The following is a 115,343-nucleotide window of genomic DNA, read 5'->3' on the forward strand; positions in this document are numbered from 1 at the left end:
AACCTTGCCTCGGTCTCGTGACGCCAACAGCGTTTGATTTCCTGAGCGACAAGCTCCGCCCAGTCTTTCGCGGTTCCGGGTTGCGTCGAGGAGGACGGTTGAGCATTCGCCCGAGTCCAGTCCAGCAAGTTTTTTTTCAGGGTTTTGTACTCGGCTTCCCGGCGAGTCAACCCGGCCGCGACAGCTTCCCCCAGCGATTGGATATAGGCTGCGATCTGTTGATCGTCGAAAGACGGAAACAGTTTTCGGGCCCGGGATTCAGGTCTGTTCAGTCGGTTGGCGAAGGCGGCGAACCGATCGGCCAGTGTTCGGGACAAAGGCCGTTCCTGTTCGCCGCGGCGCATTCCGCCTGGCCCTGCCACGTTGACGCCGACCCAGCCATCCTGAGGGTCCAGCACAACGGCTTCCGACCTTCCGGGGCGCGTGGCGACATAAGCGTTGCCTTCATCACGGGCTACCGGATCTTGCGCCCTGACGATGCGCATCACGGGGACTTGCGGCGACGACGCATCCAGATCACGCAGGGCCTGATACGTATGGTCGTGTATGACTACGTAGAGTTTGCCGTCGTGTCGATACAAACCATCGCCATCGGGTTCGATGCCGGTGAAGTCCAGATCCGTGCGGAAAGCTTCCAGGCGTGTGTCAGATAAAGTAAAGAGGATCGACTCAAGGTCATTGCGCGGATGCCAGAGTCTGCTGTCGGGATCGCGCGCCAGCACCGGGCCGGAAGGCATCAGCTCGCTTTTCAGTCTGGCCCGGTACAGGCCGGTCTGTGGATCCGCGCCGATTTGCACGATGCCGCCGTCTGGCACATCGACGTACCGGCGGCCGTTGAAAACTCGGAAACCCTGGGCGTCGGCGTCCGGTAGCCGGGCGGCAGCGGTGATCCAGTAATGCTCCAGCGGCCGTTGTTCAGGCGTAAGTGCGGCGTCAGAGGCGGAAGACGTCGCGCTGACCGTTACGGGGGGCGCAGGCGTGATTGCATCGATGTCGGTGTCCCCCGGTGTTCTGCCCGTCCCCGGCGGATCTCCCGGAGGTCTCATGGTTGACGGGCCAAAATCGATGCGTGGAACAGTGTCGGGCTGCGGTGTGCGCCCGTTCGAGGGCCGCGTGTGGGTATCGACTGTGACTGTGCCTCTGGGAGGGGGTTTTGGTGACATGAAATTTCATCCTTGGGTGGTTGCCGCATAGGCACCCCCAAACGGGATGCTGAAAGGGCATTTGGCTTCATTGCCGGTTTTTGGGTTTTTACGGTTTCGTAAAGCGTCTGACGTTCGCCATTTTTGTAGCAGGAAAAACGGGGCGAAGAGCGGTACATATATAAATTAAACAGTGACCGGCGGGCGCTCTCACAGGCCAACTGCAATTGCTTGCGTGGCTAACTCGAAGATCCTCTGCGCCGTGCGGCCATCAATCGTTTCGCGCCAGATGGGGACGTGTTCTCGGCCGGCCTGTTCATCCCGGCGCTGGGATGAAAGGCCTGATCCGCTCTGCTCGAGGGTTTTGAGATGGCCACCCTTGACCGTGAAGTTCAGCGCGGGTCTGTCCTTCTTTTCATAGTGGAAATGGGCGTGCCACAACGGCTCTGCAGTGTGTCTGTCGTTGAGTGAGTAAATGTCGAGAAAGTGTTTTTGCTTACCCTTGCCCCGTTCCAGTCGGCTATGGGTTTTCACGACGCTGATCTGTTGCTGGCTGATCAAATACGCCAGTCGGTCCGCACTCAGAAAGGCTTTGTCCTTGTAGAGCCGGATGCGGATCTCCTCGCCTTCGGTGCGCAAACGCTGACTGTCTTGCCTGAGGCGCTGGACGAGGCCGTCGATAGTGTCCCCGGTCGGATTCGGAGCGTGTTCGAGCTGTCGGGCCAGGTCGTCGAGCGCTTCGGCTTTGCCGCCAAGAAATTCGACGATATTGGTAGCGTTGCGTTTTGCCCGTTCATCCTGCCTGGCACTGCTCAGGTGCAAGTCGGACTGCTCCAGTCGCTGGGAGGCTTGCGCCATCAGTTCGGGCAACGCTCTGTTTTGCACGGGGCGCACCCGGCGCCATTCCCCTTCCCGGCGCTCGTAGGTTCGCAAGACCTGTGCCGAGTTGTTGGGATCGATCACATCGATCAGCTCTTCGCCGGTCACGGCGCGACGCGTTTGCCCGACACTGATCTTGTAGACGCCGTGGCGTTTGGCGCGAAAGACGCGTCTGGGCATCGGTGCCGGCCCTGTTCTGGCTTGCACGGGGATGAAGGTGAAATCAATAGGCTGATCCTGTGCCGGTAGCGCCGAGATGTTTTCCCGGTCTCGGTGATAACGCGCTATTTGATTTTCAAGGGTATTTTCGAAGGCCTGGATGGCCTCTGTAATTTCGCGCCGGGAGGCGGCCTGAGGTGTGTCTGGCGGCAGCTCCAGATTCTCGTACGAGGACCTGATTGCCCCGCTTTGGTCGAGCAGACCGGTCAGCACCGCGATGCGAGCGGCATTGGGGATACTCTCGATTCCCCGGAATGCGGACGTAGCTTCAATAAAAGAGTGCGCCAGTTGCACCGCTTCAGAGTCACTGTTATCCGGGTCGTCCGTCAGCAGCCGGCTGCGGGCATCGACCCAGCCGGCGGTGACTTCATGAATTTCCTTCGCGTCATAACCCAGTGCGGCGAGCTCAAGCTCCGAGGAGCGGGAGTTTGTCTGTATGTCATTTGCAACTTGCTGGCACTTTTCCAGAAGGTTGCGTTTATTCATCAGGTAGTCGGCGATCGCTTGATAGGCCGCCGTCGGGTCATTGATTGGCTGAATCTCCAGCGATTTGCGTATATCGTTGGTAGCAATGAGACGGTTGTAACCGGCAACGTTAAATTCCCGAAGTTCATGCAGTTCGTTTCTATAGACACCGTTAGCTTTAACAAGAAGTAGCCAATCGCTTTCGTTCACGTACTTGGCGACCATCTTTTCGAGCAAAACGAGTTCTCGGCGAATTTGTACTTCCAAAAGTACCAGGGCCGTTCTTTCACCTTCCGTGCCGACTGTTCTTTCCCAGCTGGACGTCAGTTGAAGTCTCTTCTGTCTGGTCGCCTCAAGCATGGCGGATTCTGTACGCAATAGGGCTATTCTGTCGGCGAACTGAGTTTGCAAGGTGCTGACCCCCACCGCCCGCATCCCGCCCGCACCGGCGACAGCGATTCCCACCCAGCCGTCCTGATCATCGAAAACAATCGGCTCCGACCTTCCCGGGCGCGTTGCGACATACAGGTTGTTGTCGTCCAGGGCGACGGGATCCTCTGCCCGGACGATACGCATCACGGGAGTCTGCGGCGAGGATGCCTCAATATCCTGCAGGACCTGATAGGCGTGGTGCTCAATGACCACGTAAAGTTTGCCATCGAGCCGATACAGCCCGTCGCGGGCCGGTTCGACGCCGGTGAAGTCCAGACTCGTGCGAAAGGCCTCCAGGCGAGTGGCGGTCAATGGGTAGGTCGTTGACTTGAAGTCATCCCACGGATACCAGAGCTTGCTCTCGGGGTCCCGCACGAGCACCGGGCCTGAAGGTTGCAGTTCGCTCGGCAGTTTGGCCCGGTACAGGCCGGTTTCCGGATCCGCAGCGATAGGCACGATGCCGCCACCCGGCACATCGGCATACTGGCGCCCTTTGAACGTCCTGAAACCCTGAGCGTCGGGAGCGGGAAGCTGAGCCATCGAGGCGACCCGGTAATGCTCCAGCGGACGCGGCGCAGCCGTGGGGGCAGGCACGGTGACGGAAGGTAGCTCGCTAGCCGTGACTGGCGGTGCTGGTGTGATGGCATCTAGGTCAACGTCCCCCGGAGTCCCGGTCGCCCTGGAAGGATTTCGCGGATGCGTCTCGATTGGCAGGCCAAAATCGACACGCGGCAGGGTGTGGGGTAGCGATGTGTGTCCGTCCACTGGCTGCTTGGGACGGGTGTGGATATCGACTGTGACAGTGCCTTTGGCAGGCAGTTTTGGTGACATGGGTTTTCATCCTTGAGCGGTTGCCGCATCAGAACCCACAAGCTGGATGATGATGGGGCGTTCGGCGTCATTGCCGGTATTGCGCCTCACGGGATCTGTAAAGCGCGTATCGTCGGGCCAGATGTGCGGGAGCGTTGGATCGAAGAGAAACCGACCACCGTTGTCGGAATTGGTCAAAATTTGTGCTATATTCCGCGCCCGCGATTTTTCATCTCAACACCGGTCGTCGACATGCAAGCAGCCAAGCCGTTATTTGACTATCCAAAATATTGGGCCGAATGTTTCGGGCCAGCGCCATTCCTGCCGATGAGCAGGGAGGAGATGGATCAGCTTGGCTGGGATTCATGCGACATCATCATTGTTACCGGCGATGCCTACGTCGATCACCCGTCGTTCGGCATGGCGATCATCGGCCGGCTGCTGGAGTCCCAGGGCTTCCGCGTCGGGATCATTGCCCAGCCAGACTGGCAGTCCAAAGACGACTTCATGAAGCTCGGCGAGCCGAACCTGTTTTTCGGTGTCGCGGCCGGCAACATGGACTCGATGATCAACCGCTACACCGCCGACAAGAAAATCCGTTCCGATGACGCCTACACCCCCGGTGGCCTGGCGGGCAAGCGTCCGGACCGCGCAAGCCTGGTGTACAGCCAGCGCTGCAAGGAAGCCTACAAGAACGTGCCGATCGTGCTCGGTGGCATCGAAGCGTCCCTGCGTCGCATCGCCCACTACGATTACTGGCAGGACCGGGTGCGCAACTCGATCCTGATCGACGCCTGCGCCGACATCCTGCTTTACGGCAATGCCGAGCGGGCGATCGTCGAAGTCGCCCAGCGTCTGTCCTACGGTCACAAGATCGAAGACATTACTGATGTGCGCGGCACTGCGTTCATCCGTCGCGATACACCGAAAGACTGGTACGAAGTCGATTCCACTCGCATCGACCGTCCGGGCAAGATCGACAAGATCATCAACCCGTACGTGAACACCCAGGACACTCAAGCCTGCGCCATCGAGCAGGACAAGGGGCCAGTCGAAGATCCGAGCGAAGCCAAGGTCGTGCAGATTTTGGCCAGCCCGCGGATGACGCGCGACAAGACCGTGATCCGTCTGCCGTCGGTTGAGAAAGTTCGTGGCGACGCGGTTCTTTATGCTCATGCCAACCGCGTGCTGCACCTGGAAACCAACCCGGGTAACGCCCGTGCGTTGGTGCAGAAGCATGGCGAAGTCGACGTCTGGTTCAACCCGCCGCCGATTCCGATGACCACCGAAGAAATGGACTACGTGTTCGGCATGCCCTATGCGCGCATTCCGCACCCGGCCTACGGCAAGGAAAAGATTCCGGCCTACGACATGATCCGCTTCTCGGTGAACATCATGCGTGGCTGCTTCGGCGGCTGTACCTTCTGCTCGATCACCGAGCACGAAGGCCGCATCATCCAGAACCGTTCCGAAGAGTCGATCATTCGCGAAATCGAAGAGATCCGCGACAAGGTCCCGGGCTTCACCGGCGTCATTTCCGACCTCGGTGGCCCGACCGCGAACATGTACCGCATCGCCTGCAAGACCCCGGAAATCGAATCGGCGTGCCGCAAGCCGTCGTGCGTGTTCCCGGGCATTTGCCCGAACCTGAACACCGATCATTCGTCGCTGATCCAGCTCTATCGCAGCGCCCGTGCCTTGCCGGGTGTGAAGAAGATCCTGATCGCCTCCGGCTTGCGCTACGACCTTGCGGTCGAGTCGCCGGAATATGTCAAGGAGCTGGTGACCCACCACGTCGGCGGTTACCTGAAGATCGCCCCGGAACACACCGAGGAAGGTCCGCTCAACCAGATGATGAAACCGGGCATCGGCAGCTATGACAAGTTCAAGCGCATGTTCGAGAAGTATTCCAAGGAAGCCGGGAAAGAGCAGTACCTGATTCCGTACTTCATCGCCGCCCACCCGGGCACTACCGACGAAGACATGATGAACCTGGCCCTGTGGCTCAAGGGCAACGGCTTCCGCGCCGATCAGGTGCAGGCGTTCTACCCGTCGCCGATGGCCACCGCCACTGCGATGTATCACTCGGGCAAGAATCCGCTGCGCAAGGTGACGTACAAGAGCGACGCGGTGACGATCGTCAAGAGCGAAGAGCAGCGTCGCCTGCACAAGGCCTTCTTGCGCTATCACGACCCGAAAGGCTGGCCGATGCTGCGTGAAGCGCTGACCCGCATGGGCCGCGCCGACCTGATCGGGCCAGGCAAGAACCAGTTGATCCCGCTGCATCAGCCAGCGACCGACAGCTACCAGAGCGCCCGTCGCAAAAACTCGACGCCGGCCGGCAGCCACAAGGTCGCCGGTGAGAAGACCACCAAAATCCTGACCCAGCACACCGGGCTGCCTCCGCGTGCCAGTGATGGCGGCAATCCATGGGACAAGCGTGAACAAGCCAAGGCTGCGGCGTTCGCCCGCAACCAGCAGGCGGCCAAGGAGCGCAAGGATGCGGCCAAGGGCAAGGGCCCCAAGCCTGCGCGCAAGCCGGTCGTACCGCGCTAAGCCTCGTTTGAGCTGAACAGAGCGCCAACCTTCGGGTTGGCGTTTTGCGTTTCCTGGTGAGGCAAATGCGGGCTTCGGGTCCCAAGGCTGCGTCGCGACCACAGACGCCATCGCGGGCAAGCCCGCTCCCACAGTGTTCGAAGTTGTCTGCGCTAGTGTGTTCACAGCGCATCCCTGTGGGAGTGGGCTTGCCCGCGAAGGGGCCGGTACAGCCAATGCAGAATCTGGCTGACTGCCGCGATCGCCACATTTACGTGCAATTCTCCCCAACCAATTTCCCGCATCGCCCGATTTTGGTGCTGTACTGCCTCAAGCAAACGGAGAAAGCGCCAGCGCTACGCGATGGCATAAGTTTTGCGCGCTTTCCAATACGCTCAAGGCTCGCAGGAGGCACGCCGTGTCGATTCATGTCGCATTGCACCATGTCACGCATTACCGCTACGACCGCGCCGTCGAGCTCGGACCGCAGATCGTTCGCCTGCGCCCGGCCGCCCACAGTCGCACGCGAATACTGTCCTACGCGCTGAAGGTCTCGCCTGGGCAACACTTCATCAACTGGCAGCAGGACCCCCAGGGCAACTACCTGGCGCGGTTGGTATTTCCGGAGAAAACCGATGAGCTGCGGATCGAAGTCGATCTGCTGGCGGAGATGGCAGTCTTCAATCCGTTCGACTTTTTCCTTGAGCCCTACGCTGAAAAGATCCCTTTCGCCTACGCGGCGGACGAGCGCAAGGAATTGGCGCCGTACCTGGAAACCTTGCCCCTGACCCCGAAATTCCAGGCCTATCTGGAAGGCATCGATCGCACGCCGCTGCCCAGCGTGGATTTCCTGGTGGCACTCAATCAGCGCTTGAGTGAAGACATTGGTTACTTGATTCGCATGGAGCCGGGCGTGCAGACCCCGGAACACACCCTCGAACAGGCCTCCGGTTCCTGCCGCGATTCGGCATGGCTGCTGGTGCAACTGCTGCGCAACCTTGGCCTGGCGGCGCGTTTCGTCTCCGGCTACCTGATCCAGCTCACCGCTGACGTTAAAAGCCTCGACGGCCCGTCGGGCACTGACGTGGACTTCACCGACCTGCATGCCTGGTGCGAGGTCTATCTGCCCGGTGCGGGCTGGATCGGCCTGGACGCGACCTCCGGGCTGTTCGCCGGCGAAGGACACATTCCGTTGGCCTGTAGCCCCGATCCGGGCTCCGCGGCACCGATCAGTGGCCTGGTGGAGCCGTGCGAGTGCGAATTCACCCACGAAATGTCCGTGGAGCGGATCTGGGAAGCGCCGCGGGTGACAAAGCCTTACACCGAAGATCAATGGCTGGCGATCCAGGCGCTGGGGCGGCAGATCGATGCCGACCTGCTGGAAGGCGACGTACGCCTGACCATGGGCGGTGAGCCGACCTTTGTTTCCATCGATGACCCCGACGGCGCCGAGTGGAACACCGCCGCGCTCGGGCCGGACAAGCGTCGGTTGTCCGCCGAACTGTTCCAGCGCATGCGCAAGCACTACGCACCCCAAGGCCTGGTGCACTTCGGTCAGGGTAAATGGTATCCCGGCGAACAATTGCCACGCTGGTCGCTGAACTGCTACTGGCGCCGCGATGGCGTGCCGATCTGGCACAACAGCGCCTTGATCGCTGATGAGCAGGAAGACTACGGTGCCCATGGTGAGTTGGCCGGGCGTTTTCTGGCGAGTGTCGCCGAGCGCCTGAAAATTGCGACACGCTTTGTGTTTCCGGCCTACGAAGACAATTTCTATTACCTCTGGCGCGAGGGGGCTTTGCCGCAGAACGTCAGTGCCGAAGACTCACGCCTGGAGGAACCCCTGGAACGTGCGCGGCTGCGCAAAGTCTTCAGCCAAGGGCTGGACAAGATCATTGGCCAGGTCCTGCCTCTGGCGCGCACGGCCAAGGGCGATCAATGGCAGAGCGGGCGCTGGTATCTGCGCGACGAACACTGCCGACTGGTGCCGGGGGATTCGCCGTTGGGCTATCGCTTGCCACTCGGCTCGCAGCCTTGGGTGAAAGCGGCAGAATATCCGTTCATCCATCCCAAGGATCCGAACCAGGATTTCCCGCCATTGCCTGAAACCGCGCAGCTTCAAAGCCATGGCGGCCCTGCCGTTGCCGACGAGCGCGTGCCCGGGATCGATGAGTCTGCCGACTGGCTGACCCGTACGGCGTTTTGCGCCGAGGCGAGGGAAGGCCGGCTGTACTTGTTCATGCCACCGCTGGAGCGGGTCGAGGATTACCTGGAACTGGTCAGCGCCATCGAAGCCACGGCTGAAGAATTGCAATGCCCGGTGTTGCTGGAGGGCTATGAGCCACCGAGCGATCCGCGCCTGAGCAACTTCCGGATTACACCGGACCCAGGCGTGATCGAGGTCAACGTGCAGCCGTCCGCCACCTGGGATGAGCTGGTGGAACGCACCGAATTTCTTTACGAAGAGGCGCGCGAGACGCGACTGACCACCGAGAAATTCATGATCGATGGCCGGCACACCGGCACCGGTGGCGGTAACCATTTCGTATTGGGTGGCGCGACCCCGGCTGACTCTCCATTTCTGCGCCGTCCCGATCTGTTGCGCAGCCTGATCAGCTACTGGCATAACCATCCGTCTTTGTCGTACCTGTTTTCCGGACTGTTCATCGGGCCGACGTCCCAGGCACCACGTATTGATGAGGCGCGCAACGATGCGTTGTACGAGCTGGAAATCGCCTTTGCACAAATGCCCGAACCAGGCGAGGAGTGTGCGCCGTGGCTGGTGGATCGGCTGCTGCGCAACCTGCTGATCGATGTCACCGGCAATACGCACCGCGCCGAGTTCTGTATCGACAAGCTTTATTCGCCGGACGGCGCCACGGGTCGCCTTGGATTGCTCGAGTTGCGGGCGTTCGAAATGCCGCCCCATGCGCGCATGAGCCTGGCACAGCAGTTGCTGCTGCGGGCGCTGGTCGCACGGTTCTGGCGCGAGCCTTATGCGCCGCCGAAGCTGGTGCGCTGGGGCACCGAGCTGCATGACCGATTTCTGTTGCCGCATTTCATCGAGCAGGATTTCGCCGACGTCATCATCGACCTCAATGCCGCCGGTTATCCCGTACGAGCCGAGTGGTTTGCGGCTCATCTGGAGTTCCGTTTTCCCAAGGTCGGCGATTACGCGGTCAGCGGTATCGAACTGGAAGTACGCCAGGCGCTTGAACCCTGGCATGTGCTGGGGGAAGAGGGCGCGGTCGGCGGCACGGTGCGCTACGTGGATTCGTCCCTGGAGCGTTTGCAGGTCAAGCTCACGGGCTTGCCGCCCCAGCGTTATCTGCTGACCTGTAATGGTATTACAGTGCCATTGCAGCCTACCGGTCGGGTTGGCGAATTTGTGGCGGGCGTACGTTTCCGTGCCTGGCAACCGGCCAACTGCCTGCATCCCACTATCCCGGTGCATGCGCCGCTGGTGTTCGACCTGCTCGACACCTGGATGCAACGCTCGCTGGGCGGCTGTCAGTACCACGTCGCCCATCCGGGCGGACGCAACTACGACAGCCTGCCGGTGAATGCCAACGAGGCCGAGAGCCGGCGGATGGCGCGTTTCTTCCGCATCGGGCACAGCCCGGGAAAACTGCCTGTACCGACTATGGAAATTAACGACGAACTCCCGATGACGCTCGATTTGCGACGTTTCTAAACCGTACGCGACGCTCGGATTTCTCGTATATCCGGGCGTCATGAGCCTGCGTTAGTCTGACCGTTCCTTGCTGTCTGCCGAGCTTTCCATGCCTGATCTGCTTGACCGCTACCCGCTGACGGCGGGCACCTATCACGAACTGCTAGACGACAGTGGAGCCGTGCGCCCGCACTGGCAGCGGCTGTTCGACCAATTGCAACGCAGCACGCCAGCGCAGTTGGTGCAGCGTCAGGCGCTGCTGAGCCGGCAGATCCAGGAAAACGGCGTGACCTATAACGTCTACGCCGACCCGAAGGGGGCTGACCGGCCGTGGGAGCTGGACCTGCTGCCCCATGTCATTGCGGCTGATGAGTGGGAGCAGTTGTCGGCGGGCATCGCCCAACGGGCTCGATTGCTCAATGCGGTGCTGGCGGACCTGTACGGTCCGCAGCGATTGATCGCCGAGGGCCTGTTGCCCGCGGAACTGGTATTCGGCCATAACAACTTCCTCTGGCCCTGTCAGGGCATCTCGCCACCCGATGGGGCCTTTCTGCATCTGTACGCGGTGGATCTGGCGCGTACCCCCGATGGTCGCTGGTGGGTGACCGCGGATCGGACCCAGGCGCCGTCCGGGGCCGGTTATGCCCTGGAAAACCGCACCATCGTGTCCCGGGCCTTTCCCGAGTTGTACCGTGACTTGAAGGTGCAGCATCTGGCCGGTTTCTTCCGCACGCTTCAGGAAACCCTGGCCCGTCAGGCGCCGAGCGACGATGAAGCACCGTTGGTGGTGTTGCTGACGCCGGGACGATTCAACGAAAGCTACTTCGAGCACCTGTATCTGGCGCGCCAGCTGGGTTATCCACTGGTGGAGGGCGGGGACCTCACAGTGCGAGATGCCACGGTCTACCTGAAAACCTTGAGCGGCCTGCGCCGGGTCCACGCGATCATGCGGCGACTCGACGATGACTTCTGCGATCCGCTGGAGTTGCGTACCGACTCGGCGCTCGGCGTGCCAGGACTGCTCGAAGCGGTACGACAAGGGCGAGTGCTGGTGGCCAACGCCCTCGGCAGTGGCGTGCTGGAGTCACCGGGACTGCTGGGCTTCTTGCCAAAAATCAATCAATTCCTGTTTGGCGAGGCACTGATCCTGCCCTCCATCGCCACCTGGTGGTGCGGTGAAGCGCCAGTGCTGGCCCAGGCCCTGGAAAAATTGCCGGAATTGCTGATCAAACCGGCATTTCCTTCCCAGAGCTTTTCACCTGTATTTGGCCGTGACTTGAGTGAAAAACAGCGCCAGGACCTTGCCGAGCGCATGCAGGCACGGCCTTATGCCTATGTAGCGCAAGAACTGGCTCAGCTTTCTCAAGCCCCGGTCTGGCAGGCCGAGGACGGACAGCTGCAACCGCGGGCCATTGGCATGCGTGTCTATGCAGTGGCCAGCCGCAATGGTTATCGGGTGCTGCCCGGTGGCCTGACCCGGGTGGCCGCCGAAGCCGACGCCGAAGTGGTGTCGATGCAACGCGGCGGTGCGAGCAAGGACACTTGGGTGTTGGGGGATCGCCCACCCAGCGGCGAACAATGGAAAACCCGACGCAACATTGGCGTGCGCGATCTGGTGCGGCGCGATCCGTACTTGCCGTCGCGGGTGGTGGAAAACCTGTTTTGGTTCGGCCGTTACTGCGAGCGCTGCGATGACAGCGCCCGGTTGCTGCGGATCATGCTGGCGCGCTATGTCGACGGTGACGATCCGCAGGCCTTGCAGGCGGCCGTCGATCTCGGCGAGCGCCTGAATCTGTTGCCGGATGAAGGCGAGTTGCCGGAGCGCTTGTTGGCCGCGCTGCTCGGCGATGACTGGCCGTTCAGCCTGCGCTCCAACCTGCAGCGTTTGCAGTGGGCGGCCTCGCAAGTGCGCGGTAAGCTCTCGCGGGAAAACTGGCAGGCTTTGGTCGAACTGCAGCGCGAAGCCGTGGAGCTGGAAACCGATGAAGCGGATTTCGGCCAATTGCTGGATTTTCTCAATCGTCTGGTGATGTCCCTGGCGGCGTTGTCCGGTTTCGCCCTGGACGACATGACCCGGGACGAAGGCTGGCGCTTCCTGATGATCGGCCGGCGAATCGAGCGACTGCAATTTCTCAGCGCCAGCCTTGCGGCGTTCCTGCGCGGTGCCGGTGCCGGTGCCTTTGACCAGGCCGGGCTGGAGTGGTTGCTGGAACTGGGCAACAGCAGCATCACCTACCGTTCGCGATACCTGGCGATAGCACAATTGATCCCGGTGCTTGACCTGTTACTGTTGGATGAGCAGAACCCTCATGCGGTGCTGTTCCAGTTGAAACTGGTGACCCGCACGCTCAAACATTTGAACGATGACTTTGGCGTGCCACGCGAAGCATGCCTGCCGCTGTTGGTGGAGCGACTGGCGCGTTTCGATCTTGGCTGTCTGGAAAATCCGCTGTTCGGTGAAACCAGCGTTCGTGCTGCTATCGACGGCCTGGCCGATTTGCTGCAAGAGATCGCCGATGCCAGCGGACAGGTTTCTGATCGCCTGGCATTGCGCCATTTTGCCCATGTCGATGATGTCAGCCAGCGCACGGTGTCCGTCTGATGAGCGCCCATTACCAGATTCTCCATGACACCCATTACCGCTACGACAGTCCGGTGTCCCTTGCCCAGCAACTGGCACACCTGTGGCCGCGGCCCTGTGCCTGGCAGCACTGCACCGATCAGCAGTTGCAGATCAGTCCGGACCCGACTTCGCGCCGGGACGAACTGGATGTATTCGGCAATCCACTGACCCGGCTGGCTTTCGAGCGGCCCCACGATGAATTGCTGGTCAATGCCCGGCTCACCGTTGAAGTGCTGGTCCGGCCAACGCTGGACTTCAATCAATCCCCGTCGTGGGAAGATACCTGCAACGCGCTGACCTACAGCAGCCAGCCGTTATCACCTGAATTGCTGGAGGGGTGCCGTTATCGGTTTGAATCGCCCTATGTGCATCTGAAGCGCAACTTTGTCGAGTTTTCGCAAAGTTGTTTTCCCCAGGGCCGGCCATTGCTGCTGGGTGTTCAGGCACTGATGGAAAAAATCTTCAGCGAATTCACCTTCGACGCCGAAGCCACCCAAGTGGCGACGCCGCTGGTGGAAGTGCTGGAGCGCCGGCGCGGGGTTTGCCAGGACTTCGCCCACCTGATGCTTGCTTGCGTGCGCTCCCGTGGGTTGGCCGCGCGGTATGTCAGTGGCTACCTGCTGACCCAGCCACCACCGGGTCAGCCTCGACTGATTGGCGCCGATGCGTCACACGCCTGGGTCTCGGTGTTTTGCCCGGTGCTGGGCTGGGTCGATTTCGATCCGACCAATAACGTGCAGCCGGCGCTGGAGCACATCACCCTGGCCTGGGGCCGGGATTTCTCCGATGTCTCGCCGTTGCGCGGGGTGATTCTGGGGGGCGGCAACCATGACCCTGAGGTTCGCGTCACCGTGATGCCACTGGAATAACAAAGATCCCAATGTGGGAGCGGGCTTGCTCGCGAAAGCGGTCTGTCAGTCACATAGATGTTGGATGTGCCGCCGCCTTCGCGAGCAAGCCCGCTCCCACAATTGATGTGTAGTGCTTTCTGGATAGGGGATATTTCAGATTGGCCTGTGAGGGTCAGCAGCGGCGCTGCTGACCCTGGACACAGATCCGGTGGGCCTGATCGGATCATCGGGCCCTGAGGGTCTCAGGCGTCGGGCGCCTGATCTTTCGGTGCTTCAGTTTCGTCTGTAGCCACTTCGCCTTCGGCATCCTTGTTCAGTGCTGCTGCTTCTTCTTCAGCGGTAGCTTTCTTGCGCTGAAGCTTTTCCTCTTTCTTCTGCTCCTTGGCCAAGTCTCTCTGACGTTTGGCGAACGAATAATTGGGTTTAGCCATGGGCGATCCTCTGGGGTCGAAGGTGAGGTTGAGCGGCGCGTATTCTGCCTTGTATCGATGCCGAGCCGTTAGCTGGGTTTTTGCTCTGTCCACTTTGGCACTATTGTCGGCTGCCAGGCATCCAGGGCATCGAGCAGGGTTTGCGGCGACTCGCTCACTTGCAGCATGTCACGGTGCGCCTCGCGAACGAAGCCTTCGCCGACGATATGATCAAGAAAACCGGTCAATTTGCTGTAGAAACCGTTCACTTCCAGCAGCCCCAGCGGTTTGCCGTGGTAACCGAGCTGACCCCAGGTCCAGACTTCGAACAGTTCCTCCAGCGTGCCCAGGCCACCGGGCAGTGCGATAAAGGCGTCGCTGAGCTCGGCCATCCGCGCCTTGCGCGCATGCATGCCATCGACCACTTCCAGGCGGGTCAGGCCGCTGTGGCCGATTTCCTTGTCCTTGAGGCTTTGGGGGATGATCCCGATCACTTCACCACCGGCCGCCAGCGCAGCATCGGCGACGATTCCCATCAGCCCGACGGCGCCACCGCCATAGACCAGGGTCAGCTTGCGCTCGGCCAATGCCCGCCCGAGGGCGACAGCCGCTTCACGATAAGCCGGATTGGTGCCGGTACTGGCACCGCAAAATACACAAACGGACGCTAAAGACATGCCTTACTCCATGGTCAGATGACCACAGATTAAAGGCAGGCAAGCGGCAGTCCAAGGTCTAAACTTCGCGCGTGGGTGATTCGCAGGTGCCGCTGGCGCCACAGGCATAAGCGGCGAGCAAACTGCACAACAGGCTATTGAGAGACATGACGGACGCTCCAGAGTGAGGACGACCTGATGATAGGGCCGGACCAGACGTCTGGCTGGTAGATTGTCTCGATAGGTGTCATAGCCCGAAAGTTGTATACAATTTTTGCTTCAGGTCATAGGAACTTACGAAGTTTTCAGGCAGTCTTCTGTCCATTCGCACCTTTGTTAACCCTGCCTTGGAGATTCACCATGTTTGCCAAACTTGTTGCGGTATCCCTGCTGACACTGGCCAGCAGCCAATTGATGGCTGCCGAGTGCAAGGTCACTGTCGACTCCACCGATCAGATGTCCTTCAACACCAAGGCCATTGAAATCGACAAGAGCTGCAAGACATTTACCGTTGAACTGACCCACTCTGGCAGCTTGCCGAAAAACGTCATGGGCCATAACTGGGTGCTGAGCAAAGAGGCAGACATGCAGCCGATCGCCACCGATGGCCTGGCTGCCGGCATCGACAAGGACTACCTGAAAGAAGGTGATGCACGCATCATCGCCCACACCAAGATCATTGGTGCCAAGGAAACCGACTCCGTGACCTTCGATGTGGCGAAGCTTGCTGCTGGGGAGAAGTACGGGTTCTTCTGCTCGTTCCCTGGCCATATCTCGATGATGAAAGGTACTGTTACCCTGAAGTAATCGAATCGAGTCATAAAAAAGCGTCCCTTGAAGGACGCTTTTTTTTGTGCCTGACGATAGGCCGAGTCATCGTTCTTCGCGGGCAAGCCACGCTCCCACAGGTTTTGTGTCGTGCCCATTACTGGCGTCCGACACAAAACCTGTGGGAGCGTGGCTTGCCCGCGAAGGCGTCGGTACAGACGCCAACTTATTTACGGCTTACGGCTTACGGCTTACGGCGCGAACGGCATCACTCGCTTGTGATGGGTCTTGTTGTACGTGTCGCAGATGATCTTGAACGCTTCCTCACGCACCAGCTCACCATGCAGGAATGCATCGATCTCGGCATAAGTCACGCCATGGGACGCTTCATCCGGCTTGCCAGGCGACAAGTCTTCAAGGTCGGCCGTCGGGATTTTTTCCACCAGCGACTCCGGCGCGCCGAAGCTGCGGGCGATGTCCCGAACCTGGTTTTTCACCAGCCCGCTCAGCGGTGCCAGGTCACAGGCGCCATCACCGAACTTGGTGAAGAATCCCATCACCGCTTCCGCCGCGTGGTCGGTGCCGATCACCAACCCATGCGCTGCGCCGGCAATAGTGTATTGGGCAACCATGCGCATCCGTGCCTTGGTATTGCCGAGCACGAAATCCACCGAAACCGCCTGCTTGCCTTCGAAAGCCGCGACTTCACTCGCCAGGGATTTGACCGCCGGGCCGATGTTCACCGTGTGGCGTTCGTCCGGAGCGATGAAATCCACCGAGGCCTGGGCGTCGTGCTCATCGAACTGGGTCTCGTACGGCAGGCGCACGGCGATGAACCTGTAGCTGTCGTCACCGGTGCGTGTGCGCAGCTCGCGCATGGCGCGTTGGGCCAGCAGGCCTGCGGTCAGGGAATCGACGCCGCCGCTAATGCCCAGCACCAGAGTCTTGAGCCCGGAATTGACCAGGCAATCCTGGATGAAGGTGATCCGCCGGGTGACTTCTGCCTCGAGGGCAGCCTGGTTGGCGAACGGCGGTTGAACCTTGAGCTGCTCAGCAATCTCACGCTGTACGGCTTGCATGAATTCACTCCTTGCTTGAAATGCCTGATGGACTGGAAAGGGTGGCAGGTACTTGGAAAACGTGTCGCAAATAGGCGACGAAATTCGGGTCGTTGCAGTGCGTCTTGCCCGGCTCGTCGGAGATCTTTGCCACCGGCTGGCCGTTGCAGGCGGTCATTTTAAGCACGATGCTCATCGGTTCGACACCCGCAATATCGCAGGTCAGGTTGGTGCCGATACCGAAGCTGACATTGATCCGGCCACGCAGCGTCCGGAAAATCTCAAGGGACTTGGGCAGCGTCAGGCTGTCGGAGAACACCAGCGTCTTGCTCATCGGGTCGATGCCAAGCTGGTGATAGCGGGCGATGGCTTTTTCCGCCCAGAGCACCGGATCACCGGAGTCGTGGCGCAAACCGTCGAAGAGCTTGGCGAAATACAGATCGAAATCATTGAGGAAGGCATCGGTGGTGATGCAGTCGGTCAGGGCGATCCCGAGCAAGCCGCGATATTCGCGGACCCAGCAATCGAGGGCGGCGATCTGGCTGTCGATCAGTCGCGGGCCGAGTTGCTGGTGCGCCATGATCCACTCGTGGGCCATGGTGCCCAGCGGTTTCATGTCCAGCTCACGTGCCAGGTGCACGTTACTGGTGCCGACGAAGCGCCCGGGAAAATCGTGCTTGAGCACGTTCACCACTTCTTCCTGCACGCGGAACGAGAAGCGACGACGAGTACCGAAATCGGCGACCTGCAATTCGGACAATTCATCGCTGCCGGCATTGGCGGTCAGCCAGTCGAACTTGCGATAGAGCTGTTCGCGCGCCTGTTCCAGGACGATTTCCCGGTAGCGATAGCGGTTGCGCACTTCGCTGACAATCGCCAGCAGCGGCACTTCGAACAGAATCACATGCAGCCATGGCCCGCGCAGGCGAATGAATAACTCGCCGTTTTCGATCCCGGTTTGAACGTAGCGCAGGTTGAAGCGGAACAAGCCGAGAAAGCGCAGGAAGTCTGGCTTCATGAAGCTGATGCGCTCCATGAAACTCAACTGATCGGCACTCAGGCTCAACTCGGCCAGACGTTCGATCTGGAAGCGGATCTCCGCCAGGTACGGGCGCAGATCTTCACTGTTACGGCAACGAAACTCCCATTCGACTTCCACGTTCGGGTAGTTGTGCAGCACCGCCTGCATCATCGTCAGTTTGTAGAAGTCGGTGTCGAGCAGGTTCTGCACGATGCGATCGGCAAACACACTCTCGCTCATAACGGGGGTCTCCAGACTGGCCGCGGCCCGTGGCAGCGACGTTGCAGCTGTTTCAATGAATGGGGCTAGTGGCGCATATCAGTGGCAGGTAATGCCAGTGATTTTTTAGACCTCGGCAGATCCCTGTGGGAGCGGGCTTGCTCGCGAATGCGTTCTGACAGTAGATATTGATGTCGGTTGACCCACCGCTTTCGCGAGCAAGCCCGCTCCCACAGGGATTGTGTGAAGCTTTAGATTTGCGGTACATCCGGGCTATCAATCTGCTCCAGCATCCACCTCACAAAATCTCGCACTTTCGGCACTTCCGCCGCATGCTCCGGATACGCCAGGTAGTAGGCGTCGGTGCTGGGCATCGCGTGCTGCCAGGGTATGACCAGTTTGCCGTCGGCCAATTCCTCTTCCACCAGAAACTTCGGCAACAGCGCCACGCCGCAGCCGACCTGGGCCGCACGGATGCACATGTAGAAGGTTTCGAACCGCGGGCCGTGGTAACTGTGCTCGGTGTGGTAGCCCTGGCTGTCGAACCAGTCATGCCAGGCCTGTGGCCGGGAGGCGTTTTGCAGCAGGACCAGATCGGTGAGTTGCGTAGGATCGGTGAACGGCGTGTCCGGCAGGCTACCCGGTGCGCAAACCGGCACCAGCTCTTCGCCGAACAGCTTCAGGCATTCGGTGCCGGGGCGTGAACCCTGGCCAAAATAGAACGCCAGATCGCTGCGACCTTGGAGCAGGTCGTCGGCTTCCTGTTCGCTGCACAGGTCCAGGTGGATCGAGGGGTGGCGCAGGCGCCAGCCTTTCAAGCGTGGCACCAGCCAACGGGCGCCGAAGGTCGGAGGCGTGGAGACACGCAAGACTTCGGTTTCACCGCCGTAGGAGCGCAGGTAATGGGTCGACATTTCGACCTGTGTGAGAATTTTTCGCACCTCTACCAGGTACAAATCTCCGGCCGGGGTCATTTGCAGGCGTCGACGTACCCTGCGGAACAATAGGTGCTGCAACAGTTCTTCGAGTTGCGCGACCTGTTTGCTGACCGCGCTCTGGGTCAGGTTCAGCTCTTCAGCGGCCCGGGTGAAACTCAAATGCCGGGTCACGGCCTCGAAACACTGCAGTGCGGTGATCGACGGCAGATAGCGTTTGTTCAGCATGGGCGGTCCTTTCTTCTTGTCTCTTTATTGCCAGCAATGCACAGCATGAATAAACGGAATGATATCTCTCTTAAAGGTCGTTTGTTGAGTAACCTCGGGGGCGCTAAAACTACAGGTCTGATCAGTCGTGATAGTCCGGCTGCCACTTTCTGTTTTTTGCTTGAGGAGTGACCCATGGTTGCCGCATTGCTTGATCGTCTTGGTGTGAACCCGGCCCTGTATCAGAACGGCAAAGTGCCGGTGCATTCGCCAATCGATGGTAGCCGGATCGCCGCCGTGAACTGGGAAGGCGCCGCCGAAGTCGAGCAGCACATCAGTCGCGCAGATCATGCGTTCGAACTGTGGCGCAAAGTCCCGGCTCCGCGCCGCGGCGAACTGGTGCGTCAGCTGGGCGATATCCTGCGTGAATACAAGGCCGACCTCGGCGAGCTGGTGTCTTGGGAAGCCGGCAAGATCACCCAGGAAGGCCTGGGTGAAGTTCAGGAAATGATCGACATTTGCGACTTTGCCGTGGGTCTGTCCCGTCAACTGTATGGCTTGACCATCGCCTCCGAGCGTCCTGGCCACCATATGCGCGAAACCTGGCACCCACTGGGCGTTGTCGGCGTCATCAGCGCGTTCAACTTCCCGGTCGCGGTCTGGGCCTGGAACACCACACTGGCGCTGGTCTGCGGTAACCCGGTGATCTGGAAACCGTCGGAAAAAACCCCACTGACCGCCCTGGCCTGCCAGGCGTTGTTCGACCGTGTACTGAAAAACTTCAGCGATGCGCCACCCCACCTTTGCCAAGTCGTCATCGGCGGCCGCGATGCCGGTGAAGCCCTGGTCGCTGACCCGCGTGTTGCGCTGGTCAGCGCCACGGGCAGCACCCGCATGGGTCGCGAAGTGGCACCGAAGATCGCCGCACGCTTCGCCCGCAGTATTCTCGAACTGGGCGGCAACAACGCGATGATCCTCGGCCCAAGCGCCGACCTGGACATGGCCGTGCGTGCGATTCTGTTCAGCGCCGTTGGCACCGCGGGCCAGCGGTGCACCACGCTGCGTCGGCTGATTGCCCATGAATCGGTGAAGGAAGAAATCGTCACCCGCCTCAAAGCCGCTTACGCCAAAGTGCGCATCGGCAACCCGCTGGAAGGCAACCTGATTGGTCCGCTGATCGATAAACACAGCTTCGAAAACATGCAGGACGCGCTTGAGCAGGCCTTGAGTGAAGGAGGCCGGGTGTTCGGTGGCAAACGCCAACTGGAAGATAAATTCCCTAATGCTTATTACGTCTCGCCGGCGATCGTTGAAATGCCGGAGCAGAGTGATGTGGTCTGCAGCGAAACCTTCGCGCCGATCCTGTACGTCATCGGTTACAACGATTTCGAAGAAGCCCTGCGCCTGAACAATGCCGTGCCACAGGGCCTGTCATCGTGCATCTTCACCACTGACGTGCGTGAAGCCGAACAGTTCATGTCGGCAGTGGGCAGCGACTGCGGCATCGCCAACGTCAATATCGGCCCGAGCGGGGCGGAAATCGGCGGCGCGTTCGGTGGCGAAAAAGAAACCGGCGGTGGTCGTGAATCGGGTTCCGATGCATGGCGCGGGTACATGCGCCGTCAGACCAATACCGTGAACTATTCGCTGGAGTTGCCGTTGGCTCAGGGGATTACATTCGACTGACGGTCCCCTTCGCGGGCAAGCCTCGCTCCTACAGGGGTTGTGTCATGGCACATAACTTGTAGGAGCGAGGCTTGCCCGCGAAGCTTTTGCTTTGTGTTGGTTAGGTTTCTGTTGGAGTCTGGCAATGCCGTTACGCGAAGAGTGTCTGTGGGAAAAACTGACGCCGCAAAGGCCGGACAATTCGGCGCTCAAGGGCGAGGTGACGGTAGATGTCTGCGTCATCGGCGCCGGTTTCACCGGTCTGTCGGCGGCGGTGCATTTGCTGGAACAAGGTAAAAGTGTCTGCGTGCTGGAAGCCCATCGTGCCGGTCATGGTGGTTCAGGGCGCAATGTCGGGCTGGTCAACGCCGGGATGTGGATTCCACCGGACGAGATCGAAGCCGGGTTCGGCGAAGCGGTCGGCAGTCAGCTCAACCGCATGCTCGGAGCGGCACCGTCCCTGGTGTTCAGCCTGGTCGACAAATACAACATCGATTGCCAACTGCGCCGCGAAGGCACGTTGCACATGGCGCACAACGCCCGTGGCGAAGCGGACCTGCGCAGTCGTGAACAACAATGGAAGCGTCGCGGAGCGCCGGTGGAGCTGTTGACCGGTCAAGATTGCGAACAAGCGACGGGCACCAAAAAGATCGCCGCCGCACTGCTCGATCGGCGTGCCGGCACCCTCAACCCGATGGCTTACACCTGCGGCCTGGCCAGCGCGGCCATCGGCCTTGGCGGCCAGTTGTTCGATCATTCCCCGGTGACCCGCCTCGAACGTCAGGGCCAGCGCTGGTCGGTACAGACTGCCCAGGGTTCGGTGCTTGCCGAGCAAGTGGTGATTGCCTCCAATGCTTACACCGAAGGCGACTGGACCGAGTTGCGGCGCAATTTCTTCCCCGGTTACTACTATCAGGTGGCTTCGGCCCCGCTGACTGACGACGCCGCGCAACACATTCTTCCCGGTGGCCAAGGCTCCTGGGATACCCGTCAGGTCCTCAGCAGTATTCGTCGAGACAAAGACGGCCGCCTGTTGCTTGGCAGTCTGGGTAATGGCAATCAGAAGCCGACCTGGTTCCTCAAGGCCTGGGCCGACCGGGTTCAGCAACACTATTTTCCCTACCTCAAGCCGGTGGAATGGGAGTGCACCTGGACCGGTTGCATCGCCTTCACCCCCGATCATTTGATGCGCCTGTTCGAACCGGCGCCCGGTCTAGTGGCAGTCACCGGTTATAACGGCCGGGGGGTGACCACGGGCACGGTGGTCGGTAAAGCTTTTGCCGACTATTTGTGTAACGGAAATCCTGACACTTTGCCGATCCCGTTCGCGCCCATGCAGCCATTGGCAGGGGCAGGATTGCGCAGCTGTTTATACGAAGCTGGTTTTTCGCTGTATCACGCAGGCCAGTGCCTGCGGATCGTTATTTGATTGTTGAAATATGTTGCTGAAAGCGGCGCTTTTACGCGCAGCGACTAGCCTGTAGTGGTGCGGGTTGTAGCAGTCCCCGCACCAGCAGTGTGCACTTCGGTGACGCACGTTGTTACAGGCTGGTTGCACGTCGTTTGGCGCCGCGGTTGCAATGATGGCGCGTGCGGGTTGCGCCTTTAAAAATAAATGGTTTCACCTTCCGCGGTTTAGACGGTTGCACACCCAATGAAAATGGGCTCGAAACAGTCGATAGAACAATAAGGTAGCGACTTTTCCCAGAATAAAAAACCGATGGCACGGCCCTTGCTCTGAGCATTTAGAGAAGTCGCAGTGCCAACTAAAAAAAACCATGGAGCACCACCTCATGTCCCAGACGTTTTACAAGAAAGGCTTTCTGGCCCTCGCAGTGGCAGCTGCGTTGGGTGTTTCTGCGTTTGCACAGGCTGACGTAAAAATTGGTGTGGCGGGTCCAATGACTGGTGCCAACGCGGCATTTGGCGAGCAGTACATGAAGGGTGCACAAGCGGCGGCCGATGCGGTAAACGCGGCGGGCGGCGTCAATGGGGAAAAAATCGTCCTGGTCAAGGGCGATGACGCCTGCGAACCGAAACAGGCTGTGACAGTCGCCAAGGACCTGACCAACCAGAAAGTCGTTGGCGTGGTCGGTCACTTCTGCTCTTCGTCGACCATCCCGGCTTCCGAGATCTACGACGAAGCGGGCATCATTGCGATCACTCCCGGTTCCACCAACCCGGCGGTTACCGAGCGCGGCCTGAGTGCCATGTTCCGTATGTGCGGGCGTGACGACCAGCAAGGTATCGTGGCCGGCGACTACATCGTCGACGTGCTCAAGGGCAAGAAAGTCGTGGTCCTGCATGACAAGGATACCTACGGCCAAGGCCTGGCGGACGCGACCAAGGCCCAGCTGGAAAAACGCGGCGTGAAGCCGGTGTTGTATGAAGGCCTGACCCGCGGCGAGAAAGATTTCAGCACCATCGTCACCAAAATCCGCGGCGCTGGCGCCGACGTCGTCTACTTCGGTGGCCTGCACCCGGAAGCCGGTCCCCTGGTGCGTCAACTGCGTGAGCAAGGTCTCAAAGACGTCAAGTTCATGTCCGACGACGGCATCGTGACCGACGAACTGGTGACCACCGCTGGCGGGCCGCAATTCGTCGACGGCGTGCTGATGACCTTCGGCGCCGACCCGCGCATGCTGCCAGAAAGCAAGACCGTAGTGGATGAGTTCCGCAAGAAGGGCACCGAGCCTGAAGGCTACACCCTGTACGCCTATGCTTCGGTCCAGACCCTGGCCGCTGCCTTCAATGGCGCCAAGTCCAACAAGGGCGAAGAAGCTGCCGCGTGGCTGAAGAAAAACCCGGTCAAAACCGTGATGGGCGAGAAGACCTGGGACGCCAAGGGCGACCTGAAAGTCTCCGACTACGTGGTTTACCAGTGGGACAAGGATGGCAAATACCACCAGCTGGAAAAACAGAAGTAAGGGCTGACTCGATCGGCTGATCCCTCGATTCCCTGTGGGAGCGGGCTTGCCCGCGATGACGGCCTGACAGACGACAAATTTGTTGAATGTTCAACCGCTATCGCTGGCAAGCCAGCTCCCACAGGTACGGTGGTGTCTGGGCTGATCGCATCTGACATTGCTCCGACGTATATCTGTATTTTCCTTAGAAGAACCGCACAGTCACATGTGCAGGTTCTCATTGCGTGAGATTGCGTTATGGATGGTATTTTCCTGCAGCAACTGGTCAACGGCCTGACCCTCGGGTCGGTCTATGGCCTGATCGCCATCGGCTACACAATGGTCTATGGCATCATTGGCATGATCAACTTCGCCCACGGCGAGGTTTACATGATTTCCGCTTACCTCGCGGCAATCAGTCTGGCTCTGCTGGCATACTTCGGTATTGAATCCTTCCCCCTGCTGATGCTTGGCACACTGATCTTCACCATCATCGTCACGGCGGTGTATGGCTGGGTCATCGAGCGTGTCGCCTATAAACCGCTGCGCAACTCCACCCGACTGGCACCGCTGATCAGCGCCATCGGTATTTCCCTGATCCTGCAAAACTATGCACAGATCGCCCAGGGCGCCCGTCAACAGGGCGTGCCGACACTGCTGACCGGTGCATGGCGAGTTGAAGTCGGGACCGGCTTCGTCCAGCTCACCTACACCAAGATCTTCATTCTGGTCGCAGCGTTTGTCGGGATGGCCCTGCTGACCTACATCATCAAGTACACCAAGCTCGGGCGCATGTGCCGCGCCACCCAGCAAGACCGCAAGATGGCCTCGATCCTGGGGATCAACACCGATCGCGTGATTTCCTACGTGTTCATCATCGGTGCCGCGATGGCGGCCCTGGCCGGCGTGCTAATCACCATGAACTACGGCACGTTCGACTTCTATGCGGGCTTCATCATTGGCATCAAGGCATTCACCGCCGCGGTGCTCGGTGGGATCGGCTCGCTGCCTGGGGCAATGCTCGGCGGGATCATTCTCGGGATCTCCGAGTCGCTGTTCTCCGGATTGGTCAACTCGGACTACAAAGACGTCTTCAGCTTCTCGCTGCTCGTTCTCGTTCTGGTCTTTCGGCCCCAAGGCCTGCTCGGCCGTCCTCTTGTGTCGAAGGTGTAAGCGATGTCTTCAACCACTAAAAAAACCATTGATCTCAAAAGAAGCCTGGTTGACGCGATTCTTGCCGGCCTTGTGGCCCTGATTGTGTTCGGCCCGATTGTCGGCGTGGTCCTCGACGGCTACGGCTTCAACCTCGAAACGACCCGGGTAGCATGGATTGTCGCCATCGTCATGGCGGGCCGCTTTGCCCTGAGCCTGTTCCTGCAAACCCCCAAGGGCCTGAGAATTCTCGAAGGCTTTGAAAGCACCGGTTCCGGGGTGCATGTACTGCCGCCTGACTACAAAAGCCGGTTGCGCTGGATCATTCCGGTGTTGATCGTCGTCGCCGTGGTGTTCCCGTTTTTCTCCAACTCCTACCTGCTGGGCGTGGTCATCCTCGGGCTGATCTACGTGCTGCTGGGCCTGGGGCTGAACATCGTGGTCGGCCTGGCCGGCCTGCTCGACCTGGGTTATGTGGCGTTCTACGCCATCGGTGCCTATGGGCTGGCGCTCGGTTATCAATACCTGGGGCTGGGTTTCTGGACGGTGCTGCCGCTGGCGGCAATCACTGCCGGGTTGGCCGGTTGCATCCTGGGTTTCCCGGTGCTGCGCCTGCACGGTGACTACCTGGCGATCGTGACCCTGGGCTTTGGTGAAATCATCCGGTTGATCCTCAATAACTGGCTGTCCCTGACCGGTGGCCCGAACGGTATGGCAGCACCGTTGCCGACCTTCTTCGGCCTCGAGTTCGGTAAACGAGCCAAGGAGGGGGGCGTTCCGTTCCATGAATTTTTCGGCATCGCCTATAACCCGGACGTGAAGTACTACTTCATTTATGCGGTGTTGTTCCTGGTGGTACTGGCCGTGCTGTACGTCAAGCATCGCTTGACCCGTATGCCGGTCGGCCGCGCCTGGGAAGCCTTGCGCGAAGACGAAATCGCTTGCCGCTCCATGGGCCTGAACCACGTACTGGTCAAGCTTTCGGCGTTCACCATCGGCGCATCGACGGCCGGCCTGGCCGGAGTGTTCTTCGCCACCTATCAAGGCTTCGTCAACCCGACCTCATTCACCTTCTTCGAATCGGCACTGATCCTCGCCATCGTGGTACTCGGCGGCATGGGCTCGACCATCGGTGTGGTCATCGCCGCATTCGTGCTGACCGTGGCTCCTGAACTGCTGCGCGGCTTCGCCGAATACCGCGTACTGCTGTTCGGCATCCTGATGGTGTTGATGATGATCTGGCGACCGCGCGGCCTGATTCGGATCAGTCGTACCGGTGTGACCCCGCGTAAAGGTGCCATAGCGTATGAAAGAGGGCAGCGCCATGAGTGAAGTCGTGCTCCAAGTCGAGAAACTGATGATGCACTTCGGCGGCATCAAGGCGTTGAGCGATGTCAGCCTGAAGGTGCACCGCAACTCGATCTTCGCCCTGATCGGCCCCAACGGTGCCGGCAAGACCACCGTATTCAACTGCCTGACCGGCTTCTACAAGGCCTCCGGCGGCAAGATCGAACTCAATATTCGTGGCGAGCGAACCAACGTGATCCAGCTGCTGGGCGAATCGTTCAAGCCCATCGATTTCGTTTCACCGAAGAGCTTCATCGGCCGGCTCCACTACAAGATGTTCGGTGGTACCCACCTGGTGAACCGTGCAGGCCTGGCGCGCACCTTCCAGAACATTCGCCTGTTCAAGGAAATGTCGGTGCTCGAAAACCTGCTGGTCGCCCAGCACATGTGGGTCAACCGCAACCTGCTGGCCGGTATCCTCAACACCAAGGGTTACCGCAAGGCCGAAAGCGATGCACTGGACCACGCGTTCTACTGGCTGGAAGTAGTGGACCTGGTGGACTGCGCCAACCGTCTGGCCGGTGAGCTGTCTTACGGGCAACAACGCCGCCTGGAAATCGCGCGGGCCATGTGTACCCGGCCGCAGATCATCTGCCTCGACGAACCGGCCGCCGGCCTCAACCCTCAGGAAACCGAAGCGCTGAGCGCGATGATCCGGCTGCTGCGCGACGAGCACGATCTGACCGTGGTGCTGATCGAACACGATATGGGCATGGTCATGAGCATTTCCGATCACATCGTGGTGCTGGACCACGGCATCGTCATCGCCGAAGGCGGGCCTGAGGCCATTCGCAATGATCCAAAAGTGATTGCCGCCTACCTGGGCGCCGACGAAGAGGAGGTGGTATGACTCAACCCATCCTCGAGCTCAAGGAACTGGACGTGTTTTACGGGCCGATCCAGGCTCTGAAGAAAGTCTCGCTGCACATCGACGAAGGTGAAACCGTCAGCCTGATCGGCTCCAACGGCGCCGGCAAATCGACCCTGCTGATGTCGATTTTCGGTCAACCGCGGGCGGCAGGCGGGGCGATCGTCTATCAAGGGGTGGACATCACCCACAAGTCGTCCCATTACATCGCCTCCCACGGTATTGCCCAATCGCCGGAAGGTCGGCGGGTATTCCCCGACATGACAGTCGAGGAAAACCTGCTGATGGGCACCATCCCGATCGGCGACAAGTACGCCACCGAGGACATGCAGCGCATGTTCGAGCTGTTCCCCCGGCTCAAGGAGCGGCGCACCCAGCGGGCCATGACCATGTCCGGTGGCGAGCAGCAAATGCTTGCCATCGCCCGGGCGCTGATGAGCCGGCCGAAATTGCTGTTGCTCGATGAACCGAGCCTGGGGCTGGCGCCGATCGTGGTAAAGCAGATCTTCGCCACCCTGCGGGAGCTGGCGAAGACCGGCATGACCATCTTCCTGGTCGAGCAGAACGCCAACCATGCCCTCAGATTGTCGGATCGGGCCTATGTGATGGTCAACGGCGAGATCCGCATCACGGGCACCGGCAAGGAGCTGCTGGTCAACGAGGAGGTGCGTAACGCTTATCTCGGCGGGCACTGAGTTCTCTACTGTAACAAACAAGCCCCGACGAGTAATCGCCGGGGCTTTTTTACATCCCTGATACACCCCTGACCCCTGTGGGAGCGAGCTTGCTCGCGATAGTGTCATCACAGTCAAAGTTGAGCTCGATGACCCACCGCCATCGCGAGCAAGCTCGCTCCCACAGGTGTCTGCGGTGAGCTTTTTTGAAATTGTGGAAAACAATATTCACGACCTCTCAAAGCGCGACATAAAGCCGCTGCAAATAGTTGTTTCGTCACAGTTTTGACTTGTCCCCGTTTGCTGTGGAGCTGGCTGTGAATAACGTGGGAGTAGCTGGCTGAAAGCCTTTGAACACATGGCCTGTAGCGTAGTGGTTGTTTTTTGATCAGGCGTTTTTTCCGGGCCGGGGGCCGGCGTTGTCAACCTTTTTGTTAGCGGCAAAAACGAGTTGAAATGTGCACAGGCAGCCTGTGGATAAGTCTGTGGTTAAACTCTGGAAAGACCCCGCTGGAGGCCGTAGTTACTGGCTTGGCGCCATCGTCGGTTTCACCCCGGATCGTGCAAATTGCCTTGGGGCTGCACGGCAGGACGGCCAGGGTCAAGCAAAAAAATTTCAAAATGGCTCGCCAAGCCTTGTACACAGCGGGTTTCAGCTTTTTTACTTGCCCCCGGAATGTGTGGATGGGGCTGTGGATAAGGTGCGTGCACATCGCTGTAACCCGCAGCGGGTAAGGCGTTCGTCGTGTTGATCATTTTTTGCACAGAATCGCGATCCTCCTACCGTGCAATGGTTGCCGGTGAGAGCCGGGCGGGGCATGCTGCCAGCTGATTTTCTATCCCAATGGCTGCCCGTCGGCCGAAGTAAGGAGAACACGATGTCCAACACCCTGTTTATTACCGGCGCGACCTCCGGTTTTGGTGAAGCCTGTGCCCGTCGTTTTGCCGACGCCGGCTGGAAACTGGTGCTGACAGGTCGTCGTGAAGAGCGCCTCAATGCCCTGTGCGCCGAGCTGTCGAAGCAGACCGAGATCCATGGCCTGGTGCTCGACGTGCGTGATCGCAAGGCCATGGAGGAGGCGATAGCCAAGCTGCCGCCTTCGTTCGCCAAACTGCGCGGGTTGATCAACAACGCCGGCCTGGCCTTGGGCGTCGACCCGGCGCCCAAGTGCGACCTCGACGATTGGGACACCATGGTCGACACCAACATCAAAGGCTTGATGTACAGCACTCGCCTGCTGTTGCCGCGCCTGATCGCCCATGGTCGCGGTGCCGGCATCGTCAACCTCGGCTCTATTGCCGGCAACTATCCGTACCCGGGCAGCCACGTGTATGGTGCGAGCAAGGCGTTCGTCAAACAGTTCTCCCTGAACCTGCGCTGCGACCTGCAAGGCACCGGCGTGCGGGTCAGCAATATCGAGCCGGGTCTGTGTGAGAGCGAGTTCTCACTGGTGCGTTTCGCCGGTGACCAGGAGCGTTACAACGCAACCTACGCCGGTGCCGAACCGATCCAGCCGCAAGATATCGCCGATACGATCTTTTGGGTGCTCAACGCCCCGGCGCACATCAACATCAACAGCCTGGAGCTGATGCCGGTGAGCCAGACCTGGAGCGGGTTTGCCATTGAGCGTAATGCTGACAAGGCGTAAGACCGTGTAACGGCCATTCGCGAGCAAGTCGAATCGTCGCACCGCCGCTCCCACAGGTTTTGTGCCGGTTCACGATAATGTGAACGACGCAAACCCAGTGGGAGCGTGGCTTGCCCGCGAAGACAATTTCCCGGTCAACGCAGATAGTCGGCCAGCCCGCGATAGCAGGTCGCCAGGTGATAAGGCGTAGTCGAAGGCATGTCCTGACGACTCACTTCACCCTGCTCATCCCGACACTCATACCAGCCGCCTGCATGCAGATGGCGCTGCTGCAATGCCTGTAACTGCTGTAGCACCGCGTTCTCGCTGTCGGGGCGCAAGGTCAGGGCGCGCAGGTATTCAGCCTGAGCCCAGATGCGTTGGGTGGCATCCTTGGAAAGACCCTCCAGATTGAGCATCGCCCGTACTGCGCCGGTCTGTTGATCGACGCCCAGTTGCTCGGTGAACGCGAAGGCGCGCTCCAGTGACGTGTGCAATGCCGAACCGCGCAGTAATGGCGAAGACTCCAGCAGGAAATACCACTCGAACTGATGCCCCGGTTCAAACCAGTTATCCACAGCCCCCAGCGGTTTTTCCATCAACACATCGTGTTGCGGATCGATAAAACGCTCGTGCATGGCTGTACATAAATCGACGAGCGCGCCTTGCACTGCATGGTCTTCGCGCACAGACAGCGTGGCGAGGAAGGCTTCGGCCAGGTGCATCAGAGGATTCTGCAGCGGTCCGGTGTCCAGCGATGACCAATCACGATCCAGGCTGGCTTCGTACAGGCCGTCACCTGTGGCGAAACGCTGCGCAATCACCTGCAGTGCCGCGTTGAGCACCGACTCAACCTGCGGTTCGCGAACCTTGTCCCAGTAATGGGCGCAGGCGAAGAGGATGAAGGCGTGGGTGTAGAGGTCTTTGCGCTGATCCAGCGGCGCTCCCTGCGGGTCGATGCTGTAGAACCAGCCACCGTGTTCGGCATCGTGAAAATGCTGCTGCAAGGAGTGGAACAACGCCGCGGCGCGCTCTTCAGCGCCTGACACTTGGCCGATCAGGCTTGAGAACAGATACAACTGCCGCGCACAAGCCATGGCGCGGTAGCGCTGTGGTGACAGAGGTTGATGCCCGGCATCCAGCGCCTCATAGGGCAACGCCATGTCGGCATTCCAGCCGGGGCCTAGCCAGAGTGGCACGATCACGTCCTGGAAATGCTCTTGCACGGATGCAAACAAAGCGGTCAATTCAGGCTGGGAGGCGGAGCGGGAAACTGGCGGCATTGGCTGGCGTCGTCACGGCAGGGTTGATTGCGCGACATGTTAGCAGAGAGGTCGGCCCGAGCGATGCGGTGTCTGTCAGACCGCCTTCGCGGGCAAGCCCGCTCCCACAATTGTCCTGCGTACACCGGTCCACTGTGGGAGCGGGCTTGCTCGCGAAGAGGCCATCACAGTCGATAAAAATATCAGCCCGTCAGCAACCAGGCCCCCGTCACCGCCGAACCCGCACCCGCCAGCCGAATCAATGGTGCGGCCGCTTGAGGTAGCCCTCGAACCACCGCATAGCCCGCCGCATGCAACGCCGCCGTCGCCACCACAAATCCTGCCGCATACGCCCAAGGACTCGACATGTCCGGCAACTCCAGCCCATGCGCCACACCATGGAACAGCGCGAACAACGCTGTAGCGCCAACCGCCAGGCTCAGCGGTGGCCGTACCGCCAGCGCTACCGCCAGCCCCAGCGCCAGCACCGATGCGGCAATCCCGCTTTCCAGCGCCGGCAGGTCAAGCCCTTCAAAGCCCAACAGTCCGCCAATCAGCATGGTGCCGACGAAGGTGCACGGCAACGCCCACCGCGCGGCGCCTTTCTGCTGCGCAGCCCACAGCCCGACTGCAACCATCGCCAGCAAGTGATCGAGGCCGCCGATCGGATGACTGATGCCAGCGATCAAACCGTTATCGCCATGACCCGGGTGGGCGAAGGCGACGGCCGGGGTAAGCAACAGGGCCATGGCGCCCAGAATGCGTTTAAGTGTCATGGATAAGCTTCCTTGTTGATAACAGTTGAGCGAGGTCAGACCGCGGTCAGCAGGCCCTGGCGTTCGATGAAGGCGATGATTTCCTCCAGTCCCAAGCCGGTTTTCTGGTTGCTGAACACAAACGGTTTGCCGTTACGCATGCGTTTGGTGTCGCTATCCATCATTTCCAGCGACGCTCCTACCAGCGGCGCGAGATCGATCTTATTGATCACCAGCAGATCTGATTTGCAGATCCCCGGCCCGCCCTTGCGCGGTAGCTTGTCGCCAGCCGACACGTCGATTACGTAGAGGGTCAAGTCGGACAGTTCCGGGCTGAACGTCGCCGAGAGGTTATCGCCACCGGACTCCACCAGAATCAGGTCGAGCCCCGGAAAGCGGCGGTTCAGTTGATCCACGGCTTCGAGGTTGATCGAGGCGTCTTCGCGGATTGCCGTGTGCGGGCAGCCGCCGGTTTCCACACCGATGATCCGCTCGGGCGCCAGGGCTTCGTTACGCACCAGAAAGTCGGCGTCTTCGCGGGTATAGATGTCGTTGGTCACGACGGCGAGGTTGTAGCGGTCGCGCAGGGCCAGGCACAGGGCCAGGGTCAGTGCGGTTTTACCGGAACCGACCGGGCCGCCAATGCCGACGCGCAGAGGTTGTGTGTTCATGTGATTCTCCAAATTAAAAGGCCCTAGGAACGGAACAGACGGCTGTACTGGCGCTCATGGGCCATGCACGCCAGCGACAGGCCGAAAGCGGCGCTGCCATAGTGTTCGGGGTTGATTCGGGTGGCGTCTTGCTGGGCCTGTTGCAGCAGTGGCAACAGTTCGCTAGTCAGGCGTTGCGCGGCTTGCTGGCCCAGGGGCAGGGTTTTCATCAACACGGCCAGTTGGTTTTCCAGCCAGCTCCAGAGCCATGCCGCCAGCGCGTCCTGCGCACTGATGTGCCACGCGCGAGCGGCCAGCGCCCAACCGAGGGCCAGGTGCGGTTCCGGGTGTTGTTCGAGGAAGGCGCGGGCCGAGGCATCCAGTTCCGGCAAACCATTGAGCAGTTGCTGCAGGGAATAGCCCATTTGCCGGCTTTCCTGGTGCAGCTCGCGGGTTTCCCGGCTCGCGCGATGCTCCTCACAACGCTGTAGCAGTTCGGCCCAGTTTTCCTCGGCCGCGGCCGTGCAATGGGCGAGCAGCAGCGGTGCTTCGAAGCGTGCCAGGTTCAGCAGCAATTGATCGCTGATCCAGCGTCGCGCACTGTCGGGATTATTCACACGGCCGTTATCCACCGCCATTTCCAGGCCTTGGGAATAGCTGTAGCCACCAATCGGCAATTGCGGACTGGCCAGACGCAGCAGCGCCCAGGCTGGATTCATAAACGTACGCCGAACTGGTGCAGTTTCGGTGGGTAGTTGAAATCTTCGTCGCCATGGCGTGAATGGTGATGGCCACCGCCGTAGGCACCGTGCTCCGGCTGAAACGGCGCTTCGCTGTCCTCGACCCTGGCCCCCAGTTGTTCGAGCATGGCCTTGAGCACATAGTCATCGAGCAGACGCAGCCAGCCATCCCCGACTTGCAGGGCCACGTGGCGGTTTCCCAGGTGATAGGCGGCGCGGGTCAGTTCGAAGGCATTGGCGCAGGTGACGTGCAGTAATTGTTCGGCTCGGGCACGGACGAGCACAATACGACCGTCTTCGGCCTGCAGACATTCGCCGTCATACAGTGGCGGTTGACCGCGCTCCAAAAATAATCCGACGTCTTCACCGTCGGCACTGAAACAGCGCAACCGGCTTTTGCTCCGGGCTTCGAAGGTCAGGTGCAATTCGGCGGCCCAGACGGGTTGAGAGTCGATTCTGCGATGAATCACCAGCATCGGAAGGCTTCCAGCAATGAACAATGGTCAGGCTAGAGCAAGGGGCTTGCCAATAGAGCGATGTGTAGGAAATAGGCCTCGAAGTCTGTAAGACGTATCGATGCGAAGCAGAAAGCTGAATTAATTTGGTGCAAGAGCGAGTGCGGCGCACCAATTTGCGACGCACACAAAAAGATCGTCCGTACGCGGCCGGATCTACTCGGTACTTCCGAGCCCTTGCCAATGCTTCAACCCGATAAAGATGAACCGCAGCTGCTGGGTAATCTTCGCCTGCGGCGTCAGATGTTCGGGCAGCGCCTGCGCCGGCGGATCAATGATGTCGGGCAAGGTCGCAAACACGCTCTTGACGATCAGATCGGCCATCACACCGAGAGCGGCGATATCGAGGTGTTGCAGTTTCGGCATCAGCGACAGATCAGCCGCCAGGTCCGAGCTGATGTCTTCGCGCAAACGACCGATGGCCAGGCGCACCGGCAGCGAGCCACCGTATTGCTCGCGGGCCAGAAACAGAAATTGCGAACGGTTGGCCGAGACCACGTCGAGAAAGATTCGCACAGAAGCGTCGATGATGCCGCCCATGACGAACTCGTTGTGGCGCACCAGGCGGATGGTTTCGCGGAAGGTCTGACCGACTTCGCTGACCAGCACCAGGCCCAGTTCATCCATATCGGCGAAATGCCGATAGAAGCCGGTAGGAACGATGCCGGCGGTCCTCGCCACTTCGCGCAGGCTCAGGCTGCCGAATCCTCGGCCGCATTCCATCAAGTAGCGGGCAGCGTCCATCAGGGCATTGCGGGTCTGTTGTTTCTGTTCGGCGCGGGGCAGCATCGCAAGGGTGTTTTTCTGGAGAGGGACAGCGACGCACTCTAGCAAATCGGCTTTGCCGTCGTCGAACGTCTATCGGGGGATCTTGCGGGGAAGTACGGCGCGTATAAAGAGAAACGCCATAAAGTCAAAAGCCCAATCCGAGGATTGGGCTTTTTTTCGGGGCCGCCATGGGCTTAGCTCAAGGCGCTGTTGCGTTCGATGACGCGATCACCACCACCTTCAGCCAGGGTTTGGCCTTGTGGGGTGCGGTCGGAACCGTCAGCGGCCAGGGTTTGGCCTTGTGGGGTGCGGTCGGAACCGTCAGCGGCCAGGGTTTGGCCTTGTGGGGTGCGGTCGGAACCGTCAGCGGCCAGGGTTTGGCCTTGTGGGGTGCGGTCGGAACCGTCAGCGGCCAGGGTTTGACCTTGGGGTGTGCGGTCCGAGCCATCTTGAGTGATCAAGCCTTTTTCCTTCAGGCGATCATTGCCACCTTCGGCGACGGTTTGGCTGAATACCGAGTGGCTGGATTTCACTTGCGGAGTCGCCTGGTCAGCAGCCGGCAGGGCAAAAGCAGTGCTGGCCAGCATTGAGAGGGTAAGGCTAAGCAGTAATTGGCGTTTCATGATTGGGTGCTCCGTAGGAGGGCGATAAAGTGGGTACGAGGGCAATGCTACTCTCGATAAGTCGATATAAAAGTTCATAAACGCAATGGTAATAATCAACGGAATTGATTGTTCGCTGAAAAGGCTCTAGAACGGGTGTTTCCGAAGGGCGGTTTTGCACAGATGTGGGTATTTTCGACTCACTTGCGCCGCACGAAAGTGCGGGGGACGGTAACGCTGCAGAGGTGGGTAAGCCCGCGAGCGAGCAGCCATTTGTGTGCGCATCAGTCTTTCTATTAAACCTGCGGCCAATTTTTCAGTCGTAGATTTCATGGCAGGCCGGTTCTGGCCTAACGTTTCACACGTGCGTCGCAGTCAGGGCGCTCAGTCGTATCAGGAGCTCTGAGCAATGACGCGCACTCGTAAAATTCTTCTCTGGACGGTCGCCAGCCTGGTTGTCCTGCTGGCCGTACTGATTCTGGTCATCGCGTTCTTCGATTGGAACCGGATCAAACCGCCACTCAATGCCAAAGTGTCTGAAGAGCTGCACCGCCCGTTCGCCATCAATGGCAACCTGGCGGTCATCTGGCAGCGCGAACCCGACGAAGGTGGCTGGCGGGCCTGGGTGCCCTGGCCGCATGTGGTGGCCGAGGACCTGAGCCTGGGCAACCCGGACTGGTCGAAGCAGCCGCAGATGGTCACCCTCAAACGCGTCGAATTGCGCATTTCACCCTTGGCCTTACTGGCCCAACGCGTGGTGATTCCGCGCATCGACCTCACCGAACCCAATGCCGGCCTGCAACGTCTGGCTGATGGTCGCGCCAACTGGACATTCAAGTTCGATCCCAAGGATCCGGACGCCAAACCTTCGAACTGGGTGGTGGATATTGGCGCGATCGGCTTCGACAAGGTCCACGTCACCCTCGACGATCAGAGCCTGAAGACTCAGCTCGACCTGATCATCGACCCGCTGGGCAAACCGATTCCGTTCAGCGATATCGTCGGTGAACAAGCGGCGAAAACCGCGCAGGAGAAGGGCGCCGCGCCCCAGGATTACGCGTTCGCACTGAAGGTCAAAGGCCAATACCACAACCAGAGACTGGCAGGCGACGGCAAGATTGGCGGCCTGCTGGCCTTGCAAGATGTGGCGAGGCCGTTTCCGCTCCAGGCCCGGGTCAAGATTGCCGACACCAGTGTCGAGCTGGCCGGCACCCTGACCGATCCGCTGAACCTGGGTGCTCTGGACTTACAGCTGAAACTGGCCGGTACCAGCCTCGGTAACCTGTATCCATTGACCGGCGTGACCCTGCCGGATACGCCACCCTATGCCACCGACGGTCATTTGATCGCCAAGCTGCATGAGCCCGGTGGCGCAGTGTTCCGCTACGAGGCGTTCAACGGCAAAATCGGCGCGAGCGACATCCAAGGCAGCCTGGCCTACGTCGCCAGCCAGCCACGGCCGAAACTCAGTGGTTCGCTGGTGTCCAATCAATTGCTGTTTGCCGACCTGGCGCCATTGATCGGCGCCGACTCCAACGCCAAGCAAAAAGCCCGTGGCGGCGAGAGCAAGCAACCGGCGGATAAAGTGTTGCCAGTCGAGGAGTTCAAGACCGAGCGCTGGCGCGACATGGATGCCGACGTCGAATTCACCGGCAAGCGCATCGTCCACAGCGAAAGACTGCCGTTCAACGACCTCTATACCCATCTGGTACTCACTGACGGTGTGCTCAGCCTGGAGCCGCTGCGCTTTGGTATCGCGGGTGGCAAGCTGGATGCGCAGATTCGCCTGAACGGTCACACCGAGCCGTTGGAAGGCCGGGCGCAGCTCACTGCTCGTGGATTCAAGCTCAAGCAGTTGTTCCCGACGTTCGAACCGATGAAAACCAGTTTCGGTGAGCTCAATGGCGACGCTGACATCACCGGGCGTGGCAACTCGGTGGCCAAATTGCTGGGCAGCGCCAACGGCAACCTGAAGATGCTGATCAACGATGGCGCCATCAGCCGCGAGTTGATGGAGCTGGCAGGGCTGAACGTCGGTAACTACGTGGTCGGCAAGATCTTTGGCGACAAGGAAGTGAAGATCAACTGCGCGGCGGCCGACTTCGACATCAAGACGGGCCTGGCAACCACTCGGCTGTTCGTCTTCGATACCGAGAACGCGATCATCTATATCGATGGCACGGCGAATATGGCGACTGAGCAACTGGACCTGACCATCTCCCCGGAATCCAAGGGCTGGCGTTTGATCTCGTTGCGTTCTCCGCTATACGTGCGGGGCAAGTTCATCAAGCCCGATGCCGGTGTAAAACCCGTGCCGCTGTTACTGCGTGGCGCCGGGATGGTTGCGCTGGGTGTCATTGCCGCGCCAGCGGCGGGACTGCTGGCATTGATAGCACCGAGTGGAGGCGAGCCTAACCAGTGCGCACCGTTGCTGGAGCAGATGAAGGCGGGCAAGGTGCCGAAGACAGTCAAGGGGTAAGCAGGCTCTGTAGCCTGTCTGTTGTTCGCAACAGACAGGCTGCGTCTTGGGCCTATATGCGGATTTTCGAACGTCGATAGAATCAGTCCTTGTTACGGCTTCGTTCATAAGTTTGTTTGACGTTAATCTATGGCCTGGCGTTCAGGTAATAATGTGTCACGCATGAAGTTTGGTAAGTAAAATGCAGACTGGTAAATTGCCATTGTCAGCCGGATGGCTGGTCTCAAAATACCCCATATGGATTTGGAGTTTTATATGAACATTTTAGTACCGAGCATCGCAGAAAGCCGAGCTTTTTTTGGTGACACGCAACTCTCGCCTTTAGTTGCCAAATTTTCTGGCATCAGGTCCTTCGCTGGATTAAATGAGTTGGCGGCTGCTAAGTCTGACCTGCTGCTGGGCGAGAGTGTACCGACCGCAATCGGCTTTACCGATAATATCGATGAAGACAAAAAACAAGCGGCGGCGGACAGCATTCATTTTGCCGAACGCTACGCTGATACCTATTCGGATAAGGACAATAAACCGATTGAGTGGCATGGGAAGTACGCTGAAGCGCTGAAACATTGTGGCTGGTCATTGACTAACCATAAATACCAGGATCAGGTGAGCAAGCAAACAGCCGTCACAATGGATTCCATTGTACTGGATATCGTCAAGGCAACTGCCGGCAGGAATGCCCCAGCGCTCACGAGTTTGTTGAAGGGTGCCTTCGATAAAATTCAAAGCGACGAGGAGCTTCTTACACTTTTCGATAACAATAGTTCAAAAGGTAAGGACAAAGATTTCAGGCTAATACCCTGCTTGCAAACGCCTGGAGGTACGGCAATAGCCACGCTTGTTGCCTTTGATTGTGAGCTTTCAACGTCGCAAGGTGGTGCCTGGTTTTGGAAATGGAAGTTAAGTAATGTGAGAATGAAGCGAGTGGCGTCTGTAATGGAGCTTAATATGGCCCAGCATGAGCGCAGGCGAGATCAGATTATTGAACTTCTGGATGAGAATTCGGATGATTTTTTCAAAGGCGTTAAATTGAAATAATTCTGTTGCTAATCGGGATGAGCGGTTAGCCTCCCGATTTTGAACTGTTCGAGAAGGATAGTAGTATGGATAAGGACATCGCTTTATCAGTGGCAGGAAATTTATCTTCCATTTCAGCTGGTCTCGCTGAAGTATGGAGAGAAGGAGTAATTAATTCATTGTTGTTTGCACGATTGTATGCAGATTCGAATGTTGAGAGGTTTGCCCAGCCGCAACAGTGGTATAAATATCACGCCGAAGCGATGAGCAAGTCGAAGTGGGAAGTTGGAAGTCACAGGTTTTCCAGTTTTGAACCGGGCGAAAATTCTTCCTTTGTGTTAAAGCATCTTATTCAAGGCAGGTTTGGTTTTGACTCGGCTCAGGCGAAACAATACGAGCGGCTGATGTACTGTATTCAGCAAGACTCTGCCGCAGAGGTAATCGCCTCATCTGCTGGAGGGCATGCGCTAGTCTACCAAAGCGAGGGCCAAACCTCTACGGTTTCGACTATCGCTCTGCAAGTCAGCTTAGTGGTGCGAGGCCCCGCTTTATACACTGGATTTGTCTACTTCAAGACTGGTCAAGCGGTTAGTAATAATCTGTTCATCCAAGAGTTTAAAAGTGAGCTGGTTTTGGGTGAGGTCATTATTGGAGTCACAAAGCTTGTGCTGAATAAAGCAAGCTATGAAAGAGCCCGGATGCGAGAGAAAATTCTTGCCAGTCTTCCCGAAGTTACGGCTCCGCTAGTTCTTGATCTCACTCCTGAATGCGATGCCCATTGCAGTAGTTGAACTCGTACGTCATCGTTGTGGTGCGGGGCATGATTATCATCTTGGGAAGTCCATAGTGCTGGATTGTTCCAAAGGCCTGTTCGCGCTTTTTCAAGGCGAAAAGGCCTCACCGAAAACTATAATTTTTTCAAAATATCCACCATATTATCCGCATGCTCTTTTCCTGAGCCAGAATATTCTCAAGGATGCGCCGGGTCGTAGGGTCTTGTTCGCCAATGTACTGAATGATTTCGCGGTATCTGTCGATGGCGATACGCTCGGCGTTCGTAGCGCAACACGCAGACCAGCTCGGTGGCCAGCGATTCGTTGAGCAGGCGTAGCATTTCTTCGCGGTCGGCGCTGTAGCTTTCGGTCACTGCGTCGTTTTCGAGCAAAAATCGAAGCAGGGCGGATGTATTGGATCGCGCCTTGCGTCATCTCACCGATCACAGGGATGTTTGCCCATGTCGCAAGGTGCTGCCACGCGCTATCCGTTGGTCCTGGTTCCGGGAATGCTCGGGTTTATCCGTCTGCTGCTCTATCCATACTGGTACGGGATTGTTTCGGCGCTGCGGCGGGAGGGGGCAACGGTGATTGCGGTGCAGGTCTCGCCGCTCAACTCAACCGAGGTGCGCGGTGAACAACTGCTGGCGCGGATCGAGGAGATTGTGCGGGAAACCGGGGCCGAGAAAGTCAACCTGATCGGCCATAGCCAGGGCTCGCTCACCGCCCGTTATGCCGCCGCCAAACGCCCCGATCGGGTCGCCTCGGTCACGTCGGTGGCGGGGCCCAATCACGGTTCGGAGCTGGCGGATTACCTGCACAAGCATTACCCGGCAGACAGCGCCAAGGGTCGCCTGCTCGCCGTTTTGCTGCGACTGATCGGTGCGTTGATGAGCCTGCTGGAAACCGGCTACCGCGGGCCGAAGCTGCCCGTGGATATCCCGGCCTCGCATCAGTCGCTGACCACTGAAGGCGTGGCGCTGTTCAATCAACGTTATCCACAGGGGTTGCCGCTGACTTGGGGCGGGCAGGGGCCTGAAGAGGTCAACGGCGTGCGTTATTACTCCTGGTCCGGGACCTTGCAGCCGGGCAAGACCGATAGCGGACGCAATCTGTTTGACGGGACCAATCGAAGTTGCCGCTTGTTTGCCAGGACCTTCGTGCGCGAAGTCGGGCATTGCGACGGGATGGTCGGGCGTTACAGCTCGCATCTCGGGACAGTGATTGGTGATGAATACCCGTTGGATCACTTTGATATCGTCAATCAGTCGCTGGGACTGGTCGGAAAGGGTGCGCAGCCGGTACGGTTGTTTGTCGAGCATGCGGCGCGGTTGAAAGCGGCCGGGGTTTAGCAGGTCGACCGAGTCATCGTTCTTCGTCGGAACGCCGCCCGGAGCCGGCTCCCACAGGCAATGTATGGCGAATACAAAATCTGTGGGCAACCGAGACCAATGTGCGAGCCTGCTCGCGAATGACGTCAGGTCAGGCGGCGCAAGGCCTACGGCCCAACACGGTGGTCCAGCGCTCCGAAACAATCACCCCACCCAAGGTCAGTAACCCGCCCACCAGGTGATACATCGCCAATTGCTCGTGCAGCACCACCGCCGCAATCAGCGCCGTAATCAACGGCAGCAGGTTGAAAAACAGCGTGGTCCGGCTCGGCCCAAGGCGCACCACGGCCTGCATCCACGCCAGTGGCGCAATCATCGAGGCGAGCAGGCAGGCGTATAACACCAGCGGAATGTTCTGCAGAGTCAGACCGATTTTCGGCGAGGCGAGGAACAGCGGAAACAACACAAGCACTGCCACCAGTACCTGCAAATACAGCAACACCAGCGGCGGCAAGCGCAATTGCCACTTTTTCAGCAGGGTGCTGTAGACCGCATAGGCCAGGGTGGCGATCAGCATCATCGCGTCGCCCAGGTTGACCCCGTGCTCGAGCAATGCGCTGAGGCTGCCGGACGACACCACCACCAAAACCCCCGCAAACGACAGTACGGCACCGGCCAACGCACCCGCGGTCAGGCGCTGGCCGAGGCTGATGATCGCCATGGCCAGCGACATCAGAGGCATTAGCGACAGGATGATCCCCATGTTGGTGGCCGAGGTCATGCTCGCGGCGAAGTACGCCAGGCTCTGATAGACCGCCATGCCCAGCACGCCGAGGATGAAGATTTTGCCCAGGTTTGGACGGATCGCCGGCCAATGGGTGATCACCGGTTTAAGCATGAATGGCGTGAACAGGATCCCGGCCAGCAGCCAGCGGTAGAAGCCAATCTCGGCGGGGTAAATCGCTCCAGCCGACATTTTGGTGATCACGGTGTTGCCGGCCCAAATGAAAATGGCCAGCAGGGGATAAGCGTATTGCATTGGAAAAACCAGAATATTGATGAGGCGTGATTATCGCCTGTCTGGATGCAAGCCTATACGGCGATCCGGACAAATGTTTCAACGCCAGGCCGGACGCACACCGGAGCAGTATCGACGCAGCCATTTGGAGAGCCGATGAAGGTGTAACAAGTGTTGTCTACACTGCAGAACGAGGCCGCGCCCCTCGTTGCGGCAATAAGGAGAAAACTCCATGAAGATGTTGCATGTCCCTTTGTTGATGATCGGTGTACTGATGTGCGCCCAGGGTTTCGCCGCCACTGAGCAACAGAACAAGATGACCACCTGCAACGCCGACGCCACCGCAAAAAGCCTCAAGGGCGACGAGCGCAAGGCCTTCATGAGTACTTGCCTCAAAGCTGCGCCGGCAGCGGATGCCGCCAAACCCATGACTCCCCAGCAAGAAAAGATGAAAACCTGCAACGCCGATGCCGCGACTAAAGCCCTCAAGGGTGATGAGCGCAAGGCGTTCATGAGTGACTGTCTGAAGAAAAAATAAATATTCGGTTGGGATGTGCTGTCACCGGAACGCTGGCAGACTGCCAATCCTTTTACGCCGTTCGTTTTGAGGCTGTATGCCAACGTTTTCTCAACGCCAAGTCTTGCTGATAATCAGTTGGGTCATCATCTTTGGTGGTTTGCTGCTGGTGATCCCGTTGCGGCTGCTGCCCAGCCTGCTGGCCGGGCTGCTGGTGTTCGAACTGGTCAACATGCTCACCCCACAATTGCAGCGGCTGATCGAAGGCCGGCGTGCGCGCTGGCTGGCGGTGGCATTGCTCGGCACATTAGTGGTGAGTGTGCTGGCGTTGATCTTTGCCGGCGCCATCAGCTTTCTGCTGCACGAGGCGGAAAACCCCGGCGCTTCCCTCGACAAATTCATGGGCGTGGTCGACCGGGCGCGCGGGCAACTGCCGCCGTTCATCGACGCCTATCTGCCGGCCAGTGCCGCCGAATTTCGCGTGGCGATCGGCGAGTGGATGAGCAAGCACCTGAGTGACTTGCAACTGGTGGGCAAGGACGCGGCGCACATGTTCGTGACGCTGCTGATCGGCATGGTGCTGGGGGCGATCATTGCCTTGCAGCGGGTGCCGGATTTGACCAAGCGCAAGCCTCTGGCCGCCGCACTGTTCGATCGTCTGCACCTGCTGGTCCAGGCGTTTCGTAACATCGTGTTCGCCCAGATCAAGATTTCCCTGCTCAATACCTTCTTCACCGGGATTTTCCTGGCGGTGGTCCTGCCGATGTTCGGCATCAAGCTGCCGCTGACCAAGACCCTGATCGTGCTGACCTTCCTGCTCGGCTTGTTGCCGGTGATCGGCAACCTGATGTCCAATACCCTGATCACCATTGTCGGTTTGTCGCTATCGATCTGGGTGGCGGTGGCGGCGCTGGGTTACCTGATCGTTATCCACAAGCTCGAATACTTTCTCAATGCGCGCATCGTTGGCGGGCAGATCAGTGCCAAGTCGTGGGAGTTGCTCTTGGCAATGCTGGTGTTCGAGGCCGCGTTCGGCCTGCCGGGGGTGGTGGCGGGGCCGATTTATTATGCGTATCTGAAGAGCGAGTTGAAGCAGGTGGGGATGGTTTGATCCGGTAAGAATATGTGTTGCCTGAGCGGGCCCCTTCGCGAGCAAGCCCGCTCCCACATTTGACCGCATTCCATCTGGAAAATCCGGTCTAATGTGGGAGCGGGCTTGCCCGCGAAGGGCGCACTTCGGTTTCGGATCAATCCATCGTGCCGTAACGCTTCATCGCTTCAATCGCCAACCCGCTGCCGATGCTGCCAAAAATGTTCCCTTCCACATGCCGCGCATTCGGCAACATCGCCGAAACACTGTTGCGCAGCGCCGGAATCCCGCTCGAGCCACCGGTGAAGAACACCGTATCCACCTGATCGACCCGCACATTCGCATCGTTGAGCAACTGCGTGACGCTGTTGCGCACGCGCTCGAGCAGGTTGTCGATGGCTGATTCGAACAGTGCCCGGCTCAATTCCACGCTCAGTCCTGGCTCGATGCGGTCCAGCGGCACATGGCGGCTGTCGGCGTGGGTCAGCTGGATCTTGGTCTCTTCCACTTCCATGGCCAGCCAATGCCCGGCGCGCTGGTCGATCAGCTTGAACAGACGGTCGATGCCGCCGGTGTCTTCGATGTCGTAACGCATGCTGCCCAGGGCTCGCGTCGACTTCTGCGAGTACACCGAGTTGATGGTGTGCCAGGTCGCCAGGTTCATGTGGTGGCTGGTGGGCATGTAGGCGCCGCTCTTCATGCGACTGCCGTAGCCGAACAGCGGCATCAGGCCCTGCAGGCTCAATTGCTTGTCGAAATCGGTCCCGCCGATGTGCACACCGCCGGTGGCGAGGATGTCGTCGTGACGGTTGTCGTGGTTACGACGCTCGGGCGACAGGCGCACCAGCGAGAAGTCGGAGGTACCACCACCGATGTCGACGATCAGTACCAACTCTTCCTTTTCAATGGTCGACTCATAGTCGAACGCTGCGGCAATCGGCTCGTACTGGAACGACACGTCCTTGAAACCGATGGCGCGGGCCACATCCACCAAGGTGTTTTCCGCTTCCTGGTCGGCCATCTCATCGTCGTCGACGAAGAACACCGGACGCCCCAGCACCACTTCCTCGAACTCCCGACCGGCGGCCGTTTCTGCGCGCTTCTTCAATTGGCCGATGAACAGCCCGAGCAGGTCCTTGAACGGCATCGCGGTGCCGAGGACGCTGGTGTCGTGCTTGATCAGCTTGGAGCCCAGCAGGCTCTTGAGCGAGCGCATCAGCCGGCCTTCGTAGCCTTCCAGGTACTCGTGCAGCGCCAGCCGACCGTACACCGGGCGACGTTCTTCCATGTTGAAGAACACCACTGACGGCAAGGTGATCTTGTCGTCCTCCAGCGCGATCAGCGTTTCCATGCCGGGGCGCAGCCAGCCGACGGTGGAGTTGGACGTGCCGAAGTCGATACCACAGGCACGGGCTGGAGATGCGTTTTTCATGTCTTTCAGGTTCCGGTTAAAAAACGGCCGCGCAGTGTATGTCACCGCGGCACAGATTCGAAGGCCGACTATCCGCTAAATCTCAGCTATTAGCGCCTTGAAAGACTATCCTTTGCCCCAAACTTGTCTGCATTGGGCCTGGCAGCCACAGGACGGTCGCAAGAACCGCCCGCTGCTGCCGATAAACTTCTGATGCGCTGCCCGGTCACAACCTTGAGATCGGTCAAATCCTGTGCTGCAAATCAAGTGCATGCTCTGGCAGGTGGCGCGATATCGATAACGGATGGTGATTCCCTCGATGGACTTCAAAGACTATTACAAGATTCTCGGTGTGGAACCGACCGCGGACGATAAGACGATCAAGGCGGCTTATCGCAAGCTGGCGCGCAAATACCACCCCGATGTCAGCAAGGAAAAGGACGCCGAGGCCAAGTTCAAGGACGCGTCGGAAGCCTATGAGGCGCTGAAAAGCGCCGACAAACGCGCCGAATATGACGACTTGCGCAAATACGGCCAGCACGGCCAACCGTTCCAGGGCCCGCCGGGTTGGCAGGGACGTGGCGCGGGCGGTTTCGGTGGTGGTCAGGACACGGGCGATTTTTCGGACTTTTTCAGTTCGATTTTCGGCGGCCGTGGCCCTGGTTTCAGTGGTGGACAGTCGCGTCGCAGCACCGGACGTCGAGGGCAAGACGTGGAAATGGAATTATCGGTTTTTCTGGAAGAAACTCTCTCGAGCGAGTCGAAAAAGGTCACCTTCCAGGTGCCGCAGTACAACGCTGCGGGCCAGCATGTCAGCAATACCAGTAAAAGCCTGAACGTGAAAATCCCGGCCGGCGTGGCCGATGGCGAACGTATCCGCCTCAAGGGCCAGGGTGCACCGGGTGTCGGTGGCGGCGCCAATGGCGACTTGTATCTGATCATCCGTTTTGCGCCGCATCCGAAATACGACGTGGAAGGCGAAAACCTGATCATCACGCTGCCACTGGCACCGTGGGAGCTGGCGCTGGGCACTGAAGTGGCGGTGCCGACCCTGACCGGCAGGATCAACCTCAAGGTCCCGGCCGGCAGCCAGAACGGCCAGCGCATGCGCGCCAAGGGCCACGGCCTGATGAACAAGGCGGGCGAGCGCGGCTACCTGTTCGTGCAGCTCAAGGCGGTGATGCCGAAAACGGCGAGTGATGAGGTCAAGGCGCTGTGGCAGGAACTGGCCGGGAAAGCCGCGTTCAACCCTAGAGAACACTTCTGATCCCAGAAACGGAGTAGCCCGTCATGAGCACCCCCCTGACCGTTCACCTGGACCTGGCCGAATTCTGCGAGGCGACCGACCTGTCGGACGTCTACGTGATCGAAATCGTCGAACACGGCATCCTCGAACCTCAGGGTACGCAGCCCAAGGATTGGCGTTTCAACGACTATGAACTGGCCCTGGCCAAGCGTGCCGCCAAGCTGCGGCACGACCTGGAGCTGGAGTGGGAAGGTGTTGCCCTGGCGCTGGACCTGCTTGAAGAGGTCCAGCAGCTAAGGGCGGAGAACCGGATGCTCAAGCAGCGGTTGGGGCGGTTGGTGGTCGAGTAGCTCCACAAAGCCCTTGTTTCAGATCCGGCGGGGCAACACCACGGTAAACAGCGTGCCATCGGCCTCATTGGAGCTGACCTCGATCGTCCCGGTGTGGGCGTCGACCACTTCCTTGACGATAAACAGACCCAGACCGAGGCTGGTGGAGGGCTGGCCGAGTTCTTCGTCGGCACTGCGCACCAGTGGATCGAAAAGGGTGGCCATTGCATTCTCGGGAATCGGCGTGCCGTAGTTGCGCACCGTGAGGCGAACCCTGTCTGGCTCGCCACTGAGGGTGACGGTCACATCACGCTTGTTCAAACCATGCTGCAACGCATTGCCGATCAGGTTTTGCAGGAGTTGGTCCAGTCGCCCGGCATCCCAGACGCCTCGGGTGTCACCGGATATGTTCAGTGTCGGGTCGCACTCCGGGTTGCCGGCACAGGCCTCGGCAATCGCGGCATGGGCGGCGTCCGCCAGATCCATGGGGACAGGTTCGATCGGCAGGCTCTTGCCCAGGCGACTGCGCACCAGCTCCAGCAAATCGCCGACCATCACCGCCATATGCCGCGCGCCGCGCTTGATGTTGATCGCGCACGTCAGCGCATTGCCTTCGAGCGTCGCCTTGCGCAGCAGCAGTTCGGTGGACATGCTCACCGCTTGCAGCGGCGCACGCAGGTCATGGCCAAGGATCGCCAGAAAGATGTCCCGCGAATGATTGACCTGTTCGGCATAGGCCGCGGTGGACTCGGCAAGGGCTTCGTCGATGGCTTCGTTGAAGCGGATCATGTCCTGGAAATACGTCATGTCCGGTGATTCCAGGCTGTCGACCCACAGACGAATCACGCAGGCACGCAAATGGCGGAACTCGGACGTCATTTGCACCAGATCGAACCCGACGTTGTGACGCAGCTCCCCATGACAGGCCGCGGCCAGGTCCAGGCTCGGGGTTTTCTCCGGGCCTTGGCCTTTGGCTTTGGCCGCCTGTTCGCTGACGGTCTGTGCCTTGCGCATATCGGCTGAGGCGGCCAGCAGGATCGACTTGGCGTGATCGCGCAATGTGGTGCGGTCCAGAGAATCGTCGGCGCCGATGGCTTCGGCGAACTTTTCCCATTCGTCAACGATGCGATCTACGTGCTGCACGATGAATTCAGATAAACGCATGGCTGGGCGTCTGCATGGCAATGATAGCCAATGAGTGTGGCGCATCCTGGCGCCTTTGTCGTGTCCGTGCTGCAAACGCCGATGAAGAGGCACTGATGTGGCTGTAAGGTGTTATTCAGTTATTTTTTTATACGGTTAATTGAATGGATATGGCGGTTTGCTCAGGCATTTCGATGGATTTTTGATTTGTTGTTTTTGACCGGTAGTGAGTAAATTGAAAGCTCAATTGAATAGCATACGGATTATGCGAAATGTCTGACCCTCTAATGGAAAAAATTACAATTGATGAGCCTGGCGATCATGAGCAGGGCCGTCACTTCGATTTCATAAAAAGCACGATTCCCGAATGCCTTATCCAGGCGTCACCGCTACGGCGCAAGGTACTCAAGGCAACTAAACCCACCCTTCCACACTGGTATGAAAATAGTTCGACAGATCAGCGAAGTGTATTAAAGGCATTCATTGAAGCTGACTGTCATGCGCAAAATAAATGGGACAAGACGATTGCGGCCCTGGAAAGTGTCACCACTTATGCCAAGCCCCTGTTGATCAAGGCTTTGGCTGAGACGGGTATTGAACTGGATGTAGAAAAAACCTGGGTGCGACTTTATTATCCGATAGATTACAAGTTTTTCGGTATTCCGACCGGCGTGAGCACCGGTGATGTGCGCAGCAGAACCTTTTCGTTGCTGCAGGCTGCATTGCATAATTTCGAAAATGTCGAGGCCGGGGAGGGTTATTTTGACAGTGACTCTTCATTTATTACTGAACCCGATGTGCAGGGGCAATTTGAAGTTCTGAATCTCGCCCTGAAGATACCGCAGTTCGTGACAATCTGCCGCAACCTGGATATCGGCGGTCAGTATGAGAAATACATCAATGATTTTCTTAATGAGGGGGATGCCGCACATCAGCAGGCGTTAAGCCAGACGTTCATCGACAGTAAAAAAACCGCCATGAAGGCCGCCGCTTATGCAGCGCTCCTGAAAAGTGATATCGAACTCACACATTACGAAATGTTAGTCGAGCTGATCAATGAGCAGAACACCGTCAAGGATAAAAGCAGCCGACGAACGATCAGCTACAGTCCGCTTCGGTTGATGGGGTACGAAATCGCCGAATGTGCGGTGTTCTTTCCAACCCACGCCAATCGTTACGACGGCAGTTATGTCATTGCCTATATTCCGGACGATCCCGAGCACGCGATTAAAAAATACGCCTCGTTCGCTGACTTCGAAGAGCAACTGACTCATCAGCTGATGTACCGCCCACCGGGCAGCAGAATCGATAGCGCCAAGGACGCACTCACCGACTATCAACGCTTCTTCAGCCGGTTCATCAGCGAAAAGGACCGGGGCCGTTTTTTTCTTCGGTTTACCCAGAAGGTCCTGGACGCGCCGTCCGGCATTTACTGGAAAGACCAGGTGCGCGGTTACCTGAAGTACCTGAGTCCCGTTTCAAGACTGGTCGGTCCCATAGAGGATCGGCACTGGCGGCGAGACCCTCGGGAGAATATCGATCTGCACGCCGAGCTGTCGCTGAATTTCCAGTGGGTCGGCATGGCTGGCATCTGGACTGAAATGTTCGGTCAGAGATGTCGGCAAATGCGTGAGGATGCGCAGGTCCTTGCCGTTTCCACCGCCGCCGAGGATGCCATCACCCGCGAACGTCGGCTCTCCAATTTCCTGAATATCGGCATGTCTGTCGTCGGTATCGCCGCGTTCTTTGTGCCGCCGGTAGGCGCCGCCATGCTGTTGGTCACCGCGGATCAGTTGTTATTCGAGACCATCGAGGGAGTGCGGGAGTTGAGCCAGGGCGACAAGGAAGCGGGCTGGGCGCACATCACCGATGTGCTGGACAACCTGGCGACGATGGCGGCACTGGCGCCGGTGTTTCACTACACGGTTTCGCCATTTATCGAAGGCTTGAAGGCCGTCACCCTGCCCAGCGGCAAGACGCGGTTGTGGAAGCCCGATCTCAAACCCTACGAGCGAAACGTCAAGTTGCCAGCAAACGCCAAACCCGACAATTTGGGACTGCATCGATATGCCGGTGAGGATATTTTGCCGCTGGAGGGCAAGCATTACGTGTTGAAAAAGGACCCGGACTCCGCAAAATACCGGATCCAGCACCCTACCAGGGAGGACGCCTATCAACCGGAGTTGAACCATAACGGCAGCGGGGCCTGGAATCACGAGATGGACACGCCCCTGGCGTGGTCGAAACACACGGTGTTAAGGCGTCTGGGACCCTCGATGGATGCCTTCACCGAGAGTGAACGCGAACACATGCTCAGGGTCAGCGGCATACATGAGGACGCGCTGCGTCGAATGCACGTCGAGAATGAGCCGACGCCGCCACTGCTGGCGGACACCATCACGCGGTTTCAAGCCTATGCCGATGCCGGCGAAGTGGGGGCCCAGATTCGTCGCGGGCAACTGCAGAATGACCTTTGCGGTTATGCCGCTTCCTTGATGGTCGAGCTCCCCGGATGGCCTCGTACCAAAGCGATAGAGGCGTTCGAGGGCCCTGGTTTTAGCGGTAACTCCGTTCAATATGGTGATATCGCCGCACCGGCTTCGGACGTCATCAGGGTCAGCCGAGCCGAGCTTATGGCGGGGCAATTGCCGGAGCGTGTGCTGTCTTCCCTCAGCGAGCAGCAAATCAAAAGTCTGGTCGGCCAACCTGTTGCGCCGCACCAGCGAGCCCAGACCTTGCAGGCTCGACTGGCCGACCATGCGGATCGGGCCAGAGTGCGGATATTCCAAAGTTTGTCCAAGGAGCGGGAGGGGCTGGGAAATTCCCGGACTCAGCTGGTCCAGCGTAGCTTTTCCTCGGTGTCGACCAGGCTCGCAACCGAACTGTTGGATGATGCGACGCCCGACGAGCTGCGACAGATGAAAACCACCCGGCGCCTACCGTTGCGGTTGGCGCAAAAAGCTCGCCTGGCGCAGCAGGAGGTGCGCTTGTCGCGCGCTTATGAGGGGCTTTTCCTGGGGGCGCTGGCTGGGCCGGACACTGAAAGCCTGGTCCTGCATACGCTGGCAAAACGACTGGGCACGCCAGGCAATTTGCGCATCGAGGTCCGGGATGGCTCCTTCACCGCAGCGATACGAGCCAGCGTCGGCCCCGAAGATGCCCTTGAGCGCAAAGTGCTGGTTCGCAGCGGGGATGGGCAGTACGAAGCACGCGACGCCAGCGACAATCATTTACACGGAAGGGCTGACTTGTATGCCGCCCTTCAGCACGCCTTGCCGGATGCTCAACGTAGATCCCTGGGTTTGCCCCATGTGAGTCAGGGCGCCGATCTCGAGGCACTGATCCAGCAACACGCACTCGCGCGTGATGAACTGCGCTCGGTCCTGAATATGCAGGCGCAGCGTCAACCGTTCTTCAAGCCACTGACGCTGTTGCCCGACGGTCGGCGCGGCTACCCCTTGAGCGGTAGCCGTCAGAGTGCATGGGAGCAGCTTATCGAGGCGCGGATCAAAAAGCTCTACCCCGAGTTTACCCGTGAAGAGATCGATGAGTTCGTTGCGGCCCTGGATGCTCAAGACGGCTCGCCAGAGCGCAACATGGCGCGGCTCGAGCGAGAGTACGAGGAACTGAATAACTGCCTGCAAGAGTGGTTGAGGGCGCCGAACGTGTATTCTGGCGCAAGAGGCAGCCCGCAGTACAACAGGGAGTGGGGCGCGAGGATAAAAATCGCCAAAGCCCTCATGCAAGCCTGGCAAAGGACCGGACCAAAAGACTATGACGCCTACGGCAATTATTGCGGCCAGAGAATTTATCTGAGCGATACCTCGTTGCAGTACCAGCTACGCAGCTTGCCGGCGCTGGAAGCGAATTTCGATCATGTCACCCGGCTGGAATTGATTCGTTCGCAATTCAGCAATAGGGTCGAGGGATTTCTTGGACATTTTCGCCAGCTTCGTGCCCTGGATCTCTCCAGTAACCAGCTGACCCGCCTTCCCGCAGCGATCAGCGACATGCCGCATCTGATTGAATTGCACTTGAGCAACAACCAGATCAGGTTGACCGGGCCAGCCGTCGAAAACATCAAGAACCTGACCCGGTTAAAAATCCTCGGGATGGAAAACAATCCCCTGGGCTTACCGCCCGATATCAGCCGAATGCCTGACTTGCACATAGTGAATTTATCGAAAACCGGCCTCGCCACCTGGCCTACCGGGACCTTTTCCCTGCCCCGACCCCGGCATTTCGATTTGCGACTGGTCGATAACCCCATTACCCGGATGCCGGTGGTGGCCCCGGGCTCTGTCCGGGCTGAAATAGTGGCGCGAACACTGATCAATCGCGATCCGCAATGGCTTTCGTCAGAAAATCTCACAACGCTTAGAACCTATATTGAATCGGTAGGTCTCGATCCTGACCGGCGATCCCCCAATTCGGTAATCTCTGACAGCAGTTTCTGGATCGAGGCGTTGCCGGCGGAGCAACGAGCGACTCCGCAACTGCGGGCGTTGAAACGTGATCTCTGGGGGGCGGTGGCGGACGAGTTCGGCTCCGAGGCATTTTTTGCTGAAATCCAAAAACTGGCCAGTTCCGCGGACGCTTCTCCCGTATATAGAGCCGAGCTTGCCGGCAAGGTCTGGCGAATGCTGGAAGCGGCGACTGAAAGCGCCGAACTGCGTGAGAAGCTCTTCATGGATGCATTCGCGCCCTCCACCTGTGTCGATTCCAGCGCGCAGGTTTTTAACGCCATGGGCATCGAGGTAATGGTTCATGAGGCCTACGGCCTTGTCAGCAAGGGTTTGGTCGAATCGGAGCTGGTGAGTCTGGCCAGAGGCAAGTCCCGTCTGGATGAACTGGGCAAGATCGCCCAAGCGAGAGTCAAGGAGCTGCTGGAGCAAGGCCGGAAATTTCCTGAGTATGATCTCAACGGCGACCCGATCATTCAGATGGATGAGGAGGGGAACTATGTCAGGTCAATCGATGCAGTGGAAATTCATCTTGCCTATGTCACCAAGCTGGCCGAGCGCCTGGATTTGCCCTGGCAGTCACGCAGCATGAAGGTTGACGAGCCGGATGTTACGCTGCCGATGATAGAGGCCGCCTACAAGCGGGTACTCGCGCTTGAGGAAGGAGATCTTCTGAGAGATTCAATTATCGAGCAGGATTTCTGGAGCAGGTATATCCAGGGTGAGGGTGTCAACCGCAAAGCGTTCAACAGCTTCCGGCGCAGAATCGACGCTGTGTTAGACCTGCAAGTCGCACAAACACAATGGACGCAAACCACCGATCCATCAGCGCGTACCGGACTGCGCGAAAAGATCGTGACACTCGCGACACTGCTTGGCAAACAGCCGGACGATGTTGCTCCAGGTCGGGTGATGACTGATGATGAGTACAGCTCGGAGCTTGTTTTGATCGATACCGAAAAGAGCGACCTGCTGAAGAAACTGACCCGGGAAGCAATGGATAGCGCCAAGCTTCAACGCGTCGAAATTCCCTTTACGGTGCAGTCGGATAACCGGTGAACTGTCGTTGAATCCAAGGCCTGGGGGCGATTTTGCGCTCAGGCCTTTTCATGTTCGGCCATTCAGAACAGAAAATATCGCTGCGCCATCGGCAGCACATCCGCCGGTTCGCACCACAACAACTCACCATCGGCCTTGACTTGATAGGTCTGCGGATCGACGTCGATTTTCGGCAGGTAGTCGTTGTGAATCAGGTCGGTTTTTTGCACGTCCCGACAGCCTTTGACCACGGCGATTTTCTTCTTCAGGCCCAAGGCTTCCGGCAAGCCTGCCTCCTGCGCTGCCTGGCTGATAAACGTCAGGCTGGTGGCGTGCAGCGAGCCGCCGTAACTGGCGAACATCGGGCGGTAGTGCACCGGTTGTGGTGTCGGGATCGAGGCGTTGGCGTCGCCCATCAGGCTGGCCGCAATGGCACCGCCTTTGAGAATCAGCGTCGGTTTGACACCGAAAAATGCCGGGCGCCACAGTACCAGGTCCGCCCATTTACCGACTTCCACCGAACCCACTTCATGGCTGATGCCATGGGTGATCGCCGGGTTGATGGTGTACTTGGCGATGTAGCGTTTGGCGCGGAAGTTGTCGTTGCCTGCACCGTCGCCCGTCAGCGCGCCCCGCTGTTTTTTCATCTTGTCCGCGGTCTGCCAGGTGCGGGTGATGACTTCGCCGACCCGGCCCATGGCCTGGCTGTCGGAGCTGATCATCGAGAACGCGCCGAGGTCGTGCAGGATGTCTTCGGCGGCGATGGTCTCGCGGCGAATGCGGCTTTCGGCGAAGGCCACGTCCTCGGCGATGCTCGGGTCCAGGTGGTGGCAGACCATCAGCATGTCGAGGTGTTCGTCGATGGTGTTGCGGGTGAATGGCCGGGTCGGGTTGGTGGAGCTGGGCAGTACGTTGGGGAAGCCGCAGGCCTTGATGATGTCCGGCGCATGACCGCCGCCCGCGCCTTCGGTGTGGTAGGTGTGGATGGTGCGGCCCTTGAACGCGGCGAGGGTGGTTTCGACGAAGCCCGATTCGTTGAGAGTGTCGGTGTGGATCGCCACTTGCACGTCGTATTGATCGGCGACGTTCAGGCAGTTGTCGATGCTCGCCGGCGTGGTGCCCCAATCCTCATGCAACTTGAGGCCGATGGCGCCAGCCTTGACCTGTTCGATCAAGGGCTCGGGCAGGCTGGCGTTACCCTTGCCGGTGAAACCGATGTTCATCGCAAACGCGTCGGCCGCCTGGAGCATCCGTGCCAGGTGCCACGGTCCGGAGGTGCAGGTAGTGGCATTGGTCCCGGTGGCGGGGCCGGTGCCGCCGCCGATCATGGTGGTGACGCCACTCATCAGCGCTTCTTCGATCTGCTGCGGGCAGATGAAGTGGATATGGGTGTCGATGCCGCCGGCGGTAAGGATCATGCCTTCGCCGGCGATCACTTCGGTGCTGGCGCCGACCGCGATGGTGACGTTGGGCTGGATGTCCGGGTTGCCGGCTTTGCCGATGGCGGCAATGCGCCCGTCCTTGAGGCCGACGTCGGCCTTGACGATGCCCCAGTGGTCGATGATCAGCGCGTTGGTGATCAGGGTGTCGACCACTTCGGCGGCCAGTAACTGGCTTTGGCCCTGGCCGTCGCGGATGACTTTGCCGCCGCCGAATTTCACTTCTTCGCCGTAGGTGGTGAAGTCCTTTTCCACTTCGATCCACAGCTCGGTGTCGGCCAGACGGACCTTGTCACCGACGGTGGGGCCGAACATGTCGGCGTAGGCTTGTCTTGAGATTTTCATGCGCTTGCCTTGGGATTCAATTGGATGTGAAATCGCATTCGCGGGCAAGTCGGATCGCCGCACCGCTCGCTCCTACAGGATTTAGGTCGGTCGCCGGTATGGGGACGACGCCAAACTGTAGGAGCGAGCGGTGCGGCGATCCGACTTGCCCGCGAAGGGGCCGGTGTGGACAACCCATTACTTACAGGTCACCCATGATCCTGCCGGCAAACCCGAACACCCGGCGATGCCCGGCCAGGTCGACCAGCTCGACCTCGCGGCTCTGCCCCGGTTCGAAACGCACGGCGGTGCCGGCGGGGATATTCAGGCGCATGCCGCGGCTGGCGGCGCGGTCGAAGGTCAGGGCGTCGTTGGTTTCGAAAAAATGGTAATGCGAGCCGACCTGGATCGGCCGGTCACCGCTGTTGGCCACCTTCAGGCTGAGCGTGCGGCGGCCGACGTTGAGTTCGATGTCGCCGGGCTGGATCTGGTATTCACCGGGAATCATCAATGGGCCCCCTGGAGGATCTTGTAGTAGAGCGCGGTGGGTTTGTAGCGGCCGCTCGGGTCGCAGGCGTAGTCGGGGATTTCACCGGCGCGGGTGTATCCCAGGGCCTTGTAGAAATCCTCGGCGGGGGAGCCGGCTTCGGTGTCGAGGAAGAGCATGCCACGCTTGTGCTGGAGGGCGGCCGTTTCCAGTGCACTCATCAACTGCTGGCCCAGACCCCGGCGACGGGCATCTTCGCGCACCAGCAATTTCTGCACTTCGGCGCGATTCAGCCCGTTGGCTTTCTGGCACAGGGTCAGTTGCACGCTGGCCTGTACCTGTTCGTCCTTGACCACTACCCATAACAGCACGTTGCCTTTGTTCAGGTCCTCTTGAACCTCATCGAACCAGGCGCGTGCCTCATTGGCGTCCAGGTTGGCCATGAACCCGACGCTGGCGCCATAGCCCACGGCATCGAGCAGCAGATCAATCAAACCCTGGCGATAGTGCGCAAAGCTTTCAACGTTGACGCGGCGCAGTTGGGCGGCGTTCATCGAGCGTTACTCCTTGTTGGCGGCAGGCGGTTCTGCCCCAGGATTGAGGGTCAGCTGCATGAAGGTCAGGTCCAGCCAGCGACCGAACTTGGTCCCCACCTGGGGCATCTGCCCGTTGGTCACGAAACCGGCTCGTTCGTGTAAACGAATTGACGCGGCGTTTCCGCTTTCGATGGCGGCAACCATCACATGCTTGTCGCAGCCTTTGGCGCGCTCGATCAGCGCAGCCATCAATTGTGGGCCCAGGCCATTGCCGCGCTGATCGCTGCGTACATAGACGGAGTGCTCGACGGTGTGGCGGAATCCATCGAACGGCCGCCAGTCACCGAATGACGCGTAGCCCAGCACTGTGTGATCGCTGTCGACGATCACCAGAATCGGATAACCCTGGGCTTGCCGGGCTCTGAACCAGGCCTGGCGGTTGCCCAGGTCCACGACCTTCTCGTTCCAGATCGCCGTGGTATTGAGTACGGCATCGTTGTAGATATCGCGGATCGCCGGCAGATCGGCCTGCACTGCATCGCGGATGTGATAAGTCATGGCGCGGCCTCAGGCGATCGGTTGGTGAACGGTGACCAGTTTGGTGCCGTCGGGGAACGTCGCCTCGACCTGGATCTCCGGGATCATTTCCGCGATGCCTTCCATCACTTGTTCGCGGCTGAGCAGGGTGGTGCCGAAGTGCATCAGATCGGCCACGGTCTGGCCGTCACGGGCGCCTTCGAGCAACGCCGCGGAGATGTAGGCCATGGCTTCCGGGTAGTTGAGTTTCACGCCGCGAGCCAAACGCCGCTCGGCCACGAGGCCGGCGGTGAAAATCAGCAGCTTGTCTTTTTCGCGTGGGGTCAGGTCCATCGTTTGGAATCCATAATCGGCAGTTTAAAAGGTGTTCGAACGGTGCATTCGGGGTTCCTTTGTAGGAGCGAGGCTTGCCCGCGAAGGGGGCCTCAAGGCCGCCAACAGCTTCGCGGGCAAGCCTCGCTCCTACAGGGGATCGGTGTTCAGGTGCTCCATATTCGTGGTGGGACGGCTTCTCGGCCGAGCAACGCAGGCCTGAGCAACCGCCACAAATCAATCAACCACCCCCGCGCCAACAGCGCCTCACTGGCCAGGCATCGTGCAACGAGAAGCCCTGGCAACTGGGTCAGATCCCCCCGCACCTCATTGGGCAGCGAACGGCACCGCTCCAGCAATTGGCTATCGATGTCGCCGGTCACCAGCAGGGTCGCAAACACCGGCTGCCCATCCAGCCCAATGGGCGAATCGAGCAATCCATCCCCGCCGACAATGCGCTGACGTTCGTGCCAGAGCAACCGGCCGTCGCGACGGATATCGAGTTGCGCCTGAAAATGCCCGAAGTCGAAGCGCTCGCCGCTGGCCGGTCGCCCCAGCGCGACCACGTCCCAGTAAAACAACCGGGCATCGCCTTCAAGCTCGACGCAGGTGCTGAGTTCGGCCTGCGCAGCGCTGAAAATGATGGTCTCCTGCGGCAACCATTCCAGTGTCGCACCGCTCGCCACTTTCAAGGCCAGCTGCTGATAAGCGGGTCCGGCCGCGCGATACCATTTGGCCGCGCCAGGACTGGTGATTTGTGCCCAGGCATCGCGGCCGACGCTGGCCGAAATGTCCAGACGGTCACCGCCGGCGATCCCGCCCGGCGGGTGGACGATGATGTGCTGGCAGACGTGCGGTCCTTCGGCATACAGATGCTTCTGCACCCGCAGCGGGCCTTTGTGCCGACGCTGAACCGGGCGCGTGCTGTCGCCGAATCGGGCGTAGCCCAGTTCCAGCTCGGCGTGCCAGCTCGGGGTAAACGGGGCAGTGGGGGCAGGTAAAGTCATGGTTTCCAGTTATCGTCAGGACGCTGCAGATTAGATCGATGCCTCATATCGAAGCCTCATATCGTAGCCTTATATTGTGACGAGGCCCCGCACACCCTCAGCTTCCATATTTTCTCCACGGCCCTGCTGCACGATCTCGCCCCGGGACATCACCAGGTACTGATCCGCCAGCTCGGCGGCAAAGTCGTAGAACTGCTCCACCAGTAGAATCGCCATGTCACCACGGGCTGCAAGTTTCTTGATGACGGCACCGATCTCCTTGATCACCGAGGGCTGAATGCCTTCGGTGGGCTCGTCGAGAATCAGCAACCGTGGACGGCTGGCCAACGCCCGGCCAATCGCCAGTTGCTGCTGCTGGCCCCCGGACAAGTCACCGCCGCGCCGTTGCTTCATCTGTAGCAGTACCGGAAAAAGTTCGTAGATAAATGCCGGGACTTCCTTTGCTTCGGAACCGGGAAATCGCGAAAGGCCCATCAGCAGATTCTCTTCCACGGTCAGTCGGCCGAAGATTTCCCGACCCTGAGGTACATAAGCGATCCCCGCGTGAACCCGCTGGTGCGGCTTGAACGTGGTGATCGGTTTGCCTTCCCAGTTCACCGCGCCTTCCTTGGCCGGCAACAGGCCCATCAGGCACTTGAGCAGGGTGGTCTTGCCGACGCCGTTGCGCCCCAGCAGGCACGTGACCTCACCGACCTTCACCTCAAACGTCAGGCCCCGCAGGATGTGGCTACCGCCATAGTACTGGTGCAGCTTGTCGACTTGCAGCATGTCAAATTCTCCTCAATCCCTTGTAGGAGCGAGGCTTGCCCGCTAAGGGAACGCCGCGGTGCAACTGTTAGACCGCGTTATCGTTCTTCGCGGGCAAGCCTCGCTCCTACGGGAGCAAAAATCAGCGACCGAGATAAACCTCGATCACCCGCTCATTATCCTGCACCTGTTCCAGCGACCCTTCGGCCAGCACGCTGCCCTGGTGCAACACGGTGACGTGGTCGGCAATCGCCCCGACAAAGCCCATGTCATGCTCCACGACCATCAGCGAATGCTTGCCGGCCAGGCGCTTGAACAGTTCGGCGGTGAATTCGGTTTCGGCATCGGTCATGCCCGCCACCGGCTCATCGAGCAGCAGCAGTTGCGGGTCCTGCATCAGCAACATGCCGATCTCCAGAAACTGCTTCTGACCGTGGGACAACAAGCCCGCCGGGCGATTGACCGAGGTGGTCAGGCGAATGGTGTCCAGCACCTCGCTGATGCGATCTCTCTGTTCGCCACTCAGACGAGCGCGCAGGCTGGCCCAGACCGACTTGTCGGTTTTCTGCGCCAGCTCCAGATTCTCAAACACGCTCAAGGCTTCGAATACCGTCGGCTTCTGAAACTTGCGACCGATGCCGGCCTGGGCGATCTGCACTTCGCTCATCTGCGTCAGGTCCAGGGTTTCGCCGAACCAGGCCTTGCCGTGACTGGGCCGGGTCTTGCCGGTGATGACGTCCATCAGCGTGGTCTTGCCCGCGCCGTTGGGGCCGATGATGCAGCGCAGTTCACCGACGCCGATGTACAGGTTCAGATTGTTCAACGCCTTGAAACCATCGAAGCTGACGCTGATGTCTTCCAGGGTCAGGATGGTGCCGTGGCGGGTGTTCAGGCCGGGACCGACGCGTTGCCCGAGGCCGATGGCGTCGCGGCTGCTGCCCGCGTCCTTGTTGGGCTCCACCGGGAAAAAGGCCGGTTCGAGCATGAATTCAGCCGTCGCTGTCACTCTCATTGATCACCCCTTTTTTTCAGCAGACCGATCACACCCTTGGGCAGATACAAGGTCACGACGATGAACAGCGCGCCGAGGAAGAACAGCCAGTATTCGGGGAACGCCACGGTGAACCAGCTCTTCATGCCGTTGACCACACCCGCGCCGAGCAGCGGACCGATCAAGGTGCCGCGACCACCCAGTGCGACCCAGACGGCAGCCTCGATGGAGTTGGTCGGCGACATTTCACTGGGGTTGATGATGCCGACTTGCGGCACGTACAGCGCGCCGGCCAGGCCACACAGCACTGCGCTCAACACCCAGACAAACAGCTTGAAGCCACGCGGATCGTAACCGCAGAACATCAGGCGATTTTCCGCATCGCGCAGGGCGGTCAACACCCGGCCAAACTTGCTCCGGGCCAGACGCCAGCCGATAAACAGGCTCGCCACCAGTAACACCACCGTGGCGAAAAACAGCACCGCGCGCGTGCCGGGTTCAGTGATGCCGAAACCGAGAATGGTGCGGAAATTGGTGAAGCCGTTGTTGCCGCCGAACCCGGTTTCGTTGCGGAAAAAAAGCAACATTCCGGCGAAGGTCAGGGCCTGGGTCATGATCGAGAAATATACGCCCTTGATCCGCGAACGGAAGGCGAAGAAGCCGAACACCAACGCCAATAATCCCGGGGCCAGCACCACCAGGCACATCGACCAGAGGAAGCTGCCGGTACCGGTCCAGTACCACGGCAACTCGGTCCACGACAGGAAGGTCATGAACGCTGGCAAGCCATCCCCCGAGGCCTGGCGCATCAGGTACATGCCCATCGCGTAACCGCCGAGGGCGAAGAACAGGCCGTGACCCAGAGACAGCAGGCCGGCGTAACCCCAGACCAGGTCCAGCGCCAGGGCGACGATGGCATAGCACAGAATCTTGCCCACCAGCGTCAGGGTATAAGCCGAGACGTGAAACGCACTGTCCGGCGACAACAACGAAAGCAACGGCAACGTCAACAGCAAAACGAGGATCACCGCGCCGACAGCGATCGTGACTTTGGGGCCGGCCTTTTGCGTGGCCGTGAGCATCAGAGGTTGGTTCATCAGTCGATCACCCGTCCTTTCAGTGCGAAGAGGCCTTGCGGACGTTTCTGGATGAACAGAATGATCAGCGCGAGGATCAGGATTTTGCCGAGCACCGCACCGATCTGCGGTTCGAGAATCTTGTTGGCGATGCCCAGGCCGAAGGCGGCCAGCACACTGCCGGCCAGTTGGCCGACGCCGCCGAGTACCACCACCAGGAATGAGTCGATGATGTAGCTCTGACCGAGGTCCGGGCCAACGTTGCCGATCTGGCTGAGCGCCACACCGCCGAGGCCGGCAATGCCCGAGCCGAGTCCGAAGGCGAGCATGTCGACGCGCCCGGTGGGCACCCCGCAGCAGGCGGCCATGTTGCGGTTCTGGGTGACGGCGCGCACGTTCAAGCCGAGGCGCGTCCTGTTCAGCAGCAGCCAGGTCAGCACCACCACAAACAGGGCGAAGGCGATTATCACGATGCGGTTGTAGGGCAGCACCAGATTCGGCAGAACCTGAATCCCACCCGATAACCACGCCGGGTTGGCCACTTCGACGTTCTGCGCGCCGAACATCAGTCGCACCAGCTGGATCAGCATCAGGCTGATGCCCCAGGTGGCGAGCAGGGTTTCCAGCGGACGGCCATAGAGGTGGCGAATGACTGTGCGTTCCAGGGCCATGCCGATCGCGGCGGTGACGAAAAAAGCCACCGGCAAGGCGATCAATGGATAGAACTCGATGGCTTGCGGTGCGAAGCGCTGAAACATCAACTGCACCACGTAGGTCGAGTAGGCACCGAGCATCAGCATCTCGCCGTGGGCCATGTTGATCACGCCAAGCAGGCCAAAGGTGATCGCAAGACCGAGGGCCGCGAGCAGCAGAATCGAACCCAGCGACATGCCGCTGAAGGCTTGCCCAAGCATCTCGCCGATCAGCAGTTTGCGTTTGACCTGGGCGAGGCTGGTTTCGGCGGCGGTGCGTACCGTGGTATCGGCTTCCACACCGGGTTCGAGCAAGCCTTCGAGGCGGGTGCGGGCCAGCGGGTCACCGGTTTCACCCAGCAGCCGGACGGCGGCGAGGCGCACGGTCGGGTCGGTATCGACCAGTTGCAGATTGGCCAGGGCCAGGCTTAAAGCCGCGTGAACGCTTTCATCTTTTTCACCCGCCAGCTGCTGATCGAGGAATGCAAGCTGCGCAGGTTTGGCGCTTTTCTGCAATTGCTGCGCGGCGGCCAACCGGATTTTGGCGTCGGCGGCGAGCAATTGGTGACTGGCCAGCGCGGTGTCGATCAGACCTCGCAGGCGGTTGTTCAGGCGCAGGGTTTTGGTTTGGCCGTCGACGGTCAATTCACCTTGTTGCAGGGCGTTGATCAGTTCGACACGGACCGGGTCGGGCTGCGCGGCCCAGCTTTCGAGAAGCCTGGCTTGCTGCACGGGATTGGCCGCGACGAAGTCTTCGGCGTCGCCTGAGTGTGCGGCCATCGGCAATAAAAATGCGATGGCAAGAATGAAGCGGTAAAGAGCAGTGGGCATGGAAAGTCGCCTTGCACGGACTTTGTGGGAGCTGGCTTGCCTGCGATGCAGACGACTCGATGTATCTGATGCACCGAGGTGACGCCATCGCAGGCAAGCCAGCTCCCACAGGGATTTATGTCGGTCCTGAACAAAGTGCCCAGGCCCGACATCCAGGGGCTTAGTTGCTCTTCACCGCATACTCCGGCTTCTTGTCGTTGCCCGGAATGAACGGGCTCCACGGCTGGGCGCGGATCGGCCCTTCCGTCTGCCACACCACGTTGAACTGACCGTCGGCCTGAATCTCGCCGATCATCACCGGCTTGTGCAGGTGGTGGTTGGTCTTGTCCATGGTCAGGGTGTAGCCGGACGGCGCGGCAAAGGTCTGGCCGGCGAGGGCTTCGCGGACTTTGTCGACGTCGGTGGACTTGGCTTTTTCGGCCGCCTGTGCCCACATGTGGATACCGACATAAGTGGCTTCCATCGGGTCATTGGTCACCGCTTTGTCGGCGCCCGGCAGGTTGTGTTTTTTGGCGTAGGCTTTCCAGTCGGCGACGAACTTCTTGTTCGCCGGATTCTCGACCGACTCAAAGTAGTTCCACGCCGCCAGGTTACCCACCAGCGGTTTGGTGTCGATGCCGCGCAGTTCTTCCTCACCGACCGAGAACGCCACGACCGGAACGTCGGTGGCTTTCAGGCCCTGGTTGGCCAGTTCTTTATAGAACGGCACATTGGAGTCGCCGTTGACGGTGGAGATCACCGCCGTCTTGCCCCCGGCGGAAAATTTCTTGATGTTGGCCACGATGGTTTGATAGTCGCTATGGCCGAACGGGGTGTAGACCTCTTCGATGTCCTTGTCCGCCACCCCTTTGGAGTGCAGGAACGAGCGCAGGATCTTGTTGGTGGTGCGCGGGTAGACGTAGTCGGTGCCGAGCAGGAAGTAACGCTTGGCGCTGCCGCCTTCTTCACTCATCAGGTATTCCACTGCCGGGATCGCCTGTTGGTTCGGCGCGGCGCCGGTGTAGAACACGTTTGGCGACATCTCTTCGCCTTCGTATTGCACCGGGTAGAACAGCAGGCCGTTGAGCTCTTCGAACACCGGCAGCACCGATTTACGTGAGACCGAGGTCCAGCAACCGAACACTACGGCTACTTTGTCCTGGGTCAGCAACTGCCGACCTTTTTCGGCGAACAGCGGCCAGTTCGACGCCGGGTCCACTACCACAGGTTCGAGCTTCTTGCCGTTCACGCCGCCCTTGGCGTTGATCTCGTCGATGGTCATCAGCGCCATGTCCTTGAGCGAGGTCTCGGAGATCGCCATGGTCCCGGACAACGAATGCAGGATACCGACCTTGATGGTCTCGGCGGCCTGGACAGTCCAGGTCATGCCCATCGCGGCAATGCTTGCCGATAGTGTGAAAGCCTTGATCAAGCTGCGACGCTTCATTGTGCGATCTCCATGAACAAGAGTTTATTTGATTGGCAACACTGAAGGGGTATTAGCAAGGGTTGTGCCCAGTCGGAGAAAGGCAAGGAAATGTCGTATTGGCAGGGATGGGAGAGAGATGTTGCGCACCATGAATGGACAGACTCATTGGACTGATGCGCGCGGATGCGCCAGATTGGTGCTTGTGACGTGTCGCGCTGTAAATGCAGGGTTGCGCGGCTGCCCGTCTGTATCAATGCGTTGCTAAAGACATATATATCGCACCAAGGATCGAACAGCGCTTTAAATTGATGCTGCTCATTAGCAATGAACTCAGTGAGTGATATTTATTTATTTCGTCCTATCAATAGGTGAACCATGGATGGCATATCAGATCGAGAAAAAGGTGTAGCGAAGTCAATGGTTGAACTGCCTGCGCTGAGTCCCCCGCTTGTCCCTACCACCGATGCTGGCTGGCCAGTGTTGAGCCCAGCATTTCTTTCGGCGGATGATGCCGCTTGTTATGTCCATGAACGGATCGGAAACAAGCGTGATTGTGAATATGGCGGCTACATTTTTCAGCGTGTTGATCAACGATTTGTTGCTTCAGAACCGATGGAAAGTTTGTCGAGCCCGCTGGCTTTTGGTTTGTTCTATCCGACGGACGGCAAGGGGCATCCAATTGTTCCCAAGGGCCACGTCGTGCATGCCAGGTATGCGTCTCACAAAGCGCTCTCAATGAGCGATCCGGCAAAAGTAGAGGCATTGAACTGGTCGCGGCAAGAGGCCGATGTCAGTGCTCAAATGTTTCGTGAAGAGGAAATGTGGGAAATGATCTTCAGGGAGTTTCCTGCCTACCTTTCAGCCGCCGAACACAGTTTGATCATGTTCAAGCCCGGTCCCGTCAAGCTCCACGAGCCATTACTCCGACGCCTTGGCACCAAGAACAAGCCTGGACAAATTGCTTTGGGTCTGGAAAACGGAACAATAAGACCCAGCGACGTCGTCAAAGAACTGGCTGCTGCCGGTGATTTACGCGTTGTGATAAGCAGTGACCTGTGGGGCGCAGCGGGTAGCGTGTCAGCGCACTGGGCTCCTTTTTCCGCAAAAAAACAACGTGAAGTTCCTCGGGAGGTTGCTTTCGGAGCGATTTTTCCCAGTGCGGATGAAGCCGGCGAGGATATGCACTCCCGCGCCAGTGGTCGCTATGACACAGAGCACACCTCCTTTGGTTTTATTCTCAAACATAAGGACAAAGAGCAATACATCGCGACGGAGCTTGTTCCTGTCAGTGGTGTCAGGGACAAACTCTTCTCCTTAACAAGCTTGTTCGGTATTTCCAGGCGCGGCGTGTATCTGTTCCCCCAGGATTTTGAACTTGATGCCTACTTTTACTCGAAGCGTGGGGTCGAAGGTTTTCCGGCAAGTCCAAAAAACTGGTTGAAACAATACTTCATTGATCCCGTGGATTTGTTTGTCGTTGTTTATGATGCCAAGCGTCGGCGAGTGATCAGGCCCGACAAGATTTTACCTGTCTATATATCAACGCTGGAGGGGGCGCTGTTGAAGTATTTGCCTCGCGCTTCGACCAAGCTGTTTGATGATGACACACCGAATATGGGGACGGATGCCATCCGGAACAATCTGGCAAGCGGAGCGTTGACCCCCACGGGTTTCGTCAGGGTGGTCGCGAACAGTGGTCAACTCAGCGTGCTGCGCAGCAGTCTGTGCTGGGACAGAACGGGGGCGGTCGATACTCTCTGGTTCCGTTATATGAACTTGCAGCGTCGCCCTCTCAGTCCGCTGTTCTTAACGCCGGATGACGCGGCCCGCCATGCTCGTGCACAACTGCTGACCCAGCGTGACAAGGCTTATGGCGGCTTGATCCTGCGGCGCCGGGACGGCTTCTATCTGGCGACCGAACCGGTCCCGGTGCCAAGGGAGGACTTTGCCTTCGGCTGGATATTTCCGGACGAGAGTACCACCACCGGCCAATTCCCGGCAGGCTGCGAAATCGTTGCGCGTTATCGCTCCCGGACACAAAAAGAGCTGCCTTTTTTATTGTCGCGGACCGAATCACAGGTCTACCTCAATATGTTATCGACAAAAACGCTGAGGACAGCGTTTGGGCGAAGAACCTCGCGTATTGATGAGTACTTGCTTGGTCCTGACGGTTCGCTGATTCGCTATCTGCCAAGTATTTTTACCGTCGGTGTTTTCGCCATGGAAAGGGATCTCATCGACTATCACTTGCTGCCCGATACGCTCAAAGGCCGCTCGATCAAGCAGCGGATTCATTGGGGGCTTCTGAAACCCAGTGAGTGGGTCAATCAATTGGGCGCAATGGGCACTTTGCAGATTGTTGTGGGGAGCACGTTGTGGGGGCCGCCCCGAAGGGCAATAACCTGGACGCCCAATCCTGAGCCGGCGCCGACACAAACCGGCTACTCCAAGGCTATCACCGAACCGGCCTACAGCCCTTTATTCACACAGGAGGAGGGAGGGGCACGTTATGCTCATGAGCAGGCAGGAAGTCGTGATGCACTGAAGTTCGGGTTCATTTTGAAATATTCGCGCGATCATATCTATGTCGCGAGTATGCCTCTTGAGGCTGAAGATTCGAATTTTGTGTATGACCGTGTATTTCTCGATGGTTCATTACCTTACCGCTACGACGTGCAGGGCCTTTATGTGTGTGCAGGGAAATCGCCGGCCAGTTTGCCGGACGAAGATCATCGGCACTTTTTCTCTCCGATGGATGTTCGGCATGCGCGTGTTCGCGCGGATACACCCCAAGGATTCAAACCGATCTACTTTTCGTGTGCCGATGGCGCTTTGTTGAGGATTAAGCTTGATCCCTTTGACCCCGAATCGTCGTTGGATGATTTTGGCCAGATCAAATTCAGGCCCAATCCATTTGCTTCACTTGAGCAGGCACAAAGCGATCAGCGCGATATAGCGAGTGGCGTATTTAAACTCAGTAGCTACATTCAGCGCATGACCAGGGCCGGACATCTGGAAGTGCTGATTACAAGTCATTATTGGTCCCGCCAGGGTAAAGTTTCACCGGACTGGACCCCGCGTATGGCACCCGCTGCGGATGCCGGATCGTTGCTGGCCTTGGGACCGGTTTTTCACCATGCCGATGATGCCGCTCGCTATGTTCAGCTGAGAGCGGGGGGCCCTGATGGTAAAGGAACGGTGTATGAAAGCGCCATTCTGACTAATTCGGGTAGTACTTCGTTCATCCCGCTGGAACCCTTGGGGGTAGCGCAGGATACTGACCAGGTTCTGCGACCTGTCTTTCACACGACGCCGGATCCCCTATTTGCTGATGGCTATAAGCTCATGGCGACTCATCGGCTGTATCAGTCAGGAAATTCCCTGAATGCTGACGACCCTGATTCGGTACACGACAATTTTATCTCGTCGTCGCTCTTGCATGCCAATACGTACGGTCTCAAAGCCAAGGGACTTGCTATCAGTGACCATTATTATTCGTCGCAGCATGGGGCATTACTAAGGTATACACCGGTCTATTCGACAGCTGAAGAAGCGTTGCTCCGGACGAAACAGGTCAGCATTTCTGACGGTCATTGGATCACGCACTTATCGGCCGGTGAGTTCATTTCCCGCCTGAGCAGCATCGGTCAATTGCGGGTGTTGGCTGCCGGTGGCTATTGGCAGCAGACCGGGCGTGTCGGTGCTGACTGGAGGATTAGCCGTCGGCAAAAATCCGAAGACTCAACAGTGCGAACCCGGGACGAGCTATGAGCTGATGGGAACCTGCGCGCAAACTTCGGAGGGATGAGCTGAAATTCGCTAAACGTTAAAAACGCCCCTTTTGGAATCTCCTCCAATAGGGGCGTTTTAACGTCTGCGCATCAGCTCGTTCGCCGACGATTGCGGCCCGCATTGTACTGGCGACGCCGTAACATGTTTGCCGCAGTCCTCAGGCTGAAGATGAGGCTGACTCAGCTTTGCCCGTCAATCGTGAAAGAAGCACTCGATCCACGATCCACACCACAATCAACGAAACCCCCACCAACGGAAATGCCACCGCTAACGCAAACATGACGACCATCGCCGTTTTCCACTTGGGCAGATCATGACGTAACGGCGGAACACCGAGTCGACCTTGCGGACGACGCTTCCACCAGATCACCACGCCGCTGACGGCGCTGAGCAGGATCATCAGGCAGATCAGCAGCACGATGATCTGGTTGAACACACCGAACATTTTGCCTTCGTGCAGCATCACGCCCACTTCCGTGGCGCGGGCGACGTTGCCGTAATGCTCCCAGCGTACGTCGGCAAGGACGTCGCCGGTATATTGATCGACATGCAGGGTGGCATCATTGCGCGGGTCGTCGGCGAATATGGCGATGGTAAAGACACCGGTGGCCGTCGTCGGGAAGCTGATGCTGTAGCCCGGTTCGACCTTGCGTTGTTCGGCGATATCCTGCACGTCTTGCAGGCTGATGGTGGGTGCGGCAGGGCCGGCCTGCGCGCCACTGTGGGCCATGTGTTCGGCGTGGTCGCCGGACATCGGCATTGGCGTGTTTTCCATGGCCCACGGCACGGTCTGGCGCGTGGCGCTGTTGAGGCTGCGCGCTTCGACATCGGACTTGGGCATGTCATTCCACATGGCGTCCGGGAACACGTTCCACACGCCGGCGTATTGCTTGCCCCAGAACCCGGTCCAGGTCATGCCGCTGAGCAGCATCACCAGCAGAAACGCCGCCCCCCAAAACCCGGTGACCGCATGCAAGTCACGCCAGAACACGCGTCCGCGACTGCTCAGGCGCGGCCACAAGACGCCGGCTGCCTGGCCTCGTGGCCACCACAGGAACACCCCGGAAACCACCAGCATGATGCCCCAGCCAGCGGCGAGTTCGACCAGGCGATCACCGACCGTGCCGATCATCAATTCGCCGTGAATCGCGCGCGCCACCGCTTGCAGATTCAACTTGGCGTCTTGCTCGCCGAGGATGTCGCCGTGGTACGGATCGATGAATACGTTCAGCTCCTGGCTGCCGTTGGCAACGACAAATTGTGCGCTGCGTTCGGCGTTCACCGGTGGCAGGTACTGCTTGATCGTTGCTTGTGGATAAGCTTCTTTTACCCGCTTGAGCAGCTCGTCGGCCGGAACGCTGTGGTGACCGGCGGGGACGTTCAGCAGGCTGCCGTACATCAGCGGGTCGAGTTGCGGTTTGAACAGGTAGATGACGCCGGTCAGGGCGAGCATCACCATGAAGGGCGCGACGAACAGGCCGGCATAGAAATGCCAGCGCCAGGCCAGGTTGTAGAAATTCGGTTGGGGCTGTTTCACGGTTGTGCTCCGCTTGGCTTGGTTCTTTGTTGTTGTCGGGTAACTGCTGCGCAGTCATTCGCGAGCAGGCTCGCTCCCACAGGTTCAACACTGTCCACGTGGGAGCGAGCCCGCTCGCGAAGCTCTTGAAAGTCGTAAACGACACGGCCGACAGCCCGGAGCTGTCTTCTGAACCGTATGAGATCGCAGGTGGGTGTTTACGCGACGATGGGCGGAGCGCGGGTGCGGGCGCCGGGGAAGAAGGTTGCCCGGGCATGACCCAGACGGGGGGAGGGGATGGTGTAGGTAGTGGCTTTGGGGGTGTCGAATGCGACGAAGGACTGGCCGCCGGTGAGCGCCGGGCAGTTGAACAGCAGGCTGCAATAGCCGCACTTTTCCCACAGCGCGTGATGTTCGGCCTGCGGCGGACAATGCTCGGCGGCGGGAGAGGCGCCATGCTCGGCGTGCTCCATCGCCGGGTTATCCATGTTCATGTCCATCGACAGGCTCATGGATACGTTCATCACTGCCGAGGCGCGCTGATCCATCGGCATCGACTGGGAGACCAGCGGACCGATAAAGATCATCAACATGGCGAACAGACCGATCCAGCGGCCGCGGGTCAGGCTCAATGGCTGACGGCGGTGCGCGGATGACCTGGCGCTAAGCGGGCGCATGGGCGTGTTCAGCTCTTCGGATTACTGGACGTGCGCATGGGTTTGCGTGCCGTCCGGTGCCTTTTTCTGCACCGTGACTTCGACGGTCACGTCACCGGACTTTTCGAAATGCATCGTCAACGGGAATCGTTTGCCATCGCTCAGCAGGCTGCGATCTTTCAGCTCCAGCAGCATCACGTGGTAGGCCATGGGGGCGAAAGTGACTTCGCCGCCCGCGGGGATTTCGACGCTCGGCACCTGCTGCATTTTCATCAGATCGTTCTGCTTCACATGCTCGTGCAACTGAGCAATGCCGGCAATGGGCGAGTCGACGCTGAGCAGCCGGTCGGCGGATTTACCGCTGTTGTGGATCACGAAGTAAGCCGCGACGGTCGGCGCGTTGGGTGGCAACTCCTGCGACCAGGGGTGAGCGATTTCCAGCTCTGCGGCCTTGTATTCGTGGGCATTGGCAAGGCAGGCAGGCAGCAGCAATGCAGTCAGAACGATGAGTTTGTTCAACATGGCAGTTCTCCGGAACGATTCAAGACGCAGGTCAATTGCGAGAAGGAATCACACCAGCGGAGATGCACGGGGGTTGAGACTCGGCCGTTGCTGGCGGGGAGCAGGTGTTTCGAGAGAGGCGGCGGGCAGGCTTCGATTGGCCTCGAAGCGGGCGAAATACAACGGCGGCACATGCCCGGGCAACGCCACCAGTGGTGCCGAGCCGGAGCAGCACCAGCAATGCTGCATAGTGGAATGATCGTCACCCTGCGGGGCTTTCTGCTCGATATCGCCCAGGGAAATCGCCACCATCTTCGTGCCGCCGGACGAACAGAAACTGCCCCACAGCAACTGTTCGGCAGGCAATTTCGCCGACTGCGCCATCGCTCCGGTCATCGGCATGGCGAGCATGTTGAACAGCACTGCGAAGCAGGCGATCCAGGCAATTGCAAGCCGTTGTCGGGACATGGGACGGATCCGGTGGGTGAGCGATCAGGCGCGGCTATTTAGCCTGATCAGGGCCGATAAGTAAAAAAGCGGCGTGCGGTGTGGTGTCGCAGTGTGAGCTGACTTTTCACGCCTTCAGTGGGCACGCACCGAATGCACTTGTATATCTACTCCCAGCGTAGCGCGAACCACTGCGAATATCGCAGCCAGATTGTCCATGCTTGGGTTGCCCTTGGCAGACAACATTCGATGAAGGCTCTTGCTGGGTTTTGCAGTCTCCTTGGCCAATTCTTCGAAACCTACGGTGGCGTTAACGAGATCGCGCAAAATGATTCGGGCAATTTCAGGTTCACCATTAAGAAACAGAGTAGCAGCCTCATCCAACAATGCCTGGGCGAACTCCGGGTCACGCTGGGCACGCTCGGCAATGGTATGTTTGTAGCTTCGGGTGAGCGCCATGACTTATCTCCGGTTTCGTTCTGCTTTTTTTCGGGTTCGAAATTCGGCTATCAGTGTTTTTGCCCGTTTGATATCGGATTTTTGAGTGGACTTATCGCCTCCACCAAAAAGAATGATCAGGCGTTTCCCCTCCTGCACCAAGTAGATTCTGTAACCTGGTCCCCAATTTATTCGGTATTCGCCGAGGCCATCGAACCACTTGATGTTGGATGTGTTACCTAGCTCCAGCCGGACCAGCGCGCTGGATACCTTTAGCGCTGCCTGCGCATCCAGGGTGGAAAGCCAACGTCCAAAGGGGCTGATTTCGTTTTCCTGCAAGTATTCTTCAAGTGTGATCACAGGTGGCTCTGAAGGTAACAAATATGTTACTGTTCATGCAAGCCCATAATCCTGCCTCACTGAATGAAGGCAGCCAACGCGTTAATTGTTTCTTCAGGAGTCAAAAGCTCCCGGTCAACCCCCGGCAACACCGGCCGTTTCAAAACGATCACCGGCACCCCGCGCTCCCGCGCCACTTCCAGCTTCGGCTCGGTGGCCGTGCTGCCGCTGTTCTTGCTGATCAGCACGTCAATATGCCGACGTTCAAACAGCTCGCGTTCAGCATCGATCAGGAACGGCCCACGAGCACCGATCACTTCGCAGCGCGCGTTGCCCGGATAAACCTCCAGTGCGCGCAACGTCCAGAATTGCTCCGGCGGGATTTCATCCAGGTGCTGCAAGGGTTCGCGGCCGAGGGTGAACAGCGGTCGCCGGAAGGGTGTGAGCGCTTCGATCAACTCGGCCCAATCACTGACCTCGCGCCAGTCATCCCCAGCTTGTGGTTGCCAGGCCGGACGCCTTAGCGCCCAGCAGGGAATACCGCTCAAGAAAGCGGCGGTCGCAGCGTTCTGGCTGATTTGTGCGGCATAAGGATGAGTCGCGTCCAGCAGCAGATCGATCCCTTCATCGCGGATGAACTGCGCCAGCCCCTCGGCTCCGCCAAAGCCGCCGACGCGCACCTGGCAGGTCAGATCCGTCGGTACGCGACCGACCCCGGCCAGGCTGTAGATGTGTTCGGACCCAAGGGTTCGGGCAATGGCCAAGGCTTCCGTGACACCGCCCAGCAACAAAATGCGTTTCATTGAAAGACTCCTGCGTGGCCGACAATCCCGCCCTGGCGATCGATGGCAAATACTTCGACCTGAACCTGCGCCGGCACGACGCTGCGGGCAAACTCCAGGGCGTGCTGACAGACCGCATCGCCGAGGGCGATCCCGGCGGCGCTGGCCATGGCCAGGGCTTGCTGGCTGGTGTTGGCTTCACGGATCGCTTGCTGCAATGCCTCATCGGCACCGACCGCCGCGGCCCAGTCGGCCAGTTGCGGCAGGTCGATGCTCGAATGCCGACTGTGCAAATCCATGTGCCCGGCTGCCAGCTTGCTGATCTTGCCGAAGCCGCCGCACAGGCTGAGCTTGTCCACCGGCACTTTGCGCAGATGCTTGAGCACGGCGCCCACGAAGTCGCCCATTTCGATCAGGGCGATCTCCGGCAGGTCGTAGACCCGGCGCATGGTGTCTTCGCTGGCATTGCCGGTGCACGCCGCGATGTGCAGGTAGCCGTTGGTTCTGGCCACATCGATACCCTGATGGATCGAGGCAATGTAGGCGGCGCAGGAGAACGGCCTGACGATGCCGCTGGTGCCGAGAATCGACAGCCCGCCCAGAATCCCCAGTCGCGGGTTCATGGTTTTCAACGCCAGTGCCTCGCCGCCCTCGACGTTTATCGTGACCTCGAAGCCGCCGTGGTAATCGAATTCCTTGGCCAGCAGGGTCAGGTGGTCACTGATCATCTTGCGCGGCACCGGATTGATCGCCGGCTCGCCGACGCCCAGCACCAGTCCCGGTCGGGTGACGGTGCCAACGCCGCGCCCGGCATTGAAGCGAATGCCCGGCTCGCCATTCAGTCGAACCTGGGAGTAGAGCAGCGCGCCGTGGGTCACGTCCGGATCATCCCCGGCGTCCTTGAAGGTTCCGGCTTCGGCGCCGTCATCGTGCAGCCGACAGAATTCAAGACGCATCTGCACCTGCTTGCCTTTGGGCAAGACGATTTCCACGGCATCCGTGCTGGCTCCGCCGAGCAGCAGTCGAGCCGCCGCCAGGCAGGTAGCCGTGGCGCAGCTGCCAGTGGTCAGGCCGCTGCGCAGCGGTGCGGGTTGTTCGGCGGTTTCGTCACGCATCGAAGGGCTTGACCACGTCCAGCAAGGTGATCGGCAACGCCTGGCGCCAAGTATCGAAGTCGCCCAACGGTTGCGCCTGAGCGATATGAATTCGCGTCAGCTCGCCGCCGTGCTGCTCGCGCCAGGCCATCAGGGTCATCTCACTTTGCAGCGTGACCGCATTGGCGATCAGCCGGCCGCCAGGTTTAAGCTGGGCCCAGCAGGTGTCCAGCACGCCTTCGCGGGTCACGCCGCCACCGATGAATATCGCATCCGGGCGTTCGAGCCCATCCAGCGCTTGCGGCGCACTGCCGCGAATCAATTGCAGGCCGGGTACGCCGAGGGCGTCGCGGTTGTGTTCGATCAATTGCTGGCGCCCCTCATCGGCTTCAATCGCCAACGCGCGGCAGCTGGGGTGCGCGCGCATCCACTCGATGCCGATCGAGCCGCTGCCGGCACCGACGTCCCACAACAGTTCGCCGGGAACCGGGGCTAGACGGGCGAGGGTGATGGCGCGTACATCGCGCTTGGTCAATTGACCGTCGTGCCTGAAGGCCGAATCCGGCAGGCCGGCCAGTCGCGACAGGCGCGGCGTGTTTGATTCGGCGATGCATTCGATGGCGATCAGGTTCAAGTCGGCGACTTGTGGATCAGTCCAGTCGTTGGCGATACCGTCGATGCGTCGCTCGGCTTCACCGCCCAGATGTTCCAGCACGCTCAGGCGACTCGGCCCGAACCCGCGCTCGCGCAACAGCGCGGCGATTGCGGCAGCGCTTTGGCCGTCGTTGCTCAGTAGCAGCAGGCGAACGCCGCTGAACAATTGTGCGTTGAGCGCGGCGATAGGACGGGCGACCACCGACAGCGTGACCACATCTTGCAATGGCCAGCCCATTCGCGCCGCGGCCAGAGAGCAGGAAGAGGGTGCCGGCAAGATCAACATTTCATTGCTCGGCAATTGCCGAGCGAGGCTGGCGCCGACGCCGAAGAACATCGGATCGCCACTGGCCAACACGCAAACCGGCTCGCCTCGCATGGCCAGCAACGCATCGAGGGAGAACGGACTGGGCCAGGTGTGGCGCTCGCCGCGGATGCAGCGCGGCAACAGGCCCAATTGTCGTTGGCTGCCGAAGATCTTCGACGCGGCCAACAACGCATGCCGGGCAGTCTTGCCCAAACCTGTGAAGCCGTCCTCACCAATACCTGTCACGGTCAGCCAGCGCGCCATAGGTGTTCTCTATTCATCTGCATAAAGCGGCACATGATAACGCGGGGGCAGTGAATTCGAGTAATGGAATGTTTTAAGTTGGCTGCCCTGGTCGGTGGCTGGTGGTTCTGAAGTTGTATAGCCTGAACTTTCATGAATTCATTTGTTAATGGTCAGGCGGATGAGCTATGGATCTCAAGACAATAGCAGGGCTGGACTTGGCGGCTTATTCCGACGCTTTCGAACGTGATTTTGCAGGCAGAAAGATAAAGGCCGTTCAAGGTCGTGCCTTGCTGGATCAACGAGGGGCTGCCGGATCGCTCCTGGGCGGTAATCTGATCAGTACGGCAAGGGGCATGACACGACAGGACAAGCGAGACGTCAACTCAAGCGTGCGGTATGCCCAGTGGTATGCCAGTCAGGAGCGCAATCATGAAACAGACGCTCAGGGCTGGTTTTCCTTGTTTGCCGTCGTACTTTGGGATATGGGCTGGGAAGTCGACGAAGAACGGGTCGTCGAGAAAAGTTACAATAACTTTTCAGGCCGGGTCAGTCAGACTTATTTGACCAGGATTGCAGCGGTTAACAGCCAGATGGCGAAAGTTACCCAAGATATGTTTGAAGCGTTATTGGCTAATGCATCGATGCTTGGATCATTGTCCAAAGAAAGTCGGCGTGGCAGGGAGTTTGCCATTGCCCCCGCTGAATATGACCAGCAGGGGCGGTTGTCACTGGATTTGAATGATTTCTCGTTGAAGGCTCGAAGCCAGCGAGAAAATTTTCTGTTCTGGGATTGGAGCGAGGGCAACGTGACGCTCACCCATCGAGCTGCACCTTTCACCCTGAACAGAGTGAGATTTGAAGAAGTCCGATCGCAGTTGAGTGACCGGCTCGATCGGATCGCTGACGCCATATTCGAGTTCTATCAGGAGCGTCTGTGAGGGAGGCCGCATGATTGACCGCAGGCCGAAGCATTTGCGACACGCGGGCTTATGATGCCGCGCGGTAAAGCAGGCATAATACGGCTCGCCTCCGTCAGGAGGCGCTTCCACTTCTGATCCGGTCATCCTTTTGAACGAACTCCCTGTATCCCGCGCTTTACGCCCCTCGGCTTGTCCGGGGTTGCTGCGTATCGTACAGGCCAGAGACGGTGGTATTTGCCGGATAAAACTCGCAGGCGGTGCCATCAGTGCGGTGCAGGCCTATGCCGTTGCCGAGGGTGCACAGCGTTATGCCCGTTCAGTGATCGAGGCCACCAACCGGTCTAACCTGCAGATTCGCGGCATCGCCAATGAGCAGGCAGCGTTGATCGAGAGTCTGCTCGCCGCGGGCCTTGGCCCTTCGAATGCAGCGGGCGACGATGTGCGTAATCTGATGCTGAGTCCGAGCGCGGGAATTGATCGACAGATGCTGTTCGATACACGTGACTTGGCCCGGCGGATCCTCGCCACCCTGCAAGGGCATGCACGCTTTCACGACCTCAGCGCCAAGTTCGCGGTGCAACTCGATGGCGGCGAAGGCTTGGCGATGCTCGAACATCCCCATGATTTGTGGTTGTCCGCTATCGAGCGAGAGGGCGAGCGGCGGTTGGCGTTCGGTCTGGCGGGGTGTCCCACCGATCGACCGGCGGGCTCTGTTGCACTCGAAGATGGCCATGCCCTGGTGGTCGCGGTGCTCGAATTGTTCCTGGAACTGGCGGATCCCGATCAAACGCGGATGCGCCATTTGCTGATCAGCGTTCCGGCGGTCGAGTTCCTCGCTCGACTGGCCGAGCGTGTGTCCTTCGAACCCGTTGCAAACTGGCAGCGTTCATTGAATTCAAACGTTCTGCACATTGGCGCTCATCCGCAGGCGCAAGCCGATCATGTTTATGTCGGCGCCGTGCCGCCTCTGGGCCGGCTCGATAGCGCCATGCTCCGAGGCGCCGCCCAACTGGCGCAGGAATACGGTGATGCAACGCTGCGGTTCACGCCATGGCAAAGCCTGCTGTTGCCGAACATTCGCAGCGAGAACGCAACTGAAGTCATCCGCTGCCTGCATCAGTTGGGCCTGTTATGCGAACCCGATCAGGCCTTGTCGCGGTTGATCGCCTGCACCGGTTCGACAGGATGCGGCAAAGGCCTGGCCGACACCAAGGGCGATGCCCTGCAACTGGCGGCTCTGCTGCAGGGTCATGCTCAAGCCTCAAGCGTTCATCTGTCCGGTTGCTCGCGCTCCTGTGCCGCTGCGCATGTGGCTCCGGTCACTCTACTGGCGGCCAGCCCCGGTCACTACGACCTCTATTTTCGCGATGCGCGGCAGCCGGGTTTCGGCGCCCTGCACGCACGCAACCTCACTATTGAAGCGGTCGGCGCCTTGCTCGACGCCCGTTCACGGAGCCCCTTGATGCTTGATTACATTCGCGACGGTCAGGAGATCTATCGCAATTCCTTCGCCATTATTCGCGCCGAAGCCAATCTCGACCGGATACCGGCTGATTTGGAGAAACTCGCGGTACGGGTGATCCACGCCTGCGGCATGGTCGATGCGATAGACGGTCTGCAGTTCTCCGAAGGCGCGGGCAAGGCCGGACGTGAGGCGCTGGCCGCTGGCGCACCGATTCTGTGTGATGCGCGGATGGTGTCTGAAGGCGTGACCCGCACCCGTCTACCCGCGAACAACCAGGTCATCTGCACCCTGCGCGATGACAGCGTTCCCGAGCTGGCCCGCGAGTTGGGCAACACCCGATCCGCCGCCGCGCTCGAACTGTGGCGACCGCACCTGGAGGGCAGCGTGGTGGTGATCGGCAACGCACCGACCGCGCTGTTTTATCTGTTGGAAATGCTCGACGCTGGCGCTCCGAAACCCGCGCTGATCCTTGGCTTTCCAGTGGGCTTCGTCGGCGCCGCCGAATCCAAGGCAGCGCTGGCGGCGGACAGTCGCGGTGTGCCTTTCGTCATCATGCATGGCCGGCTGGGCGGTAGCGCCATGGCCGCCGCCGCCGTCAATGCCCTCGCCACGGAGATCGAATGATGCAGACACCTGGACGTTTGATCGGCCTTGGCGTAGGCCCCGGTGATCCGGAATTGATTACGGTCAAAGCCCTGCGTCTGCTGCGCGAATCGCCAGTGGTGGCGTACTTCGTCGCCAAGGGCAAGAAGGGCAACGCGTTCGGGATTATCGAAGCGCATTTGCAGGACGCTCAAACCTTGCTGCCCCTGGTGTATCCGGTGACCACCGAAGCGTTACCGGCGCCGCTGTCCTATGAACAAGTGATCAGCGACTTCTACGATACGGCCGGCCAACAGCTGGCCGCGCATCTCGATGCCGGCCGTGACGTGGCGGTGATCTGTGAAGGTGACCCGTTCTTCTACGGCTCCTACATGTACCTGCACGATCGTCTGGCCGAGCGTTACAAGGCCGAAGTCGTGCCGGGTGTCTGTTCGATGCTCGGTGGCGCTTCGGTACTCGGTGCGCCGTTGGTCTATCGTAATCAGAGCCTGTCGGTGCTGTCCGGCGTGCTGCCTCACGATGACCTCAAGCGACGTCTGGCTGATGCCGATGCGGCGGTGATCATGAAGCTGGGGCGCAACTTCCCGAAAGTCCGTCAGGTATTGGAAGAGCTCGGCCTGGCCGAACGTGCGCTGTACGTCGAACGCGCGACCATGGCCAATCAGAAGATCGTGCCGCTGGATCAGGTCGAGCCGATGTCGTCACCGTACTTCTCGCTGATCATCGTCCCTGGTGAAAGGTGGCAAGGTTGATGACTCGTCCAGCTCCGGCGATTGTCATTCTCGGCAATGGCAGCCTCGCGACCGCGCGTAAAATCCAGCAGGCATACCCCGGCGCGTTGATCCACGGTCTGGCCGAACGGGTCGAGGGTGCGGATCGTGTGTATCACGAATTTGGCACCACCCTGCGCGAACTCTATCAGCAGGACACACCCATCATTGCCCTGTGCGCAGCCGGCATCGTGATCCGCACCCTGGCGCCGCTGCTGCTTGAAAAGGGCGCTGAGCCGCCGGTGCTGGCCGTTGCCGAAGACGGCAGCGCGGTAGTGCCGCTGCTCGGTGGTCTGGGCGGCGTAAATGTCCTGGCGCGAGAAATTGCTGCTGTGCTGGACGTGGCGGCGGCCATCACCACCAGTGGTGAATTGCGGTTCGGCACTTGCCTGCTCAATCCGCCCAACGGTTATGCCCTCGGCGATCTGGAACTGGGCAAACGTTTCGTTGCCGATTTGCTGGCGGGTGAAACGGTTCGCATCGAGGGGGCAGCCCCATGGTTGGCGCAAGCACAGTTGCCTGAAAATCCGCGAGCACGGCTGGCCGTGCATGTCGGTCATGCCGAACGTGAGCCTGCGGCCAACGAGCTGCTGATCTATCCGCGTAACGTTGTGGTCGCAGTGACCGCCCACGCAGTGAGTGTGCCCGGCGCCATTCGCGACGCCTTGCATCGGGCAAAAATCGCCGTGCAATCAGTGGCCTGTCTGCTGGCTGCCGACTCCGAAATGGCCAGTCCGATGCTGCGTGAAGCGGCGCTTGAACTGGGGGTGCCGTTGCGCTTTGCCGACGATGTCGGTGCGGTCGGCGCGCTGGCAAGCAACGCCATCGAGCAGCCTGTTTTGATCCTGGGTGATGACGCCATTGCCATCGCGGTTGCCGGGAAACCTTTGGATCCCTTGGCGATTGGCCGTCTTCGCGGCCGTCTTGCGGTAATCGGGCTTGGCCCTGGCGCTGCCGAACTGATGGTCCCGGCGGTCAAGGCTGAGCTGGCTCGCGCCAATGACGTGCTGGGTTACGAAACCTATGTGCGCATGGCCGGCCCATTCCGCGCTGATCAAGTGATGCATTGCACCGACAATCGTGAAGAGATGCAGCGTGCGCGTCACGCTTTCGCGCTGGCGGCGCAAGGGCGTTCAGTGGTGGTGGTTTCATCGGGCGACCCGGGTGTTTTTGCCATGGCTGCGGCGGTGCTGGAAGCGCTGCACGAGTCCACCGATCCTGCGTGGCACAACGTTGATCTGGAAATCCTGCCGGGCGTTTCCGCGTCCCTGGCAACAGCCGCCCAGGCCGGTGCACCCTTGGGTCATGACTTCTGTGTGCTGTCGCTGTCGGACAACCTCAAGCCGTGGGACATTATCGAGAAACGCCTCGATCTGGCCTCACAGGCTGACCTGGCTTTGGCGTTCTACAACCCGATTTCGCGTTCCCGCCCATGGCAGCTTGGCCGGGCACTGGAAATCGTCGCTCGACATCGTAAGCCTCTGACGCCGGTCGTCCTGGGGCGCGACATCGGTCGCCCAGGACAAACGCTGCGAGTGACGACCCTCGGCAAGTTGACGCCGGACCAAGTGGATATGCGCACGATGGTTCTGGTGGGATCGTCCACTACCTGTGTATTTGCACGTCCGGATGGCGGTGAATGGGTCTACACCCCACGCTGGTACGGAGAGAAACCCAACTCCTGACACCTTGTTCTTCGTTCAAAAAAGCCATGACAACCGAGTGTCCACTCCAGTTGTCGTGGCTTTTTTTTCTTGAGCTCGTGAAAAAGTGCGTCAGAGGACGTAGGTTAATTCCTGGCTAATTAGAGATAATTGACTTGCAAGTTATTCTGGTGAGTCGGATTGTTTACCTTTTAGTGTAGTCGAGTTCTCGTCTTTTTTATGAGTGGTGCTGAAGTGTGCGTACAAGTTGAATTTTTTCTGTTTTTTTTTAGATGTGTATGGTTTTGTTTTTGTATTGTTATTTGTTATGAGTCGTTACAGGGTGTGGTTTAATTATTTTTGTGATTGTCTGGGTGGGGTTGAAGCTTCCTATTCGATGCGATAGATTTTAATAGAGGGCTTAGGCTGTCTCGTATATTTGAATTGGAGGTTTTCAGGGATGGATAAAATGAATGAAGTAGAGGCGAGTGCTTATTTCGATCAGTGTCTGGAACAGTGTCGAGCCAAACTTGAGCTTGTCGGTCCAAAAGCTCGTGTGCGTTCGGCGGCTACGTTACCTATTGATAAGGATGAGCTGAATGCCGCGGTGATGGGTAGCGCTGTGGTTGGTTTTCTGGAGGGGATGAGTCGCCGTAACAAGCGTATTGTCAAGAACACGTACGCTTACGCCGATATCGCTTCAAGATTCTTGTATCCAGGTAAAACGGAAAAGGTGGCTCGCTACGAATGCTTCAAAAAACTGATGTTTGCCACGGGCTGGACCGAATATTACGGCGCTTTCACTGAGTACAAGTCCAGTACCGCAAAGCTTACAATGGATAATGTAGCCTTGGATATTGTTCACTCTGCTGCCGGTGGTTTGGCTGGTTCCGCTGCGAATGCGCTGAAAGTTGTAGCGGACAAAACCGTTGAGGCGCTAAAGAAACAACCCGATGCCGTCAAGCTTCTTGAACATCATGCGGCTGAAGCCAACGGTGCAGGCTTCGGTGTGTCCGCTTGCAAACAGGATGATGATGCTGAAGTGACGATGGTCGTGGGTACGTTGCGGTATGACTCATCGGCGGGTAATACAAAAATTCTTTTTGTGGAATGGGACAGTTCTGAGGTCCAAATCTATCAAGGTAAAGCTCAATTCACTATTCACGAGGAAGACGTGAGGAAAGAGGCTGAGTGCATCAAGTATCTCGACGATCTTAGAGACGTTATTTTCATGGAGTTCTCGCCGGTTTAAATGAGCATCAGTTGCCAGAGGCGTCGGGCACGGGGCCTCTGGCTTTCAGTCGGCTGCCGTTAAGGCACCAGATACCCTTTCACCCCGGTGAAAATAATCTGCGCCGCCAATGCACATACAAACAACCCCATCAACCGACTGACAATCTGCAGCCCCTGGTCACCCAGAATTCGCTCGATCCGGTTCGACAGGTACAGCACCACACCCACGGTGAAACTGGCCAGGGCAATGCTGATAATGGCCATGAGCTTGTCGTCCCAGTGTGGCTGGCTCACGCCCATCACCAGCAATGCGCCAATGGTGCCGGGGCCAACCGTCAGTGGGATGGTCAATGGAACGATGGTCACGTCCTGTTGCACGTTGTCGGTCTGCACCGCCGACTTGCCTTGGGCCATGCCCAGCGCCGAGATGAACAGTACGCTGCCGGCGCCGATGCGGAAGGCGTCCACGGTAATGCCGAAGACATTGAAAATCATCCTTCCGAACAGATACAGCAAGACGCTGGAAACCAGCGTGGCAGTGGCCACTTTCCAGGCCAGCCGACGTTGTTCCTTGCGCGAATAACCGCGGGTCAGACTGATGAAGCAGGACAATACGAAGAATGGGCTGTAGAGCACCAGCATCTTCAGGTAAACGCTGAACAACACGTGGAGCATGGTGCAAGCTCACTGGCGAGGGAAGTCGAGGGGGAGTCTATCAGGCACTGCGGAGTCTGTCGGCTCAGGACGTTTGCGTCGCCGCCCGGTTCTGCTGATCGCGCTGGGCGACCCAGTGTTCGATCAGTTCGCGCAACTGCGATAGCTCGACGGGTTTGGCCATGTGCCCGTCCATGCCGGCCTGGCGCGCGCGTTCCTTGTGCTCGGCGAGGATGTGCGCGGTCAACGCGACCACGGGGGTGCGGGTTCGCTGGTTGCCGACTTCCCACGCGCGCAATTGCTGGGTGGCGGAGAAACCGTCGAGGATCGGCATTTCACAATCCATCAATACCAGATCGTAACGTTGGGCTTTCATCGCCTGCAAGGCCTCTTCGCCGTTGCTGGCGGTATCGGGTTGCAGGTTGAGTTTGCCCAGCATGCCGCGGATCACCTTGGTCGAAATGCTGTTGTCTTCGGCCACCAGAATGCGAAAGTCGCTGGGCACCTTGACCGGCAGGGCCGGGCCCGGAGGCAGCTGATTCGAAGTGGCGAGGCCCTTGTCGCGCTGGTTCAGCTCATCCGCCAGTGTCGTCTTGAGGGTGTAGCCGGCCACCGGCTTGGCGAGGATGCGTTTGATCCCGGAATTGCGCGCGATGATCTTGCTCGGCGCATTGCTGATGCCGGTGAGCATGATCAGCAGGATGTCGTGGTTGAGGCTCGGGTCCTCCTTGATCTTGGCCGCCAGTTGCATGCCGGTCATGCCGGGCATGTTCTGGTCGAGCAGGACCACGTCGAAGTAATCGCGCAAGTGGGCCTTGGTGCGCAGCAGCGCGAGGGCCTCCTTGCCGGAGGGTACGGCGCTGACGTTCAGGCCCCAGGCGCTGCACTGCTGCACCAACACCTTGCGACAGGTGTCGTTGTCGTCCACCACCAACACCCGTGCGCCCTGCAGTGGACCATCGAGATCGGAGGTCGGGTGTTCGAGGCGGTCAGGGTCCAGCGGCAAGGTCAGCCACAAGGTACTGCCCCGGGTGCTGCCGCTCTTGATGCCGAACTCCCCATGCATCAAACGGATCAGCTGGCGGGCGATCACCAGGCCCAGATTACCCCCCAGGCGGGTGGCCGAGAGAAAGTTTTTGCTGTGCAGTTCGGCGTGCATCAGCGCGTCGCGTTCTTCGGTGTCCATGGGCTCACCGCTGTCCTGTACGGCAATGCGCAAGCGCGGTTTGGCGCTACGCTCGTCGAGGGCGACGACGATCAGGATTTCGCCTTCATCGGTTTTCTTCAGGGCGTTTTCGAACAGGCTCAGCAGGGTCTGGCGCAGGCGCGTCGGGTCACCGCTGATCACCCGTGGTACTTGCGGCTGGATAAAGCTGATCAACTCGACGTTCTGCTGTTCGGCCTTGGCGCGGAAGATACTCAGGCAGTCTTCGATCAGCGCGTTCAGATCGAACTGAACGTCATCCAGCTCGATCTGCCCGGATTCGAGCTTGGAGATGTCGAGAATCTCGTTGATCAGTGTCAACAGTTCGTTACCGGCACTGTGGATGGTTTGCACGTAGTCGCGCTGCTTGACCGAGAGTGGCGTGCCCAGCAGCAGTTCGGTCATGCCCAGCACGCCATTCATCGGGGTGCGGATTTCGTGGCTGATTTTCGCCAGGAACTCGGCCTTGGCATTGATCTCGGCGTTGCTGGCGGCCAGATCGCGACTGAGGCTGAAACGGTCTTCGGTGATGCTGCGCTGGCGTTCACTCAGGGCAATGCTCATCAGCAAACCGCTGATGCAGATGAACACCAACAAGGCGGTAATCAGGCCTTGCGGCTCGACCAGGGTCAGCCCCAGCAGGGCGGGCAGGATAATCAGCGTGCCGACGTTGAATACCACCATTGCCACCACGAACAGGCGTGCGGGACGATAGCCTTTTTGCCAGTGATGGGCGCTGACGAACAACATGCTCAGGCCCGCCAGTGCGACCAGGGCGTAGGTGATGATGTTCAGTGGCAGCGTGTTGACGAACAACAGCAGCAGGCCGCAGACGATGATGACCACGATGTCGCCCAGCAACAGTTTGTTCAGCGGATGCGGGCCGAGCGGGGCGAAAAAGCGATAGGCGAACATCAGGCCGCACGGGGCGGTCAGCAGCAGGGCGAGATAAGCGCCGGGGGTTTGTACCGCATGCCAGTCCGGCAACCATGGCCCCGCGAGGTTCAGCAGCAGCACCAGGCTGAGCATCAACAACGCTTCACAGCCAGACAGCCACAGGCAGCTGCGCGACCGGGTGTACGCGTAGCGGATCAGGTTGTGCAGGATAAGCATCCCGAGGCAGCCGAACAGCAGGCCGTAGACCAGCGTCTGGTTCTGATTGGCCGCGGTCATGATTGCCGACTGCAGGGTGATGTAAGGCCGCATCTGGTGTTCGGAAACCAGTCGCACGTAGACGTCGAGGGGTTTGTCGCTTTGGGGCAACGGTAACAAGAAGTCGCTGTTGGGCAGTGGCCGTTGAACCTGAGGCTGTTCCGAACCGCTGTCCAGCTGCTCGATCAGGTTGTCACCTTCCAGTACATAAAGATCGAGGTCGGAAAGGTCGGGAGCGAACACCCGCAGCAACTGTTCGTGCTTGCCAGGCGCAAGCCTGAAACGCAGCCACATCGCACCCTCGGGCTCGGCCGCGGTGAGGTGATCGAGTTCGATGGGGCTGAATTGATTGGTGTAGCGAGCGGAACGGATGTCGCTCAGTTGCAGGTCGCCCTGTTCGTCGAGCAATACCGCCCAGCCACTGCCTTGCGCGGCCTGGGCCGGTAGCATGCAGAGCAGCGTCAGCAGCGTGACAGTGAAACCTATGGCAATCCTGAGCCAGCGCACGGCGAAATCCCTTCGTAGGTTGATGCCAGAATATAACTATGCGCGGCGCCGGAATAGCCCGGCAAGGGCCTGAGGCCCTTGCCCTGCCGAATGGATGGCTTATTCCTGGTTTTCGCCACGCTCGCGGGCAATGGCGCGGTAGCCAATGTCCTTGCGATAGAAACAGCCTTCCCAGTCGATCCGGGCCGCCAACGAGTAAGCCTGCTGCTGAGCAGCATCGACACTGGCGCCCATGGCCGTGGCGCAGAGCACCCGGCCACCGGCCGTCACCACTTGACCGTCCTTGAGTGCAGTACCGGCATGGAAGACTTTGCCTTCCAGTGTCGCGGCTGCATCCAGACCGTTGATGGCCGCGCCTTTGGCGTAGTCACCAGGATAGCCGCCAGCGGCCAGCACGATGCCGACGCTCGGACGTGGGTCCCATTGTGCTTCGACCTTGTCCAGGGCTTGCGCCAGGGCAGCTTCGACCAGCAACACCAGGCTCGACTGCAGACGCAGCATGACCGGTTGGGTCTCGGGGTCGCCGAAACGGCAGTTGAATTCGATGACTTTCGGGTTACCTGCCTTGTCAATCATCAGGCCTGCGTACAGGAAGCCGGTGTAGACGTTGCCTTCCTCGGCCATGCCGCGCACGGTAGGCCAGATCACCAGGTCCATGACGCGCTTGTGCACTTCGCTGGTGACTACCGGTGCAGGGGAGTAGGCACCCATACCGCCGGTGTTCGGGCCGGTGTCGCCGTCGCCGACGCGTTTGTGGTCCTGGCTAGTGGCCATAGGCAATACATTCTTGCCGTCGACCATGACGATGAAGCTGGCTTCTTCGCCGTCCAGGAACTCTTCGATGACGACGCGCGAGCCGGCGTCGCCGAATGAATTGCCGGCCAGCATGTCACGCACGGCGTCTTCGGCTTCGGTCAACGTCATGGCCACGATCACGCCTTTGCCGGCGGCCAGGCCATCGGCCTTGATCACGATCGGTGCGCCTTTTTCACGCAGATAAGCCAGGGCTGGCTCGATCTCGGTGAAGTTCTGGTAGTCGGCCGTCGGGATTTTGTGGCGAGCCAGGAAATCCTTGGTGAAGGCTTTCGAACCTTCCAGCTGCGCAGCGCCAGCGGTCGGACCGAAGCAATCCAGGCCACGGGAGCGGAACAGATCGACGACGCCGGCGACCAGCGGCACTTCCGGGCCGACGATGGTCAGTGAAACGTTCTTCTCGGCGAAGTCGGCCAGCTGCTCGAGCGCCAGCACGTCGATAGCGACATTCTCGCATTTGGCTTCAATGGCGGTGCCGGCGTTGCCAGGAGCCACGAAAACCTTCTGCACGCGCGGATCCTGAGCCACTTTCCAGGCCAGGGCGTGTTCACGGCCACCGCTGCCAATGATCAAAACATTCATTTCAAAAACCTCGGGATGACGCTAATTCTGGATAGCACCGCTGGGTGCTTTGCGTGGGAGCGGGCTTGCTCGCGAAGGCGGTGTGTCAGTCAGCATCACTGTCGCTGACAGATTGCATTCGCGAGCAAGCCCGCTCCCACATTTGATCGTGTTATCAGTGACGGAAGTGGCGCATGCCCGTAAAGACCATCGCGATGCCGGCTTCGTCAGCCGCTGCAATCACTTCGTTGTCACGCATCGAGCCGCCCGGCTGAATCACTGCAGTGATACCCACCTTGGCCGCGTTGTCGATGCCGTCGCGGAACGGAAAGAATGCATCCGATGCCATGACCGCTCCCTGCACCTGCAGGCCGGCGTGTTCAGCCTTGATCGCAGCAATGCGCGCGGAGTTCACGCGGCTCATCTGGCCAGCGCCGACACCGATGGTCTGGCGGTTCTTCGCGTAGACAATGGCGTTGGACTTGACGTACTTGGCCACTTTCCAGGCGAAGATCAGATCGTGGATTTCCTGTTCGGTCGGAGCGCGTTTGGTCACGACTTTCAAGTCATCGGCGCCGATCATGCCGATGTCGCGGCTCTGTACCAGCAGGCCGCCGTTGACGCGCTTGTAATCCCAGGCTGCAGCGCGATCAGCCGACCATTCGCCGCAGGCCAGCAGGCGCACGTTAGCTTTGGCGGCCACGATGGCGCGGGCTTCTTCGCTGACGCTTGGGGCGATGATCACCTCGACGAACTGACGCTCGACGATGGCCTTGGCGGTCTCGGCATCCAGCTCGCGGTTGAAGGCGATGATGCCGCCGAACGCCGACTCGGTGTCAGTGGCGTAGGCCAGTTCGTAGGCCTGACGGATGCCGCCCTCGGCGTCCGGGCTGACGGCCACGCCGCACGGGTTGGCGTGCTTGACGATCACGCAGGCCGGCTTGACGAAGCTCTTCACGCATTCCAGCGCGGCGTCGGTGTCGGCCACGTTGTTGTACGACAGCTCTTTGCCTTGCAGTTGGGTCGCGGTAGCGATGCCGACTTCAGCAGGTTTGGTCTCAACGTAGAACGCCGCGCTCTGGTGCGGGTTCTCGCCGTAGCGCATTTCCTGGGCTTTGACGAATTGGCTGTTGAAGGTGCGCGGGAATTCGCTGCGACCTTCTGTGCTGAGGGTATCAGCGGCCTGGTTCACGGTGCCCATGTAGTTGGCGATCATGCCGTCGTAGGCGGCGGTGTGCTCGAAGGCCTTGAGCATCAGGTCGAAGCGCTGAGCGTAGGTCAGGCCGCCGGCCTTGAGGCTTTCCAGGACATTGGCGTAGTCGCTGGCATTGACCACGATGGCCACGTCTTTGTGGTTCTTGGCAGCCGAACGGACCATGGTCGGGCCGCCGATGTCGATGTTCTCGATGGCAGTCGGCAGGTCGCAGCCTGGCTTGTTGATGGTGGCTTCGAACGGGTACAGGTTGACCGCTACCAGGTCGATCGGCTTGATGCCGTGCTCGTTCATGATGGCGTCGTCGATACCGCGACGACCGAGGATGCCGCCGTGGATTTTCGGGTGCAGGGTTTTCACCCGGCCGTCCATCATTTCTGCGAAACCGGTGTAATCCGCGACTTCCACTGCGGCAACACCGTTGTCACGCAACAGCTTGAACGTCCCACCGGTGGAGAGGATCTCGACGCCCAGGGCTTCGAGCTCCTTGGCGAATTCGAGGATCCCGGTCTTGTCGGAAACGCTGATCAGGGCGCGGCGGATCGGCAGGCGGGTAGTCTGGTCGGTCATTTCAATTTCCATCAAAAGCAAAGGAGTCAGCAAAAAAGGCGACCGGTTTTACGTGGGCGCCTTTCTGGTTTGATTGAATGCTTACAGCAAATCGTACTGCTTGAGTTTCTTGCGCAGGGTGCCTCGGTTCAGTCCGAGCAGCTCACTGGCCTTGGTCTGGTTGCCCTTGACATAGTTCATCACGCACTCGAGCAGGGGCGCCTCGACTTCGGACAGCACGAGGTTGTACACATCCGTGACGGCAGCGCCCTCAAGGTGGGCGAAATAATTGTGCAGCGCCTTCTCGACACTCCCGCGAAGGGTCTGGCCTTCTTCGCTTGGCGTGTTGAGGTGCTGTTTCAAATTCACGTTGTCGCTCACGGGTGTTGTTCCACTCACTAAAGTCTCGGTCATCATCGTCATGCGGCCACCCACTCTCCGTCCCCTGTCAGGCTCTTGTAACGTTCGGCGAAGAAGCCCTGAACGTTGGCGCATTGTGCTTCCGTATCTTCCAAACGATTGAAGCGGGCGCGAAATTCCCTGGCGCCCGGCAAGGTTGCGAGATACCAGCCCACATGCTTTCGAGCGATGCGTACGCCCATGACGTCTCCGTAGAAAACGTGCAGCGCAGCCAGGTGCTCAAGCAGAATGTGTTCCACCTCGATCAGGTCCAGTGCCGGGAGCTTCTCGCCGGTACGCAGGAAATGATCGATCTCACGAAAAATCCATGGCCGCCCCTGGGCAGCCCGGCCTACCAGCAGGCCATCGGCACCGGTCGCGTCGAGCACGTACCGGGCCTTCTCGGGTGAATCGATATCGCCGTTGGCGAAGACCGGGATCGACACCGCCTGCTTGATCGCGGCAATGGTGTCGTATTCGGCAACACCGGTGTACAGATCGGCGCGGGTGCGACCATGAACCGCCAACGCCGTGATGCCTGCCTGCTCCGCGATCTTCGCCACTGTCAGGCCGTTCTTGTTGTCCCGGTCCCAGCCAGTGCGGATTTTCAGGGTGACCGGCACATCAACCGCAGCCACCACGGCCTGCAGGATCTCGGTCACCAGTGCTTCATCTTTCAATAGGGCGGAGCCGGCGGCCTTGTTGCAGACCTTCTTTGCCGGACAGCCCATGTTGATATCAATAATCTGCGCGCCCAGTTCGACGTTGGCCCGGGCCGCATTCGCCAGCATCTGTGCATCGCCACCGGCGATCTGTACCGAGCGTGGCTCGGGATCACCTTCGTGGATCATGCGCATGCGCGATTTGCGGGTGTTCCACAAACTCATGTCGCTGGTGACCATTTCCGAGACTACTAGCCCCGCGCCCAGCCGCTTGCACAGCTGACGAAAGGGCTGGTCGGTGACCCCCGCCATCGGGGCGAGAATCAAGCCGTTGTGTAATGTGTATGGACCGATGCGTACCGCCGACATAGGGCTTCCCTGTTGTGGGGCCGGATCATGAGACTTCGAAAAAGGGTTGGCATGATACCCGCTCTCGATGACTGGATAAAGGCTGAATTGAACAAAATCTGAACAGCGATTCCGTTATTACCAGCGGTTTGGTACGAGCGGTCGAAGTCAGAAATATGCCGTCAAAGCCGTAACACTGAACCGTTTCACTCGGGCGAATGGAAGCTCAGGCTGTAGTTCACTGCTTTGGGGCCTGGATCGAGAATATCCAGCGCGATGTGAATCGGCGTTTGCGGAGGCATTTCCAGCAGGCCTTCGAGATCGCCATTAAGGTACTCGCCGGGCTTGAAGCGCCGGCTGGCGATCAGGTGACCGTTGAGGTCGGCAAAGCGCAACTCCAGCAGCGGGAAAGGCTGGGAGAAGGGCGCGCGGTTGTAGATGATCGCGTCGACCACCAGTGCACCGCTGAAATCCGGGTGGCTGCGCACCACCAGGTTGCTGCTTTTGATTTTCGCGATGTCGACTTTCGATGGCACCGTACAGCCAATATGCGGGCACAGTTGCTGGAACCACGGACGATATTGGTCCTGGCGCGCCAGTTCGTCGAAGGTGTAAGCGATGCGCTGACCGGCGAGGGCGGCGGCACCCAGCAGGACCAGCAGCAGCCAGAAAAGCCGTCGGCCCCAGGGTGATCGGCGTTTTTGCCAGTCAAGTTGCAGCGGATCGTCGGTCAGGTCCTGCAGCACTTCAGCGCGTACAGCCGGTTCGCTGCGTTCGCGCCGCTTGCGCAGGGGCTCGATCGAGGGCAGGTTGTCGTCGATCTCTCCGGTGGCCGACAGGCGTTCGTGATGGATCGGAGCATCGAGTGGATCGTTCAGGCGCAGCTTTGGCGGCGCTTCGTCGTCGAGGTCGACGGGTTCCAGGGACAGCGAAGGTTCGGTGCGCGAAAGTATGCCCGTCTCGACCATCGGTTCTGGCGGGGCGGTGGTTTCGGTCACCTGCGCGCGATCGGCGGCCGATTCGCTGAACAGGCTGTCGGCCCATGGATCTTCATCGTACTCGGCGGTATCCCGGCGAGCGCTCAGGCTGTCTTCACGGTGCCGCACAAACTCCATTGTCGGCTGGATTTCCCGCTGTTCGAGCCGGGCGAGCTCTTCATCCAGGTCGAGGCTGTCCAGATCGAGCTCGGCGGCGCTCCATTGCTTTTGGCTGATGGCCCGCCGTGCAGGTGTCTCGACGATTGCCGGGGCAACCGGCGCGACCGCTTCTTTGCCGGTCCGCTGCTCAAGCAACTGCTTGGCGGCGTTGAACACCTGCAAGCACGAGCCGCAACGAACCACTCCGCGGGCGACGCTCAATTGAGCATGGCTGACGCGGAAACTGGTTTGGCAATGCGGGCACTGAGTGACGAAACTGTCGGTCATGCGGCGGTCCGGTTTATGCAGAGGCTCATTCTAGCGCCGACGGCCGGTAATGCGCACCCAGCCATCGCGATTGGCGATCGGGTCCAGATCGAAGTCCTGAGCGTAGGCTTTGGCAACGTCTTCACCTTGTTCGGCGAGGATGCCCGACAGCGCCAGGCGACCGCCCGGCTTGACCAGGCTGGACAGTTGCGGCGCCAGGGAGACCAGCGGGCCGGCCAGGATGTTGGCCACCAGTACGTCGGCCTGAACCTGCGGCAAGTCTTCTGGCAGGTACAGCGGGAAACGTTCTGCAGCAATTTTGTTGCGTCCGGCATTGTCGCGGGACGCTTCCAGTGCCTGCACGTCGATGTCGGTGCCCACGGCTTCGTTGGCGCCCAGCAGCAAGGCGGCGATCGCCAGGATCCCCGAGCCGCAACCGAAGTCCAGCACGTTGCAGTCTTTCAGGTCCTGCCCGTCGAGCCATTCCAGGCACAGCGCAGTGGTCGGGTGTGTGCCGGTGCCGAACGCCAGGCCTGGGTCCAGCAGCAGATTGACGGCGTCGGGTTCCGGCGCGGCGTGCCAGCTCGGGACAATCCACAGGCGCTGGCCGAAACGCATCGGCTGGAAACCGTCCATCCAGCTGCGCTCCCAGTCCTGGTCTTCGATAATTTCGCTGTGATGCTCGGGCAGCGGGTTGCCGGTCAGCAACTCAAGATGAGCCAGCACGCTGGCGGCTTCGGTGCCATCTTCGAACAGGGCCAGCAGATGCGTGTGTGACCACAACGGCGTGGTGTTGAGTTCAGGTTCGAAGATCGGCTGGTCTTCGGCGTCCATGAAGGTCACCGACACGGCGCCCACTTCGAGGAAAGCGTCTTCGTAGGTTTCGGCTTGTTCTGGGCTGATGGCGAGACGGACTTGCAGCCAAGGCATGGCGGGCACCTTTGAAAAATATTGATTGCAGCCTGGCGGGCTGCGAGAAGCGCACAAGTTTACGCGAGCGCGGAGCATTTGTGGGAGTCCACCGTACCTGTGGGAGCGGGCTTGCTCGCGAAAGCGGCGGCACATTCAACATTGATGTGACTGGCAGACCGCTTTCGCGAGCAAGCCAGCTCCCACAAGGGATGTGTGTTGTTGATGAAATGTCTAGAAACAACAAAGCCGCCTCGACGGCGGCTTTGTTGTGTGGGCTAAAGCTTAGTGCTTGTCGCCAGCCAGCTTGTGTTCCAGGTAGTGGATATTGATTCCACCTTTGCAGAAGCCTTCATCCCGGACCAGGTCGCGGTGCAGCGGGATGTTGGTCTTGATCCCGTCGACAACGATTTCGTCCAGCGCATTGCGCATGCGCGCCAGGGCTTCGTCACGGGTTGCGCCATAGGTGATCAGCTTGCCGATCAACGAATCGTAATTTGGCGGAACGGCATAACCGCTGTACAGGTGCGAATCGACGCGAACGCCGTTGCCGCCCGGAGCGTGGAAGTGCTTGACCGTGCCTGGGCTTGGCATGAAGGTTTTCGGGTCTTCGGCGTTGATCCGGCATTCCAGCGCGTGACCGCGGATGACCACGTCATCCTGGGTGTACGACAGCTTGTTGCCAGCGGCGATGCTGAGCATCTCCTTGACGATGTCGATGCCGGTGACCATTTCCGAAACCGGGTGCTCAACCTGAACGCGGGTGTTCATTTCGATGAAATAGAACGCGCCGTTCTCGTACAGGAACTCGAAAGTGCCCGCGCCACGGTAGTTGATGTCGATGCACGCCTTGACGCAGCGAGCGAGGACTTCAGCGCGCGCTTTCTCGTCGATGCCCGGTGCCGGCGCTTCTTCGAGAACCTTCTGGTGACGACGTTGCAGCGAGCAATCGCGGTCGCCCAGATGGATGGCGTGGCCCTGGCCGTCGGAAAGCACCTGGACTTCCACGTGACGTGGGTTGGTCAGGAATTTTTCCAGATAGACCATCGGGTTGCCGAACGCTGCGCCCGCTTCGGAGCGGGTCAGTTTCGCCGAGGAGATCAGGTCTTCTTCGTTATGCACAACGCGCATGCCGCGACCGCCACCGCCGCCAGCGGCTTTGATGATCACCGGGTAACCGACTTCGCGACCGATGCGCAGCGCGGTTTCTTCGTCTTCAGGCAGCGGGCCGTCAGAACCCGGAACGGTTGGAACGCCGGCTGCGATCATGGCGTGCTTGGCCGATACCTTGTCGCCCATCAGGCGAATGGTGTCGGCTTTCGGGCCAATGAAGGCGAAGCCGGAGTTCTCGACCTGTTCAGCGAAATCAGCGTTTTCCGCAAGGAAACCGTAGCCTGGGTGAATGGCGGTAGCGCCGGTCACTTCAGCCGCGGCGATGATTGCCGGAATGTGCAGGTAAGAGTGCGCGGCCGATGCCGGACCGATGCAGACGGATTCGTCTGCCAGGCCCAGGTGCATCAGCTCTTTGTCGGCCTTGGAGTAAACGGCGACGGTCTTGATGCCCATCTCTTTGCAGGCACGCAGAATCCGCAGGGCAATCTCACCGCGGTTGGCGATCAGAACTTTTTCCAACTTCGCAGTCATCAAAGTTTCTCCGCGGTTCAAACGATGGTGAACAGCGGTTGGTCGTACTCAACCGGCTGGCCGTCTTCGACGAGGATGGATTCGATCACACCACTGGTTTCAGCTTCGATGTGGTTCATCATCTTCATGGCTTCGACGATGCACAGAGTGTCGCCTTTCTTCACGGTCTGGCCGACTTCAACGAAGGACGGCGAGCTTGGCGAAGACTTGCGATAGAAGGTGCCGACCATAGGCGAACGAGCGACGGTGCCGTTCAGAACTGGCGCGGCCGGTGCAGCAGGAGCAGCAGCGGCAACCGGGGCGGCAGCAACAGGCGCAGGCGCAGGCGCCGGAGCATGCATTGGAGCCGGTGCGTAGTACTGCTGAGCCGGGGTCTTGCTGTGGCGGCTGATGCGTACGGACTCTTCGCCTTCCTTGATCTCGAGCTCGTCGATGCCGGACTCTTCCAGCAATTCGATCAGTTTCTTAACTTTACGGATATCCATGAATCATCAACTCCCAAGGGTCGGTCAGGGGCGTTTAACGCTTGTTGTTCAAGCCGTTGCCTGTCTTTCAAGCTGCTCTAGTGCGGCCTCCAGGGCCAGTCGATAACCGCTGGCGCCAAGGCCGCAGATCACTCCCACCGCTACATCGGAGAAGTAAGAGTGATGGCGGAAAGGTTCGCGTTTGTGCACGTTAGACAAATGCACTTCGATGAATGGGATGCTCACCGCCAGCAGCGCGTCACGTAACGCGACGCTGGTGTGCGTAAAAGCTGCCGGGTTGATCAGAATGAAGTCCACACCTTCGCTGTGGGCAGCGTGGATGCGGTCGATCAATTCGTACTCGGCATTGCTTTGCAGGTGCAGCAAATGGTGGCCGGCTTCACGGGCTCGGCGTTCCAGGTCCTGGTTGATCTGCGCCAGAGTCGTAGCGCCATAGGTGCCCGGTTCACGGGTGCCGAGCATGTTCAGGTTGGGGCCGTGCAGAACCAATAATGTCGCCATCTGCTGTTCCTTGTTATCTGTGTGCAGTTGTCAGAACCCGGCGACTATGCCGCAAAGCCTTTGTGACTGTCCAGTTCTATGCAATAGCCCGCACGATGGCCGATGTTTGCGCGAAATAAATCACCGGGTTATTAAATCCGGTCATTTGCTTTCTCAACACGTTCGGCGAAGTCTGCGGCGTTGATCTCGCCGATCACCCGCACCTCTGTGCGTTCGACGCCATCCTTGCCGAAAAACATCAGGGCCGGCGGGCCGAACAGTTTGTAGCGGTCGAGAAGGGCACGTTGCTCGGCATTGCTGGCGGTGATGTCGAAGCGAATCAATCGATAGCCCTTGAGCCGTTCCATGACCGTGGCATCGTTGAGCACCTTATGTTCGATGACTTTGCAACTGATGCACCAGTCGGCGTACCAGTCCAGCAGCAACGGGATGCCGGAGGATTTGGCGTCGGCGAGCGCGCGATCGAGCTCCGCCGGGGTGCTGATGGTTTGCCAGGAGCTGCTGTTTTGCGCTTGCTCGGTGTTCGTGACAATGCGCGGCTGGCCGATCGGATTGAGCGGATCGGTCTGGCCACTGAAGGCGCCGTACCAGCAGGCCAGCGCGTAAAACAGCAGGAACATCCCGAGTAATTGGCCGAGGCGTTTTCGAGGAGGTTTATAGACAAACTCCAGCGCGCCCATGAACAACCCGACGCCACCGGCCAGCAAACCGATCAGCAGCAAAGTGATCTGGCCGGGCAATACTCTGCTGAGCAGACCGATCGCCAACCCCAGCAACAAAACCCCGATCGCGTTTTTCACATAGATCAGCCATGGCCCGCTTTTCGGCAGCCAGGCAGCGCCCCCGGTAGCCACCAGCACTAACGGTGCGCCCATGCCGAGGCCGAGCATGAGCAGTTTCAAACCGCCGCCGAGTGCATCGCCGCTGGCACTGATGTACAGCAGCGCACCGGCCAGCGGCGCCGATACGCAAGGCGAGACCAGCAGGCTGGAGACCACGCCAAGTACCGCCGCGCCCCACAGCGAGCCGCCTTTGGTGCGGCCGGCGATTCGGTCGAGTCGACTGCTGATGGCATGCGGCAGCTTGAGTTCGAACACCCCGAACATGGCCAGGGCAAACAGCGCAAAAAACATCGCGAACGGCACCAGCACCCAGGCCGATTGCAGGCGCGCCTGGAGATTGAGCTGCGCGCCAAACATGCCCATCAAGGCGCCGAGCAGCGCGAAGCAGATGGCCATCGGCAACACGTAGGCCAGCGACAGGTTGAATCCGCGCCAGCCGCCGACCTGGCCGCGCAAGACCACGCCGGAAAGAATCGGCAGCATGGGCAGGACGCACGGTGTGAAGGTCAAGCCAAGGCCGGCGAGAAAGAACAGCGCCAGTTCCCGCCAATTCCAGGAGGCATGGGCGCCGCTGCCATCGATACTCAGGCGTTCGGTCTCGGGTGGATAGCACAGGCCTTTATCGGCGCAGCCTTGATAGGTGACCGCGAGGGTGAAGGCGCGCTGATCGGTGCGCGGCACTTCCACTTCGAGAATGCCGTGATAAACCTCGACATCGCCGAAATACTCATCGTGCTTGCGCTCGCCCTTGGGCAGTTGCGCGGTGCCGAGCACAACGTCGGCTGGATCGGCGCGAAACTGGAAGCGATGCCGGTAAAGGTAGTAACCCTCGGTGGCGACGAAGCGCAGTTTGATTGATTGTGGCGTGCTTTCGACCAGGCTCAATTGAAAGGCTTCGCGTACCGGCAGGAAGTCGGCGCTGTTGTTGATCGAGCCCAGGGTGGAGCTGGGCCGACTCTCCAGCAACCCGGCGGCGGATGCCGGCAGGGCGAGCACAAAAAGCAGCAGGCAAAGCAAACGGCGCATGACGGTCTCGCGTGTTGGGGTTGGGGGCATGATAGCGGACCGTTGCGCGGAGTGCAGGGCGGGGGGGCTGTGGTAACTGTTCTCGCCTTCGCGAGCAGGCTCGCTCCCACAATGGATCTATGCACGACGCAGGTCCAATATGCTGAGATCGACTGGTGGCTTTATGGTGGCGCCTCTATTCAATGGCATGAGTGTCGTCCATCAATAATCTGCAAAGCGACCTCATTCAGTGACTGACCGACTGGTCGGATAGGCTGGCGGCCGTGCTTCATTTATAGTGGCCGCTCGATCGCGCCCGTTGCGCGGCTCGTCGCATGCGCCGGATTTAATGCGCGGCAAACGAGGCACGATGGCGTAGGGTTGTGGTCGAACCGATGAACTCAAGTGATTGAAAGGATATCGCCATGCTGGACTGGAAGAACCGCGCGGGCAGCGCGCCTGAACGTGCCGCTGAACCGAAATCGGCCACCCGCAGTTATTTTGGCGGCCTGTTGTTCAGTCGGGCGCTGGCCACTCTGATCGGCCTTTATCTGCTGGTTGCGATTGCGCTGGGCTGGTACTGGAGCCAGGAACCTGCGCTGTTCCCGGTACAGCAGAATGCCCAGGTGGCTGCCGAGAAAGAAGGCAAGCAGATGGTCATCGGCTATACCACGGTGGAAACGCTCAAGACCGTCGCTGATACCTTGCTGACCAAACCGGGCGGTTATATTTCCAACGACCGTTTCCCGCCAGGCCTGTGGATGGATAACACGCCGAGCTGGGAGTATGGCGTGCTGGTCCAGGTCCGTGACCTGAGCCGTGCGCTGCGCAAGGACTTCGCCCGCTCCCAGTCGCAGTCCACCGAAGACGCCGACCTGGCCAAGGCCGAGCCGCGTTTCAACTTCGACAACAAAAGCTGGGTGCTGCCCTCCAGTGAGTCTGAATATCAGGAAGGGATCAAATCCCTGAGCCGGTATCAGGCACGCTTGTCCGATCCGAGTCAGAAAAGCGCATTGTTCTACGCCCGCGCCGACAACCTGAACAACTGGCTGGGCGATGTCGGCACCCGCCTGGGTTCGTTGTCGCAAAGGCTGTCGGCCAGCGTTGGCCGGGTCAAGCTCAACACTGCGCTGAAAACCGAAGTCGTCGCGCCGGGTCAGGTACCCCAGGTCGACGAAGAAATCGTCGAAACCCCGTGGATGCAGATCGACAACGTGTTCTACGAAGCCCGCGGTCAGGCCTGGGCACTGTCCCATCTGCTGCGCGCCATCGAAGTCGACTTCGCCGATGTGCTGGCCAAGAAGAACGCCACGGTCAGCGTGCGCCAGATCATTCGTGAACTGGAAGCCTCGCAAGAATCGGTCTGGAGCCCGATGATCCTCAACGGCAGCGGCTTCGGTGTGCTGGCCAATCACTCGCTGGTCATGGCCAACTACATCTCCCGGGCCAACGCCGCAGTCATCGATTTGCGTCAGTTGCTCAATCAGGGTTGAGTCATGGTCGATAGCTCCATCGATAGCTTGCGCGAGGCCGCCCATCGCGCGGCCTCGGATGCCGAACAGATCGCCTGGGTCGACGAGCAGGACAACCTGCTCGGCGCCCTGGTCCGTTCCGAGCTGCGCGAGCGCGGGCTGATCGGGCGCGGTACCTACATCATGCTGTTCAATTCCGCCGGTGAACTCTGCGTGCATCGACGCACCTTGAGCAAAGCGATTTACCCGGGTTACTGGGACGTGGCGGCCGGCGGCATGGTACTGGCCACCGAGACTTACGCCGAATCGGCGGCCCGTGAGCTGGAAGAAGAGCTGGGGGTGAGCGGTGTGGAACTGACTGCCCATGATCACTTTTTCTTCGAGGACACCGGTAACCGACTCTGGTGTTCGGCGTTTTCGGCGGTGTGGGATGGCCCGTTGATCCTGCAGCCGGAAGAGGTGCTCGAAGCGCGCTTCATGCCCATCGATCAGGTCATGCTGGAAATCCAGCAAAAGCCTTATTGCCCGGACTCCCTGGCGGCCTTGCAGCGCTATCTTCGGGCTCGTGGGCCGGACGTCGCATAAGAGGCATAAATTGGCGCCGATTGGCTCTTAGCAAGTCGGCTTTTTGCCGTTACACTGCGCGACCTTTTCAAACTGAACCGGTATTGCTTTTTTGTAGGAGCGAAGCTTGCTCGCGAAGAACGCAAGGACGACGCGTACATCCTGAATGCACGCGTTATCGTTGACGTCCTTCGCGAGCAAGCTTCGCTCCTACGCAGGGTTTTACCGTTTCAGTAGCGCTGCCCCTGCCTGAGTGGGGCTTCGCGGTCGATGGCACACTTGCCGCGACCAGTCTTTGTCCTCCCAAGAGGATTGCCGGTGGCCAAAAAAGCCGCATCCTTCGCCGCCCTTGGTGGCCTGGTATTTTCCACCGACGCAGGTCGTCATTGCCCGGATTGCAGTAAACCGGTGGATGCCTGCATCTGCAAACAGACCGTTATCCCGGCCGGCGACGGCATCGCTCGCGTGCGTCGCGAAAGCAAGGGTCGTGGCGGTAAGACGGTGACCACCATCACCGGCGTGCCGTTGAACGAAGACGCGCTCAAGGACCTGGCCACCACGTTGAAGAAACGTTGTGGTACCGGCGGGGCGTTGAAAGACGGAATCATTGAAATCCAGGGCGATCATGTCGAGCTACTCTTGGCCGAACTGATCAAGCACGGTTTCAAGGCGAAGAAGTCCGGCGGCTAGCAGCTTCTGTGAAAACCACCCTCGGCTTGATCCGGTCCTGACAGCAGGTCTGGCGTCGTCTACATGGTTTTCACAGAGCCTGTTCTGACCGGATTCTAAACTCACTGCGATCAGCGAGGTCTATCCCCTCGTTGACGAACCGTCATTTTCATTCTTTAGACTGCGCCGGCCTGAACCCAGGCGACGCTCTATGACTTCTTTATAGGGGACTTCAATGTCCGTAAGACGCACACGCAAAGACGATGGCAGCCAATGGACAGTTGCGGACAGCCGCAGTGTTTACGGGATTCGCCATTGGGGGGCCGGGTATTTCGCGATCAATGACGCCGGTCGCGTCGAAGTTCGCCCAAACGGTCCGGCCAGTTCGCCAATCGACCTGTTCGAGCAAGTCGACCAGCTGCGCAAAAGCGGCCTGTCCTTGCCGTTGCTGGTGCGTTTCCCTGACATTCTGCAAGACCGCGTGCGTCAGCTGACCGGTGCGTTCGATGCCAACATCGAGCGCCTGGAATACCAGAGCAAGTACACCGCGCTGTACCCGATCAAGGTCAACCAGCAGGAAGCGGTGATCGAAAACATCATCGCTACCCAGGACGTATCGATCGGTCTGGAAGCCGGCTCCAAGCCTGAGTTGCTCGCCGTTCTGGCGTTGGCACCGAAGGGCGGCACCATCGTCTGCAACGGTTACAAGGATCGCGAGTTCATCCGTCTGGCGCTGATGGGCCAGAAGCTCGGCCACAACGTGTTCATCGTGATCGAGAAAGAGTCCGAAGTCGGTCTGGTGATCGAAGAAGCGGCGGCGCTCAAGGTCAAGCCGCAGGTCGGCTTGCGCGTGCGTCTGTCGTCCCTGGCGTCGAGCAAGTGGGCAGACACCGGTGGTGAAAAATCCAAGTTCGGCCTGTCGGCGGCGCAACTGCTGTCGGTGGTCGAGCGTTTCCGCGCTGCCGGCCTGGACCAGGGCATCCGCCTGTTGCACTTCCACATGGGTTCGCAGATCGCCAACCTGGCGGACTACCAGCACGGCTTCAAGGAAGCGATCCGTTACTACGGCGAGTTGCGCAACCTCGGCCTGCCGGTGGATCACATCGACGTCGGCGGCGGTTTGGGCGTGGACTACGACGGTACTCACTCGCGCAACGCCAGCTCGATCAACTACGACATGGACGATTACGCCGGTGTCGTGGTCGGGATGCTCAAGGAATTCTGCGACGCGCAGAGCCTCCCGCACCCGAACATCTTCTCCGAGAGCGGCCGCTCCCTGACCGCGCACCACGCCATGTTGGTGGTGCAGGTGACCGACGTCGAGAAACACAACGACGACGTGCCGCAGATCGAGAACAAGGAAGCGCTGCCGGAAACAGTGCAGTGGCTGGTTGACCTGCTGGGTCCGACCGACATCGAGATGGTCACCGAAACCTACTGGCGCGCCACGCACTACATGAGCGATGTGGCCACCCAGTACGCTGACGGCAAACTGACCCTGGCCGAGAAAGCCCTGGCTGAACAATGCTACTTCGCCGTGTGCCGTCGCCTGCACAACTCGCTGAAGGCCCGTCAGCGTTCGCACCGTCAGGTGCTCGACGAGCTCAACGACAAGCTGGCCGACAAGTACATCTGCAACTTCTCGGTCTTCCAGAGCCTGCCGGACACCTGGGCCATCGGCCAGGTACTGCCGATCCTGCCGTTGCACCGTCTCGATGAAGAGCCTTTGCGTCGCGCGGTGCTGCAGGATCTGACCTGCGACTCCGACGGCAAGATCAAGCAATACGTCGACGAGCAGAGCATCGAGACCAGCCTGCCGGTTCACGGTTTGAACGACGGCGAGGACTACCTGCTGGGCATCTTCCTGGTCGGCGCCTACCAGGAGATTCTTGGCGACATGCACAACCTGTTCGGTGACACCGATTCGGTGAACATCTACCAGAATGCCGACGGCAGCGTGTACCACGCGGGTATCGAAACCCACGACACCATCGAAGACATGCTGCGTTACGTGCACTTGTCGCCGGAAGAGTTGATGACCCACTACCGCGACAAATGCGCCAGTGCCCGCATCACCGCCGCCGAGCGCACTCAGTTCCTCGACGCACTGCGTCTGGGGCTGACTCGTTCGTCTTACCTGTCCTCTTGAGGTAAGTCGTCGTTCTCACCAGGTCGTCTGAAAATGTTCCGCGCACTGCAGAAGTTTCGGATGACCTGGTAGGACGGTTCTCTATTTTCAAAGGAAATTTCCCCACTTTCGGCTATCAAAGCCATTTGGTCTTCTTTTCGCGTAGGCCATTTCCTAAGTTGTACTTCGGCACTCTACTCGGCCATGTCTCTCGGCGAGAATCCCCGGCCGCCCCTCCTGTAGAGAATCTGCGATGTTCGATCCAGTCAACGAACCTTCATTTCGTCTGGATGTAGACGGTATTTCCGACGCCTTCGAAGTCTTGGCCTTTACCGGTAGAGAAGCCATCAGCGATCCTTTTGTGTTCGATGTGGATCTGCTGATAGATGACCCGACGCTCGACCTTGCCAGCCTGCTCTACCAACCGGTCTCGCTGCACTTCGGGCCAGCGGGACACGCCATCCATGGACAACTGCACGAACTCGTCCAGCGTGACCATGGTCCGACTGCCCGGCTCTGCCGCGTGCGGCTGGGGCCGAAGCTGGCATGCCTTTCCCAACGCTTCAGCCAGCGAATCTTCAGCGCCTGCTCGGTGCCGCAGGTCCTCAGTCAAGTACTCAGGGAGCATGGCATTGCCGACAAGGATCGGCGCTTCGAGCTGAGCGGCGATTACCCACCCCGTGATTTCTGTACGCAGTACCGGGAATCGGACCTGCAGTTTCTCCAGCGCCTGTGCGCCCAGGAACGGCTCAACTACCATTTCGAGCACCACGCACGTGGGCACTGTGTGGTATTCGGTGATGGCCAGGCGCATTTTCGCCTTGGCGAACTGGCGGATTTTCGGGTCGACAGCGAGCAGCCGGCAGTGCGGCAGTTTCAGCTTCAGGGGCAACGAACCACGCAGAGTGCCGAAGGCCGTACGGACCTGGCGACGCTGCGCAGTGGTCAACTGATGTCGCTGTCCGGCCATCCTATCGCCAACTGGAATCATCTGTGGCTGTTGACCCACATCGAACATCAGGGGAGTCAGGATCCGCTGGCGCCCTACAGCAACCGGATCCGCGCGATTCACTGGGAAGCGCCCCTGGTGTCGCCCCATTGCGCAACGAAACCACGCATGCACAGCCTGCAACGGGCTTGGGTAGTCAATGTCGAAGAGTCTCGACCGGATCCATCCAGGCCAGTTGCCGTGCAATTCGATTGGCTTTACCAGGGCGAGGGCGCGGTCCCCACCCACTGTTGGCTGCCCTTGGCAACTGAATTGGGCAGCGCAACGGTTTCGCCGTTGAGTGAGGGGGCCGAGGTGGTGGTGAGCTTTATCGAGGGCGATCCGGATCAGCCGCTTATTACCGGTTTTCTCCACATGCCAAAGGCTGTCGAAGAGGCTCAGGCGCCCCGCGCGACAGACGACTGTCCGCCCGACGAAGGCTTGCTCCGAATGCTGCGCTCCGGCGAGCCCTTGATGCTGCTGTGCCTGCTGCCGGGTGGCGGCAGTTTCACGCCTTGCGCTCAGGTTTTCTGTACCTGCCGGGCGGCGATGCGGTTTGGCCGGAGCGGTGCGGCATGATTGCCGCGAGCCCGCAATGGCTATTGCTGGATGTGCCGGGTGCGCCACTGGCGGGGGCGACGCTGGGGCAGACATTTGCCCATGCGCAGTGGTTCTGGTTATTCGAAGACACGGAGCTGCATGCATCGCGCGAACACGGTCCGGTTCTGGTCGACCTGGGCTCATGCCCGGCGCTGGTCGAGTTGTGCTACAGCGAAGCGCAAAACTGGCGTGGACTGTTGGTCTTCAGTGGGGCGCCGCCGTCGCTGTTGCTGGCGCATTTGCGCCGTATGCTCACGGTCACGGTCGGCGTGCATCACCGGGCTTTGTTGAACTTCTACAACCCCAACACTGCCAGTTACTTTTTCGACGCCTGCGATGCCCGGGAGCTGAGTCGCTGGCTGGGGCCGATCAGTCAATTGCACTGGTTCGGCGGAACCTGGGCGGATCGCGCGATCGGCTGTCAGAGTTGGCAACAGTTGCACAACCCGGGGCTCGCCGTCAGCCCGTTAGCCGTCGAGGAAAGCCTGAGCCCCGGTCAACAGGAAAAGCTGCAAACCTGTCTGCTGGAACAGCACGCCTGGCACTGGAGCCAATCCACCGGGACCGATTACAACAGCCTGTGGTCGCATATGCAGGAAGGGCTGGCGCTGGGTTTCAACGAGCGTTCGGTACTCGATGGCTGGTTATGGCTGCGCTTGCAATACCCCCGCGCTGCGCTGGTGCTGCCTTTGTCGGGGCTGACTCAGCAGGAGCGTCTCGACAGCCTGCGCGAGCGATGGCAGACCGATCGACACTGATCACGGCGTCCGTCACGGCCGCGCCGGATCAGTGAGTCCGGCTTGTAAACCAGCCGTCGTTCTTGCGCAGAAACCAGGCAAAAGCGCCAAGGGTCAAACTGCGCAAGGCCATGAAAAACAGGAACGTTATCCACAGGCCATGGTTGCCCAGGCCTTGCAGCGCCCAGGCAAACGGCAATAACAGAATCATCGTCAACAGCATGCCGTTGCGCATTTCCCGGGCGCGAGTGGCGCCGATGAACAGACCGTCGAGCAGGTAACTCCAGACCGCAATCAGCGGCAGGGCGGCAAGGTAGGGCAGGTAGATGAATGCGGTGTCGCGCACGTTTTGAATGTCGGTCTGCATCTCGATGAACAGATGGCCAGCGAACAGAAACAGCGCGGCAAAGCCCAGGCTCGCCAGCAATGACCAACCACAGGCCACCACCAACGAGCGGCGCAGGGCGCCCCGGTCGCGAGCACCGATGGCGTGCCCGCAAAGGGCCTCCACGGCGTGGGCCAGACCATCGAGCGCATGGGCCGTCAGCAGCAGGCCGTTGAGCAATAACGCGTTGGCGGCGACAGTGGCGTCGCCCAGTCGCGCGCCTTGCACGGTAATGAGAAAAAACACCGATTGCAGGACTAGGCTGCGGATGAAGATGTCGCGGTTGACCGCCAACAGCGGTCGCCAGCTCTGCCACAGCGCCAGCGCAGCCCAGGCGATATGGCCAGGGTAGGCGCGCAGGGCGTTGCGGGTCATCAGCAGGCCGATCAGTGCGCCGGTCCATTCGGCAATCACCGACGCCCGGGCAGCGCCGACCACGCCCCATTCCAGCCCGAGGACGAACCACAGGTTCAAGGCAATGTTGACCAGGTTGGTGCTCAGCAGAATCGCCAGTGGCGCCCGGGCGTTCTGGGTGCCGAGGAACCAGCCGACCAGGGCGTAACTGGCCAGTGCCGCCGGCAGGCCGAACAGCCGCGTGTGGAAAAACTCGCGGGTCAGTTGATCCAGTTCGGCCGAGGGTTGCATGAAGTGCAACGCGACGCCGCTCAACGGCACGCCCAGCGCCCCCAGGACAATGGCCAGGCCCATGGCCAGCAGCAAGCCCTGCAACAGGATTTGCCGCAACGCCGCGCCATCCCCGCGTCCCGCAGCCTGGGCGGCAAAGCCGGTGGAGCCCATGCGCAGAAAACCCATGGCCCAGGCGAGAAAGGTGTACAGGCTGGCCCCGACCGCGACGGCGCCCAGCTGATGGGCGTGGGGCAGGTGGCCGATGACGGTACTGTCGACCAGCGCCACCAGCGGTACGGAAATGTTCGACAGAATCATGGGCGCGGCGAGCGCCCAGACCCGGCGGTGAGTAGGACGGTCGCGCCAGTCGGCGATCAGGCTGGACATGCAGGCTCCTTGGGAGAGCGGGCATTGTAGCGACACATCTGAATCCGAAGTGATCCAATGTGGGAGCGAGCTTGCTCGCGATGGCGGTGTGTCATGCGACATGGATGTCGGCTGACACTCCGCCTTCGCGAGCAAGCTCGCTCCCACAGGGTTTGGTGGTGTTAGTGGATAATCCAGCTCAACAACCAAAGCCCCAGCAGCAACCAGATAATCCCCATGATGATCGACGCACTCATGAAGGCGCGAATCGCCGCCCACAACAGCATCAGCCCCACGATCAACGCGATGATGCTGACGATCGAAGCGTCCATGCCCAGCGCCCGGGACAGTCCTTCGACAAAGTTGCTGCCGGCATGGCTCAACAGATTGAACAGCCCGCTGAGGGCGTCAACGATGAACCGGATGATCGAACCGAGTACCTGGCCGAGCCATTCGAAAAAACTGTCTACCTGCATGTCGTGAACGTCCTGTTGAAGTGGTTGAACCTTGGGCCAATGATCACAGTGGCGAGTTCCCTGATGCCGGGATCGTTTGAGTATGACGCAAAGCTTCCGGTCTGTTGATGAACCCCTGTAGGAGCTGGCTTGTCGGATCGCCGCACCGCAGCGAAGGCGGCCTCAAGGCTTGCACCGCCCATGAAGACGCCTTCGCCAGCAAGCCGGCTCCTACAGGGGGCTAACGCCCCTTGCCTTCGCCAGCAAGCCGGCTCCTACAGGGGGCTAACGCCCCTTGCCTTCCCCGGCCATCCCCCCGAAGCTATACGCCTTCAGGAGAGCCCGATGAACCTTGTTGAACTGACCGAACGCCTGCATGCCATTCGTGACCGCAACGACTGGCGGCAATTTCACAGCCCGAAAAACCTGGCCATGGCCGCGAGCGTGGAGATGTCAGAGCTGGTAGAGATCTTCCAGTGGCTGACCGAAGACCAGTCGCATCAGCTGCCAGCGGACAAACTCGCCCACGCCGGGCAGGAAGTCGGCGACATCGTGCTCTATCTACTGCTGCTGTGCAGCGAGTTGGGGCTGGACATGGATGAAGTGGTGCGCAGCAAGCTTGCCGACAGTGAACGGAGGTTCAGCTGATGAGCGACCGTCATTTCGATCAACTGGCGACCCGCTTCGCCGAAAAAATCTACGGGGGAGCCAAAGGCGCGATCCGTCTGGCTGTGCTTCAGGCCGACCTGGTCGAAATCCTGCCGGACCGGCCATTGCGCGTACTCGACATCGGCGCCGGCCTTGGTCACATGTCGTTGTGGCTGGCCCAGCGTGGTCATGAAGTGACGCTGGCCGAACCCGCCGAGCCGATGCTCGAAGGCGCCCGGCAGCGCTTCGCCGACGCGGGGCAGAGCGCGACCTTCATTCAGGCACCGTGGCAGGACCTGCTCGGCCAGCTCACCGAACCCTACGATCTGGTGCTGTGCCACGCCGTGCTGGAATGGCTGGCCGAACCTCACGCGATCCTGCCGGTACTGCATCAGCTGACCAAGCCCGAAGGCTGGCTCTCCCTGGCCTTCTACAACCGCGATGCGCTGATCTACCGCAACCTGCTCAAGGGCCACTTTCGCAAGATGCGCAAGAACGACATGGCCGGCGAAAAGCAGAGCCTGACCCCGCAGCAGCCCCTCGACCCGCGTGAACTGGCGGCGCAACTTGAAGGCTTTTGGCAGGTCGAAACCCAGAGTGGGGTCCGTGTTTTTCACGACTACATGCCGGTGGAATTCCAGGCCCGCGCCGAACTGGCGGACCTGCTGGAAATGGAACTGGCCCACCGTCGCCACCCAAGCTTTGCCGGGCTTGGGCGCTATTTGCACTGGATCTGTCGGCCGGTCTGATCGGAGCGCGAAATGAAAACTCGTTCAGGGTTACTGGTGATCTGTCTGGGGTTGGCGGCCTGTCAGGGCAGCAATCCCTATGTAGCGACATCCAGGCCCTTGCCGCCAGCGCCACCCCAGGCGGCCAACACCTTTGACCGTAGTGCCTACCCGGCGCCACCGCGCGATTATGGGCGCTACCGCAGCTGGGCCTGGCTCAACGGACACCTGCCGCCGGGCACCGCCTGGGCAGATTCGACGCAGGTTGCCGAGGCGGTCAGCAACGCGCTGGATCAGCGCGGCTTGCGCCCGCTGCATGACAATCGCCCGGCGGACCTGTTTGTCAGCGCCGACCTGCGCCTGGAAACCCGCTTGCGCCAGGTCCGCGACGATTATGGTTACTACGGCGGTGGGTATGGCGGTTATGGCGGTTACAACCGTTACGGCAGCGGCTATGGCATGTACAACACGGTGCCGATCGTTCGCACTTATCAGGAGCAAGTCGTGGTGGTACGGGTGGATCTGTTCGACGCGCAAAGCGGTCAACCGGTATGGAGCGCCAGCGCAGAAACCAGTAACCGGGGCAGCCAGAGCGAGCGTACAGATGCCATCCGGGAGGCTGTAGAAAAGGCAATGTCGGCGTATCCTCCTGATTAGCTACTTTCGTTAAGAAGCATTGCGCAGGTTCATGTCTTCAACCGGAGAAATATCATGTTCCGCCGTCTCGCTTTACTGGCCGTGGCCGCGCTGCTCAGCGCCTGCGCCACCCAGGTCAATCATGATTTTGATGCCAGCCGCGACTTTTCCGCCTATCGCAGCTGGAGCTGGAAAGAACCCGCCCTGCAATATCGACCCGATGACCCGCGGATCAAGAGCGACCTGACTGAGCAACGCGTGCGCCAATCGGTTGCCGATCAGCTCGATCAACGTGGCTTGCGTCCTGCCGCCCCCGGCACCCGGGGCGACTTGAGCGTGCAGACCTACCTGATCGTCGAAGAGCGCCAGCAACAAGTCACCACCAACTATGGCGGCGCTTGGGGCAACCCATGGAATGGCTACTGGGGCGGGCCGATGTACAACGAAACCCGCAACGTCAGCTACAAGGTGGCGACCATCCAGATCGACCTGCTCGATGGCAAGGACGGCAAGCTGGTGTGGCGCGGCAGTGATGAACAAATGCTCAGCCGCACACCGAATCCCGCTGATCGTAGCGCGGCGATACGCGAAACGGTCGGACGGGTGCTGGCCAACTATCCACCCAGATAGACATCACGGCATTTCAGCTTGTCCGGGGGGCATGACGGCGCGACGACCGGGTCAGGCAACAGGCCGCCAATGCCCCACCATATGCTCAAGATCCCCCGCACCCACCAACTGAAAATCGCCACTGGAACCGGCCGCGCTGGACAGCAGTGTCACCTCGCTCGGCAGCCGCACCGGCTTCCTGAACTGCACCGCAAGCTCGACATTCGCCGCCGGCAGGTGCTCACTCAGCGCCGCGAGTGTCCGGGCCTTGTTCCACAACCCATGGGCAATGGCTGTCGGGAAGCCGAACAGTCTGGCGCTGACGGCACTCAGGTGAATCGGGTTGTAGTCACCGGACACTTTGGCGTACTGCCGGCCAATGTCCGCCGGCGCTTGCCATCGGGTCACCTCCATCAGCTCCAGCGTCGATGCCAACACTTCCTCGACAGGCTCGCCGTCCAGTTTGACGCCCCGGCACAACATCTGGCTTTGCGCTTCCCACAACACGCCCAACTGATCGTCGAGGGTGGTCACCAGGTCGAACGTTGCACCCTTGGCATGGGGTTGCAGGTTCTGCACCTGCACGCTGACCCGCGCGCGATGTACCCCGCCCATTGGCCGCAAGACGCGAATGCGGTTGCTCAGGTGTATCAGCCCCAGCAGCGGAAACGGAAACGCCTTGGCCGTGAGCAATTGCATCTGCAAGGCAAACGCCAGGATGTGTGGATAGGTGGGTGGCAGCAAACCGTTGTCGGCAAAGCCGCAGACCTTGCGATAGGCCGCCAGGCGCTTCGGATCGACATCGAGCCAGCAGCGCAAACCCGAGTCGGGCAGCGTGGTGCCGGTGATTTTGCGTCGGGTTGCCGCCTTTACATAGAGGTCCGACAGACCCGGTTCGCGGTTGAGTGTGTGCCAATCGATGATCATGCCTAAGCCCCCAAAACACTTTGCCCACAAACGCGCAATGCCTGCCCGGTGAAGGCCCCGGTGCCCGGTTGCGCCAGCCAGGCCACCGCTTCGGCGACGTCTTGCGGCAGGCCGCCCTGGCCCAACGAACTCATGCGTCGCCCGGCTTCACGCAGGCCGAACGGCAGGTGCGCGGTCATCTGGGTTTCGATGAACCCCGGTGCCACCGCGTTGATGCTGATACCGCGCGCCTTCAACAGTGGCGCCCAGGCTTGGGCCAGACCGATCAGCCCGGCCTTGCTCGCCGCGTAGTTGGTTTGCCCGCGATTGCCGGCGATGCCGCTGATGGAGGCCAGAAGAATCACCCGGCCATTGTCCTGCAAGGTGCCGCTGTCGAGCAGGGCCTTGGTCAATACCTGCGGCGCATTGAGATTGACGGCGAGCACGGCGTCCCAGAATTCCGGGGTCATGTTGGCCAGGGTTTTGTCCCGAGTGATGCCGGCGTTGTGCACGACAATGTCGATGCCGTCGGGCAAGTGTTCGATCAGTTGCGCGGCGGCGTCTTCGGCGCAGATGTCCAGGGTGATGCCGCGCCCGCCGAGGCGGGCGGCGAGGGCGTCGAGATCGGTCTTGGCCGGCGGCACGTCCAGCAGGATGACATCGGCGCCGTCACGGGCCAGGGTTTCGGCGATGGACGCACCGATACCGCGTGCCGCGCCGGTGACCAGCGCCTTGCGACCGGCCAGCGGGCGAGTCCAGTCCGTCACCGGGGTGTTGCAGGCGTCCAGGCCAATCACTTGTCCGGAAACGAAAGCGCTTTTGGGCGAGAGGAAAAACCGCAACGGGCCTTCCAGTTGATCCTCGGCACCTTCACCGACATGGATCAGCTGCAAGGTACCACCGCCGCGCAACTCCTTGGCCAGCGACCGGCTGAAACCCTCCAGGGCCCGCTGGGTGCTGGCGGCGAACGGGTCGCTCAAGGTGTGCGGCGCGCGCCCCAGGATTACCAGGTGTGCGTTGTGATCGAGGTTTTTCAGCAGCGGCTGGAAGAATTCGCGCAGCTGTTTGAGCTGGTCGGTCTGCACCAGATCGGTGGCATCGAATACCACGGCCTTGAGTTTCGGTCCGTGACCGGGAATCCACGCCGTGGCCATTGAAGGTTCGGTGCCGTAGCTGTAAATCGCGTCGGTCAGGCGGTTGGCAAAGGCACTGACTTTTTCCGCCAGCGGCCCGCCGCCGATCAGCAACGCGCCCTCGACCGGACGCAGCCGGCCGGCTTGCCAGCGCTCCAATCGTACCGGCGACGGCAGACCCAGGGCCCCGACCAGGCGATGGCCGATGGACGAATTGGCGAAGTCGATATAGCGGTCAGACATGGAACGCGCTCCAGCAGCTGGGGTTCAAAGTGTGGACCATGAATGGCGATCAGTCGTTCGATCCAGGAGATAAGGCCTACGCTTGATCACAGCAGAATAGTGTGTACGCGAGGTTTGTGTGCAACGCAGTCCCTGTGGGAGCGGGCTTGCCCGCGATGAGGCCGGCCTAGTTAACATCTTTGTCGACAGACACACCGCCATCGCGGGCAAGCCCGCTCCCACAGGGATTCGATTCAACCTTCAGATATTTTTCATCAGGAGCTTTTCATGACTCAACCGCGCCGCGTCGCGATCATTGGCGGTAACCGTATCCCTTTCGCCCGCTCCAACGGGCCATACGCCACCGCCAGTAACCAGGCGATGCTCACCGCCGCGCTCGAAGGCCTGATCGAACGCTTCAACCTGCATGGCCTGTGCATGGGTGAAGTGGCGGCTGGCGCGGTGCTCAAACACTCCCGGGATTTCAACCTGACCCGCGAGTGCGTGCTCGGCTCGCGGCTGTCACCCACCACCCCGGCCTACGACATCCAGCAGGCCTGCGGCACTGGCCTTGAAGCGGCGCTGCTGGTGGCGAACAAAATCGCCCTTGGCCAGATCGAATGCGGCATTGCCGGTGGCGTCGATACCACCTCCGACGCGCCGATCGGCGTCAACGAAGGCTTGCGCAAGATCCTGCTGCAGGCCAATCGCGCCAGGACCACCGCCGACAAACTGAAAACCTTCCTGCAACTGCGACCCCGGCACCTGATCCCCGAACTGCCGCGCAACAGCGAGCCGCGCACCGGCCTGTCCATGGGCGAGCACTGCGAGTTGATGGCCCAGACCTGGAACATTCCACGGGACGAGCAAGATCAGCTGGCCCTCGAAAGCCATCGGAAAATGGCCGCGTCCTACACAGAAGGCTGGCACAACGACCTGATGACACCGTTCCTCGGCCTGACTCGCGACAACAACCTGCGCCCCGACCTGAACCTGGAAAAACTCGCGTCACTCAAACCAGTGTTCGAGAAAAGTGCCAAGGGCACCCTGACCGCAGGCAACTCCACGCCGCTCACCGATGGCGCGTCGCTAGTGCTGTTGGGCAGCGAGGAGTGGGCGAAGGAACGCGGCTTGCCGATCCTTGCCTACCTGCGCGACGGCGAGGCGGCGGCGGTGGATTTCGTCAACGGTGCCGAAGGGTTGTTGATGGCGCCGGTCTATGCCGTGCCGCGTTTGCTGGCGCGCAATGGCCTGACCTTGCAGGACTTCGATTACTACGAAATCCACGAAGCCTTCGCCGCGCAGGTGCTCTGCACCTTAAAGGCCTGGGAGGATCCGCAGTACTGCAAAAACCGCCTGGGCCTCGACGCGCCGCTGGGTTCCATTGATCGCGGCCGGCTTAATGTCAAAGGCAGTTCACTGGCGGCCGGGCATCCGTTTGCCGCCACCGGCGGGCGCATTGTCGCCAACCTGGCGAAGTTGCTCGATGCCGCGGGCAAGGGCCGGGGCTTGATTTCGATCTGCGCCGCGGGTGGCCAGGGTGTGACCGCGATTGTCGAGCGCTGATGACTGCGGTGGGTGTAACCGGAAACTTGTGGGAGCGGGCTTGCCCGCGATAGCGGTGTCTCAGACACAGAGATATTGAATGTGCCTCCCCTATCGCGGGCAAGCCCGCTCCCACAGGATCACCGGTGTTGAATACATGAGTGGCATGGCGTAACGTCGCTCATAGCCATTTTGCGACATAAGGCCAATCAATGCCGTCTAACGGACAACTTACCCTCGAACGGACAATCCCGACTCTGACGGCGTTGCCGCGTCCGCTGTTCGCTCGGGCGGAAAGCCTCAATGCCGGTTCCTGGACACCGTCTCATCGCCACGACTGGGTGCAGTTTTCCTACGCCATCAGCGGCGTTCTTGGCGTACACACCGCCGAGGGCAGTTTCTTTGCTCCGCCGCAGTGGGGCATCTGGATTCCCGCGGATCTCGAACACCAGGTGGTGACTTCGATGCGCGCCGAAATGCGCAGCCTCTATGTGCGCCGCGAGGATTGCGTATGGGCGGACGGTCGTTGCCGGGTGCTCGAGGTGACGCCGCTGGCCCGGGAACTGATCAAGAGTTTTTGTCTGCTGCCGGTGGAATATCCACAGGGTGATAGCCCGGAAACGCGGCTGGTGAATGTGCTGCTGGACCAGTTGGCGGGTCTGCCGGAGGTGGAGTTCTCCCTGCCGTTGCCGCGTCATGAGCGGTTGCTGGGGTTGTGCAACGAGCTGCTCGAAAGTCCTGAGCGGAGCGTGACCTTGCAGGAGTGGGCGCAGCGGTTGGGAACGTCGGAGAAAACCCTCATGCGGCTGTTTCAGCGGGAAACCGGGTTGAGCTTTCGAGGGTGGCGCCAGCGGATGCGGCTGCTGTCGTCGTTGAGTTTGCTGGAGGAGGGGAACAGCGTGACCAACGCCGCGCTGTCTTGCGGGTATGACTCGACGTCGGCGTTTATTGCGGCGTTCAAGGGGTTGTTCGGGTTTACCCCTGGCGAGCTCTTCAAGCAGTGACGATCTTTTGATCTTATTCAGCAGGCAACGATAATTTTTGGCCCGCCATCAACAACGACAACCGACTCAAACTCATCCACGGAGAACCCGCGGCCTGGCCCTTGATCTGCGCATCAATGCGCTGCGCTTCCAGCAACAACTGCGCCCAGCGTTGCGCCGAGTAGCGTTGCAGGGCTTTGCTCATCAGCGGTTTGCGTTTGTCCCAGATCGGCGGTCGCGCAGCGCTGAAGGCCTTGTCCAGCGGCACGCCCTGGCTGTATTGCAATGACAGGTTGGCCAACAAGCGCAGCTCCCGGGCCAGGGCCCAGAGAATCACCGGTGGCTCGACGCCTTCACCCCGTAGTCCTTCAAGCATGCGCAAGGCATGCGCGGCTTCACCGTTGAGAATTGCATCGGTCAGCCCGAAGACATCGAAGCGCGCACTGTCGGCCACCGCCGCTTGCACGGTTTCAACGCTGATCTGGCCACCCTCGGCCATCAGCTTGAGTTTCTCGATTTCCTGAGCAGCGGCCAGCAAGTTGCCTTCAACCCGGGCCGCGATCAGTTCCACGGCGTCCTGGCTGGCGGACAGTCCGGCCTGTGACAACCGTTGACGGATCCAGCCCGGCAACTGGTTGGCATCCACCGGCCAGATTTGCACGAACTGGGTGTGCTGGCCTTCAACCAGTGCCTTGCCCCACTTGGTTTTCTGCGCGCTGCCGTCCAGCTTGGGCAGGCTGATCAACAACACCGTGTCTTCGGCCGGACGCGAGCAGTACTCGATGAATGCGGCAGCCCCCTTGTCACCGGGTTTACCTGACGGCAGACGCAATTCCAGCAGGCGTTTTTCGGCGAACAAGGACATGCTCGCGCCGGCCTGCAACAATGTTCCCCAATCGAAACTGGCATCGGCGGCGAAGACCTGGCGTTCGTCGAAGCCCTGTCGGCGAGCGGCGGCACGAATGGCGTCGGCGGCTTCCTGACACAGCAATGGGTCATCGCCACTGATGATGTAGACCGGCGCGAGGGTGCCTTGCAGGTGCTTGGCGAGTTGGGCGGGAGCGAGTTTCATAGGAGAGGGCGAACGGGGCGCCGAGGCGCCCCGCAACGCTTACTGCCGCGGCAGTTCGACAGGCGACTGACGCGGCGTTTGCGCTTCAGCCTTCTGCGCCGCTTCCAATGCCGCGGCTTCAGCCCTGGCGCGGGCCTCGGCGGTCTGTTGCAGCTGCTCCAGCTGAGTCGGGGTCAGCTGCTGCAGGCGCAGCATCATGCGTTGAACCAGCTCACGACGCATTTCCTTGCGCGCGTCATTGGCTTCCTGATCGGAGCCCGCCAGGTTGTTGCCGTCGTGGATAAAGACTTTCTGCACTTCGAGCTTGTCGCTCAACAGTGGCAAGTTGCCCTGGCCATTGATGTCATAGCTGAGCACGGTACTGATCTGATACTCGCCAGTGCGGCCGGCACCTGCGTAGCTGAGGATGCGCTGGCTCTCCTGTTCGCCGGTCAGCACCAGTTTGTAAGGGGCGCCGCTGTAGAGCTTGACGCCGCTGCTTTCCAGCACCTGACGCATCTGGGTCACGGTCGGGCCGTAGGCATCACGGGCGCTCAGGTCGAGTTCCTTGATCGCCAGCTCGGTGGTGCCGGTGCCGCGCAGCTGGAAACCGCAGGCGCTCAGCAGAACGGCGAGGCCCATCACCAGCAGATTGCGTTTGATCATCTTGTTGTTCCCCTTGAAGCCAGGTGGGCCGATCATGCGACCCGAAAGGTTTTACTCGGCGCCAGGCTGGACCTGGCGCCTGATCCACTTAGCTGGCGACGATATTGACCAGTTTTCCGGGCACTACGATCACTTTACGAATAGTCAGGCCGTCGACAAAGCGCAGCACGTTCTCGTTGGCCCGTGCGGCGGCTTCGACTTCTTCGCGGGTGGCGCTGGCCGGCATTTCGATGTGCCCACGCAATTTGCCATTCACTTGAATGACCAGCTGCAGGCTGTCCTGTACCAGGGCGCTTTCGTCCAGTACCGGCCAACCGGCGTCGATCACCGGATCGGCGTGACCCAGGCGATGCCACAGCTCATGGCTGATGTGCGGAGTGATCGGTGCCAGCAGCAGGACCACGGTTTCCAGGCCTTCATGAATCAGTGCGCGGTTCTGCTCGGTGTCCTGCGGGGCTTTTTCCAGCACGTTCATCAGCGTCATCACCTGGGCGATGGCGGTGTTGAATTTGTGGTTCTGGCCGACGTCGTGGCTGGCCTGCTTGATGGCCTGGTGGATCGAACGGCGAATGACTTTCTGCTCGTCGTTCAGGCCGGCGACGTCCAGTATTCCCGGCAGGCCCTGGGTGACGTGCGCTTGCGCCAGGCGCCAGACGCGCTTGAGGAAGCGGTGCGAGCCCTCTACGCCGGAGTCGGACCATTCCGCGCTCATGTCGGGCGGGGAGGCAAACATCATGAACAGGCGGCAGGTGTCTGCGCCGAACTGGTCAATCATCGACTGTGGGTCTACGCCGTTGTTCTTTGACTTGGCCATCTTCTCGGTGCCACCGATTTCCACCGGCAGGCCGTCTGCGATCAGCTTGGCGCTAACGACCTTGGCCTTGCTGTCGCGTTCGAGTTCGACGTCCGCCGGGTTGAACCAGGTGTAGGCACCGTTGGCTTCGCGACGATAGTAGGTCTCGGCAATCACCATGCCCTGGGTCAGCAGGTTCTTGAACGGCTCGTTGGAGCTCACCAGGCCTTCGTCGCGCATCAGCTTGTGGAAGAAGCGCGCGTAGAGCAGGTGCAGAATCGCGTGTTCGATACCGCCGATGTACTGGTCCACCGGCAACCAATGGTCGGCCGCGGATTTTTCCACCAGGCCGCCTTCATAGTGCGGCGAGGCGTAACGGGCGTAGTACCACGAGGACTCGACGAAGGTGTCCATGGTGTCGGTTTCACGCTTGGCCGGCTGGCCGCATTTCGGGCAGCTGCACTCGTAGAACTCGGGCATGCGTGCCAATGGCGAACCGGCGCCATCCGGTACCACGTCTTCCGGCAGGACGACAGGCAGTTGATCTTCCGGGACCGGCACATCACCGCAGGTAGTGCAGTGGATGATCGGGATCGGGCAGCCCCAGTAGCGCTGACGGCTGATGCCCCAGTCGCGCAAGCGGAACTGGGTGCGCGAGGCACCGAGGTTTTTCTTGATCAGCGCGACTTCGATGGCGTCGAAAGCGCCCGCGAAGTCGAGGCCATCGAAGTCGCCGGAATTGATCAGCGTGCCGTATTCGTTGTAAGCGTCCTGCCACGGAGTCGGCGTTTCGTCGCCGGCGCTGGTGCGCACGACAGGCTTGACCGGCAGGTTGTATTTGGTAGCGAACTCGAAATCACGTTCGTCGTGCGCCGGAACGGCCATTACCGCGCCATCGCCGTAGTGCATCAGCACGTAGTTGGCGACCCACACCGGGAGTTTCTCACCGGTCAGCGGGTGCTCGACGAACAGCGAAGTACGCAGGCCTTTTTTCTCTTGAGTGGCGACGTCGGCTTCGGCGACGCTGCCGCCCTTGCATTCAGCGATGAACGCTTGCAGCTCAGGATTGTTCTGGGCGGCCAGGGTGGCCAAGTGGTGTTCGGCGGCCACGGCAACGTAGGTCGCGCCCATCAGCGTATCCGGACGGGTGGTGAACACTTTCAGAACGCCGGTTTCGCCAATGGAGGCGACGTCGTACGGGAACTGCACTTCCATGCCGCGGGATTTGCCGATCCAGTTGCGCTGCATGGTCTTGACCTGTTCAGGCCAGCCAGTCAGTTCGTCGAGGCTTTCCAGCAGCTCATCCGCATAGGCGGTGATCTTGAAGTAATACATCGGGATTTCGCGCTTTTCGATCAGCGCGCCGGAACGCCAGCCGCGACCGTCGATCACCTGCTCGTTGGCCAGCACGGTCTGGTCGACCGGGTCCCAGTTCACGGTGCCGCTCTTTTTGTAGATCACACCTTTTTCGAACAGGCGAGTGAACAGCCATTGTTCC

Annotated in this window: 97 protein-coding genes and 2 pseudogenes (2 of these 99 running past the window's edge); 41 read left to right on the forward strand and 58 right to left on the reverse strand. The window is 59.8% G+C overall.

All coding sequences use genetic code 11. The annotated features are described in order from the left end of the window. Both F8N80_RS02760 and F8N80_RS02765 read right to left on the reverse strand, forming a co-directional pair. Window positions 1–1,163, reverse strand: the start of a protein-coding gene (locus tag F8N80_RS02760) for an NEL-type E3 ubiquitin ligase domain-containing protein (protein WP_224790629.1). Its footprint begins 3,529 nt before the window's first position; the window shows 1,163 of its 4,692 coding nt (coding positions 1–1,163); it begins with the start codon at window positions 1,161–1,163; the stop codon falls past the left edge of the window. A 189-nt stretch (window positions 1,164–1,352) separates the two neighbouring features. Further along, entirely contained in the window at window positions 1,353–3,968 is a 2,616-nt protein-coding gene (locus F8N80_RS02765) for a hypothetical protein (protein WP_150783172.1), read from the reverse strand. Window positions 3,969–4,199: 231 nt separating this feature from the next. Here F8N80_RS02765 and F8N80_RS02770 point away from each other — a divergent pair, with 231 nt between their 5' ends. The 4 genes from F8N80_RS02770 to F8N80_RS02785 all read left to right on the forward strand — a co-directional run bounded on the left by F8N80_RS02770 (window position 4,200) and on the right by F8N80_RS02785 (window position 13,647). After that, on the forward strand, window positions 4,200–6,503 hold the full coding sequence (locus tag F8N80_RS02770; protein ID WP_150743932.1) for a YgiQ family radical SAM protein: 2,304 nt from the start codon (window positions 4,200–4,202) through the stop codon (window positions 6,501–6,503). 397 nt (window positions 6,504–6,900) lie between these two features. Then, complete coding sequence (locus F8N80_RS02775; RefSeq protein ID WP_150783173.1) at window positions 6,901–10,176, forward strand: transglutaminase family protein; 3,276 nt, start codon at window positions 6,901–6,903, stop codon at window positions 10,174–10,176. 88 nt (window positions 10,177–10,264) lie between these two features. Further along, a complete protein-coding gene (locus tag F8N80_RS02780) occupies window positions 10,265–12,757 on the forward strand; it encodes a circularly permuted type 2 ATP-grasp protein (RefSeq protein ID WP_150783174.1) in 2,493 nt (830 codons plus the stop codon). Then, window positions 12,757–13,647 (forward strand): transglutaminase family protein, encoded by an 891-nt coding sequence (locus tag F8N80_RS02785; RefSeq protein ID WP_150743935.1) that lies wholly within the window; start codon window positions 12,757–12,759, stop codon window positions 13,645–13,647. Before F8N80_RS02780 ends, F8N80_RS02785 begins: the two co-directional genes overlap by 1 nt. 224 nt (window positions 13,648–13,871) lie before the next feature. On the opposite strand, the gene F8N80_RS02790 is transcribed toward F8N80_RS02785, so the two are convergent. Both F8N80_RS02790 and F8N80_RS02795 read right to left on the reverse strand, forming a co-directional pair. After that, window positions 13,872–14,060 carry a hypothetical protein gene (locus F8N80_RS02790; RefSeq protein WP_150743936.1) on the reverse strand — a complete coding sequence of 63 codons (189 nt, stop codon included), beginning with the start codon at window positions 14,058–14,060 and terminating at the stop codon, window positions 13,872–13,874. A gap of 68 nt (window positions 14,061–14,128) precedes the next feature. Beyond that, window positions 14,129–14,716, reverse strand: a complete 588-nt coding sequence (locus F8N80_RS02795; RefSeq protein WP_150743937.1) for a TIGR00730 family Rossman fold protein — start codon at window positions 14,714–14,716, stop codon at window positions 14,129–14,131. A 339-nt stretch (window positions 14,717–15,055) separates the two neighbouring features. Here F8N80_RS02795 and azu point away from each other — a divergent pair, with 339 nt between their 5' ends. Beyond that, window positions 15,056–15,502: an azurin gene (gene azu / locus F8N80_RS02800; protein ID WP_150743938.1), complete on the forward strand. Its 447-nt coding sequence runs from the start codon at window positions 15,056–15,058 to the stop codon at window positions 15,500–15,502. A gap of 212 nt (window positions 15,503–15,714) precedes the next feature. On the opposite strand, the gene nadE is transcribed toward azu, so the two are convergent. From nadE to F8N80_RS02815, 3 genes are all read right to left on the reverse strand, one after another. Then, entirely contained in the window at window positions 15,715–16,542 is an 828-nt protein-coding gene (nadE, locus tag F8N80_RS02805) for an ammonia-dependent NAD(+) synthetase (protein ID WP_150783175.1), read from the reverse strand. 4 nt (window positions 16,543–16,546) lie between these two features. Further along, complete coding sequence (gene pncB / locus F8N80_RS02810; RefSeq protein WP_150743940.1) at window positions 16,547–17,782, reverse strand: nicotinate phosphoribosyltransferase; 1,236 nt, start codon at window positions 17,780–17,782, stop codon at window positions 16,547–16,549. 230 nt (window positions 17,783–18,012) lie between these two features. After that, complete coding sequence (locus F8N80_RS02815; protein ID WP_150743941.1) at window positions 18,013–18,924, reverse strand: LysR family transcriptional regulator; 912 nt, start codon at window positions 18,922–18,924, stop codon at window positions 18,013–18,015. 174 nt (window positions 18,925–19,098) lie between these two features. On the opposite strand from F8N80_RS02815, the gene amaB reads away from it, so the two are divergent. The 7 genes from amaB to F8N80_RS02855 all read left to right on the forward strand — a co-directional run bounded on the left by amaB (window position 19,099) and on the right by F8N80_RS02855 (window position 27,536). Beyond that, window positions 19,099–20,589, forward strand: coding sequence for an L-piperidine-6-carboxylate dehydrogenase (gene amaB, locus F8N80_RS02820; protein WP_150783176.1), 1,491 nt, complete (start codon window positions 19,099–19,101; stop codon window positions 20,587–20,589). A 124-nt stretch (window positions 20,590–20,713) separates the two neighbouring features. Then, window positions 20,714–21,997: an L-pipecolate oxidase gene (amaA, locus tag F8N80_RS02825; protein ID WP_150783177.1), complete on the forward strand. Its 1,284-nt coding sequence runs from the start codon at window positions 20,714–20,716 to the stop codon at window positions 21,995–21,997. A 364-nt stretch (window positions 21,998–22,361) separates the two neighbouring features. Then, window positions 22,362–23,495, forward strand: coding sequence for a branched-chain amino acid ABC transporter substrate-binding protein (locus tag F8N80_RS02830; RefSeq protein WP_150743944.1), 1,134 nt, complete (start codon window positions 22,362–22,364; stop codon window positions 23,493–23,495). 237 nt (window positions 23,496–23,732) lie between these two features. Then, window positions 23,733–24,647 carry an ABC transporter permease subunit gene (locus tag F8N80_RS02840; RefSeq protein WP_150743945.1) on the forward strand — a complete coding sequence of 305 codons (915 nt, stop codon included), beginning with the start codon at window positions 23,733–23,735 and terminating at the stop codon, window positions 24,645–24,647. A gap of 3 nt (window positions 24,648–24,650) precedes the next feature. Continuing rightward, window positions 24,651–25,958 (forward strand): high-affinity branched-chain amino acid ABC transporter permease LivM, encoded by a 1,308-nt coding sequence (livM, locus tag F8N80_RS02845; protein ID WP_150743946.1) that lies wholly within the window; start codon window positions 24,651–24,653, stop codon window positions 25,956–25,958. Continuing rightward, window positions 25,951–26,823, forward strand: coding sequence for an ABC transporter ATP-binding protein (locus F8N80_RS02850; RefSeq protein WP_150744069.1), 873 nt, complete (start codon window positions 25,951–25,953; stop codon window positions 26,821–26,823). Before livM ends, F8N80_RS02850 begins: the two co-directional genes overlap by 8 nt. Further along, the gene (locus F8N80_RS02855) at window positions 26,820–27,536 is read left to right on the forward strand and encodes an ABC transporter ATP-binding protein (protein ID WP_150783178.1); all 717 of its coding nucleotides are present in this window, start codon (window positions 26,820–26,822) and stop codon (window positions 27,534–27,536) included. Before F8N80_RS02850 ends, F8N80_RS02855 begins: the two co-directional genes overlap by 4 nt. Before the next feature lie 528 nt (window positions 27,537–28,064). Here the strand turns inward: F8N80_RS02855 and F8N80_RS31100 are convergent. Next, complete coding sequence (locus F8N80_RS31100) at window positions 28,065–28,280, reverse strand: hypothetical protein (protein ID WP_191632849.1); 216 nt, start codon at window positions 28,278–28,280, stop codon at window positions 28,065–28,067. 113 nt (window positions 28,281–28,393) lie between these two features. Between F8N80_RS31100 and F8N80_RS02865 the strand changes: the two genes are divergently transcribed. Next, window positions 28,394–29,164 (forward strand): SDR family oxidoreductase, encoded by a 771-nt coding sequence (locus F8N80_RS02865; protein WP_150743948.1) that lies wholly within the window; start codon window positions 28,394–28,396, stop codon window positions 29,162–29,164. A gap of 134 nt (window positions 29,165–29,298) precedes the next feature. Here F8N80_RS02865 and F8N80_RS02870 read toward each other — a convergent pair whose 3' ends face one another. From F8N80_RS02870 to F8N80_RS02900, 7 genes are all read right to left on the reverse strand, one after another. Next, window positions 29,299–30,426 (reverse strand): AGE family epimerase/isomerase, encoded by a 1,128-nt coding sequence (locus F8N80_RS02870; protein ID WP_150743949.1) that lies wholly within the window; start codon window positions 30,424–30,426, stop codon window positions 29,299–29,301. Between the two features lie 182 nt (window positions 30,427–30,608). Beyond that, complete coding sequence (locus F8N80_RS02875) at window positions 30,609–31,181, reverse strand: HupE/UreJ family protein (protein WP_150783179.1); 573 nt, start codon at window positions 31,179–31,181, stop codon at window positions 30,609–30,611. A gap of 35 nt (window positions 31,182–31,216) precedes the next feature. Next, the gene (gene ureG, locus F8N80_RS02880; RefSeq protein WP_150743951.1) at window positions 31,217–31,831 is read right to left on the reverse strand and encodes an urease accessory protein UreG; all 615 of its coding nucleotides are present in this window, start codon (window positions 31,829–31,831) and stop codon (window positions 31,217–31,219) included. 23 nt (window positions 31,832–31,854) lie between these two features. Next, window positions 31,855–32,529 carry an urease accessory protein UreF gene (locus tag F8N80_RS02885; protein ID WP_150743952.1) on the reverse strand — a complete coding sequence of 225 codons (675 nt, stop codon included), beginning with the start codon at window positions 32,527–32,529 and terminating at the stop codon, window positions 31,855–31,857. Then, complete coding sequence (ureE, locus tag F8N80_RS02890) at window positions 32,526–33,026, reverse strand: urease accessory protein UreE (RefSeq protein ID WP_150743953.1); 501 nt, start codon at window positions 33,024–33,026, stop codon at window positions 32,526–32,528. The genes F8N80_RS02885 and ureE overlap by 4 nt, the downstream gene beginning before the upstream one ends. A gap of 195 nt (window positions 33,027–33,221) precedes the next feature. After that, the gene (locus tag F8N80_RS02895) at window positions 33,222–33,854 is read right to left on the reverse strand and encodes a TetR family transcriptional regulator (RefSeq protein ID WP_150743954.1); all 633 of its coding nucleotides are present in this window, start codon (window positions 33,852–33,854) and stop codon (window positions 33,222–33,224) included. Window positions 33,855–34,027: 173 nt separating this feature from the next. Then, the gene (locus tag F8N80_RS02900; RefSeq protein ID WP_150783180.1) at window positions 34,028–34,456 is read right to left on the reverse strand and encodes a hypothetical protein; all 429 of its coding nucleotides are present in this window, start codon (window positions 34,454–34,456) and stop codon (window positions 34,028–34,030) included. A 388-nt stretch (window positions 34,457–34,844) separates the two neighbouring features. Here F8N80_RS02900 and F8N80_RS02905 point away from each other — a divergent pair, with 388 nt between their 5' ends. The 3 genes from F8N80_RS02905 (at window position 34,845) to F8N80_RS02915 (ending at window position 38,722) form a co-directional block, all read left to right on the forward strand. Then, window positions 34,845–36,914, forward strand: coding sequence for an AsmA family protein (locus F8N80_RS02905; RefSeq protein ID WP_150743956.1), 2,070 nt, complete (start codon window positions 34,845–34,847; stop codon window positions 36,912–36,914). Window positions 36,915–37,169: 255 nt separating this feature from the next. Further along, on the forward strand, window positions 37,170–37,952 hold the full coding sequence (locus F8N80_RS02910; protein ID WP_150783181.1) for a hypothetical protein: 783 nt from the start codon (window positions 37,170–37,172) through the stop codon (window positions 37,950–37,952). A gap of 65 nt (window positions 37,953–38,017) precedes the next feature. Further along, the gene (locus F8N80_RS02915; protein ID WP_150783182.1) at window positions 38,018–38,722 is read left to right on the forward strand and encodes a hypothetical protein; all 705 of its coding nucleotides are present in this window, start codon (window positions 38,018–38,020) and stop codon (window positions 38,720–38,722) included. A gap of 116 nt (window positions 38,723–38,838) precedes the next feature. On the opposite strand, the pseudogene F8N80_RS02920 reads toward F8N80_RS02915, so the two are convergent. Continuing rightward, a pseudogene (locus F8N80_RS02920) lies at window positions 38,839–39,108 on the reverse strand (ferritin-like domain-containing protein). A gap of 57 nt (window positions 39,109–39,165) precedes the next feature. Here F8N80_RS02920 and F8N80_RS02925 point away from each other — a divergent pair. After that, the gene (locus F8N80_RS02925; protein ID WP_150743959.1) at window positions 39,166–40,056 is read left to right on the forward strand and encodes an esterase/lipase family protein; all 891 of its coding nucleotides are present in this window, start codon (window positions 39,166–39,168) and stop codon (window positions 40,054–40,056) included. Window positions 40,057–40,186: 130 nt separating this feature from the next. On the opposite strand, the gene F8N80_RS02930 is transcribed toward F8N80_RS02925, so the two are convergent. Further along, the gene (locus tag F8N80_RS02930) at window positions 40,187–41,074 is read right to left on the reverse strand and encodes a DMT family transporter (RefSeq protein ID WP_150743960.1); all 888 of its coding nucleotides are present in this window, start codon (window positions 41,072–41,074) and stop codon (window positions 40,187–40,189) included. Between the two features lie 211 nt (window positions 41,075–41,285). Between F8N80_RS02930 and F8N80_RS02935 the strand changes: the two genes are divergently transcribed. After that, window positions 41,286–41,591: a PsiF family protein gene (locus tag F8N80_RS02935; protein ID WP_150743961.1), complete on the forward strand. Its 306-nt coding sequence runs from the start codon at window positions 41,286–41,288 to the stop codon at window positions 41,589–41,591. A 76-nt stretch (window positions 41,592–41,667) separates the two neighbouring features. Next, window positions 41,668–42,681: an AI-2E family transporter gene (locus F8N80_RS02940; protein ID WP_150743962.1), complete on the forward strand. Its 1,014-nt coding sequence runs from the start codon at window positions 41,668–41,670 to the stop codon at window positions 42,679–42,681. A 136-nt stretch (window positions 42,682–42,817) separates the two neighbouring features. Here F8N80_RS02940 and F8N80_RS02945 read toward each other — a convergent pair whose 3' ends face one another. Continuing rightward, window positions 42,818–44,092: an Hsp70 family protein gene (locus F8N80_RS02945; RefSeq protein ID WP_150743963.1), complete on the reverse strand. Its 1,275-nt coding sequence runs from the start codon at window positions 44,090–44,092 to the stop codon at window positions 42,818–42,820. Between the two features lie 298 nt (window positions 44,093–44,390). Between F8N80_RS02945 and F8N80_RS02950 the strand changes: the two genes are divergently transcribed. Both F8N80_RS02950 and F8N80_RS02955 read left to right on the forward strand, forming a co-directional pair. Beyond that, window positions 44,391–45,338 carry a DnaJ C-terminal domain-containing protein gene (locus F8N80_RS02950; RefSeq protein WP_150743964.1) on the forward strand — a complete coding sequence of 316 codons (948 nt, stop codon included), beginning with the start codon at window positions 44,391–44,393 and terminating at the stop codon, window positions 45,336–45,338. A gap of 23 nt (window positions 45,339–45,361) precedes the next feature. Continuing rightward, window positions 45,362–45,667, forward strand: a complete 306-nt coding sequence (locus tag F8N80_RS02955) for a chaperone modulator CbpM (protein ID WP_150743965.1) — start codon at window positions 45,362–45,364, stop codon at window positions 45,665–45,667. Window positions 45,668–45,685: 18 nt separating this feature from the next. On the opposite strand, the gene F8N80_RS02960 is transcribed toward F8N80_RS02955, so the two are convergent. Continuing rightward, window positions 45,686–46,810, reverse strand: a complete 1,125-nt coding sequence (locus F8N80_RS02960; RefSeq protein ID WP_150743966.1) for a sensor histidine kinase — start codon at window positions 46,808–46,810, stop codon at window positions 45,686–45,688. A gap of 251 nt (window positions 46,811–47,061) precedes the next feature. Here F8N80_RS02960 and F8N80_RS02965 point away from each other — a divergent pair, with 251 nt between their 5' ends. Beyond that, window positions 47,062–52,311 carry an NEL-type E3 ubiquitin ligase domain-containing protein gene (locus F8N80_RS02965; protein WP_150783183.1) on the forward strand — a complete coding sequence of 1,750 codons (5,250 nt, stop codon included), beginning with the start codon at window positions 47,062–47,064 and terminating at the stop codon, window positions 52,309–52,311. A 62-nt stretch (window positions 52,312–52,373) separates the two neighbouring features. Here the strand turns inward: F8N80_RS02965 and ureC are convergent, their stop codons facing one another. The 11 genes from ureC to urtA all read right to left on the reverse strand — a co-directional run bounded on the left by ureC (window position 52,374) and on the right by urtA (window position 62,695). Beyond that, window positions 52,374–54,074 carry an urease subunit alpha gene (gene ureC, locus F8N80_RS02970; RefSeq protein WP_150743968.1) on the reverse strand — a complete coding sequence of 567 codons (1,701 nt, stop codon included), beginning with the start codon at window positions 54,072–54,074 and terminating at the stop codon, window positions 52,374–52,376. Window positions 54,075–54,255: 181 nt separating this feature from the next. Next, window positions 54,256–54,561: an urease subunit beta gene (locus F8N80_RS02975; RefSeq protein WP_030128285.1), complete on the reverse strand. Its 306-nt coding sequence runs from the start codon at window positions 54,559–54,561 to the stop codon at window positions 54,256–54,258. Further along, window positions 54,561–55,094 (reverse strand): GNAT family N-acetyltransferase, encoded by a 534-nt coding sequence (locus tag F8N80_RS02980; RefSeq protein ID WP_150783184.1) that lies wholly within the window; start codon window positions 55,092–55,094, stop codon window positions 54,561–54,563. Before F8N80_RS02980 ends, F8N80_RS02975 begins: the two co-directional genes overlap by 1 nt. Before the next feature lie 6 nt (window positions 55,095–55,100). Next, window positions 55,101–55,634: a GNAT family N-acetyltransferase gene (locus tag F8N80_RS02985; protein ID WP_150743970.1), complete on the reverse strand. Its 534-nt coding sequence runs from the start codon at window positions 55,632–55,634 to the stop codon at window positions 55,101–55,103. 9 nt (window positions 55,635–55,643) lie between these two features. Beyond that, window positions 55,644–55,946 (reverse strand): urease subunit gamma, encoded by a 303-nt coding sequence (ureA, locus tag F8N80_RS02990; protein ID WP_150743971.1) that lies wholly within the window; start codon window positions 55,944–55,946, stop codon window positions 55,644–55,646. Between the two features lie 146 nt (window positions 55,947–56,092). Then, window positions 56,093–56,932: an urease accessory protein UreD gene (locus F8N80_RS02995; RefSeq protein ID WP_150783185.1), complete on the reverse strand. Its 840-nt coding sequence runs from the start codon at window positions 56,930–56,932 to the stop codon at window positions 56,093–56,095. Window positions 56,933–57,001: 69 nt separating this feature from the next. Beyond that, window positions 57,002–57,700 carry an urea ABC transporter ATP-binding subunit UrtE gene (gene urtE / locus F8N80_RS03000; protein ID WP_019582243.1) on the reverse strand — a complete coding sequence of 233 codons (699 nt, stop codon included), beginning with the start codon at window positions 57,698–57,700 and terminating at the stop codon, window positions 57,002–57,004. A 121-nt stretch (window positions 57,701–57,821) separates the two neighbouring features. Beyond that, window positions 57,822–58,691, reverse strand: coding sequence for an urea ABC transporter ATP-binding protein UrtD (gene urtD, locus F8N80_RS03005; RefSeq protein WP_150783186.1), 870 nt, complete (start codon window positions 58,689–58,691; stop codon window positions 57,822–57,824). Then, window positions 58,688–59,767: an urea ABC transporter permease subunit UrtC gene (urtC, locus tag F8N80_RS03010; protein WP_150743974.1), complete on the reverse strand. Its 1,080-nt coding sequence runs from the start codon at window positions 59,765–59,767 to the stop codon at window positions 58,688–58,690. Before urtC ends, urtD begins: the two co-directional genes overlap by 4 nt. Beyond that, entirely contained in the window at window positions 59,767–61,269 is a 1,503-nt protein-coding gene (urtB, locus tag F8N80_RS03015; RefSeq protein WP_150783187.1) for an urea ABC transporter permease subunit UrtB, read from the reverse strand. Before urtB ends, urtC begins: the two co-directional genes overlap by 1 nt. 160 nt (window positions 61,270–61,429) lie before the next feature. After that, on the reverse strand, window positions 61,430–62,695 hold the full coding sequence (gene urtA / locus F8N80_RS03020; RefSeq protein ID WP_150743976.1) for an urea ABC transporter substrate-binding protein: 1,266 nt from the start codon (window positions 62,693–62,695) through the stop codon (window positions 61,430–61,432). A 357-nt stretch (window positions 62,696–63,052) separates the two neighbouring features. Between urtA and F8N80_RS03025 the strand changes: the two genes are divergently transcribed. After that, on the forward strand, window positions 63,053–66,448 hold the full coding sequence (locus F8N80_RS03025; RefSeq protein ID WP_224790630.1) for a DUF4329 domain-containing protein: 3,396 nt from the start codon (window positions 63,053–63,055) through the stop codon (window positions 66,446–66,448). A 178-nt stretch (window positions 66,449–66,626) separates the two neighbouring features. Here F8N80_RS03025 and F8N80_RS03030 read toward each other — a convergent pair whose 3' ends face one another. From F8N80_RS03030 to cbiE, 9 genes are all read right to left on the reverse strand, one after another. Beyond that, complete coding sequence (locus F8N80_RS03030; RefSeq protein ID WP_150783188.1) at window positions 66,627–68,006, reverse strand: PepSY-associated TM helix domain-containing protein; 1,380 nt, start codon at window positions 68,004–68,006, stop codon at window positions 66,627–66,629. 197 nt (window positions 68,007–68,203) lie between these two features. Further along, complete coding sequence (locus F8N80_RS03035) at window positions 68,204–68,662, reverse strand: DUF2946 domain-containing protein (protein ID WP_150783189.1); 459 nt, start codon at window positions 68,660–68,662, stop codon at window positions 68,204–68,206. A gap of 21 nt (window positions 68,663–68,683) precedes the next feature. After that, window positions 68,684–69,163, reverse strand: a complete 480-nt coding sequence (locus F8N80_RS03040; protein ID WP_150783190.1) for a copper chaperone PCu(A)C — start codon at window positions 69,161–69,163, stop codon at window positions 68,684–68,686. 48 nt (window positions 69,164–69,211) lie between these two features. Then, entirely contained in the window at window positions 69,212–69,610 is a 399-nt protein-coding gene (locus tag F8N80_RS03045) for a DUF2946 domain-containing protein (protein ID WP_150743981.1), read from the reverse strand. A 114-nt stretch (window positions 69,611–69,724) separates the two neighbouring features. Further along, window positions 69,725–70,048, reverse strand: coding sequence for a helix-turn-helix domain-containing transcriptional regulator (locus tag F8N80_RS03050; protein ID WP_150783191.1), 324 nt, complete (start codon window positions 70,046–70,048; stop codon window positions 69,725–69,727). Window positions 70,049–70,051: 3 nt separating this feature from the next. After that, on the reverse strand, window positions 70,052–70,387 hold the full coding sequence (locus tag F8N80_RS03055) for a type II toxin-antitoxin system RelE/ParE family toxin (RefSeq protein ID WP_150783192.1): 336 nt from the start codon (window positions 70,385–70,387) through the stop codon (window positions 70,052–70,054). A 56-nt stretch (window positions 70,388–70,443) separates the two neighbouring features. Beyond that, window positions 70,444–71,169: a cobalt-precorrin-6A reductase gene (locus F8N80_RS03060; protein ID WP_150783193.1), complete on the reverse strand. Its 726-nt coding sequence runs from the start codon at window positions 71,167–71,169 to the stop codon at window positions 70,444–70,446. Next, on the reverse strand, window positions 71,166–72,263 hold the full coding sequence (locus F8N80_RS03065; protein WP_150783194.1) for a cobalt-precorrin-5B (C(1))-methyltransferase: 1,098 nt from the start codon (window positions 72,261–72,263) through the stop codon (window positions 71,166–71,168). The genes F8N80_RS03060 and F8N80_RS03065 overlap by 4 nt, the downstream gene beginning before the upstream one ends. Beyond that, on the reverse strand, window positions 72,256–73,467 hold the full coding sequence (cbiE, locus tag F8N80_RS03070; protein ID WP_150783195.1) for a precorrin-6y C5,15-methyltransferase (decarboxylating) subunit CbiE: 1,212 nt from the start codon (window positions 73,465–73,467) through the stop codon (window positions 72,256–72,258). Before cbiE ends, F8N80_RS03065 begins: the two co-directional genes overlap by 8 nt. A 167-nt stretch (window positions 73,468–73,634) precedes the next feature. Here cbiE and F8N80_RS03075 point away from each other — a divergent pair, with 167 nt between their 5' ends. The 6 genes and pseudogenes from F8N80_RS03075 (at window position 73,635) to F8N80_RS03095 (ending at window position 80,102) form a co-directional block, all read left to right on the forward strand. Continuing rightward, the gene (locus F8N80_RS03075) at window positions 73,635–74,387 is read left to right on the forward strand and encodes a hypothetical protein (protein ID WP_150783196.1); all 753 of its coding nucleotides are present in this window, start codon (window positions 73,635–73,637) and stop codon (window positions 74,385–74,387) included. A 130-nt stretch (window positions 74,388–74,517) separates the two neighbouring features. Beyond that, window positions 74,518–75,831, forward strand: a pseudogene (gene cobG, locus F8N80_RS31380) (precorrin-3B synthase); the annotation flags it as partial. Then, window positions 75,832–76,458: a precorrin-8X methylmutase gene (locus tag F8N80_RS31385; RefSeq protein ID WP_224790633.1), complete on the forward strand. Its 627-nt coding sequence runs from the start codon at window positions 75,832–75,834 to the stop codon at window positions 76,456–76,458. Then, the gene (locus F8N80_RS03085) at window positions 76,455–77,189 is read left to right on the forward strand and encodes a precorrin-2 C(20)-methyltransferase (protein WP_412071164.1); all 735 of its coding nucleotides are present in this window, start codon (window positions 76,455–76,457) and stop codon (window positions 77,187–77,189) included. The genes F8N80_RS31385 and F8N80_RS03085 overlap by 4 nt, the downstream gene beginning before the upstream one ends. After that, the gene (gene cobJ / locus F8N80_RS03090; protein WP_150743989.1) at window positions 77,189–78,892 is read left to right on the forward strand and encodes a precorrin-3B C(17)-methyltransferase; all 1,704 of its coding nucleotides are present in this window, start codon (window positions 77,189–77,191) and stop codon (window positions 78,890–78,892) included. The genes F8N80_RS03085 and cobJ overlap by 1 nt, the downstream gene beginning before the upstream one ends. 418 nt (window positions 78,893–79,310) lie before the next feature. Next, window positions 79,311–80,102: a hypothetical protein gene (locus F8N80_RS03095; protein WP_150743990.1), complete on the forward strand. Its 792-nt coding sequence runs from the start codon at window positions 79,311–79,313 to the stop codon at window positions 80,100–80,102. A 59-nt stretch (window positions 80,103–80,161) separates the two neighbouring features. Here F8N80_RS03095 and F8N80_RS03100 read toward each other — a convergent pair whose 3' ends face one another. The 12 genes from F8N80_RS03100 to F8N80_RS03155 all read right to left on the reverse strand — a co-directional run bounded on the left by F8N80_RS03100 (window position 80,162) and on the right by F8N80_RS03155 (window position 94,955). Further along, the gene (locus F8N80_RS03100) at window positions 80,162–80,758 is read right to left on the reverse strand and encodes a MarC family protein (RefSeq protein ID WP_150743991.1); all 597 of its coding nucleotides are present in this window, start codon (window positions 80,756–80,758) and stop codon (window positions 80,162–80,164) included. A 64-nt stretch (window positions 80,759–80,822) separates the two neighbouring features. Next, entirely contained in the window at window positions 80,823–83,600 is a 2,778-nt protein-coding gene (locus F8N80_RS03105; protein ID WP_150743992.1) for a hybrid sensor histidine kinase/response regulator, read from the reverse strand. A gap of 99 nt (window positions 83,601–83,699) precedes the next feature. Next, the gene (purD, locus tag F8N80_RS03110; protein WP_150743993.1) at window positions 83,700–84,995 is read right to left on the reverse strand and encodes a phosphoribosylamine--glycine ligase; all 1,296 of its coding nucleotides are present in this window, start codon (window positions 84,993–84,995) and stop codon (window positions 83,700–83,702) included. Window positions 84,996–85,149: 154 nt separating this feature from the next. Then, entirely contained in the window at window positions 85,150–86,757 is a 1,608-nt protein-coding gene (gene purH, locus F8N80_RS03115; protein WP_150743994.1) for a bifunctional phosphoribosylaminoimidazolecarboxamide formyltransferase/IMP cyclohydrolase, read from the reverse strand. An 81-nt stretch (window positions 86,758–86,838) separates the two neighbouring features. Beyond that, window positions 86,839–87,159 carry a DNA-binding transcriptional regulator Fis gene (gene fis / locus F8N80_RS03120; RefSeq protein WP_007907419.1) on the reverse strand — a complete coding sequence of 107 codons (321 nt, stop codon included), beginning with the start codon at window positions 87,157–87,159 and terminating at the stop codon, window positions 86,839–86,841. Next, window positions 87,156–88,166: a tRNA dihydrouridine synthase DusB gene (dusB, locus tag F8N80_RS03125; RefSeq protein WP_150743995.1), complete on the reverse strand. Its 1,011-nt coding sequence runs from the start codon at window positions 88,164–88,166 to the stop codon at window positions 87,156–87,158. Before dusB ends, fis begins: the two co-directional genes overlap by 4 nt. 185 nt (window positions 88,167–88,351) lie before the next feature. Continuing rightward, on the reverse strand, window positions 88,352–89,569 hold the full coding sequence (locus F8N80_RS03130; protein ID WP_150743996.1) for a DUF3426 domain-containing protein: 1,218 nt from the start codon (window positions 89,567–89,569) through the stop codon (window positions 88,352–88,354). Window positions 89,570–89,599: 30 nt separating this feature from the next. Further along, complete coding sequence (gene prmA / locus F8N80_RS03135; RefSeq protein WP_150743997.1) at window positions 89,600–90,478, reverse strand: 50S ribosomal protein L11 methyltransferase; 879 nt, start codon at window positions 90,476–90,478, stop codon at window positions 89,600–89,602. A 264-nt stretch (window positions 90,479–90,742) separates the two neighbouring features. Then, complete coding sequence (accC, locus tag F8N80_RS03140) at window positions 90,743–92,101, reverse strand: acetyl-CoA carboxylase biotin carboxylase subunit (RefSeq protein ID WP_150743998.1); 1,359 nt, start codon at window positions 92,099–92,101, stop codon at window positions 90,743–90,745. 17 nt (window positions 92,102–92,118) lie between these two features. Then, window positions 92,119–92,586 (reverse strand): acetyl-CoA carboxylase biotin carboxyl carrier protein, encoded by a 468-nt coding sequence (accB, locus tag F8N80_RS03145; protein WP_150743999.1) that lies wholly within the window; start codon window positions 92,584–92,586, stop codon window positions 92,119–92,121. 48 nt (window positions 92,587–92,634) lie between these two features. Then, on the reverse strand, window positions 92,635–93,087 hold the full coding sequence (aroQ, locus tag F8N80_RS03150; protein WP_150744000.1) for a type II 3-dehydroquinate dehydratase: 453 nt from the start codon (window positions 93,085–93,087) through the stop codon (window positions 92,635–92,637). 131 nt (window positions 93,088–93,218) lie between these two features. Continuing rightward, a complete protein-coding gene (locus F8N80_RS03155; protein WP_150783198.1) occupies window positions 93,219–94,955 on the reverse strand; it encodes a protein-disulfide reductase DsbD in 1,737 nt (578 codons plus the stop codon). Window positions 94,956–95,359: 404 nt separating this feature from the next. Here F8N80_RS03155 and F8N80_RS03160 point away from each other — a divergent pair, with 404 nt between their 5' ends. From F8N80_RS03160 to F8N80_RS03185, 6 genes are all read left to right on the forward strand, one after another. Continuing rightward, window positions 95,360–96,427: a DUF2333 family protein gene (locus F8N80_RS03160; RefSeq protein ID WP_150744002.1), complete on the forward strand. Its 1,068-nt coding sequence runs from the start codon at window positions 95,360–95,362 to the stop codon at window positions 96,425–96,427. Window positions 96,428–96,430: 3 nt separating this feature from the next. After that, window positions 96,431–96,991: an NUDIX hydrolase gene (locus F8N80_RS03165; RefSeq protein WP_150744003.1), complete on the forward strand. Its 561-nt coding sequence runs from the start codon at window positions 96,431–96,433 to the stop codon at window positions 96,989–96,991. Between the two features lie 297 nt (window positions 96,992–97,288). Beyond that, a complete protein-coding gene (locus F8N80_RS03170) occupies window positions 97,289–97,660 on the forward strand; it encodes a translation initiation factor Sui1 (protein WP_150744004.1) in 372 nt (123 codons plus the stop codon). A 214-nt stretch (window positions 97,661–97,874) separates the two neighbouring features. Further along, entirely contained in the window at window positions 97,875–99,788 is a 1,914-nt protein-coding gene (gene speA / locus F8N80_RS03175; protein ID WP_150744005.1) for an arginine decarboxylase, read from the forward strand. 232 nt (window positions 99,789–100,020) lie between these two features. Then, window positions 100,021–101,334 carry a type VI secretion system Vgr family protein gene (locus F8N80_RS03180; protein ID WP_150783199.1) on the forward strand — a complete coding sequence of 438 codons (1,314 nt, stop codon included), beginning with the start codon at window positions 100,021–100,023 and terminating at the stop codon, window positions 101,332–101,334. Further along, entirely contained in the window at window positions 101,331–102,113 is a 783-nt protein-coding gene (locus F8N80_RS03185) for a DUF4123 domain-containing protein (RefSeq protein WP_150744007.1), read from the forward strand. The genes F8N80_RS03180 and F8N80_RS03185 overlap by 4 nt, the downstream gene beginning before the upstream one ends. A gap of 28 nt (window positions 102,114–102,141) precedes the next feature. Here the strand turns inward: F8N80_RS03185 and F8N80_RS03190 are convergent, their stop codons facing one another. Both F8N80_RS03190 and F8N80_RS03195 read right to left on the reverse strand, forming a co-directional pair. After that, on the reverse strand, window positions 102,142–103,491 hold the full coding sequence (locus tag F8N80_RS03190) for an MATE family efflux transporter (RefSeq protein ID WP_150744008.1): 1,350 nt from the start codon (window positions 103,489–103,491) through the stop codon (window positions 102,142–102,144). Window positions 103,492–103,652: 161 nt separating this feature from the next. Next, complete coding sequence (locus tag F8N80_RS03195) at window positions 103,653–103,946, reverse strand: hypothetical protein (RefSeq protein ID WP_150744009.1); 294 nt, start codon at window positions 103,944–103,946, stop codon at window positions 103,653–103,655. Between the two features lie 324 nt (window positions 103,947–104,270). Between F8N80_RS03195 and F8N80_RS03200 the strand changes: the two genes are divergently transcribed. Genes F8N80_RS03200 through F8N80_RS03215 form a run of 4 tightly spaced genes read left to right on the forward strand, consistent with a single transcriptional unit; the run spans window position 104,271 to window position 106,567 of the window. Further along, complete coding sequence (locus F8N80_RS03200; RefSeq protein WP_150744011.1) at window positions 104,271–104,573, forward strand: MazG-like family protein; 303 nt, start codon at window positions 104,271–104,273, stop codon at window positions 104,571–104,573. Continuing rightward, window positions 104,573–105,322: a methyltransferase gene (locus F8N80_RS03205; RefSeq protein WP_150744012.1), complete on the forward strand. Its 750-nt coding sequence runs from the start codon at window positions 104,573–104,575 to the stop codon at window positions 105,320–105,322. The genes F8N80_RS03200 and F8N80_RS03205 overlap by 1 nt, the downstream gene beginning before the upstream one ends. A gap of 12 nt (window positions 105,323–105,334) precedes the next feature. After that, entirely contained in the window at window positions 105,335–105,958 is a 624-nt protein-coding gene (locus tag F8N80_RS03210) for a DUF4136 domain-containing protein (protein ID WP_150744013.1), read from the forward strand. 54 nt (window positions 105,959–106,012) lie between these two features. After that, window positions 106,013–106,567 carry a DUF4136 domain-containing protein gene (locus F8N80_RS03215; RefSeq protein ID WP_150744014.1) on the forward strand — a complete coding sequence of 185 codons (555 nt, stop codon included), beginning with the start codon at window positions 106,013–106,015 and terminating at the stop codon, window positions 106,565–106,567. 51 nt (window positions 106,568–106,618) lie between these two features. On the opposite strand, the gene F8N80_RS03220 is transcribed toward F8N80_RS03215, so the two are convergent. Both F8N80_RS03220 and F8N80_RS03225 read right to left on the reverse strand, forming a co-directional pair. Beyond that, window positions 106,619–107,473: a MaoC family dehydratase gene (locus F8N80_RS03220; RefSeq protein WP_150783200.1), complete on the reverse strand. Its 855-nt coding sequence runs from the start codon at window positions 107,471–107,473 to the stop codon at window positions 106,619–106,621. Window positions 107,474–107,475: 2 nt separating this feature from the next. Beyond that, on the reverse strand, window positions 107,476–108,828 hold the full coding sequence (locus F8N80_RS03225) for a 3-oxoacyl-ACP reductase (protein ID WP_150783201.1): 1,353 nt from the start codon (window positions 108,826–108,828) through the stop codon (window positions 107,476–107,478). 267 nt (window positions 108,829–109,095) lie between these two features. Here F8N80_RS03225 and F8N80_RS03235 point away from each other — a divergent pair, with 267 nt between their 5' ends. Further along, on the forward strand, window positions 109,096–110,373 hold the full coding sequence (locus F8N80_RS03235; protein WP_150783202.1) for an acetyl-CoA C-acetyltransferase: 1,278 nt from the start codon (window positions 109,096–109,098) through the stop codon (window positions 110,371–110,373). Between the two features lie 191 nt (window positions 110,374–110,564). Continuing rightward, window positions 110,565–111,356 (forward strand): AraC family transcriptional regulator, encoded by a 792-nt coding sequence (locus tag F8N80_RS03240; RefSeq protein ID WP_150783203.1) that lies wholly within the window; start codon window positions 110,565–110,567, stop codon window positions 111,354–111,356. A 13-nt stretch (window positions 111,357–111,369) separates the two neighbouring features. Here the strand turns inward: F8N80_RS03240 and holA are convergent, their stop codons facing one another. The 3 genes from holA to leuS form a co-directional block, all read right to left on the reverse strand. Further along, on the reverse strand, window positions 111,370–112,407 hold the full coding sequence (gene holA / locus F8N80_RS03245; protein WP_150783204.1) for a DNA polymerase III subunit delta: 1,038 nt from the start codon (window positions 112,405–112,407) through the stop codon (window positions 111,370–111,372). A gap of 39 nt (window positions 112,408–112,446) precedes the next feature. After that, window positions 112,447–113,052, reverse strand: coding sequence for an LPS-assembly lipoprotein LptE (locus F8N80_RS03250; RefSeq protein WP_150744019.1), 606 nt, complete (start codon window positions 113,050–113,052; stop codon window positions 112,447–112,449). Between the two features lie 88 nt (window positions 113,053–113,140). After that, window positions 113,141–115,343: the 3' portion of a leucine--tRNA ligase gene (gene leuS / locus F8N80_RS03255; protein WP_150744020.1), read on the reverse strand. 404 nt of this gene lie beyond the right edge of the window; only the last 2,203 of its 2,607 coding nucleotides appear in the window; its start codon lies beyond the right edge, outside the window; it ends in the stop codon at window positions 113,141–113,143.

This window comes from Pseudomonas fluorescens (assembly GCF_902497995.1).
Taxonomy (GTDB): domain Bacteria; phylum Pseudomonadota; class Gammaproteobacteria; order Pseudomonadales; family Pseudomonadaceae; genus Aquipseudomonas; species Aquipseudomonas fluorescens_BK.

Bases quoted from the DNA above. Each gene is read 5' to 3' on its own strand.
- azu (WP_150743938.1), top strand. From the start codon at position 15,056: ATGTTTGCCAAACTTGTTGCGGTATCCCTGCTGACACTGGCCAGCAGC.
- F8N80_RS02925 (WP_150743959.1), top strand. From the start codon at position 39,166: ATGTCGCAAGGTGCTGCCACGCGCTATCCGTTGGTCCTGGTTCCGGGA.
- F8N80_RS03205 (WP_150744012.1), top strand. From the start codon at position 104,573: ATGAGCGACCGTCATTTCGATCAACTGGCGACCCGCTTCGCCGAAAAA.
- urtE (WP_019582243.1), bottom strand. From the start codon at position 57,700: ATGCTGCAAGTCGACAAGCTGCACCAGTACTATGGCGGTAGCCACATC.
- F8N80_RS03210 (WP_150744013.1), top strand. From the start codon at position 105,335: ATGAAAACTCGTTCAGGGTTACTGGTGATCTGTCTGGGGTTGGCGGCC.
- F8N80_RS02855 (WP_150783178.1), top strand. From the start codon at position 26,820: ATGACTCAACCCATCCTCGAGCTCAAGGAACTGGACGTGTTTTACGGG.
- F8N80_RS02975 (WP_030128285.1), bottom strand. From the start codon at position 54,561: ATGATTCCCGGTGAATACCAGATCCAGCCCGGCGACATCGAACTCAAC.
- amaA (WP_150783177.1), top strand. From the start codon at position 20,714: ATGCCGTTACGCGAAGAGTGTCTGTGGGAAAAACTGACGCCGCAAAGG.
- F8N80_RS03250 (WP_150744019.1), bottom strand. From the start codon at position 113,052: ATGATCAAACGCAATCTGCTGGTGATGGGCCTCGCCGTTCTGCTGAGC.
- F8N80_RS02945 (WP_150743963.1), bottom strand. From the start codon at position 44,092: ATGAAAAACGCATCTCCAGCCCGTGCCTGTGGTATCGACTTCGGCACG.
- F8N80_RS03100 (WP_150743991.1), bottom strand. From the start codon at position 80,758: ATGCTCCACGTGTTGTTCAGCGTTTACCTGAAGATGCTGGTGCTCTAC.
- holA (WP_150783204.1), bottom strand. From the start codon at position 112,407: ATGAAACTCGCTCCCGCCCAACTCGCCAAGCACCTGCAAGGCACCCTC.
- pncB (WP_150743940.1), bottom strand. From the start codon at position 17,782: ATGAGCGAGAGTGTGTTTGCCGATCGCATCGTGCAGAACCTGCTCGAC.
- F8N80_RS03235 (WP_150783202.1), top strand. From the start codon at position 109,096: ATGACTCAACCGCGCCGCGTCGCGATCATTGGCGGTAACCGTATCCCT.
- F8N80_RS02895 (WP_150743954.1), bottom strand. From the start codon at position 33,854: ATGCTGCCCCGCGCCGAACAGAAACAACAGACCCGCAATGCCCTGATG.
- speA (WP_150744005.1), top strand. From the start codon at position 97,875: ATGTCCGTAAGACGCACACGCAAAGACGATGGCAGCCAATGGACAGTT.
- F8N80_RS02870 (WP_150743949.1), bottom strand. From the start codon at position 30,426: ATGCCGCCAGTTTCCCGCTCCGCCTCCCAGCCTGAATTGACCGCTTTG.
- purD (WP_150743993.1), bottom strand. From the start codon at position 84,995: ATGAATGTTTTGATCATTGGCAGCGGTGGCCGTGAACACGCCCTGGCC.
- F8N80_RS02875 (WP_150783179.1), bottom strand. From the start codon at position 31,181: ATGACACTTAAACGCATTCTGGGCGCCATGGCCCTGTTGCTTACCCCG.
- aroQ (WP_150744000.1), bottom strand. From the start codon at position 93,087: ATGGCGACATTATTGGTTCTGCACGGCCCCAACCTGAACATGCTCGGC.
- F8N80_RS03065 (WP_150783194.1), bottom strand. From the start codon at position 72,263: ATGCGTGACGAAACCGCCGAACAACCCGCACCGCTGCGCAGCGGCCTG.
- F8N80_RS03195 (WP_150744009.1), bottom strand. From the start codon at position 103,946: ATGCAGGTAGACAGTTTTTTCGAATGGCTCGGCCAGGTACTCGGTTCG.
- F8N80_RS03035 (WP_150783189.1), bottom strand. From the start codon at position 68,662: ATGCGCCCGCTTAGCGCCAGGTCATCCGCGCACCGCCGTCAGCCATTG.
- F8N80_RS03180 (WP_150783199.1), top strand. From the start codon at position 100,021: ATGTTCGATCCAGTCAACGAACCTTCATTTCGTCTGGATGTAGACGGT.
- F8N80_RS03225 (WP_150783201.1), bottom strand. From the start codon at position 108,828: ATGTCTGACCGCTATATCGACTTCGCCAATTCGTCCATCGGCCATCGC.
- F8N80_RS03165 (WP_150744003.1), top strand. From the start codon at position 96,431: ATGGTCGATAGCTCCATCGATAGCTTGCGCGAGGCCGCCCATCGCGCG.
- F8N80_RS02910 (WP_150783181.1), top strand. From the start codon at position 37,170: ATGAACATTTTAGTACCGAGCATCGCAGAAAGCCGAGCTTTTTTTGGT.
- urtC (WP_150743974.1), bottom strand. From the start codon at position 59,767: ATGAACCAACCTCTGATGCTCACGGCCACGCAAAAGGCCGGCCCCAAA.
- ureG (WP_150743951.1), bottom strand. From the start codon at position 31,831: ATGAACACACAACCTCTGCGCGTCGGCATTGGCGGCCCGGTCGGTTCC.
- cobJ (WP_150743989.1), top strand. From the start codon at position 77,189: ATGACTCGTCCAGCTCCGGCGATTGTCATTCTCGGCAATGGCAGCCTC.
- fis (WP_007907419.1), bottom strand. From the start codon at position 87,159: ATGACGATGATGACCGAGACTTTAGTGAGTGGAACAACACCCGTGAGC.
- dusB (WP_150743995.1), bottom strand. From the start codon at position 88,166: ATGTCGGCGGTACGCATCGGTCCATACACATTACACAACGGCTTGATT.
- F8N80_RS02965 (WP_150783183.1), top strand. From the start codon at position 47,062: ATGTCTGACCCTCTAATGGAAAAAATTACAATTGATGAGCCTGGCGAT.
- F8N80_RS03240 (WP_150783203.1), top strand. From the start codon at position 110,565: ATGCCGTCTAACGGACAACTTACCCTCGAACGGACAATCCCGACTCTG.
- livM (WP_150743946.1), top strand. From the start codon at position 24,651: ATGTCTTCAACCACTAAAAAAACCATTGATCTCAAAAGAAGCCTGGTT.
- F8N80_RS03050 (WP_150783191.1), bottom strand. From the start codon at position 70,048: ATGGCGCTCACCCGAAGCTACAAACATACCATTGCCGAGCGTGCCCAG.
- cbiE (WP_150783195.1), bottom strand. From the start codon at position 73,467: ATGGCGCGCTGGCTGACCGTGACAGGTATTGGTGAGGACGGCTTCACA.
- F8N80_RS02765 (WP_150783172.1), bottom strand. From the start codon at position 3,968: ATGTCACCAAAACTGCCTGCCAAAGGCACTGTCACAGTCGATATCCAC.
- ureA (WP_150743971.1), bottom strand. From the start codon at position 55,946: ATGGACCTGACCCCACGCGAAAAAGACAAGCTGCTGATTTTCACCGCC.
- F8N80_RS03045 (WP_150743981.1), bottom strand. From the start codon at position 69,610: ATGTCCCGACAACGGCTTGCAATTGCCTGGATCGCCTGCTTCGCAGTG.
- F8N80_RS02830 (WP_150743944.1), top strand. From the start codon at position 22,362: ATGTCCCAGACGTTTTACAAGAAAGGCTTTCTGGCCCTCGCAGTGGCA.
- F8N80_RS03190 (WP_150744008.1), bottom strand. From the start codon at position 103,491: ATGTCCAGCCTGATCGCCGACTGGCGCGACCGTCCTACTCACCGCCGG.
- F8N80_RS03200 (WP_150744011.1), top strand. From the start codon at position 104,271: ATGAACCTTGTTGAACTGACCGAACGCCTGCATGCCATTCGTGACCGC.
- F8N80_RS03060 (WP_150783193.1), bottom strand. From the start codon at position 71,169: ATGAAACGCATTTTGTTGCTGGGCGGTGTCACGGAAGCCTTGGCCATT.
- urtB (WP_150783187.1), bottom strand. From the start codon at position 61,269: ATGCCCACTGCTCTTTACCGCTTCATTCTTGCCATCGCATTTTTATTG.
- F8N80_RS03095 (WP_150743990.1), top strand. From the start codon at position 79,311: ATGGATAAAATGAATGAAGTAGAGGCGAGTGCTTATTTCGATCAGTGT.
- accC (WP_150743998.1), bottom strand. From the start codon at position 92,101: ATGACTGCGAAGTTGGAAAAAGTTCTGATCGCCAACCGCGGTGAGATT.
- F8N80_RS02985 (WP_150743970.1), bottom strand. From the start codon at position 55,634: ATGACTTATCACATCCGCGATGCAGTGCAGGCCGATCTGCCGGCGATC.
- F8N80_RS03185 (WP_150744007.1), top strand. From the start codon at position 101,331: ATGATTGCCGCGAGCCCGCAATGGCTATTGCTGGATGTGCCGGGTGCG.
- nadE (WP_150783175.1), bottom strand. From the start codon at position 16,542: ATGCAAGCCGTACAGCGTGAGATTGCTGAGCAGCTCAAGGTTCAACCG.
- F8N80_RS02900 (WP_150783180.1), bottom strand. From the start codon at position 34,456: ATGAAACGCCAATTACTGCTTAGCCTTACCCTCTCAATGCTGGCCAGC.
- prmA (WP_150743997.1), bottom strand. From the start codon at position 90,478: ATGCCTTGGCTGCAAGTCCGTCTCGCCATCAGCCCAGAACAAGCCGAA.
- F8N80_RS02940 (WP_150743962.1), top strand. From the start codon at position 41,668: ATGCCAACGTTTTCTCAACGCCAAGTCTTGCTGATAATCAGTTGGGTC.
- F8N80_RS03220 (WP_150783200.1), bottom strand. From the start codon at position 107,473: ATGATCATCGATTGGCACACACTCAACCGCGAACCGGGTCTGTCGGAC.
- F8N80_RS03025 (WP_224790630.1), top strand. From the start codon at position 63,053: ATGGATGGCATATCAGATCGAGAAAAAGGTGTAGCGAAGTCAATGGTT.
- F8N80_RS31385 (WP_224790633.1), top strand. From the start codon at position 75,832: ATGCTTGATTACATTCGCGACGGTCAGGAGATCTATCGCAATTCCTTC.
- F8N80_RS02780 (WP_150783174.1), top strand. From the start codon at position 10,265: ATGCCTGATCTGCTTGACCGCTACCCGCTGACGGCGGGCACCTATCAC.
- F8N80_RS02850 (WP_150744069.1), top strand. From the start codon at position 25,951: ATGAGTGAAGTCGTGCTCCAAGTCGAGAAACTGATGATGCACTTCGGC.
- F8N80_RS02865 (WP_150743948.1), top strand. From the start codon at position 28,394: ATGTCCAACACCCTGTTTATTACCGGCGCGACCTCCGGTTTTGGTGAA.
- F8N80_RS02950 (WP_150743964.1), top strand. From the start codon at position 44,391: ATGGACTTCAAAGACTATTACAAGATTCTCGGTGTGGAACCGACCGCG.
- F8N80_RS02930 (WP_150743960.1), bottom strand. From the start codon at position 41,074: ATGCAATACGCTTATCCCCTGCTGGCCATTTTCATTTGGGCCGGCAAC.
- F8N80_RS02815 (WP_150743941.1), bottom strand. From the start codon at position 18,924: ATGCTGAACAAACGCTATCTGCCGTCGATCACCGCACTGCAGTGTTTC.
- F8N80_RS02885 (WP_150743952.1), bottom strand. From the start codon at position 32,529: ATGAATCCAGCCTGGGCGCTGCTGCGTCTGGCCAGTCCGCAATTGCCG.
- F8N80_RS02935 (WP_150743961.1), top strand. From the start codon at position 41,286: ATGAAGATGTTGCATGTCCCTTTGTTGATGATCGGTGTACTGATGTGC.
- F8N80_RS02915 (WP_150783182.1), top strand. From the start codon at position 38,018: ATGGATAAGGACATCGCTTTATCAGTGGCAGGAAATTTATCTTCCATT.
- F8N80_RS02840 (WP_150743945.1), top strand. From the start codon at position 23,733: ATGGATGGTATTTTCCTGCAGCAACTGGTCAACGGCCTGACCCTCGGG.
- F8N80_RS03160 (WP_150744002.1), top strand. From the start codon at position 95,360: ATGCTGGACTGGAAGAACCGCGCGGGCAGCGCGCCTGAACGTGCCGCT.
- F8N80_RS02785 (WP_150743935.1), top strand. From the start codon at position 12,757: ATGAGCGCCCATTACCAGATTCTCCATGACACCCATTACCGCTACGAC.
- urtD (WP_150783186.1), bottom strand. From the start codon at position 58,691: ATGAGAGTGACAGCGACGGCTGAATTCATGCTCGAACCGGCCTTTTTC.
- F8N80_RS03215 (WP_150744014.1), top strand. From the start codon at position 106,013: ATGTTCCGCCGTCTCGCTTTACTGGCCGTGGCCGCGCTGCTCAGCGCC.
- F8N80_RS02795 (WP_150743937.1), bottom strand. From the start codon at position 14,716: ATGTCTTTAGCGTCCGTTTGTGTATTTTGCGGTGCCAGTACCGGCACC.
- urtA (WP_150743976.1), bottom strand. From the start codon at position 62,695: ATGAAGCGTCGCAGCTTGATCAAGGCTTTCACACTATCGGCAAGCATT.
- accB (WP_150743999.1), bottom strand. From the start codon at position 92,586: ATGGATATCCGTAAAGTTAAGAAACTGATCGAATTGCTGGAAGAGTCC.
- F8N80_RS03040 (WP_150783190.1), bottom strand. From the start codon at position 69,163: ATGTTGAACAAACTCATCGTTCTGACTGCATTGCTGCTGCCTGCCTGC.
- F8N80_RS03085 (WP_412071164.1), top strand. From the start codon at position 76,455: ATGATGCAGACACCTGGACGTTTGATCGGCCTTGGCGTAGGCCCCGGT.
- F8N80_RS02995 (WP_150783185.1), bottom strand. From the start codon at position 56,932: ATGACTTTACCTGCCCCCACTGCCCCGTTTACCCCGAGCTGGCACGCC.
- F8N80_RS03130 (WP_150743996.1), bottom strand. From the start codon at position 89,569: ATGACCGACAGTTTCGTCACTCAGTGCCCGCATTGCCAAACCAGTTTC.
- F8N80_RS02980 (WP_150783184.1), bottom strand. From the start codon at position 55,094: ATGAACGCCGCCCAACTGCGCCGCGTCAACGTTGAAAGCTTTGCGCAC.
- F8N80_RS02905 (WP_150743956.1), top strand. From the start codon at position 34,845: ATGACGCGCACTCGTAAAATTCTTCTCTGGACGGTCGCCAGCCTGGTT.
- F8N80_RS02770 (WP_150743932.1), top strand. From the start codon at position 4,200: ATGCAAGCAGCCAAGCCGTTATTTGACTATCCAAAATATTGGGCCGAA.
- F8N80_RS02960 (WP_150743966.1), bottom strand. From the start codon at position 46,810: ATGCGTTTATCTGAATTCATCGTGCAGCACGTAGATCGCATCGTTGAC.
- F8N80_RS03075 (WP_150783196.1), top strand. From the start codon at position 73,635: ATGGATCTCAAGACAATAGCAGGGCTGGACTTGGCGGCTTATTCCGAC.
- ureE (WP_150743953.1), bottom strand. From the start codon at position 33,026: ATGCTGGTGATTCATCGCAGAATCGACTCTCAACCCGTCTGGGCCGCC.
- F8N80_RS03155 (WP_150783198.1), bottom strand. From the start codon at position 94,955: ATGCGCCGTTTGCTTTGCCTGCTGCTTTTTGTGCTCGCCCTGCCGGCA.
- F8N80_RS02955 (WP_150743965.1), top strand. From the start codon at position 45,362: ATGAGCACCCCCCTGACCGTTCACCTGGACCTGGCCGAATTCTGCGAG.
- purH (WP_150743994.1), bottom strand. From the start codon at position 86,757: ATGACCGACCAGACTACCCGCCTGCCGATCCGCCGCGCCCTGATCAGC.
- ureC (WP_150743968.1), bottom strand. From the start codon at position 54,074: ATGAAAATCTCAAGACAAGCCTACGCCGACATGTTCGGCCCCACCGTC.
- F8N80_RS02790 (WP_150743936.1), bottom strand. From the start codon at position 14,060: ATGGCTAAACCCAATTATTCGTTCGCCAAACGTCAGAGAGACTTGGCC.
- amaB (WP_150783176.1), top strand. From the start codon at position 19,099: ATGGTTGCCGCATTGCTTGATCGTCTTGGTGTGAACCCGGCCCTGTAT.